Genomic DNA, 97,921 nt, shown 5'->3' with positions numbered 1-97,921 from the left:
GCGATCACGGCGGCGGGCACCGGAGCGTCGGCCGCGATCGACGCGGAGCGCTGGCTCGCCGAGCGCGGCGACATCTCCGCCAACACCGTCGAGGCGGCCGGCCGGACCGTGTCCGTCGACGCCTGACTCAGCACCACCCATCCACCACCGCACGAGGAGAGCCTTCATGGCGAACACCATCACCATCACCGACGACTCGTTCCAGCAGCACGTGATCGACGCCGACAAGCCGGTCCTCGTCGACTTCTGGGCCACCTGGTGCGGTCCGTGCAAGATGGTTGCCCCGGTGCTCGAGGAGATCGCAGGTGAGCACGCCGACAAGCTGACCATCGCCAAGCTCGACATCGACGCCAACCCGTCGGCCGCTCGCGACTTCCAGGTCATGTCGATTCCGACGATGATCCTGTTCCAGGGCGGCAAGCCGGTGAAGCAGATCGTGGGCGCGAAGGGCAAGGCCGCACTGCTCAGGGACCTCTCCGACGTCCTGTAACGGGCGCCACGACCCTCGGGATTGCCGGTTTTCCGGTGGTGTCTGAGAGAATCGTTCCCAGGCGTTACCGCAGACTCGGCGTAGCGACGCTGGGTGCCGTCGGGATGAGAAAGGGCTCCTTCGCATGCATCGACTCCGTCACGGCGACCACGGTCCCGCCGTTGCCGAGATTCGAGGCACCCTCTCGTCCCTGGGATTTCTCCGCGGCGGAGTCTCCACCACCCCCCGGGAGCCGATGAACGGCGCGCAGTGGGTGGCTCCGGACGCCGTGTTCGACCATCACCTGGACAGCGCGGTCCGCGCGTTCCAGCAGCAGCGTGGGCTGCTGGTGGACGGTGTGGTCGGTGCGGCCACCTATCGTGCGCTGCGGGAGGCGTCGTACCGGCTCGGCGCCCGCACCCTCGCGTACCAGCTGTCGGCGCCGCTGTACGGCGACGACGTGGCCACGCTGCAGACCCGGTTGCAGGATCTGGGCTTCTACTCGAGCCGGGTCGACGGCTACTTCGGTCCGAAGACCCACGAGGGACTGTCGCTGTTCCAGCGGGAGATCGGTATCGCGTCGGACGGGATCTGCGGGCCGCAGACGCTGCGGTCCCTCGACCTGCTCGGCACCCGCGTGACCGGTGGGTCGCCGCACGCGATCACCGAGGAGGAATCGGTACGCCGATCGGGCCCCCAGTTGAGCGGCAAGCGGATCGTCATCGACCCCGGTCTCGGCGGCGCCGACACCGGTCTGGTGGTCCCGACGCCGCGCGGTCCGATCTCGGAGGCCGAGATCCTGTGGGACATCGCGAGCAGGCTCGAGGGCCGGATGGCGGCGACCGGGATGGAGACGTTCCTGTCGCACCCGCCGAACAACAACCCGTCCGTGACGGAACGCGCCGACACGTCGAACACCTTCGACGCCGACCTCATGATCTCGTTGCGCTGCGCGACGAGCACCAGCCCGCACGCGAACGGTGTCGCCAGCTTCCACTTCGGCAACTCGCACGGTGCCACGTCCCGCATCGGACAGGTGCTCGCGAGCTTCATCCAGCGTGAAATCGTTGCTCGCGCACCGCTTCAGGACTGTCGGACGCACGGTCGCAGCTGGGATCTGTTGCGGCTGACCAACATGCCGACCGTTCAGATCGACATCGGTTATCTGACAAACGATTCCGATGTCAAAACCCTCATCAATCCGCGGAACCGGGACATCATCGCGGAGGCCATCCTGGTCGCGGTGAAGCGTCTGTACCTGCTCGGTCAGGACGATCAGCCGACCGGCACGTACACGTTCAAGGAGTTGCTCGCCGAAGAGCTGGCGAAGGCCGATCCGGCCTGACCCCGCGGGCGCCACCGACCCCGAATCGGTCGGGCGCCGAATCGATCAGAGCACCCCGACGGAGGACTTGCGTTCGCTGCCTGTCGTCGTCACGGCCGCGGCCATGAGCAGCTGTTCGAGGGCGGACTCGACGTCGGCCTTCCAGCCGTGGTCGCTGTCGAGTTCCAGGCGCAGCCGGGGATAGCGATGATGGGCGGCAACAACTTCGAAGCCCATGTCCTCGAGGAAGCCGGCGTCGATCATGCATTCCTCGGGGCTGCACTCGTGGTTGGCACCGGCCGACGGCGCGACGTCTCCCTCGGTACGAACGATGCCGAACGCCTCGAGCGCACGCACGCCGCGGCGCACCAGATCGCTCACGACGGCCTGAATGAGGCTGGGCCCCACCCCGTCCAGCTGTGCGGCCGGTTCGAGCCTCATCGTGGTCAGCAGGACGGCATCCGGGCTCACCGGGGAGGTGGGGAAGGTGGCCGCGCGGGGCACGGCACCCGGCGGGGAGTACAGCGCGCATCCGGCGGGGTACCCCTCGAGGGTCGCGACCTGGCCGCACGATCCCCACTCGAGCATGACCATCGACAGCCATGCTTCCTTCTCGAACTCGGGGTCGGCGTACTTGCGGGATTCGTGCAGCGCGGCCGGGTCCATCTCCCAGAACACACACCGGCGGGCATGCCGGGGGAGTTGGTCGAAGCCCTCGAGGGTGAGCGGGCTGATGCGCATCGACACCCTGACCCTCGCCTCCACGACCTCACACGGGGACCGGCGTCCTCGCACCACATTGTCACGTCAAGAATAGGGGATCGGCTCCGGACCATCCGTCGGCGCCCACCTCCCGGAGCTGCCCCGCTGGAGCACAATACTTTTCGCGGTCGACGCGGGTGCCGACACCCGAACGGTCGGGGCGTTTCGCCACGGTGACGAAACACCCCGCGTGTGCGGGCACCCGCGTGTCGCCGCTATGTGGCGCCGTTGGTTTCCATCATCTCGACGATGCGCTGCAGATCGTCGACCGACCCGAATTCGACGACGATCCGGCCCTTCCGCTTCCCCAGGCTGACCGTGACGCGGGTGTCGAATGCGCCGGACAGCCGATCGGCCACATCCTGCAGCCCCGGCATCTGAATCGGCTTGCGCTTGACCGGGGGAGCGGGGAGGTCGCCGCCGTCCCGGTTGGCCAGCGTGACCGCCTCCTCCGTCGCACGCACGGACATGCCCTCGGCGACGATCCGGGCCGCGAGCAGCTCCTGGGCGTCCGCCCCGGCCTCGAGGGAGAGCAGCGCCCGCGCGTGACCCGCGGAGAGCACCCCGGCGGCGACACGACGCTGCACCGGGATCGGCAGCTTGAGGAGCCGGATCATGTTGGTCACCACGGGACGCGACCGCCCGATCCGCGCGGCGAGCTCCTCGTGGGTGACGTTGAACTCCTCGAGCAGCTGCTGGTACGCGGCCGCCTCCTCGAGCGGGTTCAACTGCACCCGGTGGATGTTCTCGAGCAGGGCGTCCCGGAGCATCGCGCCGTCGTTGGTCTCCCGGACGATCGCGGGGATCTTCTCGAGTCCGGCGGCCTGGCTTGCGCGCCAACGGCGTTCGCCCATCACCAGCTGGTAGCTGTCCGAGCCGATGCGGCGCACGACGATGGGTTGCATCAGACCGAACTCGCGAATCGAGTGCACCAGTTCGGCGAGCGCCTCCTCGTCGAACACCGAACGTGGCTGCTTCGGGTTCGGCGCGATCGCGGCCGCCGGGATCTCCTGGTAGCTCGCGCCGACCGGGACGAGGGCGTCCTCGTCGGTCGCCCGCTTCGACTTCGCCTTGTTCGCAGTCGATTTGGTCGGCTTCGCGTCGTCCGGGGCGACGGTCTCGGTGGGGGAGGGGACCGCTTCCGCCGGATCCTCGACCTTCGGGGCGACCGGTGCGGTGACGTTGCCGATGATCACGTCGGCGGCGGCCGCACCGAGGCGGGGACCGGCGTCGGGCCCGGTCGGAATGAGCGCCGCCAGCCCGCGGCCGAGACCGCCCTTGCTTCTCTGTGCCACTAGTTCTCCTGCGCGTTCGTCGTTGCGGTACGGGCGGCGAGCTCACGGCCGGCGTCGAGGTAACTCATGGCGCCGCGCGATCCGGGATCGTAGTCGAGGACGGTCATCCCGTAGCCGGGAGCCTCGGACACCTTGACGCTGCGGGGAATCACCGCGCGCAGCACCGCGTCGCCGAAGTGACCGCGGACCTCCTCGGCCACCTGATCGGCCAGCTTGGTGCGCCCGTCGTACATGGTCAGCAGGACGGTCGACACGTGCAGCTCGGGGTTCAGGTGCGACTTGACCAGCTCGATGTTGCGCAGCAGCTGCCCCACGCCCTCGAGGGCGTAGTACTCGCACTGGATGGGGATCAGGACCTCGTTGGCGGCGACGAGCGCGTTGACCGTCAGCAGCCCGAGGGAGGGCGGGCAGTCGATCAGGATGAAGTCGGCGTCGATGTCCGAGAGGAACGCCTCGGAGAGGGCGTTCTTGAGGCGGTTCTCCCGCGCCACCATCGACACCAGTTCGATCTCGGCACCGGCCAGGTCGATCGTGGCGGGGATGCAGTACAGCCGCTCGCTGTGCGGGCTCTGCTGGACGGCTTCCTTGGCCGTGGTCTGGCCGATGAGCAACTCGTAGCTGGACGGGATGCCCGAATGGTGCGGGACTCCGAGAGCGGTGCTGGCGTTGCCCTGAGGGTCCAGGTCCACGACGAGAACCGTCAGTCCCTGCACCGCGAGTGCGGACGCGAGGTTGACGGCGGTGGTGGTCTTGCCGACGCCACCCTTCTGGTTGGCGATCGTCAACATGCGACGACGATCCGGCTTCGGAATCGTCACGCTGCCGGGGTGCAGCACCTGACTGGCCCGCTGCGCGGCGGCACCGATCGGTGTGTCCGCCAAGGAGATTCCGTCGTACGGCCCGGGTGAATGGGAACTCTGACCGTTCGTGACGGAGTTGTCGGTGGATCTCGAGGATGTGGGGCCTGTTTCACGTGAAACGGTTGCTTCGGGTCCACCCGACATGTATTGCTCCTTCACTGAAATGACTCGATCATCCGACCCGGCCGCACCGGAGTTCACCTCCGATGTGCTCGTTTCGGAACACGTTCGGCCCGAACCACAATCGTCGGCGTCGGGAGGATCCCGACACCGCACTCGAGTATCTCCAGCTTGCCAGCCCCCAGGCGCGTCAGGGAAGCGCGATCGCGGGAGATCTCCTCCGCCGCACTGGACCCCTTCATCGCCAACATTCGTCCACGTTCGTGGACCAACGGGATCGACCAGCGGGCCAGCTTCTCGAGCGGGGCGACGGCGCGCGACGTCACCACGTCGGCTCCGCCGACCTCGTGCACCACACCGGACTGCTCGGCGCGGCCCCGCACCACACGGATGTCGAGTCCCGCCGACTCGATGAACTCGGCAAGGTAGATCGACCGCCGCAGCAGCGGTTCCACCAGGGTGACCTTCAGGTCCGGCCGAGCGATCGCCAGGGGAATGCCGGGCAGACCCGCACCGCTGCCGACGTCGACCACCGACTCGCCCTCGGCGATCAGTTCACCGATGACCGCGCAGTTGAGGAGGTGCCGATCCCACAACCGAGGCACCTCACGCGGACCGATGAGACCACGCTCGACACCGTCCGTAGCAAGGGAGTCGTGGTACTGCTGCGCGAGTCCGAGGCGGTCCCCGAACACTCGACGGGCGGCTTCGGGGATGTCGACGGACTCGCTGTGTTCCACGTGAAACATCTTCCCGTGCCGATTCGCGATTACACAAACGCAACGCGCCAATTCATCTGACCGACACAGAAGTTCTCGGTGGGGGAGGGGAGTGGACCCGTGGAACGGGCGGTCCCACCCGACTCGGTGCAGCCGCAGGGGCATCACTCGGGATCCGGGACGCCGACGCGGCCGAGTTCGGAGCAACCCCTCGGGCACGGGCGTCGTCGACCCGGTCCACTCCCGGACTGCCGCGGCCGGGCAATCGCTGTACTCGCTTCCCGGTCGAGCAGGGTGAACCGACCGCGAGCCCCCTTCCCGGTGCCCCGCCGCCTCCGAGGCACCGCATGTGGTCCTGGACGGCTCGGTCGACTGGTCCCGCGACCGGTCGCAGTTGCCACATCGTCCGGTCCTTCGGGCTCCGTCCGGAAGCGCAACTGCACACGTGGTGCCGGCGGCGTGCCGGGTCCGCGACCGGCGCGGACGGGTCACACGGCCGAGTGCGCGATAGCCGACGCGTATCGGAGCCCCTGGCGATGTTTCACGTGAATCATGCGATCCCGCCGGACGCCTCACCACTGGTACGTGGGGAGTGCCGGGTGTCGCATCTCGGCGAACAGACCACCGCATGATCGTGCCACCACGGGTCACGACCGGGAACCGGCTTCCGTGCTCCCTCGAACCGATACGTGCGTGGGTTCCCGCGGCGCTCGTGGCGAAGGGATCGCTGCGGCGTGCTTCACCACGGACCGTCTGTCCACCGGTTGTCCGGTGCCCGGCATGGGCCCGCGCGATGTCGGGGTCGGTATCGACTCGATCGCGGGCCGTCCATCGAGTCGTCCAGCATGCGATCGCATCGACGAGTGTCGTTCGGTTCCTCCACCGCCGGCGCGCACGACATCGGCCTCATCGACCCGTCACTGACACCGACACCGACGGCCCGGATTCGCCCGGTCCCCGGCCCCGCTCGGCGAACCGTGCCGTCCCATCGGCAACCCCACTCGGCGAACCGTGCCGTCCCGTCACCCACCTCACTCGACGAACCCGTGACGCACCGGTCGGCAACCCGTTAGGCGGATGTGTCGTCCGGTCGGCGACCCTTCCTCGGCGGCCCTGTTGTTGGACGGCGACGTGGTCTCGCGTTCCCGGGCCCCGCCAACGTCCGGACCGAAGAGTCGGCGGGCGACTGGCGGTCGTCGTGGCGGAACGGGGGGAGGCGTCGCACTTCTCCTGTTTCCAGTGAGGCCGTCCGACAAGACTCGCGCCACGATGTCGGGGTCACTGTCGCCGACCGCGACGCGCGATCCCGCGGCACAGCCCACAGGTGCTCGGCGGCGCAACGTGCCTCGCCCTCGAAGACTGTCCGGAAACCCAGCCACTGACTTGCTTCCGCGGCCCGCCGTGCTCGCCGATCTCGCGTGAACACACCACACGACATGTTTCACGTGAATCACCCGTCGCTTGCCGCGTCGGCTCGGTCGGGAACGAGGGTCGTCCGGACGCGACTCCGCCCGTACGGTTCGACACGGTCTCCGTGATGCCGACACTGGCAAGGGCGCCGAGCGTGTGATTGATCCGGTGGCTGAGATCGGGCGTCTCGTCGCCACCGGCGAGGTGGGGGAGGGGAGGGGTGGTCTGGGCGGATCACGGCCGGGAACGACGGCGGAGTCGGTCCGGTCCCACCCGAACCGCGAACCACGGAGCGCGTTGTCGATTCACCCGCCACTGTTCGACCCGCTGGGGATCCGGGTCGTCGTCGTGGTTCGCAGTCGAATCGACGACTGTCGACGCGATGTGCCCACACCACCGGGTCGGGACGACCATCCCAGGACCGATGTCGGTGAGGTCCCCATCGGCAGTGGTCGGGCGACCTGCCTCTCCCGACCGACCGTCGCCTGACGCGCGTCGGCCCACCCGCGGCCCATCACGCATGCGGGCGTCACCGCCCGCACCACAATGCACTCGACACACGCCCGCCCGCCGCCAGCGCCCGCCGCGCCCCGGACGATGTCGGTCCATCGCCTCCACCGACTGCCAACGGGTGCCCGTCACCGGACACCGACCCGCCCTCTCGCACGCGGGTGCCACCGCCCACCACACTGCGCTCGACACACGCCGCACACCGCCCGTGCCCCGCCACGGTTCCGGGGGATGCCGGACCGCCACATCCACCCACCGCAGACAGATGTCCATCCCTGCACACACCCGGACACCGCAGTGTCACGCATGTCCCAGACGATGCCGGGCCGTCACATCCACTCACCGCAGGCGGGTGCCCGCCACCGGATACGGCCGCATCAACCCACCCGAGGCCCGCCGCGCACGAGGGTGTCACCACCGCCACAATGCGCCGGACACACGCCTACACACCGCCGTGCCCCAGGCGATGCCAGTCCGTCGCCTCCAGCCGTCGCCTCCAGCGGCTGTTGACCTGCGCCCGTCACCGGACACCCCACCCGCCGTCTCGCACGCGGGTGCCACCACCGCCACAATGCACCGGACACGCCGGCACACCGCCGTGTCACGTGGAGTATCCCGGGCGAGCCGGCCGGTCACCCCCATTGCCGGGTGTGGTTCCGGTTACCGACGCGACCGGGCCAATGAGACCCGCGCGCGCGGGTGCCACCACCACGACGTCGATCGGACCCTCGCCCAGACGCGTGCCCGCCCCGGGGTGTGTCCGGGAAGTTCGCTGCTGTCGAAACAGGAGAAGCTTCGGAGCACAGCCACCCATCCTGCCGCCGACCACACCGTGACCGAGACGGGGGATCCCGGCGCATTCGTCACGATGACCGGGTGTGATCCCGGGCTCGGCCGACGGCGGTCGCGCTGTGCGGCATCAGCTGCAGTGTCCGGCGTCGCCGCCGGCGGACGGACGCAGCGCTCGACCGCCGGACGGTCCGGTGCTGGCGCCGCAGGATGGAAAGCACGGCACCGCCTGGGCGGGCACGTGACCTGCGAAGCGCATGGGCGTTGCGAGAGCGACGTCGTGATGTTTCACGTGAATCCGTGCGGGACTGCCCGGGACAACCGAGCACGGAACCGCGTCTCGATTTCGGCCCCTCCGCTGATCCCGGCTCGCCTACGAGTGCGCGGGGGCGAAGGACTCCTGTCCGGTGAAGGGTGGGCCGAGTCTCGTCGTCTGTACCGCAGCGAGCGAGTGCCGGTCGAAGCGAGCGGCGGTGGCGCTTCCGACCGGCTACGGCACGACCGCGTGGCGAGCACCCGCTGCGGCCCGTCTCGCGCGGCCGTGCACGAGAGCGGCAAGGGCGGCTCGGTCGCGACGGAGCTCGGCGCCCACCCTGCATCACGTTTCACGTGGAACGCGGCCGCCCCGTACCGACTGACACGCGAGAACCCGCCACAACGGCACCGCCTCGATGCCACCCTCCGCGACATCCGGGGCACCAGAGACACCCGCACACCACAAACGGCGCCTCCACGCCGAGCAGTGGCACCTGCCGAGCATCCGGCCGTCGGTTCCGGTGGGGGAGGGGAGGGGTCACCGCATCGCACAGGCGGGCGTGTGAGACCACGGACGGGGGCGATGCAGGCGAGCCGCGGTGTCGACGACAGCGACTCCAGACCTGACGAGCGCAGCGTGTCCCGGCAGTCGCCGCTGCACCACACAGACCGATAGACAACGAACTCGTACGTGACGACGCCGTTCGGTTTCCCGTGGAACCGGACGTGTCGATACATGCCGCCCGCATCGGCAGTCCGTGCCGTACAACGGTCGGCACCGGAGACCGTTGCGGACGCGAGAACCGCGGCGCTCGACGCGCTGAGGAGGCGGTCCACCCGGCCCGGCAGCGCGCACCAATGTGCCGAGCAGAGGCGCCGGGCTTCCTCGACGAGCAGGCGCTCGAACCGCGCCGCGGCGACCGGGAGACACGCACCGGATGCGGCCACCACGTCGATCGGCACCGCGACCCGTCGCACCGCCCACAGCGGAGGCACGAACAAACCAATCGCGAGAATCGTCCGCGCATGCGGGCCGACCGGGACACCGGATAACGCGTCGTCACGGCGGACATGGCTGTCCGGTGACCCCACACCGAAGTCCCGTCCATCGAGCAGCCTCGAGAGCACGCCGTCACCTGCGGCGGTGTCGGCGTCGTTCGGAACCCGCGCGGCCGAGCGGGCCGCGCGCCTTGGTGGCTGTCGCTTCCGGTGAGTTCGGCGCCTCCTCGGGGTCGAATCGGTGCGGGAGCCCACCTCTCGTCGAGTGAACTCCGCGCACAGCCGACGCTCGGGGACGTGCGCACTCGACCGTGCTCCGCCGACGCTCCGTGGTCTTCCGTCTGGGTCCACGAATGACACCGCCGGGGTCCGCGGTTCCGGCGTGGTGAGGCACCGGTGTCGGTGCCGACGCGAGGGCGTCCTGTGAGTGCTGGGCTTCCCGCGTCACGGCGACCGATGCCGCCTCCGGCAGCGCCGACGCGCCGCGGCAGGACGGCGTCGCCGCCGCATCGAGGTCCCAGTGCGGTGGGGGAGGGGAGGGGCCGGCAGTGGTCGCTGGGCCAGGCTCCGGGCGATGCCGTGCGAGGTGAGGAGCACCCCGTCGCCCCGGTGCACCCGACTCCATCCGATTGCGACGTATCGCTCTCCGGAACCGGCGGCGCAACCCGACGGGCTCGTCAGCGGCGGGTCTCGAGGACCGGGCCCGTGCGTCGGCGGAACCCTTGCACCGCCGACGTCCACGGAGCGATAGTGCCGACGCACGAGACGCGTCGAACGAGCGGGATCGGGCCGTAGCGATGCTCGGGTCCGGTCGGGGTGATCGCCGTGTCGCGCGAGATCCGGAGCCCGCCGTCCGTTTCCCTCCACCGATCGGGCCGAGAGGGCTGTCGATCATGACACCGCGAACCGGATTTCGTCGTCCCCGGCCCCGGTAACCCGTCCACTCGACATCGCCACCGTCACAGTGACGAAACCGCCCGGGGTGGTGACCTTCGGCAGTTACGACATCCGGCCACTTCCCGGAGACCTTCACCGTGGAACACCGAATAATACAGCGCTGCAACGGTTTCCGTCCCGTGCAGCTCCATCCGATCGAGACGGCGCGCTCGATTCGACGAACAGGCGTCACCGCGGCACGCGAACACCGCAATTCGGCGCGCACCACCCGTTCACCCTCCAGCGCACCGGTGGTCGCGCGTACTCCGACACTCGCCATCCTTGGCGCGTCGGTATGTCGCCAGGCCCGACAGCGAACGCGGACGCGAACGGTGTTGCGGGAAATCCCATCACCCTGGCGATCGCCTCGATCGGCGACCGCTCGCTGCGATGCAGACGACGAATCTCGGCCCGGTCTTCCACTGACAACATCCCGTCGCCCCTCCTGCCTCGACTCGAGCCAGGATTGGACGGGCAGGGACGTCCACCTGAAATGGCTTATCCCTGTTCAGTTTTCAACTTTCGTGGACAATCCCATTCGCCCATTGCACGCGGCCGCTTCGAGTAACCTACGACTCGCCCCAGGCCCACGCTTCGGCGTCGGGAGAGGTTGGGCGGCAATGATGGAACCACACCTTCAGGGAGTCCAGTCATGCACAATGCGCTTCGTCGAGCAGGTCAGATCGCCGTGCTCACCGCAACGCTCGGTGTGAGCATCGTCAGCGCGCCGGCAACAGCGGCGCCACCCACCGAACACAGCTGCCCCAGCAATCTGTTTCCCGATTCCGATTTGAACGAACGCTACGGTGTCAGCGAGCGGATCATCGGCCCCCCGGAATGTCGACAAGCCCTTGCGGGAGAGAAGTGGGTCCGCGCGGTGCCGCCCTGGGTCGCTGCTACGAATGCAGACATCGAGAACTTCAGGCAGAACTTCATCTCGGCGCGATGGGTCACCGACGCCGGAACGCCGAGGGAATTCACGGTGACCGCAGGGTCGGACTCGCTACAAGGCCCCTTCACCGTGCCCTCGGGACCGTTCACCGGACGACCGTTTGTCACGCCGGTTTCGCCAGCAGTACGGCCGCTCAGCGTCGGCGCGCACACGAACGTCGTCTTCGTCACGCTGCGTGAGGAAACCTGCAACGGTCTCGGCATCTGCCTGCCGGCAGGCGAGTCGCAATACGACTCGGGCTTTTCGCCCGTCCATCCGGTACCACCGGTCGACTTCGCCGTTGTGGCTCCGACGAACTAGGTAGTCGTCAAAACCACGGTACGGCCCGGGGCTTGCGCGAGAAGGTCCCGGAAACGTACCTCCGGGTGAAGGGAAACAGGCTCCGCCCTCCCGGGGAAACCCGGGCGTCCCGCTCCATCCGATTTCAGGACCGACTGGGCCTGTTCACCACGGTGATCAGGCCCGGTTTCGGTTGAGACCCTGCCGTGGAGACCCTTTCCGGCAGGCGGGTTCGAGTACGTCGCAACACCCCTCGCACGCGTTCGCTGCCTGGCGGACGCTGATCGGTTCGGGTTCCGGTCCGCCGCTGTCACGGGCGACGGTCGGGCTCGGAGATACCGCGGCGTCGCATTTCCGACCACGTCCACGACGGTGGTCCCCACGCCGGCTGTCGCCGATCGGCGCGGTGATCGAACGGATCGCGGTGGGAGGAGGGCGGCGGTGGCTCCAGCACCGTCGCCACACGTGTCACACCACGAACTTGTTTCACGTGAAACCCGTCACCGTCCGAGCACGACAAAGGCGCAGGGCCCGGCAACCTTTATGGTCGCCGGGCCCTCCGCCTGTCTACTGGTTCGGGTCAGTCCTTGAGGACCACGACGCGACGGGACGGCTCGGCGCCCTCGCTCTCGCTCGACACGCCGTCCACGGAGGCGACCGCGTCGTGCACGATCTTCCGCTCGAACGGCGTCATGGGCGTGAGGGATTCCCGCTCGCCCGACTCGAGCACGCGCTTGGCCGCGGCCAGGCCGATCTCCGTCAGTTCCTCACGCCGGCCGGCGCGCCAGCCCGCGATGTCGAGCATGAGGCGGCTGCGCTCGCCCGTCGCCTGCTGCACCGCCAGCCGCGTCAGCTCCTGAAGGGCGTCGAGAACCTCGCCCTTGCGGCCCACGAGCTTGGTCAGGTCGTCGCCGCCGTCGATGCTGACGACCGCGCGGTCACCCTCGACGTCGAGGTCGATGTCGCCGTCGAAATCGAGTACGTCGAGCAGCTGCTCGAGGTAGTCACCGGCGATCTCGCCTTCCTCGACGAGCGCGTCCTCCTCGTCCAGTTCGTCCACGGGCGCATCCACGGTCACGTCCGCCACGGTCTCGTCGTCTCCATCCCGTCCGGTTTCCGGATCGTTCGCCATCGTCGTTCTCTTCTCTGTGAAAGGGGAGCGCGGGCGCGCTCAGCAGTCAGGACGCCGAACGCTCAGCGTTTGCGTTTGGTGTTCTTGCCGCGGTTGCCCGCCGGTCTCGCGCCGGGTTTCGGCTTCTGACCCGGTCCGGACGACTCCGCGGTGGTGGACGACCCGGCGGCGGACGATTCGTCCTGGACCGATGCCGCATCCGGGTCGGACGAGGAGTCTGCGGCGGCCTGCGCGGCCCCCTTGCGCTTGACGGGCTTGGCACCCGGTTTCGGCGCGTTCTCGGCGCGGCGCTCGAGCGCCTTCGCCTTCTTCTCCTCTTCCTCCGCGTCGATACGGCGGAACACGATGTGCTGCTGCGCGTAGGTCCAGATGTTGTTCGAGACCCAGTACAGCAGGATCGCGATCATCAGGAACGGGCCACCGACGAGCACGCCGAGCGGGAAGATCCACAGCGACAGCTTGTTCATGATCGCGGCCTGCGGGTTGGCCGCGGCGGCCTCGCTCTGCCGGGCCACCGACGCACGCGAGTTGAAGTGCGTCGCGATGGACGCGATGAGCATCAGCGGGACCGCGACGGCGGCGATGTTCAACACCGTCGGAATCGGCAGGCCGTATGCGATGAGTTGCGACTTCGGCGTGGTGATCGCGGCGGCGATCGGCGCGCCGAAGAGACGTGCGTCGAGGAACGACTGGACCTCGGAAGCGCTGAACACGTAGTTCGGGGTGTTCGCGTTCTGCTCGATCGTCATCCCGATCTGGCCGAAGCCGTTTCCGGTGCGGTTGAAGGACCGCAGCACGTGGAACAGACCGATGAACACCGGTGCCTGCAGCAGCACCGGCAGGCAACCCATCAGCGGGTTGAAGCCGTGCTCCTTCTGCAGCTTCTGCATCTCCGTCGCCATGCGCTGCCGGTCGTTGGCGTACTTCTTCTGCAGTGCCTTGATCTGCGGCTGCAGTTCCTGCATCTGCCGCGTCGTGCGCACCTGCTTGACGAACGGGTAGTACAGGATCGCGCGCAGCGTGAACACCAGGAACATCACCGACAACGCCCAGGCGAAGCCGTTGTCGGCGCCGAGGAAGGAGCCGAAGACCTTGTGCCAGACCCACAGGATCCAGGACACCGGATAGTAGATGAAGTCGAGCACGGCTCTAGGTACTCCTCTGTTCGCCCACGTTCACCCGATCGTGGGGTTGCTTGCCAGTATCCGGTGCGGCGGCCGGGCCCTCGGGCCCGCCAGGCGTGGCTGCACCGGGCAGGTCACGGTGGCGGAATCCGCGCGACGGAACGGGGTCCCAGCCACCACGATGCCAGGGGCCGCACTTGAGCAGTCTCGCCACCGTCAGTGCCAGCCCGATCACGGCACCGCGCTGACGTAACGCGTCGACCGCGTACTCGCTGCAGGTGGGGGTGAATCGGCAGGTCGGCATCCGGGTCGGGGAGACGTACGTCCGGTAGAGCTCGATGCAGAAGATCAACGCGCGGGCCGGGGCCCGACGCAGGATGCCTGGCAGCGCAATGCCGTCCGCCGTCATCGGGTGGTACCGGTTGACGCCGCATCCGTGGAGGCAAGGAGGTTCAACTTGCGAAGCCCGGATCGAAGCTGCCGGTCCAGGTCGGCCGACGTCGCGGTCGCGGCACCCGGAAGCGCGCGGATCACCACGTGTGCCCCCTCCGGAACCTCGCCGATCAGGCCGACGCAGATATGACGAAGCCGGCGTGCGACTCGATGTCGAATCACCGCCGGCCCGACAGCCTTGCTAACCACCAAACCGAAACGCGGACCCGGATCGCTCACCAGCGACTCTGCCTGAGCTTCCGCCAGCGCGTGGACAACCACGTCCGGACGGGCCGCACGCCGACCGCGACGAACGGTGGACGAGAAGTCCGACCGTCGACGTAACCTGTGCGGCTCAGGCAGCACCCCGAGCTCCCGCGCTCGTCAGATCAGGCGGTGAGGGAAGCGCGGCCCTTTTGGCGACGCGCAGAAACGATGGCGCGGCCCGCACGGGTCCGCATCCGGAGACGGAAGCCGTGAACGCGCGCGCGGCGGCGATTGTTCGGCTGGAACGTCCGCTTGCCCTTGGCCACGGTCGACACTCCTCATAGTTCATCGGCGCCGGTCGACGCCATTGCGTGAAAATTGGGTGGTCCCCGACGGCGACGACTCGCGCACGCAGACGACCGCAATGGCCAGCGCGAAGCCAACACCTCGAACTCGGGTGACTGTACGAGAGTACGCAGCGCCGACGACAAGGTCAAACCGCGACGTCGAGGACACGCCACGGTTCCAGAGGTACTTGCATCACCGCCACACCTGTGCGTCTCACCACGCCGTGACTGTGGCGAGGAACACCGACTCCGAACCGCCGCGTATCACGTCGTCCCAGGTGAGAGGGATGCGGCCGTGACACGGCACCCGCACTCCGACACCCGATCGAGTTATCCACACTTGTGGATAATTGTGTGGAATTACAGATCGGGTGGCATATTCGTAGCCTTGTGCGGGGAAGTTATCCCCAGGCACGGATTCGAGAGGACCCACGTTGAACGAGGAATCAAACACCCTGGCACGCGTATGGGTGGATGTCCTCGCTGAACTGACGGCGGACGGGTCCAGCCATCCGCTGACCAAGGCACAGAAGGCCATGCTCGCGCTGGTCCGGCCGCTCACCCTCGCCCAGGGCTTCGCGCTGCTGTCTGTGCCGTCCTCCTTCGTGCAGGAGGCCATCGAGCGTGACCTGCGCGAACCCATACTCGAGGCGCTGAACCGTCACATCGGTGAAGGGGTGGAGGGTCTGGGCGTGCGGATCGCACCGCCGACCACCGACGTCGAGCCGGAGCCGGTGCGTGCGAGCGAGCCGGATCCCGTGGAGAGCGGCGCCGTCAGCGTTCCCACCTTCCGGCGTAGGCGGCCGGGTGTCGGCGACGCGGACCTGTTCGAAGTCGAGCCCGGGGACCACGAGGAGGTCGACGAGGACGGCGAGGCGATCGCCAGCGTCAACGAGTCCTGGCCCTCGTACTTCACGAAGCCGCCGACCGAGGCCCCGGCCGCGACGGGTGGCAACAGCCTCAACTCGAAGTACACCTTCGACACCTTCGTCATCGGCGCGTCGAACCGGTTCGCACACGCGGCCGCCGTCGCGATCGCCGAGGCGCCGGCCCGCGCGTACAACCCCCTCTTCGTGTGGGGCTCGTCCGGGCTCGGCAAGACACACCTGCTGCACGCGGCCGGCCACTACTCGCAGCGACTGTTCCCGGGGATGCGCGTCAAGTACGTCTCCACCGAGGAGTTCACGAACGACTTCATCAACAGCCTCCGCGACGACCGCAAGGTCGCGTTCAAGCGGCGCTACCGCGAGACGGACGTCCTCCTCGTCGACGACATCCAGTTCATCGAGGGCAAGGAAGGTATCCAGGAGGAGTTCTTCTACACCTTCGAGGCGCTCCACAACGCGAACAAGCAGATCGTCATCACCTCCGATCGCCCGCCGAAGCAGCTCGCCACCCTCGAGGAACGCCTGCGGACGCGGTTCGAGTGGGGACTGATCACGGATGTCCAGCCTCCGGAGCTCGAGACCCGCATCGCGATCCTGAGCAAGAAGGCCCGGATGGACCGGCTCGACGTCCCCCACGACGTGCTCGAGCTGATCGCGAGCCGGATCGAGCGCAACATTCGTGAGCTCGAGGGCGCGCTGATCCGGGTCACCGCGTTCGCGTCCCTGAACCGCCAGGCACTGGACCTGACGCTCGCCGAGGTGGTGCTGCGCGATCTGATGCCCGACTCGACCAGCCTCGAGATCAACGCGGCCACGATCATGGCGGTGACGGCGGAGTACTTCAACACCTCGATCGAGGACCTGTGCGGCCCGGGTAAGGCCAGGCCACTGGCACAGGCCCGGCAGATCGCGATGTACCTGTGCCGGGAACTGACCGACCTGTCTCTGCCGAAGATCGGGCAGACGTTCGGCCGCGACCACACCACCGTCATGTACGCGGACAAGAAGATCCGCAAGGAGATGACGGAGCGCCGCAAGGTCTACGACCAGGTGCAGGAGCTGACCGCCCGGATCAAGCAGCGCTCCAAGCGCTGACCCTGTCCGCACCCGACCCACCCGAACCCCCGAGGCCGACCGGATCCGTCCGGTCGGCTTTTTTCGTGTTCTCCGCAACTCCGGAAGAAACCATTCACATCTGTGGACAACCCTGTGGAGAACCGTGGAAATCTGTGGACTGCTCGAGGATTGCGGCGAACAACTCGAGATTCATCCACAGCCACGCCGATCTGTCCTCGAGTCCCTCCTCGAGCACTCCCCACACCAGCACCGCCCGGGACCTGCACAGACCTGCCGTTATCCACAGTTTTCACAGCACCTACTACTACTGCTTGGTCATCTCCCTTGATCTTCTTCTGAAAACAGGTTCTGTGGATTGCTCCGCTTCCCGACCCCACAGTGACCCCGTCCCGGACCGCCGGCGCGGTCCGTTTCGGCTTTCAAGTTCGCGCTCGAGGGCATACGGTGGGCTCCTGTCTGCTGTCGCGTGGCAGCAGGCGAGGACGTGATGTGTCTAGGGAGAGGATCAGCCCAGCGATGGAGCTCGGGAGCATGAAGTTTCGGGTTGCCCGGGAAGACTTTGCGGATTCCGTCGCGTGGGTGGCACGAAGCCTCCCCTCGAGGCCTCCCGTCCCGGTCCTCGGCGGCGTGCTCATCACCGCGGACGAGCAGGGCCTGACGATTTCCGGTTTCGACTACGAGGTCTCGGCGCAGGTCCGGATCTCGGCCGAGGTCTCCGACCCCGGTCAGGCGCTGGTCTCCGGCAAGCTCCTCGCCGACATCACCCGATCCCTCCCCGCCAAGCCGGTCGACCTGGTCGTCGACGGTGCCCGAGTGCTCATCACCTGCGGCAGCGCGAAGTTCTCCCTGCCGACGATGCCGGTCGAGGACTACCCGCAGCTCCCGGAGCTCCCGCAGCAGACCGGCACCCTTCCCGTCGACGTCTTCTCCGAGGCCGTCAGCCAGGTGGCGGTCGCCGCGGGCAAGGACGACACGCTTCCGATGCTCACGGGCATCCGCGTCGAGATCGAGGGCACCAACGTCGTCCTCGCCGCGACGGACCGGTTCCGGCTCGCCGTTCGGCAGATCGAGTGGACCCCCACCAACGCCGACACCAGCGCTGCCGTGCTGATCCCCGCGAAGACGCTGTCCGAGGTCGGCAAGACCCTCAGCGGTGGTTCCAACGCCCCGGTCGAGCTCGCGTTCGGCACCGGATCGTCGGTCGGCACCGAGGGCCTGCTCGGCATCGTCGGCGAGGGCCGCCGCACCACGACCCGTCTGCTCGACGCGGAGTTCCCCAAGTTCCGTCAGCTGCTGCCGGCCGAACACACGGCGGTCGCGACCGTCGAGGTCGCCCCCCTCGTCGATGCCATCAAGCGTGTCGCGCTGGTCGCCGAACGCGGCGCCCAGGTCCGGATGCAGTTCTCCGAGGACGGCCTGCTGCTCGCCGCCGGTGGTGAGGATGCCGGCCGGGCCGAGGAGGCCCTCGAGGCCCATTTCCAGGGCGAACCGCTGACCATCGCGTTCAATCCCGCCTACCTCACCGAGGGGCTGAACTCGTTGCACTCCGACCGGGTCACCTTCGGATTCACCACCCCGAGCCGTCCCGCGGTCCTTCGTCCCGCGGCCGACGAGGAACCCCAGCCCGGGGAAAGCGGCACTTTCGCCGCACCCGACAGCGACTACACCTACCTGCTGATGCCCGTTCGCCTCCCCGGCTGAACCGACCCGGCGCCCGTTCCGTCGCCACTGTCCGTCCTCGACCGAAGGGAACTCACCCCATGCAACTCGGACTGGTCGGCCTCGGAAAAATGGGCTTCAACATGCGCGAACGCCTCCGCGGTCACGGGCACGAGGTAATCGGCTACGACCCCAGACCCGAGGTGTCGGACGTGTCCTCGCTGGCCGATCTCGCGAGCACCCTCGAGGCGCCGCGGGTGGTCTGGGTGATGGTTCCGTCCGGGCAGATCACTCATGACACGATCACCGAACTCGCGAAGGTCCTCGAGCGGGGCGACCTCGTGATCGACGGCGGCAACTCCCGGTTCACCGAGGACCGCCCGCACGCGGACCTGTTGGAGCGGGCCGGGATCGGTTTCGTGGATTGCGGTGTCTCCGGGGGTGTCTGGGGACTCGAGAACGGCTACGGGCTGATGGTGGGAGGTGCCGCGGCCGAGGTCGAGCGCGCCATGCCGATCTTCGACGCACTGCGGCCCGACGGGGAGCGCGCCGACGGATTCGTCCACGCCGGGCCCGTCGGAGCCGGTCACTACGCGAAGATGGTCCACAACGGCATCGAGTACGGACTGATGCACGCCTACGCCGAGGGCTACGAGCTCCTCGAGGCGGAAGACCTGGTCACGGACGTGCCGGGCGTGCTGCGGGCGTGGACGAAGGGCACCGTTGTCCGGTCCTGGCTGCTGGACCTGCTGGTCAAGGCCCTCGAGGAGGATCCCGTGTTCGCGGGGATCTCCGGCTACACCCAGGATTCCGGGGAGGGCCGGTGGACCGTGGAGGAAGCGATCAACCACGCGGTGCCGGCACCGGTGATCTCCGCGGCGCTGTTCGCCCGCTTCGCCTCGAGGCAGGCCGACTCGCCGGCGATGAAGGCGGTGTCCGCGCTGCGTAACCAGTTCGGAGGTCATGCCGTGCAACGGATTTCGGAATCCGGGCAGCCATAGGGTGTTCGTCCGCAAGTTCTCGCTCCGCAACTTCCGTTCCTGGGACACCGTCACCCTCGAGCCGGGCCCCGGAATCACCCTGTTCCTCGGACCCAACGGGCACGGCAAGACCAACCTCCTCGAGTCGCTCGGCTACCTCGCCACCCTGTCGTCGCACCGCGTCTCCACGGACGCTCCGATGATCCGGGTCGGCGCGTCCGCGGCGCAGATCGGGGCAGTGGTCGTCAACCACGGCCGCGAGCTCGCGATCGATCTCGAGATCAACGACGGCAAGGCCAACCGCGCCAAGATGAACGGATCCCCGCTGCGGCGTCCGCGGGAGATCCTCGGGGTCCTCCGCGGTGTCCTGTTCGCGCCGGAGGACCTGTCGCTGGTCCGTGGTGATCCGGGGGATCGTCGGCGGTTCCTCGACGAACTCGTCAGCACGCGGCGTCCGCGGATGGCGGCGGTGCGTGCGGACTACGACAAGGTGCTGCGTCAGCGCACGGCACTGCTCAAGACCGCCGGGGGTGCGCTCCGTCGCGGGTCCCGTTCGAGCGACGGCACGAGTGCCCTTGCCACCCTTGACGTCTGGGACGGACATCTGGCCGCGCACGGTGCCGAACTTCTCGCCGCACGGTTGCAGTTGGTCGCGGAACTCGGTCCGTACGTCGCCGACTCGTACGCCCGGCTGGCGCCGGAGTCGCGGCCGGCGTCGATCGGGTACCGCAGCAGCCTCGGTGCGTCGATGCCCCCGGAGCTGACCGATCCGCACCGGGAGTGGACACGCGACGACGTGGAACTGCTCGAGGCGAGTTTCCTGAACGAGCTCGCGTACGCGCGGCCGAAGGAGATCGACCGCGGGGTCTGCCTGGTCGGGCCGCACCGCGACGACCTCGACCTCCGGCTCGGCGACCAGCCGGCGAAGGGGTTCGCCAGCCACGGTGAGTCGTGGTCGTTCGCGCTGGCCATGCGGTTGGCGGCGTTCGCGTTGCTGCGGTACGACGGCAGCGACCCCGTGCTGATGCTCGACGACGTGTTCGCCGAGCTCGACCGCAAGCGGCGGCGTGCGTTGGCCGAAGTGGCGGCAGACGCGGAGCAGGTGCTGATCACCGCGGCCGTGGCCGAGGATGTCCCGGAGGAACTCGAGGCGACGCGGTTCGCGGTCGAGGCCGTGGACCGTCCCGACGGCCGGACCTCGACGATCCGCTGAACCCGTCCGGCCACCGACACCCGATGTCGGCGGGTGCTGGAATGATCGACGGCGGAAGGGAGCGGCGATGAGTGACGACCCGAGCACCGGCAACTCGCAGCCCGGCGGGGGTGAACCCGAGCTGCGGGGCATCGACCTCGCGCGGCGCGCCCTCGAGGAGGCCCGCGCCGCCGCGAAGGCGAACGGCAAGGCCGTCGGGCAGGGGCGGTCGTCGCCGAAGCCCCGGGCGCGCGGGACGGGACGTCGCGGCTGGTCCGGGGCGCGTCCGGACGCGCGGGATCCGCAGCCGTTCGGCGCGTTGACCAGCGCCGTCGCCAAGAGTCGCGGGTGGTCCCCGAAGGTCGCGGAGGGCACCGTGTTCGGTCGATGGCCTCAGGTGGTCGGCGAGGACATCTCCGCGCACGCCGAGCCGGTCGCGTTGCGGGACGGCGTCCTCAGCGTCTCCGCGGAGTCCACGGCCTGGGCGACCCAGTTGCGGATGATGCAGTCGCAGATCCTCGCGAAGATCGCCGCCGCGGTCGGCGACGGGGTGGTCAAGAGCCTGCGGATCACGGGCCCGACGGCGCCGAGCTGGCGCAAGGGGGAGCGACACATCAAGGGCCGTGGTCCCCGGGACACGTACGGCTGACCAACGGGGTGGCATTTGACTATAACCCGGTGTTACATTTACCAACACCCGTGAGTGAACTGTGTCACCGGCGATCTCGCCGGCGTCGCCGGAAGGGGAACGACCATGGGCATCGAAGCCGCCCACCGGACCGCGGTGGACGAACCCGACCACCTGATGTTGCAGGCCAGGGACGTGAAATTCGACTGGTCCGACCTGCCGATGCACTGGGTGGCGAGCGACCCGTTCACCACCCACGTGTTCAACGTGATGCACATCCTGCTGCCCGCGGGCGAGGACTGGTTCGTCGAGACCTTCAAGGAGGCCCTGCCGCTCATCGAGGACGAGAAGCTGCGCGACGACGTCGCGGGCTTCATCGGCCAGGAGGCGATGCACTCGAACGCGCACTCCGGGGTGCTCGTGCACCTGAAGGCCAAGGGACTCGATCCGACCCCGTACACGGACCAGATGCACTGGCTGTTCACCCGGCTGCTCGGACCTCGCCCCTTCAGCGCAGGCCGCCGCGAGAACTACCTGGTCGAGCGGCTCGCCCTGATCGCGGCGATCGAACACGTCACCGCTTTCCTCGGCGACTGGGTACTGAACGCGCGTGCCCTCGACACCGCGGGTGTGCACCCGACCATGCTCGACCTGCTTCGCTGGCACGGTGCGGAGGAGGTCGAGCACCGGTCGGTCGCGTACGACGTCATGCGCTACTTCGACAAGCGTGAATCCCGCAGGCTGCGTACCCAATTGGTCGCGACCCCCGCGCTGGTCTACCTGTGGGTGCGCGGCACCCGGTTCCTGATGGCCAACGACCCGGACCTGGTGCACTGGGCCCCCCACCGTCGCCGTCCGCACTGGTCGGACTTCCGGACGGCCGGACGGCGCGGGGTGCTCCCGACGTCCACCGACCTGGTTCGCCGGATGAGCCGGTACTTCCGGCGGGACTACCACCCGTCGCACGAGGGCTCCACCGCGCAGGCCGTCGCCTACCTCGCGTCCTCGCCCGCCGCGCAGGCCGCGCTGCAGTGATCCGAGTGGAGTACCGAAACACATGTCGCTCACACTGATTCGTTGCAGGTCCCGGGACGGGGTTCCGGCGGACCTGCGCGGCCGCGGCCGGCCCGACCGGATGATGGCCGTGCTCGAGGGGTTCGTCGACCGATATCTCGGCACCGTCACGCGGTTCGACTACGACCCCGCGCACGCCGGGCACAATCCGAATTCCGCGATGACGCTGGTGGTCACGGACCGCCGGATCGTGGCCCGGGACGAGAACGTCGCCGCCCTGACGTTCGCCGCGGTGGGCGGCGGGGAGGTGCCGGCCTGGCAGCCGGGCTGCCACCTCGACTTCCATCTGCCGTCGGGGCTGCGCAGGCAGTACTCGCTGTGCGGGGACCCCGCGGATCGCCGGCACTACACGATCGCGGTCCGGGCCATCCCCGACGGCGGCGGGGGATCGGTGGAGATGCACGCGCTCGAGCCGGGAACGACGGTGACGGTCCGCGGTCCGCGCAACGGATTTCCGTTCGTCGCCGGAGGCGGGGCGCTGTTCGTCGCCGGCGGCATCGGGATCACGCCGATCCTGCCGATGGTCCGGCAGGCACGACTGCTCGGGATGGACTGGCAGTTCGTGTACTCCGGCCGGTCCCGGGAGACGATGCCGTTCCTCGAGGAGATCGAAAGCTGGGACGAGGACCGGGTTTTCGTGCGAACCGACGCGGAGCACGGCCTTCCGGCGCCGTCGGACCTGCTCGGTCGCGCGGTGCCCGGCGGCGCGGTCTACTGCTGCGGCCCGGCGCCGATGCTCGAGGCGGTACGCACCCACTTCCCGGAGACTTCGGCGACCGCACTGCATCTCGAAAGATTCGGTGCGCCAACCGTACTCGACGGGACCGAGTTCGAGGTGGAGCTGGCCCACACGGGCGAGGTGCTCACCGTCCCGGCCGACCGGTCCGCGCTCGACGTCATCCGTGGTCGTCTGCCCGGAGTCGGCTACTCCTGTCAGCAGGGGTTCTGCGGAACCTGCCGCGTCCGGGTGCTGGCAGGCACACCGCAGCACCGCGCGACGCGACTGAGCCCGGCCGAACAGGACGAGGAGATGCTCCTCTGCGTCTCCCGTTCCGACGACGGCGACCGACTTGTCCTCGACCTCTGACAGACCTCGACCGAAGGAACGACGAATGTCCCACAGCATCAACGGTTCTGTTGCGCACAGGCCCGCCGTCGCGACCACGGTGCGCAACGGCGACGTCGAGCTCGCGGTGTTCGAGCAGGGCAACCCGGCCGGGCCGACGCTGGTACTCGTCCACGGCTGGCCCGACACCCACCGCCTGTGGGATCACGTGGTCCCACTGCTCGTCGACCGCTTCCGGGTGATCACCTACGACACCCGCGGCGCGGGAAGGTCGACGTCACCGACCGCGGTCGCGGACTACAAGCTCGAGCTGCTCGCCTCCGATCTGCTGACGGTCGTCGACGCCGTCGGTCCCGGCGACCCGGTGCACCTCCTCGCCCACGACTGGGGATCCCTCGAGTCGTGGGAGGCGGTCTGCTCGCCCCGGGCGCAGGGCCGCATCGCGTCCTTCACCTCGACGTCGGGATGGTGCTTCGACCACCTCGGGCAGTGGATGTGGCGGAATCTGCGCCAACCCACCCCGAGCGGCGTCGGCAAGGTGCTGGCCCAGTGGGCGGCGTCGTTCTACGCGCTGCTCTTCCACATCCCAGTGGTGCCGGAGGTGGTTGTCGGCCGCCTGATCGCGCCGCGCTGGCCGCGCTTCCTGGCGCTGTTCGACCGAATGGACCCGGCGCTGGCCCTGCCCGCCGCCACCATCGGCCGTGACGCCGCCAACGGGCTCAAGCGGTACCGGGCCAACACCGGGGACCGGATCCTGCGGCCGCGACAGCGCCGCACGGCGGTGCCCGTCCAGCTGCTCGTGAACACCCGAGACAAGGCGGTACTCCCGTACGCGTTCGAGGAGACCGGCCGGTGGGCGTCGGACCTGCGGTGCAGCGACGTGCCCGCCGGCCACTGGTCGCCGCTTTCCCACGCCGGAGACGTCGCCCGGCTGACCGCGGCGTTCGTCCTGGACGTCGTGGCCCGGTCCGGCGGGGACGGCGCGACCGCCACCGCCTGATCCCCGGCGAACCCGAGTCCGCACCCGGGGACGCCCCCGAAAGCGCGCCTAAGGCCAGCTCAGGGGTGTCGCAGAGGCGTCCTGTCGCACGGCTACCAGTAATATGGTGCGGTACCTCGCGGCCGCCTCGCCGGCCGCGATCGCCATGCCGGCGAGACCGTCGTGCAGATGAGAAGGAGAGCACACCTCCCGTGGCTGCCCAGAAGTCAGACAAGAGCACTGGAAACAAGGAGTACGGCGCCTCCTCCATCACCGTCCTCGAGGGACTCGAGGCGGTCCGCAAGCGACCCGGCATGTACATCGGTTCCACCGGTGAGCGCGGTCTGCACCATCTGATCTGGGAGGTCGTCGACAACTCGGTCGACGAGGCGATGGCCGGTCACGCGACCAAGGTCGAGGTCACCATGCTCGCCGACGGTGGTATCGAGGTCGTCGACGACGGTCGTGGCATCCCGACCGGCATGCACGCCTCCGGCGTACCCACCGTCGAGGTCGTGCTCACCCAGCTCCACGCCGGCGGCAAGTTCGACTCCGACGCGTACGCCGTGTCCGGTGGTCTGCACGGCGTCGGCATCTCCGTCGTCAACGCGCTGTCGACGAAGCTCGAGGTCGAGATCGACAACGACGGGTACCACTGGTTCCAGACCTACACGAACGCGGTGCCGGGCGAACTGATCCGCGGTGACGCGACGAGCCGGACCGGTACCACCGTCCGATTCTGGGCGGACCCGGAGATCTTCGAGACCACGAACTACAACTTCGAGACGGTGGCGCGTCGCCTGCAGGAGATGGCGTTCCTGAACAAGGGTCTGACCATCACCCTCACCGACGAGCGCGTCGCGGACGACGAGATCACCGACGACGTCGTCAGCACGACGGCGGACGCGCCGAAGACGGCCACCGAGACCGACGCCGAATCGGCGGCGCCCACGCACAAGGTGAAGTCCCGCGTCTACCACTACCCGGGTGGCCTCGAGGACTACGTCCGGTTCATCAACCGCACGAAGCAGCCGATTCACAATTCGGTGGTCGGGTTCACCGCGAAGGGCACCGGGCACGAGCTCGAGATCGCGATGCAGTGGAACTCCGGCTACTCGGAGTCGGTGCACACGTTCGCGAACACCATCAACACCCACGAGGGTGGCACGCACGAGGAGGGCTTCCGCGCGGCCCTGACCTCGGTGGTGAAGAAGTACGCCAAGGACAAGAAGCTGGTCAAGGACAAGGATCCGGAGCTCAGCGGCGACGACATCCGCGAGGGCCTGGCCGCGATCATCTCCGTCAAGGTCGGGGAACCGCAGTTCGAGGGCCAGACCAAGACCAAGCTCGGCAACACCGAGGTCAAGTCGTTCGTGCAGAAGGCGTGCAACGAGCACCTCGCGCACTGGTTCGAATCGAACCCGGCCGACGCGAAGACCATCGTGAACAAGGCGGTCTCGTCCGCGCAGGCCCGCACCGCGGCCCGCAAGGCGCGTGAGCTGGTTCGGCGCAAGAGCGCTACCGACATCGGCGGCCTGCCCGGCAAGCTCGCCGACTGCCGCAGCAACGACCCGAGCAAGTGCGAGATCTACATCGTGGAGGGCGACTCCGCGGGCGGTTCCGCGAAGTCGGGGCGTGACTCGATGTACCAGGCGATCCTGCCGCTGCGCGGCAAGATCATCAACGTCGAGAAGGCCCGCATCGACCGGGTGCTCAAGAACGCCGAGGTCCAGTCGATCATCACCGCGTTCGGCACCGGCATCCACGACGAGTTCGACATCGCCAAGCTGCGGTACCACAAGATCGTGCTGATGGCCGACGCCGACGTCGACGGCCAGCACATCGCGACGCTACTGCTCACGCTGCTGTTCCGCTTCATGCGGCCGCTGGTCGAGCAGGGGCACGTGTACCTGGCACAGCCGCCGCTGTACAAGCTCAAGTGGCAGCGGACCGAGCCGGAGTTCGCGTACTCCGACCGTGAGCGCGACGGGCTGCTCGAGGCCGGCGTGGCCGCGGGCAAGAAGATCAACAAGGACGACGGCATCCAGCGGTACAAGGGTCTCGGTGAGATGAACGCGACCGAGCTGTGGGAGACGACGATGGATCCGTCGGTCCGGGTGCTGCGTCAGGTCACCCTGGACGACGCCGCCGCGGCCGACGAACTCTTCAGCGTTCTCATGGGCGAGGACGTCGAGGCGCGCCGCAGCTTCATCACCCGAAATGCGAAGGACGTCCGTTTCCTCGACGTGTGACCGGCACCGACTCGACCACCACGGCGGCGTGATCTACATCACGTCGCCGTGGTGTTTCTCGTGGTCGGAGAAGCAATCTCGAGTGACTGTTTTGCCTCGTGGGGAACGGTCGCTCGCCCGTCCGCTCCGGCGATCACCCCGGAGGAAAAGATAACGACGTGATAACGAATCGGGTACATTCGCACTTCTCGACGGGGGTGGGTACCCGTAAACTCCGGTAGCGCCCAGCAGTGGAGTTCTCGGCGCCCCGCGAACACCCGGTGGTAGGGGGTCGGTTCGAGTCGGTGACTCGGATCGGTCTGGGTGGAAAGTGAGCGTTGGAGAAATGAAGTCACAAGCGACGGCTGTCCGCAGGCTGTGGAACCTGGAGAACTGGGGGCTGCGGTGGAAGGTCACCGCCGTCCTTGCCATTCCGGTCACCGTCGCGATGGTGCTCGGCGGCATTCGAGTGCAGAACGAACTCAGCCGGGCCGTGCACTTCAGCTCGGCCGCAGACCAGGTCGTCGACGTGCCCGACATCGTCCAACTCGGCACCGCCTTCGGCACCGCGTCGGCCGGCTACTCCGCGGCGACGATGATGCCCGAAGACCTGGTCGCCGTCGACAACGCCATCGAGAAGGTACGCGCCGCCGCCGAGAATCCCGAGCTCTCGCCGTCCGTCGCCGACCATCTCACAGACCTGATCGCCTCGATCGAGAAGATCCAGGTGGAGATGAAGGCCGGCGGGCCGATGCGTCCCGAGCTGCCCGCGGAGACGTCCGTGATCCGCGCCGAGCTCTCCCAGGTCGTCGACGACATCGTCGCGCCCATCGACGATCCCGCCGTCGACGCGGCCCACACCCAGCTGATCGACGCGTGGTCGTCGCAGCGTCGACTCGCGGATCAGGTCACCGGTGCGCTCGCACTGCTGCGCGACCCGGACGCCCCGCTGACCGACATCGTGTCCGCGAGCGGTGCCGAACTCGCGATGATCGACACGCTGGCCCGGTCGTACGCGGGGGCGGACGACAAGACCAGCGCCCTGCGCGACGGGGTCAGGCAGCGCCTCGACATGATCGATGCGGCGGCCGGCGGTCCGCTGCCCCTTCTGGAGCTGCGCGCCTCCCTGCTCGACAGCGTCGCCATCTACGGCTCCCTCATCTCCGAGTCCTCCGACGCCATCTCCACCACCGTCGTGGCTCGCGCCGAGGAGACCCGGGCCGCGGCACTGCGTGACGCGGCGATCGTGCTCGCGACACTGCTCGCCGCACTCGTGCTCGCGCTCCTGGTGTCCCGGTCGCTGGTCGGCCCGATCCGGCGGCTGCGGTACGGCGCCCTCCAGGTCGCCCGGCAGGACCTGCCCGACGCCATCGACCGTGTCATGGCGGGTGACACGAAGGCCGTCGACGACTTCGAACCGGTCCCGGTGCACACCACCGAGGAGATCGGTCAGCTGGCGCGGGCCGTCGACGACATCCACGGGCAGGCGCTCAGGCTCGCCGGGGAGCAGGCCAGTCTGCGCCTGCAGATCGGTGACATGTTCGAAACCCTCGCCCGCCGGTCCAAGTCGCTCGTCGACCAGCAGCTCGGTCTCATCGAAACGCTCGAGTTCGAGGAGAAGGACCCGAAGCGGCTCGAGAGCCTGTTCCGGCTCGACCACCTCGCGGCCCGTATGCGGCGCAACGGCGACAACCTGCTCATCCTCTCGGGCAACCGAACCCGCCGGACGCAGTCCGCGCCGGTGCAGCTCGGTGACGTCGTGCGCGCCGCGATGTCCGAGGTCGAGGAGTACCAGCGGGTCCAGGTCGGCTCCACCCCGTACAACTCCGTCTCCGGCGCCGTCGCGACGGACATCGTGCACCTGCTCGCCGAGCTGCTGGACAACTCACTGCGCGCCTCACCGCCCGACACCCGGGTCCGCATCGCCTTCGCCCGCGCCGTCGACGGCGGGGTTCTGCTCGAGATCACCGATCAGGGCATCGGCATTCCCGAGACCGATCTCGCCGAGATCAACGAGCGGCTCGCGTCCGGAGGTCAGGTCGGTCCCGAGACGGCGCGCCACATGGGTCTGTTCGTGGTGAGCCGTCTCGCCGCCCGGCACGGGCTGACCGTCCGGTTGCGCCGCACCCAGGGTGTGGACGTCGACCAGGGCATCACCGGGAGCGTGCACCTTCCCGCGTCGTTGCTGATGTCACCGATCGACGGTGAGCCGACGGGTCCGCAGCGGCGTGTCGACACACCGGCGCTGCCCCCGGTGACGGTGGTGCAGTCCGGGGAGATGCCGCAGCTCGTGGCCGATCAGACACCGCCGGTGACGCGACCGCCTGCCGCCCGGCCTGTCGCCACCGTGCCACCGCAACAGAATTCGACCGTCCGGCAGGATCCCGTACCGCTCGGGGGATTGCCGCAGCGGGTGCCGGGCGCCAGTGGCGCGCCCCGGCCCGCGCCGCCGGCTGCGCCACCATCCGCACCGGTACAGGCCCCGTCGCCCCAGCCGTGGTCCGTGCCGGCGCCCTCGCCGGTGGCCGCGGTGGATCAGCCCGCACCGCCGCAGACCCGGCACCGGTACCGGAGCAACCCGGTCAAGACCGCGTCGTTCTTCCAGAACCGGCCGAATTCGCTTGCGCAGCAGGATGTCACGAGCACCGGGACACCGATCTTCGCGGACATGGTGTCGGACTGGCTGACCGATCCGACCCAGCCGGGAAGCGCCCCCGGACGCGACTGGAACTCCCCGGCCGACGAGGGTTGGGCCGCCGCATCCCGCGCCGGCAGCGCCCCGGTCGGGGGCCGGACCTCGTCCGGTCTGCCGCAGCGCACCCCCGGCGACCGCCTGGTTCCCGGGGGTGCCCCGGGGGCGTCCGGCCCCGGCGGACCGGGCACGTCGACGCGACCACGGCTGCGCGACCCCGAGGCGGTCCGGGACAACCTCAGCCGCCACCAAGAGGGAATCCGGGAGGGCCGCGCCGCCGGCCGCGCCGAACGCAACAGCTACGGAGGAGTCAGATGAGCATCGACCAGAGGCCCGACGGCCATCCGCTGGACTGGCTCGTGTCGAACTTCGCCCGCGACGTGCCGGGCGTGTCCCACGCGGTGCTGGTGTCGGCGGACGGTCTGTTGATGGCGGGCAGCGCCCACCTGCCGACCGATCGTGCCGAGCAGCTGGCGGCCGTCACCTCCGGCCTCGCCAGCCTCTCGGCCGGCGTTTCCAACCTCTTCGACGGCGGCGGTGTGCTGCAGTCCGTCGTCGAGATGCAGCACGGCTACCTGCTGCTGATGAGTGTCGGCGACGGCTCGCACCTGGCCGCTCTCACCTCGACCGGCTGCGACATCGGCCAGGTCGGATACGAGATGGCGCTGCTCGTCGACCGGGTCGGCGCGTCCGTGCAGGCGGTGCCGCGCTCGTCGTTCGGCACCTGAGCCGGGAGCGGTGATGGACGAGCCGAACACCAGTGCGTGGGGCGCGCCCGACGCGCACCACGGAGCCGGGGGGCCGAAACTGGTCCGCCCGTACTCGTTCACCTCGGGACGGACCAGGCCCGCGGTCGAACTGGCCCTCGAGGCGATGATCCAGGCCATGCCGGACCCCGAGAACCGAACGCTCGCGCTCGGGGACGTGGACTCGGCGATCGTGGCGCTGTGCGCGCAGTCCCCGTCCGTCGCGGAGATCGCGGCGCGCGTCGGGCTGCCGATCGGCGTGGCCCGGGTCCTGGTGGCCGACCTCGTGGAGGCCGGGCACGTCCGCATTCTGGCAACACTTCAGGACGATTCCAGCGACAGCGAACGTCGGGAACTGATCGAAAGGGTCCTCGGTGGACTTCGCAGGCTCTGATCCCCGGTCCGGCCGGGTGACCTCGACCAAGATCGTCGTCGCCGGTGGTTTCGGCGTCGGGAAGACCACACTCGTCGGTGCGGTGTCCGAGATCGTCCCCCTGCGCACGGAGGCACTGGTGACCAACGCCTCCGACGGGGTCGACAACCTCAGTGCCACACCGCGAAAGGCCACGACCACCGTCGCGATGGACTTCGGTCGGATCAGCCTCGCGTCCGATCTGGTGCTGTACCTGTTCGGGACGCCGGGGCAGAACCGTTTCTGGTTCATGTGGGACGACCTGATCCGCGGCGCGATCGGCGCGATCGTGTTGATCGACACCCGGCGACTCGACGAGTCGTTCGCCGCGGTGGACTTCTTCGAAGCGCGAAACCTGCCGTTCCTGGTGGCGGTCAACGAGTTCGACGACGCGCCGCGGTACCCGCTCGAGGAGATCCGTCAGGCGCTGGCGGTCTCGCCGCAGGTGCCGATCATGTCGATCGACGCCCGGAACCGCGAATCCGCGAAGGGGGCCCTGGTCGCGGTCACCGAGTACGCCCTGCGCCGCATCGACCAGCCCGCCTACTGACCTCTGCCGACGGCTCGACAGACACGAAAGACGTTGACCTACAACATGTCCGATCAAGTGCACCATCTTTCGATGGGTATCTGGGTGATCTTCCTCGCCGTCGCGACGGCGGCGATCGGCGCGTACGTCGGGGTCGCCTGCGCTCGCCGCTCCGCCTATGCCGCGGACCGGCGGCCGCTCTGGACGACGTTGGCCGCACTGGTGATCGGCGGCGTCGCGTTCTGGCTGACGAACATCGTGTCGATGGCGGGATTCGCCGTCGACGGCAGCGCGGTCCGCTTCGACGCGCTGCGCGTCGCCGTCTCGCTGGCCCTGTGTCTCGTCGCGACGATCGCCGGACTGCTGATCGCCGCGCCGCGCCGCCGTGCCACGAGCAGTGACACGGTGATCGTCACCGTGATGGCGGCCGCCGCGGTGACGGGCCTCGGTCTGACCGCCGGCTACTACGTCGCGATGACCGCGATCGAGGTGCAGGGCCGCACCTACATGGACGGTGCCCTCATCGCCGTCGCGGGTGTCGTCGCGGTCATCGCGTCGATCGGGGTGCTGTGGATGTCCATCGCCGACGTGTCCCGGGTGGTACTGGCGGGCGGGTCCCTCGCGGTCGCGGTGGCGCCGGTGGTGATGCACGCCGCGATGATGGCGGCGCTGCGGGTCCGACTCGACGCGTCCGCACCCACCCCGCCCGGCTTCGAGGTGTTCGCCATCCTCTTCCCGGCGTTCGTCGTGGGCATGCTCATCCTCGTCGTCCCGATCGTCTCGCTGCTCCTGGCCCCCGACCGTGTCACCGCCGAGCTCGAAGCCCAGGCCCGGGTGTGGGTCGAACAGGAAGCCGCGCAGCGGCGGAGCTGAGCCAGCGCCCGACAACCCGCCCTGGCTTCCGCTTCATCCTGACCAGCACCTATAGACTTGGGTGGTTGTGCGGTGCGGGACGTCGGGAACGAGCACTTTCCCGGTGTCGAGCGTCGCCCCGGGTCCGCGGGCTCTGCCCAGGACAGTCGCACCCGGCACCAGCGAAGCTGAGAAGAAGAGGAGCCGATGACTGACACCACGTTGCCGCCGGAGGAACCGGGGCACGACCGCGTCGAGCCGGTGGACATCCAGCAGGAGATGCAGTCCAGCTACATCGACTACGCGATGAGCGTGATCGTGGGCCGCGCACTCCCGGACGTGCGTGACGGTCTCAAGCCCGTGCACCGCCGCGTGCTCTACGCGATGTACGACAACGGCTACCGTCCGGACCGCGGCTACGTGAAGTCGGCACGTCCCGTCGCCGACACGATGGGTAACTACCACCCGCACGGCGACGCCTCGATCTACGACACGCTGGTGCGAATGGCGCAGCCGTGGTCGCTGCGGTACCCGCTCGTCGACGGTCAGGGCAACTTCGGTTCCCGCGGCAACGACGGCGCCGCCGCCATGCGGTACACCGAGTGCCGCCTGACGCCGCTCGCGATGGAGATGCTGCGGGAGATCGACCACGACACAGTCGATTTCACGCCGAACTACGACGGCAAGACGATGGAGCCGACGGTTCTGCCGAGCCGTGTCCCCAACCTGCTGATCAACGGTTCCAACGGCATCGCCGTCGGTATGGCCACCAACATCCCGCCGCACAACCTGCGCGAGGTGGCCGAGGCGATCTACTGGGCGCTCGACAACCACGAGGCCGACGAGGAGTCCACCCTCGAGGCCGTCATGGAGCGGGTCAAGGGTCCCGACTTCCCGACGTCCGGCCTGATCGTCGGCGGCCAGGGCATCTCGGACGCCTACCGCACCGGTCGCGGCTCGGTCCGCATGCGCGGCGTCGTCGAGATCGAGGAGAACGCCAAGGGCCAGACCACGATCGTCATCACCGAGCTGCCGTACCAGGTCAACACCGACAACTTCATCAACGCGATCGCCGAGCAGGTCAAGGACGCGAAGATCGCCGGGATCTCCGACGTCCACGACGAGTCCTCGGACCGTGCCGGCCTGCGCATCGTCGTCACCGTCAAGCGGGACGCGGTCGCGAAGGTCGTGCTGAACAACCTCTACAAGCACACGCAGCTGCAGACCACCTTCGGCTGCAACATGCTCTCGATCGTCGACGGGGTGCCGCGCACGCTGCGCCTCGACCAGATGATCCGGCTGTACGTCACCCACCAGCTCGAGGTCATCGTCCGGCGTACCAAGTACCTGCTGCGCAAGGCCGAGGAGCGGGCCCACATCCTGCGTGGTCTGGTCAAGGCCCTCGACGCGCTCGACGAGGTCATCGCCCTGATCCGGGCGTCGCAGACCGTCGACATCGCCCGCGCCGGCCTGATCGAGCTGCTCACCGTCGACGAGATCCAGGCGGACGCGATCCTCGCGATGCAGCTGCGTCGCCTCGCCGCCCTCGAGCGGCAGAAGATCATCGACGAACTCGCCGAGATCGAACGCGAGATCGCCGACTACCAGGACATCCTCGCCCGGCCGGAGCGGCAGCGCGCGATCGTGCGCGACGAGCTGAAGGAGATCGTCGACAAGCACGGCGACGACCGCCGCACCCGCATCATCGCGGCCGACGGTGACGTCGCCGACGAGGACCTGATCGCCCGCGAGGACGTGGTCGTCACGATCACCGAGACCGGCTACGCCAAGCGCACCAAGACCGACCTGTACCGGTCGCAGAAGCGCGGCGGCAAGGGCGTCAAGGGTGCCGAACTCAAGCAGGACGACCTGGTCCGGCACTTCTTCGTCAGCTCGACGCACGACTGGCTGCTGTTCTTCACCACCAAGGGCCGCGTCTACCGGGCGAAGGCGTACGAACTGCCCGAGGCCGGTCGCACCGCCCGCGGTCAGCACGTCGCGAACCTGCTCGCGTTCCAGCCCGACGAGCGGATCCAGGGCGTGATCCGGCTGCAGAGCTACGAGGACGCGCCGTACCTCGTCCTGGCCACCCGCAACGGTCTGGTCAAGAAGTCCAAGCTCGCCGACTTCGACTCCAACCGCTCCGGCGGCATCGTCGCGATCAACCTGCGCGGCGAGGACGAGCTGGTCGGCGCGGTGCTGTGCTCCGCCGAGGACGACCTGCTGCTGGTCTCCGAGCAGGGCCAGTCGATCCGGTTCTCCGCCACCGACGAGGCGCTGCGGCCGATGGGTCGCGCCACCTCCGGCGTGCAGGGGATGCGGTTCAACGGCGAGGACGCGCTGCTGTCGCTCAACGTCGTCAAGGAGGGCACGTACCTGCTGGTCGCGACGTCCGGTGGCTACTCGAAGCGCACGCCGATGGAGGACTACCCGGTTCAGGGTCGCGGCGGCAAGGGCGTGCTGACCATCCAGTACGACCCCAAGCGTGGCACCCTGGTCGGGGCGCTCATCGTCGACGACGACGACGAGCTCTACGCCATCACGTCCGGCGGGGGCGTGATCCGTACCGCGGCCAAGCAGGTCCGCAAGGCCGGCCGTCAGACGAAGGGTGTGCGGTTGATGAACCTCGGGGACGGGGACACGTTGCTCGCGATCGCGCGCAACGCCGACGAACCCGAAGAGTCCGAGACCGCCGCGACCGACGCAGCGAAGGAGTCGTAAGTGAGCACTCCCCACCAGCCCGGCAGCGACCGGCCGGCCCCGACCGGTCCGGCCGCGTCGGCGTCGGGACCGGCCGGACAGCGGCCCGCACGGAACGGTGCCGCAGCCTCCGGGCCGGCGAAGGCGAACGGGTCCGCGGCGCAGGCGGCTCCTCCCTCCGGCGCGCAGGCCGAGCGCAACGCGCCGGCCGGTGACCGGGCTCGGCCCACCCAGCAACTGCCGACCGTCGCCGCGCCCGCGTCGCCGAACCCGATGTCGGGCAAACCCGCCGAATCGGGTGCCCCCGCACCGAAGCCGGCGACCGCCGACAACGCGGCCAAGCCCGCCGCTGCCGTCGGCTCGGGAGCACCGACCGCGGGAGCTCCGACGAACGGCGTCACCGCGAAAACCGATGCGGTGCGAACACCTCCGGCTGCGGCCAAGCCAGCCACCGGTGCCGCCGGCCAGCACGCGGGACACGGGCCCGCGACCCAGGCGAACGGGCGAGCCGTTCCGCCGGCCGCGGCACCACGGTCGGGTCAGTCGAGCCCGGGTGCGACGTCGCGTCCGGGTGCGCAGACACCGCCGTGGCAGCGGGGCACCCAGAGCGGCGCGCCCCACGGTGGTGCGCCCCAGGCAGGTGGTCAGGGCCGGCCCGCTCCCGCACATCCGCAGCAGGTCCCGGCTCCCGCCGCGGTGACGAAGCCCGTGGTGACCGGCACGGCCGCTCCCGCAGCTGTCCCGGGCCGTCGTCCGGCCCCGGAACCCGCTCGGGCGGCGCAGAAGCAGGCCACCCAGGCCAAGGCAGCGGTGATCGACGGGCCGACCCGGCACATCGACCGGGAGGACCTCGCGAAGGATCTGCCCGACCTGTCCGAGGTCAGGCATCCGACCCCGCCCGCTGCTCCCGAGGGCGGCGCACCGGCAAAGAAGCCGTCGGTGATCGTCGCCGCGACGACGCCGGTCGGCGACCCGCTGCGGGCATCGGTGCAGATCCGCAAGATCGACCCGTGGTCGACGCTCAAGGTCGCGCTGGTGCTGTCGGTCGCGATGTTCTTCGTGTGGATGTTCGCCGTCGGGTTCCTGTACCTCGTCCTCGACGGCATGGGCGTGTGGGACCGGCTGAACAACGCGTTCACCGACATCGTGTCCGAGTCCTCGGACAGCGGACTCGTCACCGCGGGCCAGGTGTTCGGGTACTCGGCGTTGATCGGTGGCATCAACATCATCCTGTTCACCGCCCTCGCGACCGTCGGTGCGTTCATCTACAACCTCTGCACCGACCTCGTCGGCGGTGTCGAGGTGACGCTCGCGGATCGGGACTGACCGCCCTCGCGGGCGTCCCTGACCTGGTCTTTCGATGCCCCACCGACCCGATTTTGGCGGGCGAGGGTCGGTGGGGTAGTGTCATGCCTCGGTTCGAGAGAGAAAATCTCTGGTGCCGATCACGGGCCTATAGCTCAGGCGGTTAGAGCGCTTCCCTGATAAGGAAGAGGTCGGAGGTTCAAGTCCTCCTAGGCCCACTCCCCGTGCCGACGAAGGGTTCGAGCATGAAGATTCTGCTGCTGGCGTTGTCCGTGGTGGCGGTGGTCTTCGGTTTGACCAAGTTGCGGTCGCACCGCAGCGAGGACGTCTGGCACGAGGTCACCAGCCGCTGACGCGGACGGGGCCTTAGCTCAGTTGGTAGAGCGCTGCCTTTGCAAGGCAGATGTCAGGAGTTCGAATCTCCTAGGCTCCACAACGAAGTGTGCATGGCGGAGCCACCCTCTCGGATGTCGAGAGAGTGGCTCTTTCTCTTGTGCCGGGCGTTCCGGCGACGCCGTCGACCCGCCGGCCACCGGAGGATCCGGTGGGGTCCGTCACCTGTGGAATTGTGGGTAAACCTGTGTAGCAACGCGTCCGGTCACCTCGGGTTCACGGCTCGATCACACGATGTTCCGCGGACCGCGCGCTTCACGAAACGGGCCCGACACCGCAGTGGTGTCGGGCCCGTTCCACGTGAAACCGGGACCTACCGGCCCGAGAGTGCCTGCCCGTCGGATTCGACGTCGCGCAGGCTCGGGGGCTGATCCGAGACCGGGGCGGGCTCGCCGCGCCGACTCCACCAGAACACGACGCCACCGATCACGGCGGCACCGAGGGCACCGAAGATCGCCGCGCGACGCAGGCGGCGTCCACGCCTGCGCGGTGCGATCCCGGCGATCTCGGCTATTTCGGCGATCTCGACCTCGGTCAGCTCCGCGAGCCGCCGCTGCCGGGTGAGCGCCACCTTCGCGAGCGCGAGTGCCTGGCCGACGAGATAGCCGACAGCCGTCGCCCCGCCCTTGGCGAGGGTGCCGCTGCCCTGTACCAGACCCAGCGCAGCAGCAGTCGCAACCCGCGCGGCAGTACCGGACGAGTCCGTCGGAGCGGCCGGTAGGGAGTCGAGTTCGACTGGTTCAGGGACAGTGGTCTGCTCGGCTCGCGTCATATGTCCACTGTCGCACATGTCCGCAGCGAGTGAATGGCACGATGGAGGGGTGAGCACACCGAATCAGACCGCAACCGCAACGCTGCACACCAACCGCGGCGACATCAAGATCGCCCTGTTCGGCAACCATGCGCCGAAGACGGTCGCCAACTTCGTCGGCCTCGCCGACGGGTCGGCCGACTACACCACCCAGAACGCCAAGGGTGAGGCGTCCGGACCCTTCTACGACGGCGCCGTCTTCCACCGCGTCATCTCCGGGTTCATGATCCAGGGCGGCGACCCGACCGGCACCGGACGCGGCGGCCCGGGCTACCAGTTCGCCGACGAGTTCCACCCCGAGCTCCAGTTCGACCGCTCCTACCTGCTGGCGATGGCGAACGCCGGCCCGGGCACCAACGGCTCGCAGTTCTTCATCACCGTCGGCGCAACCCCGCACCTGAACCGTCGCCACACCATCTTCGGTGAGGTCGTCGACGCGGACTCGAAGAAGGTCGTCGACGCCATCGCGACCACCCCGGTCGACCGCGCGGACCGTCCGGTCGAGCCCGTCGTGATCAACAGCATCACCATCTCCTGATCGGCTGACAACATGACCAACCCCGGTTGGGGCGGTGCACCCGGAGAGGGAACCCCGCCCCAACCGCGGTGCGTGCGGCACCCGGACCGGCCCACCGGTCTGTCCTGCACGCGCTGCGGACGTCCCGCCTGCCCCGACTGCCTGCGCCCGGCCTCGGTCGGTCAGCACTGCGTCGACTGCGTCGCCGAGGGCAACCGCCACACCGCGACCGTGCGCACGGTCGCCGGCGCTCCGGTCCGGACCGGTGTGCCCGCGCCGATCGTCACCTACGTCCTGATGGGGATCAACGTCGTCGTCTTCCTGGTGACGGCGCTGCAGGCGAAGTCGGTGATGGACAACGGCCGCGGGTTCGTCAACCAGTTCACGGGCACCGCGGTCTTCGACTCGACCCTGTTCGGTCGCTGGGTGCTCTCGCCGGTGGACGTGGCCACCGGCGACTGGATGCGTCTGCTCGGCAGCGGATTCCTGCACTTCGGCCTCCTGCACCTGGCCGTCAACATGTTCGCGCTGTACATCCTCGGCCGCGACACCGAGGTGATCCTCGGCCGGGCGCGGTACGTCGCGGTGTACCTGATCTCGCTGCTCGGCGGGTCCGCGTCCGTGATGGCGTTCGAGGTCGCGGGCTTCACCGCGGGCGCGTCCGGTGCCATCTTCGGCATCATGGGTGCCCAGGCGGTGATCCTGCTGAAGCTGCGGCGCAGTCCGGCGCCGATCATCGCCGTGATCGCGATCAACGTGATCATCAGCCTCACGCTGCCCGGCATCTCGTTCTTCGGCCACCTCGGCGGACTCGTCGCCGGTGCGGCCGCGACCGCGGCACTGCTGTACGCACCGCAGTGGTTCGGTGCCGGCCAGAACCGTGACCGGGCCGTCCGGATCGGCTGGATCGGGCTCGGCGTGGTCGCGGTGGTGACGGCCGGCCTGATCGGCCTGAGGGTCGCGCAGCTGCGCAGCGAATACGGCCTCTGAGCGATCCGATCCACCCCACCCATCCCCGGCTGAAGGCCACCTTCGTGCTGCCCAGGCGCATGAAGGTGGCCTTCAGCCGGTCAGGGGGTGGTGGGTCGGCGGTCGGGCGGGACGAGTCCGCGCGAGTTCAGCGACTCGAACACCGTCGTCGGGTCGGTACCGAGGTCCCAGCGGCCGAAGATGAGCAGGGTGTCGTCGTCGGATCCGGGCGGTCGGACGTCGATCTCGAGCATCGGCACCCGGCGCCCGAATCGTGGATAGCGCACGATCCGGACCCGGCTCAGCTCGGTCCGGTCGACGTCGAGTCGGCCGCGCAGTCGTTGCACGGTGATGCCCCGGTTGTCGTCGCGGATCGCCAGGCGCGGACGCTGCCGCAACCCGAGCGCGGTCACGACGAGCAGCCCGAGCGCGGCCAGCCCGATCAGGAACCGCCCCGCGGGATCGGCCGGGAGCAGGATCGCGACCAGTGCCATCGCGAGACCGCCCGCGCCCGTGGCGGCGAGCGCCGCGGTCGGGGTTGCCCACTGTGTGGACTGGTTATGCACATGTACTCCCGAGGTTATCCACAGCTGTTATCCACACTGGGGATGAATGACACAGGTGTAATTGACCGGGGAGCCGCGGGGAACCCGCAGGTCAACGCCACCGCATCGTCATGACCAGGCCCGCGACCATGAATCCGAAGCCGATCAGGAAGTTGTACGCCCCCAGGTTGTTGATGAAATCGATCTGGTCGGCGGCGAGGTAGTACACGATCAGCCACGCGAGCCCGATCAGCATCAGCCCCAGCATCACCGACACGTACAGTGCGCTGGACGGACCGGCCTTCACCTTGACGGGAGTGCGGTTCGCGGGGTTGATGGTGTAGTCCGTCTTCTTCCGGACCTTCGACTTCGGCATGACGACCTCGGCTGATGTGACAGGGCAGGGTGGCCCTGTGGATGTACGGTGTGCCACCGCGGTCGGCATCGTCACCGACGCCGACCAGGTAGATTCGAGCCTACGGTAGCGGCATCCGCGCCGGTCCGGCACCGATCCGTCGGCCCGCACCGAACGCAGGCGGCACCGCACCGAACGCACCGTGACGCCGGGGGGAGGACCACGATGGCCGACCGCGTCCGCCGGTCCAGGATCTGGCTGGTGTGCGTGCCGATCGTCTGCCTGGTCGCGGGGCTGCTGTTCGCGACCACGCGCGAGGTGTCGGCAGGCAACGAACTGCGCCGCGGCGACACCACCCGCCTGTCCGACCTGGTGCGTGCCGCCCAGTCCGACCTCGACCGCGCCACCGTCGACCGGGACGGTCTCGTCGCCCGGCTCGACACCCTGCAGTCCGACGCCGCGAACTCCGACTCCGGGGTCGCGACGGTACTCGAGCAGGTGCGCTCCCTCGAGGCGGAAGCCGGGTTGTCCGAGGTCAGCGGTCCGGGGGTCACGGTCACCCTGACCGACGCCAGCCGCGACTCCGACGGCAACTATCCCGCCGGTGCTCGGCCCGACGACCTCGTCGTGCACCAGCAGGACGTCCAGTCCGTGCTCAACGCGTTCTGGGTCGGCGGGGCGACCGCGGTCGGAATGCAGGACCAGCGCATCGTCGCGACGTCGGCACCGCGGTGCATCGGCAACACCCTGTTGCTGCACGGACGCACCTACAGCCCGCCGTACGTGATGACCGCCCTCGGTGATCCGGCCCGGCTCACCGCCGCGCTCGACGCCGAACCGGGGGTGCGGCTGTTCAAGCAGTACGCCGTCCGTTACGGACTCGGGTACAACCAGACCACCTCGGAGTCGCTGACGGTGCCCGGCTACGACGGGCAGATGCGCACCAAGTTCGCGCGCTGATTATCCTGGCGCAATGCGCATCCTCGTCGTCGACAACTACGACAGCTTCGTCTTCAACCTGGTCCAGTACCTGGGTCAGCTCGGCACGACGGCGACGGTGTGGCGCAACGACGACCCACGGCTCGACGATCGAGCCGCCGTCGCGCGGGACTTCGACGGCATCCTGCTCAGCCCCGGCCCCGGCACCCCGCAGCGTGCCGGCGCCAGCATGGACCTGGTGGCGGCGTGTGCGCAGACGCGGACTCCGCTGCTCGGCGTGTGCCTCGGACATCAGTCGATCGGCGCCGCGTTCGGCGCGACCGTCGACCGCGCGCCCGAACTGCTGCACGGCAAGACCAGCCTGGTCACCCACGACGGGACGGGTGTGCTCGCCGGCCTGCCCGACCCGTTCACCGCGACCCGCTACCACTCGCTGACCGTGCTGCCGGAGACGATGCCGGACGTCCTCGTCCCGACGGCCCACACCGACACCGGCATCGTGATGGCGTTGCGGCATCGGGACCTGCCGATCCACGGCGTCCAGTTCCATCCGGAGTCGGTGCTCACGCAGGGCGGGCACCGGATGCTCGCGAACTGGCTCGAGGTGTGCGGTGAGCGGCCGGCCGAGGCGCTGATCGAGGCCCTCGAGTCGGAGGTCGCCCGCGCACTCGGCGACGCCCTCACCCACCCCTGACGGGTCGGAACAAGCACTCACCCGACTCGGGCGGCCCCACCCACGCCGGCTGAAGGGCACCGTCGTCCGGTTGAACCGCACGAAGGACACCTTCAGCCCGCGGGGGTGGGGCGACGGTGCCCTCCCGCCGATCGCAGATCAGCGGGTCAGCGGGTCAGCGACCGCCGGACGGGATACCGAGTTGGCCGATGCCGACGGTGATGGTCGCGGTCTTCGACACCTCGGAGCCGGGCGGCTGCGCCTGGGACACGACCTTGCCGACCTGATCGGTCTCGAGGGTCGCCTGGGGCCGCTGCACGAGCTGGCTCGACGACCCCGTCCAGCCGGCGCGACGCAGCGAGTCCAGGGCCTGCGACACCGTCTGGTTGCTCAGGTCCGGCATCTGGATCATGTTGCCGTTCGACACCTGCAGGGTGACGGTGCTGCCACGGGCCGCGGTGCTGCCGCCGGTCGGGTCCGTGGACACCACCTGCCCCTTCGGACGGCCGGAGTCGACGTTCACCACCTCGACCTTGAAGCCGGCGCCCTCGACGTTCGGCTGCGCGACCTCGAGTGTCTGCCCGACCACGTTCGGGATCCGGACCTGTTCGGGTCCGCTGCCGAGGGTGATCTGCACGGTGCCACTCACCTCGACCTGGGCTCCGGCGGTCGGTTCCTGGGCGGTGACCTTGTCGAGTTGCTCGGGCGTGGACGGGGCCCGGTCGACCGTCGGGTCGAGGGCGAGGCCGACCGCGCTGAGGGCCTGCGCCGCCTGCGACTGGGTCATCCCGGTCAGTTTCGGCACGTCGACCAGTTCCGGTCCGGTCGACACGTCGAGGGTGACCGTGGTGCCCTCGTCGGCGCGGGTGCCGGCGACGGGGATGGTCGAGATGACGTTGCCGTCGGCGACGACGTTGCTCGACTTCGGCTGGGTCTGCACCCGGAACCCGAGGTTCTGCAGTTCGTTCTGCGCGGCCTGCGACGCCTGGTTGGTGACGTCGGGGATGGTGACCTGCTCGGCCTTCGCCCCCGGGCCGAGGGACCACAGGAAGGCGCCGACGATACCGATGACCGCCAGCGCGGCGATCGCGATCAGCACGATCCGCATCGCCTTGCGCGATCCCTGGTCGGGGTCGGGCTGCTGCGACGCGCCCGCCACCGCTCCGGCGGGCACCGGGGTCGGGGTGGCCGCGTAGCGCCCGGAGTTGTCGACGGCACCGAGGATCGTGGTGCGGTCCTCGTCGTTCATCACCATCGGCGCCGACGGACGCTGCCCGCCGAGCACCCGCACCAGGTCGCTGCGCATCTCGGCGGCGCTCTGGTAGCGGTTCGCCGGGTTCTTGCTCATCGCCTTGAGGATCACCGAGTCCAGCTCGCGCGGAATGTCGGCGTTCACCGTCGACGGCAGCGCCGGATCCTCGCGGACGTGCTGGTACGCGACCGCGACCGGCGAATCGCCCTTGAACGGCGGTTCCCCCGCGAGGATCTCGAACAGCACGCAGCCGAGTGAGTACACGTCCGAGCGGGCGTCCACCTGCTCGCCGCGAGCCTGCTCGGGCGACAGGTACTGCGCGGTGCCGATCACGGCGGCCGTCTGCGTCATCGGGCTGGAACTGTCGGAGATCGCGCGGGCGATGCCGAAGTCCATGACCTTCACCGCGCCGGCCCGGTTGATCATGATGTTCGCGGGCTTGATGTCGCGGTGCACGATGCCGTTGCGGTGGCTGAAGTCCAGCGCGGCGCAGACGTCGGCGATGACCTCCATCGCGCGACGCGGCGCCATCGGCCCCTCGCTGCGGACGATGTCGCGCAGCGTCACCCCGTCGACGTACTCCATCACGATGTACGGCAGCGGGCCGCCGTCCGTCTCCGCCTCGCCGGTGTCGTAGACGGCGACGATCGCCGGATGGTTCAGCGCGGCCGCGTTCTGCGCCTCGCGGCGGAACCGCAGGTAGAACGTGGGATCGCGGGCCAGGTCGGCGCGCAACACCTTGATCGCGACGTCGCGGCTCAGACGAAGGTCGCGGGCCAGGTGCACCTCGGACATGCCACCGAAGCCGAGAATCTCGCCCAGCTCGTAGCGGGAGGAGAGTTTGCGCGGTGTGGTCATGGCTGTCCTTGGGTGGCCGAGGTGGTGGTCTCGCTCGGCGTCGTCGTGACGGTGGTCGTGGTGGTCGTGGGCGCAGCGGTGGTGGTGGTCGTCGTGGTCCGCTCCGTCGTGGTTGTCGGCGGCTCGGTGGTCGTGGTCCGCCGCTCGGTGGTCGTCGGCTCCGGCGTCCACTCCGTTGTGGTGGGCGGCGGGGGTGTCGTCGTCCGCCGGGTCGTGGTCGGGGCCGGTGTCGTGGTCACCGCGGCGCGGCTGGTGGTGGTCGTCGCGGGCACCGTCGGTGCGTCGTCACCACCGGACAGCAACATCCAACCGCCGATCAGCAACGCCAGCAGGATGAGCGCACCGCCGGCCCAGGCGAGGGCCTTCTGACCGCTGGTCAGGCCGGTGGGTGCCGGCGTGCCGGGGTCGGGCCCAGCATAGGCACCCGTCGACGAGGCCAGCACCTGGGTGGCCGCGGTGGGCGGCGCGGTCGCCACGGTCGGCGCACCCGACCCCGGCATCGGCGGCCGCCCCCCGGCCCGCACGACCGCGACGGCGTCGGCGAACTCGCCGCCGCTGTGGTACCGGGCGGCCGGGTCCTTCGCCATCGTGATCTCGACGAGTTCACGCACGTTCGGCGGCAGGTCGACCGGCAGCGGCGCCGGAACCTCCTGCACGTGCTTCATCGCGACGGTCAACGCGCCGTCGCCGGTGAAGGGGCGGTGGCCGGCGAGCGCCTCGTAGGCGACGACACCGAGCGAGTACACGTCGCTGGCCGGGGAGGCGTCCTGGCCTAGGGCCTGCTCCGGCGCGATGTACTGCGCGGTGCCCATCACCATGCCGGTGCGAGTGACCGGGGACGCCTCGACGGCCTTGGCGATGCCGAAGTCGGTGATCTTCACCTGGCCGGTGGGCGTGATCAGGATGTTGCCGGGCTTGACGTCGCGGTGCACGACCCCGGTCGCGTGCGCGGTCTCCAGTGCCCGCCCGGTCTGCTCGAGCATGTCGAGCGCATGCGGCAGCGACAGCCGTCCGACGCGGGCGAGGACCGCGTTGAGCGGCTCGCCGTTGACGAGTTCCATCACCAGGTAGGCGGTGTCCTGCCCGGACGCGTCGTGGGTCTCGCCGTAGTCGTAGATGCCCGCGATGCCCGGATGGTTGAGCTGGGCGGTGGTCCGGGCCTCGGTGCGGAACCGTTCGAGGAACTCCGGGTCGGTGGAGAACTCCGACTTGAGGACCTTCACGGCGACGCGGCGGTGCAGCCGGTTGTCGGTGGCCTCCCACACCTGGCCCATTCCGCCGGTGGCGATCAGGCGCAGCAGCCGATAGCGGTTCGCGATGACCGCGCCGTTGTTCAGGGTCACCGCTGGCCCTCCCGTTCGAGGGCGGCGGCGATGACGGCGCGACCGATTGGTGCGGCAACGGACCCACCGGTCGCGGCGAGGGCACGATCGCCACCGTTCTCGACGATGACGGCGATGGCCACCTGCGGGTTGTCCGCGGGCGCGAAGCCGATGTACCAGGCGTGCGGCGGCGTGTTCCGGGGGTCGGTGCCGTGTTCGGCGGTGCCGGTCTTGGACGCGATCTGCACGCCGGGGATCTTGTTGCCACCGCCGGTGTTGTTCTCCGAGCCGACCATCAGGTCGGTGAGCGTCGCCGCGACCTGCGGGGAGATGGCCTGTCCCTTCGATTCCGGAGCGGTGGTCGCCAGGTTCGACAGGTCCGGGCTCTGCAGCTGCGCCACCAGGTGCGGTTGCATCCGGACGCCGCCGTTCGCGACGGTCGCCGCGATGACGGCGTTCTCGAGCGGGGTCAATGCGACGTCGCGCTGACCGATGCTGGACTGGCCGAGCGCCGCGTCGTCGGGAATGGTGCCGATCGTTCCGTCGGCGACGGGAATCGGGATGCCGGGGGAGTCCGGGGTGATCCCGAACGCCGTGGCGCGTTCCTCGAGTGCGTCGGCGCCGGTCCGGATGCCGAGCTCGACGAATGCGGTGTTGCAGGACCGCGCGAACGCCTCACGCAGCGACGCGGTCGGGCCGGCGCCGCAGGTGGTGCCGTTGTAGTTCTCCAGCGTCGTGGTGGTGCCGGGCAGCGTGATGTTGGGGGCGGCGGTGAGCTGTTCGTTCGGGTCGGCGCCGTTCTCGAGCGCGGCCGCGGTGACGACGACCTTGAATGTCGACCCCGGCGGGTAGGTCTGCGAGATGGCGCGGTTGAGCAGCGGCTTGTCCGGGTCCGCGTTGAGCGCCTCCCACGCCTCGGTACTCACCTTGCCGTCGTGGCTGGCGAGCAGGTTGGGGTCGTAGCTGGGGGTGCTCACCATCGACAGGATCTCGCCGGTGCTGGGCCGGATCGCGACGACCGAACCGGTGTACCCCTTCGACGTCAGCTGGTCGTACGCGACCTGCTGGACGACCGGGTCGATGGTGGCGACGACGTTGCCGCCACGCGGGTCGCGACCGGATACCAGGTCGAAGAAGCGGCGACCGAACAGCCGGTTGTCGGAGCCGTTGAGGACCGCGTCCTCGCTGCGCTCGAGGCCGGTGTTGCCGTAGAGCATCGAGTAGAAGCCGGTGACCGGCGCGTTCGCGAACGGGCTCGACGGTGCCGTCGGGTTCGGCGGGTACGTGCGCAGGTACTTGTACCGGTCGTCCGTCGGGATCGACGCGGCCAGCACCTGGCCACCGGCCGAGATCTGCCCCCGCTGGCGGGAGTACTCGTCGAGCAGCACCCGGGAGTTCCGCGGATCGGTGCGCAGATCATCGGCCTTGATGACCTGCACGTACGTGGCGTTGGCGAGCAGTGCGACGACCATCACCATCACGGCGATCGCGACACGGCGCAGGGGGGTGTTCATGTGCGCCTCAACATTTCCGTCGGTGCGTCCGCGATCGGTGCGGGTCCCTTCTTCTTCGGTTCAGGTGGGGTGCGGGCGGCGTCGGAGATCCTGATCAGCAGCGCCAGCAGCAGGTAGTTCGCCAGCAGCGACGAACCGCCGTACGACATGAACGGGGTGGTCAGGCCGGTCAGCGGGATCAGTTTGGTGACGCCGCCGACCACGACGAACAGCTGGATCGCGATGGTGAACGCCAGACCGGCGGCGAGCAGTTTGCCGAAGCTGTCCCGGACCGCCAGCGCGGTCCGCAGCCCGCGGATGATCAGGATCAGGAACAGCATGAGCACGGCCGCCAGACCGATCAGGCCGAGTTCCTCACCGATCGTCGCGACGATGAAGTCGGTCTTGGCGAACGGCACCTGCGACGGGCGTCCGCTGCCCAGACCGGTGCCCGCGACTCCGCCGGTCGCGAGACCGAACAGCGACTGCGAGATCTGGTAGCCGGTGTTGTTGTAGTCGCCGAGCGGGTCGAGCCAGGTCTGCACCCGCACGCGGACGTGCCCGAACAGCTGGTAGGCGAGGACGAATCCCAGCGCGAGCAGGGCTCCGCCGATGACCAGCCAGCCGACGCGTTCGGTGGCGATGTACAGCATCACCAGCACGGTGCCGAACAGCAGCAGCGAGGTGCCCAGGTCCTTCTCCAGGACCAGCACACCGATCGAGACGACCCACGCGACGAGGATCGGCCCGAGGTCGCGGGCCCGTGGCAGGTCGAGTCCGAAGACGTGCTTGCCCGCGGTGGTGAACAGTTCGCGTTTCGACACCAGGACGGACGCGAAGAAGATGATCAGCAGGATCTTCGCGAACTCGCCGGGCTGCAGGCTGAAGAACGGGAGCTTGATCCAGATCTTCGCGCCGTTGACCTCCGACATCGACGACGGCAGCAGCGCGGGAATCACCAGCAGCACGAGCCCGGCGAGGCCGAGCGTGTAGCTGTACCGGGCGAGCAGGCGGTAGTCGCGCAGCAGCACAAGTACGGCGATGAACCCGGCGATCGCGAGCGCGGTCCACAACACCTGTTGGGTCGCGTCGGGGGAGGGGGCCTCGCGGCCGAAGTACGCCGCCGTCGCCGCGTCCGCCAGGTCGAGCCGGTGGATCAGGACCAGCCCCAGCCCGTTGAGCAGGGCGACGATCGGCAACAGCAGCGGGTCGGCGTACGGCGCGAACCGGCGGACCGCGGCGTGGGCGATCAGGAACAGCGCCGAGTACGCGAGCGCGTACTTGGCGAGGTCCCAGGTGATGGCCTGCTCCTGGCTGGCCTCGACCAGCACCAGCGACAGCGTGGTGATGGCGATGGCGGCGAGGATCAGCAGCAGTTCGGTACCGCGACGGGTGGACTGCTGGGGCGCGGGAGCGAAACCTCCCGGCGGGCTCGGGAACGATGCGCCCGAGGGAGCGGAGGACACGGACATCAGCTACCGGTCCTGCAGTTCTGCCCCGGAATCTGCGTGGGCGTCGTCGGGGACGGTGCCGCCGGTTCGGCGGTGGCCACCGGAGCGGGCAGTGCTCCCGGCACCGGTTCGGGGGTCGGGGCCGGCGCGGGTGTCGTGGTCGGTGTCGCTGTGGGCGTCTTCGTGGTCGGTTCGCACACCGGGAGCAGGTCGCCGCTGGTGAGGCGGTGCATCTGGTCCTTCGCGTCGTCGAGCGATCCCGACGGCAGTCCCGCCCGGACCTGTTCACGGGCCGACGGCTGCAGGTCGTCGACCATGAGAACAGTGCAGGACGGGTTCTCGGCGTCCGGCGATTCGAGGCTCAGTTCGCCGGTGCTGGTGACGCAGCCGACCAGGTCGACCTCCTGCAGCGAGTAACCGAGCACCGAGCCCGGGACACCCCGCAGCACGGCGACGCGGCCGTCGTCGGCGCCGACGTAGTAGTTGTGCCGGATCAGGGTCCGGCCGATCAGCAGACCCACCGCGACGGCCACGACCAGGCCCAACGAGAGCACGATCCACCGCAGCCTGTGGCTCTTCTTCGGCTCGGGTTCGGCGGCGACGACCACCCGGCGCGGGTTGGCGCGGGGCGGACGCATCGCTGCGGCGCGGCCCGCTGCGGTGTCCGGCGGTGGACTGTCGTCCTCGTCGTCGGAGGCGGCGCCCGCGACGATCGGCCGGCTCTGCCCGTAGTCGAGATCGATGACGTCGGCGACGACGACGGTCACGTTGTCGGGCCCGCCGCTGCGCAACGCCAGCTCGATCAGCCGGTCCGCCGACTCTCCGGGAGTGCCCGTCCGCAGTACCTCGGCGATGGTCTCGTCGCTGACGACGTCGGACAGGCCGTCGGAGCACAGCAGGTAGCGGTCGCCGGCGCGGGCCTCGCGGACCGTCAGCGTCGGTTCGATCTCGTTGCCGGTCAACGCCCGCATGATCAGGGACCGCTGCGGATGGGTGTGCGCCTGCTCGGCGGTGATCCGGCCCTCGTCGACGAGGGACTGGACGAAGGTGTCGTCGCGGGTGATCTGCGTGAGTGTGTCGTCGCGGAGCAGGTAGGCGCGGGAGTCGCCGATGTGGACGAGGCCGAGCTTGCTGCCCGCGAACAGGATCGCGGTCAGGGTGGTGCCCATGCCGTCGAGTTCCGGCTCCTCCTCGACCTGTTCGGCGATCGCGGCGTTGCCGTGCCGGGTGGCGGCCTCGAGCTTGCCGAGCAGGTCGTCGCCGGGTTCGTCGTCGTCGAGGTGCGCCAGCGCGGCGATCATCAACTGCGAGGCCACCTCACCGGCGGCGTGACCGCCCATGCCGTCGGCCAGGGCGAGCAGTCGGGCGCCCGCGTAGACGGAGTCCTCGTTGTTCGACCGAACGAGGCCGCGGTCGCTGCGCGCCGCGTAGCGCAGGACGAGGGTCACGGGCGGAGCTCGATCACGGTCTTGCCCACCCGGACCGGCGTCCCCAATGGCACGCGGACTGCGGTCGTGACCCGGGCCCGATCCAGGTAGGTGCCGTTCGTGGACCCGAGATCCTCCACGTACCAGTCGGTCCCGCGGGGGGAGATGCGGGCGTGCCGGGTGGAGGCGTAGTCGTCGGTGAGGACGAGGGTGGAGTCGTCGGCCCGGCCGATCAGGACCGGCTGGGTTCCGAGGGTGATGCGTGTCCCCGCCAGCGCGCCCTGTGTCACGACCAGGTTCTTGGCGACCTTCGGTTTGCCGAACGACGGCAGCACCGAGGAGCTACGGGTGTAGCGCGGAGGGACCCGGACGCCCGACGCGGCGTACACGTCGTTGCGCAGGGTACGGAGCACCGCCCAGACGAAAAGCCACAGGAGCAGCAGGAAACCGGCCCGGGTCAACTGCAGGATGAGTCCCTGCACAGCGGTCCACCTCCTCCTCGTGCGAGCGGCGTTGTGCCGACAGCGTCTTACCGCGAACCGGCTGACACCGGCCGCGCTGGGGACGCCCAACCACAATACGGAACTCCGACGGGATTCCGCTGTCGCGCCTGATGGGCTTGTCTGATCTGTGATTGTGGCGATACGCCGACGGTGGCGATTTGCCCTAGACGATCCGGACCAGGATCTCGGAGTGGCCGGCGCGGATCACGTCGCCGTCCGCGAGCTGCCAGTCCTGCACCGGCGCACCGTTGACGGTGGTGCCGTTGGTGGATCCGAGGTCCGACAGCATGGCGACCTGACCGTCCCAGCGGATCTCGATGTGGCGACGCGACACCCCGGTGTCCGGCAGCCGGAACTGGGCGTCCTGGCCGCGACCGATCACGTTGCGGCCCTCGCGCAGCTGGAAGTTGCGTCCGCTGCCGTCCTCGAGCTGCAACGTCGCGGTGAAGGTGCGGTTCGGGTCGAAGCCCGCGTACTCGCCGCCGCCGTACTGCTGTCCGTACGCCTGCTGTCCGTACGCCGGCTGCTGCCCGTACGCGGGGTACTCGCCACCCTGCGGCGGGTACTGGTAGTCGCTGCTCGGCGGGTAGGGGTTCGCGGGGTAGTCCGGGTTGGGCGGGTACGGGTTCGCGTAGTCCGCCTGCGGGTAGTCCTGGTTCGGGGGGTACGGGTTCGCGTAGTCGTCCTGCGGCGGGTAGGGGTTCGCCGGGTAGTCCGGGTTGGGCGGGTACGGGCTGGCGTACTCGGCCTGGTACTCGGCGCCCTGCGGCGGGTAGGGGTTCGCCGGGTACTCGGTGCCGTTCTGCCGGGCGGCGGCCTGCGGGTAACCGTTGCGGGGCTGCTCGTAGCCGCCGCCGGCCGCGGAGTAGCTCGGGTACGCATTGCCGTTCTGGCCTGCGTGGCTCAGCGGACGATCCTGCTGGTACCGACCCTCATCGGCCGGCTCACGGGCGGGATCGAAGCCTGAGTTCTGGGTCATGTGGCCAGCTCCTGAATTCATCGGTGCGGAGGGTCGTGCGGTCGCGGGCGGTAAGGGTACTTGCTGTCCCGACGGAGGTCGCGGCGTTGCGCCCACATCGGGGTCCACCGCTCCTCGGGTCCGGAACTGGCCGGTGTGCAGCGTCGGTGACGCCTCGAACCGAACGGAGATCGGCCCGTAGGTCTGCCACCCCTGGTCGCGGATGAAGCCTTCGAGGTGCTTGGAGAACGCCTTGACCCTCAGCTCCCGATCCCCGGCGAGTTCGGCGTGATCGGACTCGTTGATCGTGATCACGTACGAGTTCGGTGCCAGCTGGTGATCGCCGTCGAGTCGCTGCAGACCGTCGGCCGCCTCGCGCTGCAGCGCCGACTCGACCTCCTGGGGAACGACGCCGCCGCCGAAGACCCGCGCGAGACCGTCACCGACCGCGCCCTGAAGCTTGCGCTCGAACCGTTGGACGATACCCACACTGCCTCCTCTCGACTTCCCGCGTGTCGCGGTCTGGTTCGACCGCCCCTGCATGATATCCGCGATGCGAACGAACGACGCGGGCGCGGAACAAAACCCCAGCTCGAGGGGGCGAATCGTGTTTTCTGCAGGAGTCGTGCTAGTGTTTCGTCGTCGCTCGGGCGAGTGGCGGAATGGCAGACGCGCTGGCTTCAGGTGCCAGTGTCCTTCGGGACGTGGGGGTTCAAGTCCCCCTTCGCCCACCACGAGCAGTTCCACGAACTGCACAGAACGAGGTCACATACTGGAAACAGTGTGTGGCCTCGTTTTCTTTTGTGACCATCGTGGCGAGTGCCCTCGACACGCGGCACGCGCCGGTTCACCGATGAGTTGCCCGGCCACGGACAGTCTGAACCCCCGTAACGATCGGTCGAGAGTGCGGAGAAGCGAGTGACGCAGCTGCTGAGGGTTCAGAACTTCACCGTCTCCAGTGACGGCATCGGTGCCGGTGCGCACCAGAGCCTGGAGAGCCCGTTCGGGCTCGATCCCGGCGAGATGTTCGCCTGGGCCGGCGCCACGGCCAGCTGGCCGATGCGCACCGACCCCGGCGGAAGCTGCGGCCTCGACGACTACCTCACCCGGGACTACGCACGCAACATCGGCACCGAGATCATGGGCCGCAACAAGTTCGGGCCCCACCGCGGACCCTGGACGGACCTCGAATGGCGCGGATGGTGGGGGGATGAGCCTCCGTTCCGGACACCGGTGTTCGTCATGACCCACCACGAGCGTCCGTCCATCACCCTCTCCGACACCACGTTCCACTTCGTCGAGGGTGAGCCGGCCGCCGTCCTCGAGGAGGCGCGTGCGGCCGCGCAGGGGAGGGACGTCCGGCTCGGCGGCGGGGTCACCACCATCCGGGAGTTCCTCGATGCCGACCTCGTCGACACCATGCACGTCGCGGTCTCACCCGTGACGTTCGGATCCGGGCTGCGGCTCTGGGAGTCACCCGACGAGCTGCTGGACCGGTTCCACCTCGACGTCGTACCCAGCCCGAGCGGCGTCACCCACCACCTGTTCTGGCGAAAGTGACCGGCTGACGGACTGCGTGTGGTCCCTGCCGCGGTCGATCGTGCCCTGAGCGGCATGCCGACCGCGGCGGCCGGACGGATTTCGGCGACTCGATCACCGTCCGGACGACTGCGTGAAGCTGTCGTGTGAGGCGCCGCAACGCCTCAGAAGGTGTCGTTGATGGTGATCCTGTCGTATTCCGCTGGGAACTCGTCGCCACCGAAGCAGTTCAGGGAGGTTGTCTGACCGACAGGAATCTGTTCGGTCGTGCAGTCTACGAGCGCCACGACCTCGCTGCCGTTCATGAACTTGATCTCTACGATCGCACCGTCTTTGTCGTCCCGCGTATTGGTGACCTTGAGACCTTCCACCTGGGCATAACCGAGCGCGTCCTCGGTGACGGACCATCCGGGTGCGTACTGGAACCCAGACACCTCAAACGGTTGACCCTCGGTGATCGTCAGGGGATTGTCCGGGCCGCCGGGCGCGGCGTCTTCCGCGTCCGCCGTTTCGATCGCCTCGTTCACTTCATTCGCGGCGACGCCAAGGAAGGCGAAGCAGCCGCCGATCGCCAGCACGCACAACGCGACCAGTACAAGCACGACGTTGCGCAGCGTGTGCGACTTCTTCGGTGGTTGGGGTGCCGGCGGGGGTGGCCCGCCACTCTGCACACGATCGGTCCACTGGGTCCCGTCCCACCATCGCATTACGCCGGACGGGTCGGAGTAGTAGCCGGGGCCAGGTGAACCGGTGCCGCCGGGATTGGACGTGTCTGACATCGGTGAATCCTTCCGGCTCGTGGAAGCTTCGGTGTTGCTCGAACGTAGCCGTGGTGTGTGTTCGCGGGTATGGTGCCACGGTCACGATGTTGTTGCGATTCGTGAAACCGGTTCGCAAACAGTCGATTTACTCGTGAACTCGACCGAGCGGGCCGGTCACGACCCGACGGTTGCCGCAAACTGTTGTGGGTTCGGCTCCGCAGCAGTCCCTCGTCCAGCGCGAGGACACGGCCGCGTCAGTCGTCGGCGATCCTCGACCAACGGTGAGTCGGCGGTGTGGAGGCGTAGGGTTCGGACGAACCGACCAACGGAGGCATCATGTCGAACCCGGTTGTGCACTTCGAGATTCATGCGTCGGAGCCGCAGCGGCTCATCGACTTCTACTCGGAGCTGTTGGGCTGGTCGTTCCGGCAGTTCGGCGAGATGCCCTACTGGTTGATCGTCACCGGCGGTGAGGAGGCGTCACCGGGCGCTCCCGAGGTCGGGATCAACGGCGGGCTCACGCAGCGCCGGGGGCCTCGGCCGGAGCCGGGTGCACCCGTCAGCGGATCCACCGTCGTGGTTGCCGTCGAGGATGTCGACGGCACGTTCGCGCGCGGGCTCGAGTTGGGCGGTACGGAAGCGATTGCTCCCAACGACATGCCGGGCGTCGGCCGGCTCGCCTACCTGGTCGACCCCGACGGCAACGTGTTCGGGTTCCTCTCGCCGGTGCTCTCCGACGGCACGAATGCCATGGGTTGACGTCCTCGGCGCCCGGCCCCAGCCGGGTCCGGGCGCCGAGGACGGCGGCTGAGCCGCTCGAGTCGTCACCGGCTCAGATGTCGCTCCGGATCGAGACCGCGTCGGCGTGGTTGGCGGCGCGATAGGCGAAGATCGTGGAGGGTCCGATGGTGGCTCCGGCGCCGAGGTACTTGCGTCCCATGACCGATGCCGTGCAGTTGCCCGCGGCGTACAGGCCCGGGATCGGATCACCGTCGCGGTTCACGACCTGTCCGTTGGCGTCACACAGGAGGCCGCCGTTGGTTCCGAGATCGCCGGGGTAGATCTGCACGGCGTAGAAGGGGGCCTTCGCAATCGGACCCAGGCAGGGGTTCGGCTTGTGCGTGCTGTCGCCTTGGTAACGCTCGTGCGCTCCCTCGCCACGATGGAAGTCCTCGTCGACGCCGGTCACCGCGAACCCGTTGAACCGATCCACCGTCTTGACCAGGGCGGTGGCTTCGATACCGCACTGCTGTGCAAGGTCTTCGAGGGTGTCACTGCGCTTGATCACGCCGCTCGAGATCAATTCCCGCGGAAACGGGCCCGGAGGTGCGAATCCGAAGGTGTAGCGGGACCTGTGGAAGGAGTCGATGATCAGCCACGACGGAACGGCGCCGCCGCCGGCACGGTCGTGGGCGAACATCTGCTGTCCCGTTTCCTGATATGCAGCCGCCTCGTTGGTGTACCGGTTGCCGTGCGCATCGACCATGATCGACCCGGGTTTGCTTCGCTCACTGATGGTCATGGCCGGCCTGCCGTTCGGCATGAGCCACGAGGGAATCCACCAGGCCTCGTCCATCATGTCGGTGGCGGCGCCATGAGCCATCGCGATTCGGATGACCTCGCCGGTGTCTCCGGGGTTCGCGCTCGACCACTCGGGGCGGCCGGGTTGATTCGCGGAGAACTCCTCACGCATCGCCGCGTTCTGGGCGAATCCGCCCGCCGCGAGCAGCACCGCGTCACGGGTACGGACACGCATCGTCCGCCCGTCCTTCTCGATCACTGCACCGACCACCCGACCCTCCTCGACGACAAGGTCGACCAGAGCTGTGTTGATCCAGATCGGTACACCGCGATCGAGCAACGCGGACAGCAGGTGCGCGATCAATGCGGCACCGTTGGTGAGGTACTTCTTTCCCCGCAGTCGTCCCCCGAGCGCGCTCGCGCGCAGCGCTCCGGCCAGGCCGCCACCGCTCCCGACGACGAGGAAGTCGGTGGTGTAATCCCAATCGGGCATAGAGCCAATCCCTTCACCTTGTACTTCAAAGACTTTGGTAACCAGGCGAATCTCGGTTCGACCCAGGGAACATGAGCACGTCCATGCGGTCAATCGGTCATTCCGGCCACCGGAATGGCAGAATGGCCCGCCCGACGGTGAACCCCGTCGGCCTGCGTTGTCCCCGCGGCTCCACGTCGACACCGACGCGAATCCGACTGTGCACGTGGATGATCCGAACGAGCCGACCCCCGGTTCCGGGTACGCGGGCCGGCGCGGCAACTGCGGGAGCCGCCCGACGAGTGCTCGACCGCGTCCAACGGAGCTCGTTCCGGGCCCGAGTGGTTGCCGCCGCTCCGGCGGGTCGGTGGACACGTCGGGCGCGCGGTCGGCATCGGCCGGCGCCGACCGCTCGGTGAGAGGCGCGCAGTGCGACCCGGGTACGGACGGGGTGGGTGAAAGTCCGCCGACCGTCGCGCCGCGGTACGCCAGTCGAGGTGGCAGTGACGCTCACCACAGACGGGTGAAGTCACGGTCCGGTCACGCTATGGTTACCGACAGCACTGGCCGCAGCTGACACGATTCGCTGCGGTCAGTAGTCATTTCTGGACAATTTTCGTCCCGCCTCCGTTACCGTCCCGAGAACCGCGTCACGCAATCGTGTTCCCCGGTGGGTCGTGGCGACCCGCGCCAGCGCCGCCGAGCCCCGCACGAGCATGCGGGTGCGGATCCGGCGGGCCCGGTCGTAGCGGCGCAGTGCGGTCGCGATGTCGGGGCACTCGGTCAGCGCGCGGGCGAGGGTGACGGCGTCGACGACCGCCTCGCATGCTCCGCGGCCCAGGTTCGGGGCCATCGCGTGGGCGGCGTCTCCGATCAGCGCAACGTTGCCACGGACGTACGACGGTAGCGGCGGGGACTGCGACAGGTCGTGGTGGAGCAGCGCGTCCGGGTCGAGCCGGTCGAGGATGTCGCGGACATCGGCATGCCACGAACCGAATCTGTTGCGCAGGAACGGGATTCCTCCGTCCGCCGATCCGGGTTCGATGCGGACGGCGGCGAAGAAGTTGATCAGGTCGCCGTCGCGCGGGGTGACGCCGAACAGTGCCCCGGCGTCCCAGGTCTCGACCGCGGAGTCCGCGTTCCCGGGCACCCACCCGCGCCACGCGGCCATCCCGATCGGCCGCGCCCGGTACCGCGGGCCGAACAGGGTGTCGCGGACCGTGCTGCCGATGCCGTCGGCGCCGATCACCACATCGGCGTCGGTGGGCGGCTCGGTCACCGGGGACGAGAACCGCAGGACGCCGGCGGGCAGCGGCTCGGCGAGCGCGCGCAGCAGCACCGGCCGCGACACCAGGATCGGCGAGTTTCCGCGGACGTCGAGGCGGGCGATGGTCGACCCGTCGGGACGCAGGATCGCCCCGGAGGTCTGGACGACACCGACGGCACGGATCAGTTCGCTCACTCCGATCGCGCCGAGGGCCGCCATGGCCGCCGGCCACATGCCGAGGGCGGTACCGGTGTCGGGGAGGGTCGCGGCCCGTTCGTGCACCCGGACGTCCCATCCGGCGGCGACCAGGCGATCTGCGGCGGCGAGTCCGCCGATACCGCCTCCGATGATCGTTGCGGTGCCTCTCATGACCTCACGGTACTACCGATGTAGTGGACAAAACTACGGATGTAGTGCCCTTCACTACTGATGTAGTCACGGTCACTACCTCTGTAGTGTCCGGTTCATGGCCGGTAACCGGGAGCGTGCGCTCGACGCCGCGATCGAGGTTCTCGGCACGCAGGGGCTGCGCGCCCTCACCCACCGCGCCGTCGACACCGCCGCGGGACTTCCTCAGGGCTCGACCTCGAACTGGTTCCGCACCCGATCCGCGCTGGTGGACGCCGTACTGGTCAGGCTGGTGGAGCACGATCGCGGCGACTGGGACCGCCTCGGCGCCGCCCGCCTGCCCGCGACCCTGACCGAACTGGCCGACGGGCTCACCGGCTACGTGCGGCTGGCCACGGGTGAGCACCGGGCGCGGACGACGGCCCGGCTGGTGCTGTTCGCCGCCGCCTCGACCGATCCCGCTCTGGTGAGCCCCATCTCCAGCGGTCGCGCCGACCTGCTCGAGTGGGGCACCATGATGTTGGCCATGCTCGGATCGCCGGATCCGGCCGGGCAGAGCCGAATGCTCACCGACTATCTGGACGGCGTGATCCTGCACCAACTGGCCGCGCCGGCCGAGCAGATCGACCCGAGGCCGGGAATTGTTACATTGCTGGCCGCGTTCTTCGGTACCGAACGGGGTCGGATCTGACCGGTCGGTCGGTGCTCCACCCGAGGTCAACAGGGGTAAGAGGGTAACCTAAGTTGGCACCGGGTGGGGGTTCTGAATTATCGTTCTCGGAACATGCTGGACACACAGTGGTCCAGAGGGCCACTCAGCCACGCCGACGGAGGCGGGAATCTCCCGCCGACCGACCGCGGCGACCGCTGGGTGGGCGCGCCGATCCGACGCTGTGTCGGCGCTCGTTTTGCCACGTGATGGCCATCAGCGTTGCTGGTCGTCTGTGCATTTCCACGCACACGAAGGCTAGGTATGAAGCAATTTCCAGGCCACCGGTCTCTCGGACCCCAGGGCCTCTATGACCCCGCGAACGAGCACGACGCCTGTGGTGTCGCGTTCGTCGTCGACATGCACGGTCGTCGCAGCCGCGACATCGTCGACAAGGCGATCACCGCTCTGGTGAACCTCGAGCACCGCGGTGCGGCCGGCGCGGAACCGAACAGCGGCGACGGTGCGGGCATCCTCCTGCAGGTCCCCGACTCGTTCCTCCGTGCGGTCATCGACTTCGAGCTGCCCGCCGAGGGCGCCTACGCGACCGGTATCGGATTCCTGCCGCAGGGTTCCGCCGCCGCCGACGAGGCTGCCGCGGGTGTCGAGAAGATCGCCGCCGAGGAGGGCCTGACGGTTCTCGGCTGGCGCGAGGTCCCCACCGACGGTTCGTCGCTCGGTGCGATGGCCCGCGACGCGATGCCGACGTTCCGGCAGGTGTTCCTGGCCGCCGCCGATGCGTCGGTCACCGGTATGGATCTGGAGCGCCGCGCGTACGTGATCCGCAAGCGCGTCGAGCACGAGCTCGGTGACGGCGGAGCCGGCGCCGACGGCCCGGGCCGCGAGTCGGTGTACTTCCCCAGCCTGTCCGGGCAGACCATCGTCTACAAGGGCATGCTGACCACGCCGCAGCTCAAGAGCTTCTACCTCGACCTGCAGGACGAGCGGATGGAGTCCGCGCTGGGCCTGGTGCACTCGCGCTTCTCCACCAACACCTTCCCGTCGTGGCCGCTGGCGCACCCGTTCCGCCGCGTCGCCCACAACGGCGAGATCAACACCGTCACCGGCAACGAGAACTGGATGCGGGCCCGTGAGGCGCTCATCGAGTCCGACGTGTTCGGCGAGGGCAAGCTCGAGAAGATCTTCCCCGTCTGTACGCCCGGCGCGTCCGACACCGCCCGGTTCGACGAGGTCCTCGAGATGCTGCACCTCGGTGGCCGCAGCCTGCCGCACGCCGTGCTGATGATGATCCCCGAGGCGTGGGAGCGGCACGAGTCGATGGACCCGGCCCGCAAGGCGTTCTACGAGTACCACTCCGCGCTCATGGAGGCGTGGGACGGACCGGCGTCGGTGTGCTTCACCGACGGCACCGTCATCGGCGCCGTGCTCGACCGCAACGGCCTGCGCCCGAGCCGCGTCTGGGTCACCGACGACGGCCTCGTCGTCATGGCCTCCGAGGTCGGTGTCCTCGACATCGATCCGGAGAAGGTGATCCGCAAGACCCGCCTGCAGCCGGGCCGCATGTTCCTCGTGGACACCGCGCAGGGCCGTATCGTCTCCGACGACGAGATCAAGTCCGAGCTCGCCGCGGCGGAGCCGTACCAGGAGTGGCTCGACGCCGGCCTGGTCCGCATGGAGGACCTGCCCGAGCGCGAGTACGTGCACATGAACCACGAGCGCGTGCTGATCCGTCAGCAGGTGTTCGGCTACACCAACGAGGAACTGAACCTCCTCGTCGCCCCGATGGCGAAGACCGGTGGCGAGGCGCTCGGCTCCATGGGCACCGACACCCCGATCGCGGTGCTCTCGACCCGCCCGCGGATGCTGTTCGACTACTTCCAGCAGCTGTTCGCACAGGTCACCAACCCGCCGCTGGACGCCATCCGCGAGGAGGTCGTCACCAGCATCATGGGCACCGTCGGCCCCGAGCGCGACCTGCTCAACCCGGGTCCGGACTCCTGCAAGCAGCTGCTGCTGCCGTCGCCGATCCTGCACAACGACGACCTCGCGAAGCTGGTCCACGTCAACGACGACGGTGAGTTCCCCGGCTTCCGCACGGTGGTCGTGCCCGGTCTGTACCGGGTCGCGGACGGCGGTGAGGGCCTGCGCGTGGCGCTCGACAACGTCCGGCACCAGGTGTCGCAGGCGATCGCGGGCGGCGCCAAGTTCATCGTGCTCACCGACCGGAACTCGAACGAGACGTTCGCGCCGATCCCGTCGCTGCTGCTGACCTCGGCCGTGCACCACCACCTGGTGCGCGAGCGGTCCCGCACGAAGGTCGGCCTGGTCGTCGAGGCCGGTGACGCCCGCGAGGTGCACCACATGGCGGCGCTCGTCGGCTTCGGTGCGGCGGCGATCAACCCGTACATGGCCTTCGAGACGATCGAGGACATGATCGAGTCGGGCGAGCTGACCGGCGTCACGTTCGACAAGGGTGTGCAGAACTACATCAAGGCCGCGGGCAAGGGTGTGCTCAAGGTGATGTCCAAGATGGGCATCTCCACCCTCGCGTCGTACACCGGTGCGCAGCTGTTCCAGGTCATCGGCCTGTCGCAGGAGCTCGTCGACGAGTACTTCACCGGCCTGAACTCGCAGCTCGACGGCATCGGCCTCGACGAGATCGCGGCCGACGTCGCGTCCCGCCACGGCCGGGCGTACCTGAACCGTCCCACCGAGCGCGCGCACCGCGAGCTCGAGGTGGGCGGCGAGTACCAGTGGCGTCGTGAGGGCGAGTACCACCTGTTCAACCCGGACACGGTGTTCAAGCTGCAGCACGCGACCCGCACCGGCCAGTACTCGATCTTCAAGGAGTACACGAAGATGGTCGACGACCAGTCCGAGCGACTGGCGTCCCTGCGCGGCCTCTTCAAGTTCAAGACCGGTGTGCGCGAATCGATCTCGATCGACGAGGTCGAGCCGGCCAGCGAGATCGTCAAGCGGTTCTCGACGGGCGCGATGAGCTACGGCTCCATCTCGGCCGAGGCCCACGAGACCCTCGCGATCGCGATGAACCGTCTCGGTGCCCGCTCCAACTCGGGTGAGGGCGGCGAGGACGTGCGTCGCTTCGACGTCGAGGAGAACGGCGACTGGCGTCGGTCCGCGATCAAGCAGGTCGCGTCGGGACGTTTCGGCGTCACCTCGCACTACCTGACGAACTGCACCGACATCCAGATCAAGATGGCGCAGGGTGCCAAGCCGGGTGAGGGTGGCCAGCTGCCCCCGCACAAGGTGTACCCGTGGGTCGCCGAGGTGCGCGGTTCGACGCCGGGCGTCGGCCTGATCTCGCCGCCGCCGCACCACGACATCTACTCGATCGAGGATCTCGCTCAGCTGATCCACGACCTGAAGAACGCCAACCCGCAGGCCCGCATCCACGTGAAGCTGGTCTCCGAGGTCGGCGTCGGCACCGTCGCCGCGGGTGTGTCGAAGGCACACGCCGACGTCGTGCTCATCTCCGGTCACGACGGCGGCACCGGTGCCTCCCCGCTGACCTCGCTCAAGCACGCGGGTGCGCCGTGGGAGCTCGGCCTCGCCGAGACCCAGCAGACGCTGCTGCTCAACGGTCTGCGTGACCGGATCGTGGTGCAGGTCGACGGCCAGATGAAGACGGGCCGCGACGTGATGATCGCGACGCTGCTCGGCGGCGAGGAGTTCGGTTTCGCCACCGCGCCGCTGGTGGTGTCCGGCTGCATCATGATGCGGGTCTGCCACCTCGACACCTGCCCCGTGGGTGTCGCGACGCAGAACCCGCTGCTGCGCAGCCGCTTCACCGGCAAGCCGGAGTTCGTCGAGAACTTCTTCATGTTCATCGCCGAGGAGGTGCGCGAGCTGCTCGCCGAGCTGGGCTTCCGCACCCTCAACGAGGCGGTCGGCCAGGTCGAGCTGCTCGACACCACGAAGGCGCAGGAGGTGTGGAAGGCGTCCAAGCTGGACTTGTCCCCGATCCTCGCGGCGCCCGAGACGGTGTTCCCGGATCAGGACCTGTACTGCAGCGGCACCCAGGACCACGCGCTAGACAAGGCGCTGGACCAGGAGCTGATCGTCCAGGCCCGGCCGGCGATCGACAACGGCACCGCCGTGAAGATCGAGTCGAAGATCACCAACGTCAACCGGACGGTCGGCACCATGCTCGGCCACGAGGTGACCAAGGCGTACGGCGGCGCAGGCCTGCCGGACGACACCATCGACATCACCTTCACCGGCTCCGCGGGCAACAGCTTCGGCGCCTTCGTGCCGAAGGGCATGACGCTGCGGCTGCAGGGCGACGCGAACGACTTCGTCGGCAAGGGCCTGTCCGGTGGACGCATCGTGGTGCGCCCGCCGCTGCAGGCGGCGGACGGGTTCGTCGCCGAGGACAACATCATCGCCGGCAACGTCATCCTGTTCGGTGCCACCGGCGGCGAGGCGTTCATCCGCGGTGTCGCGGGCGAGCGGTTCGCGGTGCGCAACTCGGGTGCGACCGCGGTCGTCGAGGGCGTCGGCGATCACGGCTGTGAGTACATGACCGGCGGTCGTGTGGTCATCCTCGGCCAGACGGGACGCAACTTCGGCGCGGGCATGTCCGGCGGTGTCGCGTTCGTCTACAACGCAGACAAGTCCTTCGAGGCCAACCTCAACACCGAGCTGGTGGACCTCGAGGACCTCGAGCACGACGACTTCGCCTGGCTCAAGGGCGTCGTCGAGCGGCATCGGGACACGACCGGATCCGAGGTCGCCGCGCGCATCCTCGCCGACTGGTCGCAGCAGGTCAATCACTTCGCGAAGGTCATGCCGCGCGACTACAAGAAGGTGCTCGTGGCGATCGACACCGCGAAGAAGAACGGAACGAACGTGGACGAGGCGATCATGGAGGCAGCTCGTGGCTGATCCGAATGGCTTCCTCAAGCACACCTCCCGCGAGACCCCGGTCCGGCGGCCGGTGCCGCTGCGCCTGCTCGACTGGAAGGAGGTGTACGAGGACTTCGACTCGAACACCCTCCGCACCCAGGCCAGCCGCTGCATGGACTGCGGTATCCCCTTCTGCCACAACGGTTGTCCTCTGGGGAACCTGATTCCCGAGTGGAACGACCTGATCTACAAGGATCGGTGGCGCGAGGGCTTCGACCGGCTGCACGCGACGAACAACTTCCCGGAGTTCACCGGGCGGCTGTGCCCGGCCCCGTGTGAGGCGTCCTGCGTCCTGGGCATCAACCAGGACCCGGTCACCATCAAGCAGGTCGAGGTCGAGATCATCGACCGCGCCTTCGACGAGGGCTGGGTCAAGCCGATCCGGCCGTCCAGCCTCACCGGCAAGAAGGTCGCGGTCGTCGGTTCCGGCCCGGCGGGTCTGGCCGCAGCGCAGCAGCTGACCCGCGCCGGACACACGGTGACGGTGTTCGAGCGCGCGGACCGCATCGGCGGTCTGCTGCGTTACGGCATCCCCGAGTTCAAGATGGAGAAGCGGCACATCGACCGCCGCCTGGTCCAGATGGAGTCCGAGGGCACCGTCTTCCGGACCGGCGTCAACGTCGGTGTCGACATCACCGCGGACGAGCTCAAGGCCGAGTTCGACGCGGTCGTGCTCGCCGGCGGCGCCACCGACGCCCGCGACCTGCCGATCCCCGGCCGGGAGCTCGACGGCGTCCACCAGGCGATGGAGTTCCTGCCGATCGCCAACCGCGTGCAGCTCGGCGATCTCGACGCCCCGACCATCACGGCCGAGGGCAAGAAGGTCGTCATCATCGGTGGCGGCGACACCGGCGCCGACTGCCTGGGCACCTCGCTGCGTCAGGGCGCGGAGATCGTGCACCAGTTCGAGATCATGCCGCGTCCGCCGGAGACCCGCGCGGACTCCACCCCGTGGCCGACGTACCCGCTCATGTACCGGGTGTCCTCGGCGCACGAGGAGGGCGGCGAGCGGGTGTTCTCCGTGAACACCGAGCAGTTCGTCGGCGAGAACGGCAAGGTCACCGGCCTGAAGGCGCACGAGGTGCAGATGGTCGACGGCCGCTTCCAGAAGGTGGAGGGCTCGGACTTCGAGCTCGAGACCGACCTGGTGCTGCTCGCGATGGGCTTCGTCGGACCGGAGAAGCCCGGCCTGCTCACCGATCTCGGTGTGGACCTCACCGACCGCGGCAACGTCGCCCGGTCGAACGAGTGGGTCACCAACGTCGACGGCGTCTTCGTCGCCGGTGACATGGGCCGCGGTCAGTCCCTGATCGTGTGGGCCATCGCGGAGGGTCGCGCGTGCGCGGCCGCCGTGGACAAGTTCCTCGAGGGTGAGACCGCACTGCCCTCGCCGATCGTGCCGTCAGCCGCTCCCCAGCGGTAGGCACCGGGCGCCGGTCAGCGTCGCCCGGCACCTCTTCAGCAACCCGCCGTCCCGGATCCGTCCGGGGCGGCGGGTTTCGCTTTCACCAGTGGGTTCTCACAAACTGAACGAATGTCCATCAATCTTGGACGGATGTACAGCAAAATCGTTCGTGATCTTTTCGTGACGGGTATCTTCCTCGGCTGACATGTGACTGTGATCACAACATGGGCCACCTCGTGTGGTTCCCGAGGAGGTAGCCGTGCACCTGAGTCTGCCCCGTCGCCTCGCGGCACCGATGATCGCGGCCTCGGCCGCCGTCGCCACCTACACCGGCGTGACCACCCGGGCCACCCTCACCAACAACAGCGACGGCGGCGTCACCGCCACTGCAGCAGCGGCTGCACGTTCCTCGTCGGCGGGTTCGTGGTGAAGAACGGCCAACCCGTCGTCCTCCGAGACCAGGTACACGGTTCCCGCCAACCACCCGTTCGGCGTCTACGACAGCGGCGTTCTCGTCGGCGCCCCGAACACCTGGTCCTCGGGCGACCGCGGCGGCAATCCGTTCAACGTGAAGGTCGAGGTCGCCGACCCGTCGGTGAACACGACCACCGACCTGCAGGTGCCCGCGACCGCCAAGACGGGTGAGCCCGTCACCCTCACCGCCAACGTCGGCCCGGCGAACGCGGTCGGCTCCGTCCAGTTCAAGGACGGCGCCGCGAACATCGGCGGCCCGGTGACCGTCTCGGGTGGCGTCGCCACCCTGTCGCACACCTTCGACGCGGTCGGTGCGCACGCCGTCACCGCCACGTTCACCGCGGGCGCCGGCTTCCACGATTCCGTGTCCGGAGCGAAGACCGTCGACGTCACGGCCGACACCACCACGACCCTGAGTGCTCCGGCCACCGCCGTGGTCGGGGACGGCGTCACCTTCACCGCCACCGTCACGCCGTCGGGTGCGACCGGGCAGGTGCAGTTCACCACCGGCGCAACGAATCTCGGTGCGCCCGTAGCCGTGGTGAACGGGCAGGTCACACTGACGCACAGGTTCGTCGAGGCCGGCTCGCACGACGTCACCGCGAACTTCGTCGGCACCGGGGGGTACCTGAACTCCACGTCCGCCGCGTCCGCGCTCAGCGTCACCGATGCCGACTTCGGCACCACCACCACCACCGTCACCTCGCCGGGCAACGCTGTGGTCGGCACCCCGGTCAACCTGTCCGCCATCGTCTTTCCGATCCCCAGAGGCGGTGACGTGCGATTCCTGATCGACGGCACCGTGATCGGGACCGCCCCCGTCGGCACCGGTGACGGTGTCGCGGTCCTGCCGCACACCTTCGACTCCGCGGGCACCGCGAACGTGGTCGCCGAGTACACCGGTACCACCGGATTCACCCCGTCCTCCTCCGCCGGCTTCTCCGTCACCGTGACCGAGCCCGACACCCGCGCGGCCACCTCGACGGCCCTTGCGGTGACGGGTGGTGCGGTCGTCGGTCAGGCCGTCACCCTCACTGCCACGATCGATCCCGCCAACGCCGACGGCACCGTGCAGTTCAGGGCGGGCACCACCGCGATCGGTGCTCCCGTCCCGGTGGTCAACGGAGTCGCCACCCTCACGCACACCTTCGACACCGAGGGCACCTACGCGGTGACCGCCGGCTTCGTCGGTGGCGGCGGATTCAAGGACTCGATCTCCGGACCGACCGTGCTCACCGTCTCCGCCCCGAGCACTCCCGGCGGTACCGGCAGCGCCACCTTCGGTTCCTGACGGCAATCCGGCATCATCGACCCAGCTGTAGGAGAATTCGTGCAGAACAAGAAGATTCGCCGGCTCGTCACACCCCTCGGTGTCGGCGTCGTCGCCGGCGCCACTGTGCTGGCCGGCGTGCCGGCCCAGGCGGTGCCCAGCACCGTCACCTTCGACAACACGTGCCTGGCGACGCCGTCCGCGGTCGCCGGGCCGCAGAGCCAGACTCAGGAAGCGTCGATCGTGGTGGACGCGCCGGCGTCCGTGAATGCGGGGGAGGAGTACGACGTCGTGGTGACGGCGCCGCCGCTCAGCGTCCCGAACTCGAACTCCGGCTCGGCACTGCAGAGCGTGTCCCGGCTCAAGGTCGACATGGAGGTGCCGCAGAACGCGTCGATCGTCAGTTCCGAGATCGTCGCGGGCACCAGCTCCGGACTCAGTGGTGTGGCGCCGAACCTGTTGCGGGTCAACGAGTCCGGCGCCGTGGATGCGAACGGCACGATCCTGCGGCTGTCCGGCAACAACCAGGTCATCGGCAACAGCCCCACCGCGAGCAAGAATTCCCGGGGCGGCATCGTCGCCCTGGCGCAGCCGGGCACGAACACCGTGTTCCAACTGCCCCAGGTGAAGGTCCGGCTCGAGGCCGGGCCGTCGGGCACGGTGGACGTCAAGCTCCGCACCGCGGGCGAGGCCGGGACCTACGGCAACGACAAGAACTATCTGACGTTCCTTCCGGAGGCGACGCTCCTCATCACCGCGTGGGCGCCCACGCAGTGCTCGCCGCGCGACAGTTCGACCGCTCCGCTCAACTCGGGTGCCGGCCCGCTGGCCTCGACACGGATCGTGGAGGCGGACAAGCAGACCACCACCACGGTGTCCGCGCCGGGCGCGGTCAAGAACGGTGACGAGGTCACGCTCACCGCCGACGTCGATCCCGCCGCGAACGGTGGCACCGTGCAGTTCTCCGTCGACGGGACGCCGATCGGCGGGCCGGTGAACGTCGTGAACGGGGCGGCGACGACGGCCCACACCTTCGACACCGACGGGGACCACGCGGTCACGGCCGTGTACTCGGGCGCCACCGGGTTCGTCGGGTCGACGTCCGCGCCGAAGAGGTCAGCGTCAGCACCGACGACATCGTCACCAGTGTCGCGATGACGGCACCGACGAAGGCGTACGTCGGCCAGGACGTCAATCTGTACGCGCAGGTGACCCCCGCGGTCCAGGGCGGCACGGTGGAGTTCACCGTCGACGGCGGTGACAAGGTGACCGGGACGGTCGGCAGCGACGGTGTCGCGGTCGCGCCCTACACGTTCACCGCCACCGGCACGCACAGCGTGGTCGCCCGGTACTCGGGCACCGCGGGAGTCGCCGCATCCGTCGCACCGGCGTACCCGGTCAGCGTCACGAACGCCCCGGCCGCGGATGTGCAGACCACCACCACCCTCGCGCCGGTCGGGACCGTCGTGACGGGTCAGCCGGTCACGTTGACGGCGTCGGTCGTCCCGTCCAACGCCACCGGCACGGTGCAGTTCAAGCTCGGCGACGAGCCGCTCGGCGCTCCGGTACCGGTGGTGAACGGGACGGCGACGCTGCCGACGACGTTCGCCGGCGCGGGCACGTTCAACGTCACCGCCGAGTTCGTCGGTTCGGCCGGCTTCATCGACTCGGCGTCGGCGCCGCAGACGTTGACCGTGCCCGGGGTGCCGGCTCGGGCCAGCGCTCAGACTCCCGCGGTGAGCGCGACCGTCAGCGGCACCAGGGTGAGGAAGCAGACCGCGACCACGAACAGGCCGATCACCAGCACGCGGTTCCACCGTCCGCGCGCGCCACTCGCCGCGGTGACGAAGAGGACGAAGCCGATGCAGACGGAGCCGATGGTGAGCAGGACCGGGGTGTCGACCATGCCGTCATTCTCGCCCGCACGCGCCCGCGCGAGGTCGTCGGGACCGGCGATTGGGGTGTGCGGCGGGCAATTTCGATATGAACTCGATGTCGACCGGTTTGCCGGGGTAACGTTTCTTCACCACTTGTGCATCTTTTGGACACATCACGGTGTCAGCATCGCCTGGTCGGTTGATCAGGTGAGCAGGAACATGTAGGGGGTTGGCTCGATGAGCCTGAGGAAGTTCGTGGCGACGGCCGCGGCGGTCGTCGGTGTCGCTGCGGGTGTGCTGGCTGTCGCAGCGCCGGCGCAGGCAGCTCCCGGAAGCTGCCCGAGCCTGTATGTGGTCGCGATCCCCGGGACATGGGAGACCGGCGACACCGCCGAGAAACAGGGCGGCCCGGGCATGCTCGCGGACGTCACGAACCGACTGCGTGGCGCCGACATCCGCGCCGACTACGTCCAGTACTCCGCGACCGCGTTCCCGTGGGAGGGTGAGGTGTACGGGGCGTCGAGGAAGCAGGCCACGGACAACGCCCGCGGCATGCTCGAGGCGATGCAGGCGAGTTGCGGGAACACCCGCTTCGGGATCATCGGCTACAGCCAGGGCGCCGACGCGGCCGGCGATCTGGCGAACGAGATCGGCACCGGACTCAGCTCCATCCGGCCGGAGCGCGTCGCCGCGGTCGGACTGCTGTCGGATCCGAAGCGTTCTCCCACCGACGTGCTGATCGGACCGTGGGTGCCCGGCGGCGGCGCCGGCGGCCCGCGGCCCGGCGGATTCGGCTGGATCAGCGACCGCACCGTGACGTTCTGCGCACCGGGCGACCTGTACTGCTCCACCGAGCAGCAGGACTACGTCACCCGGATGGCCGGGTTCGCGGCTACCAACTCCGACCCCGGGTCCTCGGATTCGCCGAACTACGTGCCGGAGGCCGGCGCCATTCTCGGTGACCTGTTCCAGGCCGGCGGGATCCCCGTCCTGCAGCAGCAGCTGTCCGAGCCCGCGAACGACCAGCGTGTCGGTCAGCTCACCCAGTTCTACGGGTCGGGCGCACACCAGAACTACCAGAGCTACGTCGTCGACGGCGCGGGCAACACCCCGACCAGCTGGCTCGCGGGTTGGTTGCGCGACAAGGCCTGAGCACCCCACCGGCCGAGGGGCGTGCTCGTCTCTCGGCCGGAGACGGGTCTGTCGTGGGGACATCCTCGTCCGTCACAACAGACCCGCCGGACCGCTACGAGCCGAAGAAGATCTCGGTGGGAATCTCGGCCTGCGGGAACTGCTGGTGGAACTGCTGGATCTGCGGTGCGAACTGCGGGTACCGCTGCTTGAGCTGATCGACCCTCCGCTCCAGGTCCTGGTTCTGTCCCTGGTTCTGGGGACCCTGGTTCTGGTTCTGGTTCTGCCCCTGGTTCTGGTTCTGGCTATGTCCCGGATTCTGGGCGGGATCGGCACTGGCGACACCCGCCCCGATCCCGACGGCCGCGAGTCCGAGGGTGCCGACAGTGGCTGCCTTGATCAGTATCTTCTTCACGGATGTACCTCCTCGTCGACGGCAAATCCTCGCCGTTCTCGAACCTTTCCTTCTGACAAGATTCATCATTGGCGAGCTTGCTGGGCCGCCGGTGTGGAGGAGATGAAAGGTTCCTGCCAGTCGCCGCACTCGGATTCGTGCGGTGTCGTCGGCGCCGAGCGTGACCATGTGTGACCGCTCCTGAAGGGACTGGGATTTCCGGAATCGGGGGCTCGTGTCCGCGCGCGTGCGCGGCGGGATGACGGATGTCGTGTCACTGCAACGCTCCTCGGGGAACGTCACGGTCGGCATCGCAGGTCGTATGTCGTCCGGGGCGGGTGACGACCGGCGCGTTCGTCCACAGGTGTGGAAAAGGCTGTGCAGCAATGTGGATGGCGCAGGTCGACCCGCCCCGTACGTGCCGGCACCCCCGTCCCTTGGTCAGGGGCGGGGGTGCCGAGGGGGAGTGGCCTGGGGTCAGCTGCCGAAGAACAGTGCCGGTGCCTGGTGCTGCGCCTGGGGGACCTGGGGCAGGGGTGCCTGCGGGCCGAAGCCGCCGGGGATCTGGAGGGCGTTGTTGATGGCGTGGTGGAAGTGGTTGATATCCATGGGTTCTGTTCTACGGACCGAGTCTGGCCGGGTGGTGGCAGGAGCCTGGCATTCGCCCGTCAGTTGGGTCGGTGGATTGCCAGAAAGGACCAATCGTCGGCATGCCTGCGGAGACGGCCTGTCCCCATTCGGGTGGGCGAGTCCGGTGCGCGACGCGTCCGCTTCGGGGAAATTGGATCCGATCCCCGCGAAGGGAAGGGGTCGACGCGGAGTTCTAGGCGGTCGGTACCGGGACGGGAAGGCGTGTGGCCAGCCGCGCCGCGATCGCTGCGCAGGTGAGCAGCTGGATCTGGTGGAACAGCATGAGCGGCATCACGATCAGGCCGATCGGCTGGCCGGGGAACAGCACCGTCGCCATCGGGAGGCCGGTGGCGAGGGATTTCGTCGAACCGCAGAACAGGATCGCGGCGCGGTCCTCGTACTCGAAGCCGAGGCGGGCCGAGCCGTACCAGGTGAGCGCGAGGACGATCGCGAGCAGCACGATGCAGACGCCGACGAGGGCCAGCAGCCGCCCGACCGAGAGCATCGACCAGATGCCCTCGTTCATGCCGCGGCTGAACGCCACGTACACGACCAGCATGATCGAGCCGCGGTCCACGAGCTTGAGCGGCTTGCCGTGCTCCTTGACCCATCCGCCGATCCACCGTCGCAGCAGCTGGCCCGCGACGAACGGGACGAGCAGCATGAGCACGATCTCGACGACCGCGGATGCGCTGAACGTCACGCCCTGCGTCGACATGGTCAGGGCGACGAAGACCGGGGTGACGAAGATCCCGAGCATGCTCGACGCACTGGACGACACCACGGCGCCGGGGATGTTGCCGCGAGCCACGGACACCAGCGCGATCGCCGACTGGACGGTCGAGGGCAGCAGGCACAGGTAGAGCAGGCCGAGGTACAGCGGATCGGTCAGGACCGACGGCACGAGCACCTTCGCCGCGAGCCCGAGCAGCGGGAACACCACGAACGTGGTCGCCAGGATGGTGGCGTGCAGGCGCCAGTGCTTGAGGCCCTCGATCGCCTCCTGCGTGGACAGCCGCGCTCCGTAGAGGAAGAAGAGCAGGCCGATGGCGATCTTCGCCGCCCAGGCGACGGTGTCGAGGGCGACGCCCTGCGCCGGCAGCAGCGCCGCGACCGCGACGGTCGTGAGGATGGCGAGCAGGAACGGGTCGAGCCGTCCGAGCAGGGGGAACTTCGAGAGCATCACTAGACGGTAAATGCCAGGCCGGTCATTCGTGAACTCGATTGCTGTGATTACTGCGATCACGAATCGTGATTGGATGGGTGTCGTGTACGACCCGATCCAGCTGCGCAGCTTCCTCGCCGTCGAGCGTGAACGCGGTTTCTCGGCCGCCGCTCGCCGCCTCGGCATGCGTCAGTCCACCGTCAGTCAGCACGTCGCCAAGCTCGAGCAGGCCGTCGGCCGGCAGTTGTTCCTCCGGGACACCCACCGGGTGGAGCTGACCGCAGACGGGTCCGCGATGGTCGGCTTCGCGCAGGACATCCTCGACCGGCAGGAGGCCGCCCAGCGGTACTTCGCGGGATCGACGGTCAGCGGCCGGCTCCGGTTCGGTGCGTCGGAGGATCTGGTGCTCAACGAGCTGCCGGAGATCCTCGGCGAATTCCGGCGCGGCCACCCCCGGGTGGACCTCGAGCTGACGGTGGGACTGAGCGAGGATCTGCACCGGGCGCTGGCCGACAACACGCTCGACCTGATGTTCGGCAAGCGGCGGCCGGGTGAGCAGCACGGCGAGCTCATCTTCCGTGACCGGCTCGCCTTCCATGCCGCGCCGGGATTCGTCCTGGACCCGGACGGACCGGTCCCGCTGGTGACCTACCCGCCGCCGTCGCTGACGCGGGAGGTGGCACTGGACGTTCTGCGCCGCACCGGACGCGGAGCCCGCGTCACCTGCACCACCGACAGCCTCAACGGTCTGCGCGCGGCCGCGCTCGCCGGACTCGGTGTGGTGCTGCACGCCGGGAGCCTCCCACCGCCCGGCCTCGAACCCGTTCGGGGACACGGACTTCCGGATGCCGGCGAGATCGAGTTCGTCCTGGTGTCGCGCCGCACCCTGCTGAGCGAACCGGAATCCGCGCTGCGCGAGGTGATCCTCACGAACGCGGACCGCCTGCGGGCCCGGAGCGGTCCGCGCTGACGGCCCCGACGCGCCGCCAGCGGCTCGTCCAGGCCGGACCGACCGGACGAGCCGCTGGAAGAAGGTGTGGAACGGGTCCCCGGACTCAGACGGTGAGCTGCTTCTCCCCGGCCTGGACGAGCCGCGTCCGCAGGACGAGCAGCAGGCCCACGGCCATCGCCATGAATGCGCCGACCACCCACAGCCCGGCCTTCGACGAGCCGGTCGCGTCGAGGAGCCATCCGGTCACGTACGGGGCCAGCAGGCCGGCGGACGCACCGATCGTGTTCACCAGGGCGATGCCCGCGGCGGCGCCGGCGCCGGTGAGGAAGGTCGTCGGCAGGTACCAGAAGATCGGGAGGGCGGAGAAGATGCCGATCGCGGTCAGGCTGATGACGACCATCGTGAGGAACGGGCTGTTCATGTACATCGCGACGGGCACGCTGACCGTGGCCAGGACGGCGGGTGCGATGACGTGCCACATGCGTTCCTGGTGCCGGTCGGACCGGCGGGACCACAGGATCATCGCGATCGAGGCGAGCAGGAACGGGATCGCGACGATCAGCCCGTTCTGGGCGATCGAGAACGTCGTGTCGAACTGCTTCGCGAATCCGGCGACGATCGTGGGCAGGAAGAAGCTGATCGCGAAGAGGCCGTAGCCGATGCCGAAGTAGGTCAGGCCGAGCAGCCACACCATCGGGTTGCGCAGCGAGCTGCGGGCCGAGACGTGACCGGTCACGGCCGTCTGGGAGTGCTCGGACTCCATCTTCCGGTCGAGCCAGGTGCGTTCCTCCACTGTGAGCCACTTCGCGTGGCGCGGACGGTCGGTCAGGTAGAACCAGGCGACGAGGCCGAGCACGACGGTCGGGATGCCCTCGACGAGGAACATCACGCGCCAGCCCTCGAGGCCGAACAGTCCGTGCCAGTACTGGATGATCGCCGCCGAGATCGGCGAGCCGAGCGCACTCGAGAGCGGCAGCGCGACCATGAACACGCCGACCAACCGGACGCGCACGGACCGCGGGAACCAGAACATCAGGTAGAGCATGATGCCCGGGAAGAACCCGGCTTCGGCGACGCCGAGCATCACGCGGGAGATGTTCAGCCAGGTCGCGTTGGGCACGAACGCCATGAGAGCGGCGATGGCGCCCCAGGAGACCAGGATGCGGGCGATCCAGCGGCGCGCCCCGAATTTGTGGAGCGCCAGGTTGCTCGGCACCTCGAGCAGGATGTAGCCGACGAAGAACAGGCCGCTGGCGAGGCCGTACATGGTCTCGGTCAGGCCGAGGTCCTCGCTCATCGTCAGCTTCGCGAACGAGATGTTCGTGCGGTCGATGTAGTTGAGGAAGTACGCCAGACCCAGGAACGGGATCAGGCGCATCGCGACCTTCCGCATCACGCGGTTCGCCATCTGGTCGTTCTCCTCCGGCACCGGCGGGGCCGTCAGGTGGGTTGGTGACGTCATCGTCGCTCCAGTCTCGTCTCCAGGACCCGTCGCCTGGTGACGGGCTCATCCACCTTGCACCCGGGGTGACCTGCGTCACGACCGTTGGCTGACGAAGCCCCGACACCCAGTTTCCTCTCTTTGTCGAAGGCCGGTCCTCGGCGGCCCGGTCTCGGCGGAGCGGCCCGCGGGTACGATCCGCCACATGTCGCGGGACAGCGTGCAGGCCGTCGTCGACCGGTTCGCCGACGAGCTCGGCCGGTCGGTCGTCGTCAACGACCCCGACGTGCGGATGCTGTTCGCGAGCCGCCACTTCGGTGACGAGGACCCCGTCCGGATCCGCGCGATGCTCAACCGCGACGCGGGCAGTGAGGCGATCGGTTTCCTGCTCTCGAGCGGCGTCGGTCACTGGACCCGGCCCGGCCGCATCCCGGGCTCCGAGGCGCTCGGTCTGCACGCCCGGGCGGGTGTCCCGATCCGGTGGCGCGGCGAGGTGCTCGGAATGATCCTGGTGATCGACGCCGACGGCAGCGTCACCGACGCCGATCTCGACCGCATCGGTGAGGTGGCCGCGGAGATCGCGCCGCTGATGGTCGCCGACAGCGCACCGCAGGACTCGGCGCGGTCGGAGGCGGCTGTGGCCGCGGTGCTCGGCGCCGACGAGGCGGCCCGCGAGGCAGCTCTCGCGGAGCTGCACGCTGCGCCGGGTGAAATCCGGGTCGTCACACTGTCTTTCGGCCCCGGAACCGACGCAGATCTGACGGCGATCGCCCTGCGTCACGCACTGGTGGCGGCGCGCTCACGCAGCCGCGGCGACGCCCTGCACACGGTCACCGGCCACACCGGTCACCTCGTGTATCTCGCCACCGCGGCGCGCGGTCTCGACACGGTCGTCGCGGAGGCGACGGCGATGGCCCGTGATGCCGCCGACGTCGCGGGTCGGGGCGCGACGGTCACGGCCGGGGTGGGGGCGCCGGCCCCGGGACTCGCCGACGCGTGGCTCTCCGCCCGGCAGGCGGGGCTGGCGGCAACCATCGCACGACGGCTCGGCGCCGATCCGGTGGTGGCCTGGGAACGCGCCGGGGTGCTCGGCGTCCTCGCGCGGATCCCGACCGCCGAACTCGACGTCACCGCCGTGCCCCACGAACTCCGTCGCCTCGCCGAGGTCGACCGGTCCGGACGCCTCCTCGACACCCTGCGGGCCTTCCTCGACCACGCCGGATCGGGGCCCGCCGCGGCCGACGCCCTGTTCATCCACCGCACCACGCTGTACTACCGGCTGGACCGGATCCGCGACGCGATCGGCGTCGACCTCGACGACGGCAACGTGCGGCTGCACCTGCACCTGGGTCTGCGCGTCGCGGATCTGATGCGGGCCGAGGGGCTCGACCCGTTCCCCGCGCTCAGCGCGCGCTGACCGCCGCCGCCGGCACGACGCTTCCCTCGCGCAGGCCCTGCGGGTAGAGCACCACCTTGCACGCGTCGGCCGTGAGCAGGTCGATCGCCGTCTCGACATCCTCGAGTTCCATCCGGTGCGAGATCAGTCGGGACAGGTCGACGGACCCGGCCGCGACGAGGCCGGTGAGCTCGGTCCACGAATCCCAGATGCGGCGACCGAAGCTGCCCTTGAGGGTGAGGCCGCGGCTGATCAGGTGCCGGGTCGCACTCAGTTCCAGCGGACGGTTCGTCAGCCCGACGCTGACGACGGTCCCCTCGCGGCGCGCGACCTGCAGCCCGGCCTCGAGGGCGGGCACTGCACCGGAACACTCGAGCACCAGGTCCACGCCCTCGGCGGGCCCGGTCAGTTCGTGCACCCGCTCGGCCAGCTCCTCGCCCGCCTCCAGCAGCGTGCCGCCGAGGTCGGCCGCCATCGCGGCGCGGTGCGGGTTCGGCTCGACCACCAGCACATGCGCGCCCTTCGCCCGCGCGATCTGCAGCGCCGCGAGCCCGATGGGGCCGGCGCCGCTGACCAGCACGTGGGCGCCGTCGAGGTCGAGCCCACTGCGCTGCACCGCGTGCATCGCGCTGCCCGCGGGCTCGAGCAGCGCGGCCGCCTCGAGGGTCAGTTCGTCCGGGAGCCGGAAGCACGTCGACGCCGGCAGCACGACGCGTTCGGCGAACGCGCCGTCGACGGTCAGGCCGAGCAGATCCATGTGCAGGCAGTTGTGGCCGTTGCCGCGGCGGCACTGGAAGCAGTCCCCGCACGCCACATGCGTCTCGACCGCGACCCGGTCTCCGACACGCAGCGTCGTGACGTCCCGCGCCGTCTCGACGACGGTGCCCGCGCACTCGTGGCCGGTGACCACGGGCAGTCGCAGCCCCAGGTCGCGGACCGACGGCCCGTACTCGTACGTCTCCCGGTCGGTGCCGCACACCGACACCGCGCCCACCTCGAGACGCACCTGGCCGGGCGCGAGGTCCCTCTCGCGATGGTCGGTCACCAGGTCGAATCCCGGCTCGGGCGCGGTCTTGAGCACTGCTCGCACGACGTCACTCCTCGTTCTCGGTCGATGTCCGTCCAGTCTCGAGGTGACGCCCGTCACCGGGCATCGAGCCGGGAGTGAGGAAACGTCCCGATCTTTCCTCCCGCTGTCGCAAGCGGCCCCCAGGGCGCCACGCCTGCGTCCTTCGACAACGAGAGGAATTCGCGGCGGGACCTCTCGTCGGACGACGGTTCAACCGCGCCCGATCCGCGGGCGACCATGTCTCGGCGTGGGGACGTGATCCGCCTCACGCGAGTCGAGGAGAGGACTGACGTGACCGCACCGCACATCATCGGCTGGGCCCACACCCGGTTCGGGCGCAGCGAGAGCCCCGACGTCGAGGCATTGATCGCGGAGGTGTCGATCGCCGCCGTCGCCGACGCCGGGCTCGCACCGTCCGACGTCGACCTCATCGCGGTGGGCGTGTTCAACAACGGCTTCTCCCGGCAGGGTTTCGAGGGTGCCCTCGTCGGTGCCGGGCAGCCCGACCTCGCCCTCGTTCCCTCGTCCCACGTCGAGAACGCCTGCGCCACCGGCAGTGCCGCGCTGTACACGGCGCTGGACCACCTGCAGGCCGGGCGCGGTCGGGTCGCGCTGGTCGTCGGCGCGGAGAAGATGACCGCGACACCGAACGACGACGTCAACGACATCCTGCTGTCGGGTCTGCACCGCGCCACCGAGGCGGACGCGGGCAGCTTCGCCGGGGTGTTCGCCGGGCTCGCGGACCGGTACGCCGACCGCTACGGCGATCCGCACGACGCGATGGCCCGCATCGCCGCCAAGAACCACCGCAACGGCGTCGACAACCCGTACGCGCACCTGCGTCGCGACCTCGGATTCGACTTCTGCGCGTCGCCGTCCGAGAAGAACCCGACGGTCGCCGGGCGTCTGCTGCGCACCGACTGCTCGCTGGTCTCCGACGGCGCCGCCGCCCTGGTGGTGGCGCTTCCCGACGTCGCGGCCACCGCGCGCCGCTCGGTGCGGATCGTGGGCCGCGCGCATGCCAACGATCACCTGGCGATCGCGCGGCGGGCCGACGCCCTGGCGTTCGACGGCGCCGCCCGAGCGTTCCGCGGCGCGCTCGCCGAGGCCGGGGTGACGCTCGACGACCTCGACCTGCTCGAGACGCACGACTGCTTCACGATCGCGGAGTTGTTGCAGTACGAGGCCTTCGGTCTCGCGGCGCCCGGCAAGGGCGCCGAGGTCCTGGCCGAGGGCCGCACCGAACGCGACGGCCTGCTTCCGGTCAACCGCTCCGGCGGGCTCAAGGCCAAGGGCCACCCGCTGGGCGCCACCGGCGTCTCCCAACACGTCATGGCCGCACTGCAACTGACCGGCGAGGCCGGCGGTATGCAGCTGCCCGCCGCCGACCGGGCGGCCGTCTTCAACATGGGCGGCGCGGCCGTCGCCAACTACGCCACCGTCCTGGAGTCCGTCCGATGAGCACGCCACGCCGAGCAGCCAATCTGGCCGAGATCCTGACGCAGACGGCGCGCCGGCTGCCGGACGGCACCGCGCTCGTGCACGGCGTCACCCGCTGGACCTGGCGCGACCTCGACCACCGCGTCGACGCCCTCGCCGCCGAGCTCACGCGCCGTGGTGTCGGCAAGGGCGACGTGGTCATGCTCGACAGCCCGAACCACCCGGAGTTCGTGCAGGCGATGTTCGCGACCTGGCGGGTCGGAGCCGTTCTCGCGCCGGTGAATTCGCGTCTGCACGAGGGCGACGTCGCCGTGATCGCGGGGGTGTGCCGACCGACCGTGATGGTCGGGCACGCGTCGACGACCTCCCACGTCGACGCGGTCCTCGCGGCTCACGGACTGCGCGGCGGTGTGCTGTGGATCGACGACCACGACGCCGACACCGATGCCGTCGCCGACGTGCCGGAGGCGACCGAGACACCGGCCCGCGTGGCGACCTGGGAGGGCGACCCCGCCTGGTACTTCTTCACCTCGGGCACGAGCGGAACCCCCAAGGCCGCGATCCTCACCCACGACCAGCTCGGGTTCGTGGTCAACAACCACCTCGCGGACCTGATGCCGACCACCGACCGCCACCACGCGTCCCTCGTCGTCGCGCCGCTCTCGCACGGCGCGGGGGTGCACATGCTGCCGCAGGTCGCGCGGGGCGCGGCCACCATCCTGCCGTCGTCGGTGAGTCTCGACCCCCAGGAGGTGTGGGGTCTCGTCGAATCCGAGCGCGTGACCAACATGTTCACCGTCCCGACGATCCTCAAGGTGCTCGTCGACCACCCGGCGGTGAGCCGGCACAACCACTCGACGCTGCGGTACGTCGTCTACGCCGGTGCGCCGATGTACACGCCCGACCAGGAGCGGGCCCGGGCGCTGCTCGGCGAGGTGCTGGTGCAGTACTACGGGCTGGCGGAGGTCACCGGGAACATCACCGTGCTGCCCAGTGCCGACCACGGACGCCCCGTGCCGGAAGGGCTTTCGGCGGGCACATGCGGTTACCCCCGCACCGGGATGCTCGTCAGCGTGCAGGACGAGACGGGCGCCGAGGTGCCGGCCGGGGAGATCGGCGAACTGTGCGTCGCCGGGCCGGCGGTCTTCGCGGGCTACCTCGACAACCCCGACGCGAACGCGAAAGCGTTCCGGGACGGCTGGTTCCGCACCGGCGACCTCGGCGTGATGGACGCGGACGGCTACGTGTACGTGACGGGACGGTCGTCGGACATGTACATCTCCGGCGGCTCGAACATCCACCCGCGCGACATCGAGGAGAAGATCCTCACCCACGACGCGATCGACGAGGTCGCGGTACTCGGTGTGCCGGAACCGAAGTGGGGCGAGGTCGGTGTCGCGGTGTGCGTCCGCGCCGGCGGCGCCGTGGTGACGGCGGAGGAGCTGACGGCGTGGCTCGGTGAGCGGATGGCGCGGTACAAGCTGCCCCGCCACGTGCTGTTCTGGGACGCGCTCCCGAAGTCCGGCTACGGCAAGGTCGTCAAGCGCACCATCCGCGACGAACTCGCCGAGCAGGGATGGGGACCGTACGCCGCTGTACTGCAGGGGGTCTCGTGAACACGCCCACCGTGCTCGCGCCCCTCGACCATCCGGGACCGGTCGCCGAGCAGCGACTCGAGTCGGTGCCGGGCGGCACCGTGACCGTGCGGGTGTCCCTGCCGCCGGGGCGTCGGCTCGTCGACGCGATCGACGACGAACTGACCCGGATCGGTGCCGACTCCGCGCAGGTCGAATTGCTCGGTGGACCACTGGCCCGGGTGTCGTACTGCATTCCGGCGGTGTGTACCGACGGTTCGCGTGCCGCCTGGTACAGCGAGACGTACGAGGCCGCGACCCCGGTGACGATCGTCGGCGGCAGCGCCACCGTCGGCAGGCGCGACGGCGAGCGGTTCATGCACTGCCACGCCGCCTGGCACGACGCGCGCGGCGTGCTGCGCGGCGGGCACCTGTGGCCGGACACCGTGGTCGGCGCGACGCCGGTCGAGATCGTGCTGCACGCCTTCGACTCGGTGGCCCTGACGAGCGGTGTGGACGACGAGACGCTGATGCCGGTCTTCACCCCGTCCGCGACGGCGGAACCCGTTGTCGGGAACCGTCGTTCGGTGATGACGCGGGTTCGGCCGGGTGTCGAGATCCACGAGACGGTGCGCCGTGTCATGGCCGAGCACGGGATCGTGCGCGCGTCGGTGCGGGGCAGTCTCGGCAGCCTCGTCGGCGCGACCCTGCTGCGCGACGGTGGCGCCGTGACCGTCGACGGCCCGGCGACCGAGGTCGCGCTGGCCGGTCACGCGGAGCGCGGCGGCCCGGCGTACCTGTCGGCGTTGGTCATGGACCGCCACGGCGAGGTGCACGTCGGCGAGTTGGCGGAGCGCGGCAACCTCGTCGCCGTCACATTCGAACTGTTCGTAGAGGAGATCGCGTGATGACGGGAAGGCTGACCGACGGGGTCGTGCTGGTGTTCGGCGCCGGGTCGAGCGGGGACGGGCTGAGCAACGGCGAGGCCGCGGCACGCACCTATGCCGCCGAGGGCGCGCGCGTCGTGGCGATCGACCGCGACGCCGCCGAGGCCGAGCGGGTGGCGAAGGAGATCACCGCGGCCGGGGGAGAGGCGCTCGCCGTGCGCGCCGACGTCACGGTCGAGGACGACGTCGCCCGCGCCGTGGCCGAGTCGGTGTCGGCGTTCGGGCGACCGACCGTGCTGCACCACAACGTCGGCGTCCCCGTCGACGGCTCGGTGCTCGACCTGTCCCGCGAGCAGTGGGACGCGTCCGTCGCGGTCAACCTGACCGGGGTCTTCCTCACCACCCGGCACGTGCTGCCGCACCTGCTCGATGCGGGGCGGGGTGCGATCGTGACGGTGTCGTCGGTGGCCGCGATCCGCGACACCGGCTACGTGTACCCGGCGTACAACGCCACCAAGGCGGCCGTGAACCAGCTGACAGTGTCGCTGGCACTCACATACGCCGACAGGGGAATTCGGGCCAACGCCGTGCTGCCCGGCATGATCGACACCCCGCTCGTCGCGGCGCGCGACCGCGCCGCCCGCGATGCGGCGAGCCCCACCGGCCGGGTCGGGTCGCCGTGGGACGTCGCCCGCGCGGCGGCGTTCCTCGCGTCCGACGACGCGGCCTACGTCAACGGCGTGTGCCTGCCCGTCGACGGTGGACTGTCCGCGAGGTGCCTGTGACCACTCGCGAGGAGGCACTGGCCGGCCTCGGCCGGATCGTCCTGTCCACCGATCCCGACGTCACGGCGAGCTACGGCTTCGACCAGTCCCGGTTCACCGACCGCGCCACCCCGCCGGTCGTGCTCGCGCCGGCCACCACCGACGAGGTTGCCGAGTGCCTGCGGGTCGCCGCCGACCAGGGCTGGACCGTGGTCCCGCGCGGCGCGGGCAGCGGGCTCAGTGGCGCCGCCAACGGTGACGCCGACACGGTGGTGCTCAGCACCCACCGCATGAAATCGATCGTGTCGATCGACCCCGTCGAGCGCATCGCGGTCGTCCAACCCGGTGTCGTCACCGCCGACCTGCGGGCGGCGGTCGCCGAGCGCGGTCTGTTCTACCCGCCCGACCCGGGCAGCGTCGCCGTCTCCACCATCGGGGGCAACGTCGCCACCAACGCCGGCGGCATGTGCTGCGTGAAGTACGGAGTCACCGGCGATTTCGTGCTCGGTCTCGAGGTCGTGCTGGCCGACGGCCGGGTGATGCGGACGGGCCGGCGGACCGCCAAGGGCGTGGCCGGGTACGACCTGACGCACCTGTTCGTCGGCTCCGAGGGCACCCTCGGCGTCGTCACCGAGATCACGGTGCGGCTGTTGCCCGCCCCGCGTGAACCGCTCACCCTGGTCGCGACGTTCGGCACCCTCGGCGCGGCGGGGGAGACCGTCGCGGCGATCACCGCGTCGGGCGTCTCGGTGTCGATGCTCGAGATCATGGACCGCACCACACTGCTCGCCGTGGACCGCATGGCGCGCATGGGTTTCGACGACGGCACCGCCGCCATGCTGCTGGTGCAGAGCGACGCCACGGACGCGGCCGCGGTCCTCGCCGACGTCGAGAAGGCCTGCGTCGGAGCGGTCGACGTGGCGATCGGTGACGACCCCGCGGAGGGAGCGCAACTGCTCGAGGCGCGTCGGCTGGCCCTGCCCGCCCTCGAGCAGCTCGGCGACTGGCTGCTCGACGACGTGTGCGTGCCCCGCTCGCGGATCGTCGACCTGATCCGGCACATCGAGGGCGTCGCCGCCGACGAACAGCTGACCATCGGCGTCTTCGGGCACGCCGGCGACGGCAACATGCACCCGACGATCATCTACGACGAGTCCGATCCCGCCAGCCGCGCCGGAGCCCTCCGCGCGTTCGACCGGATCACCCGCCGCGCCCTCGAGCTCGGCGGCACCGTCACCGGCGAACACGGCGTCGGGCGGCTCAAGAAGGACTGGCTCGCACGGGAACTCGACGAGACCGCGATGGCCGTGCACCGGACGGTCCGGGCCGCCCTCGATCCCGACGGGCGGCTGAACCCGGGCAACCTGTTCTGACAGGCGTCGTTCAGTCGAGGGCGAACCACCCCCGCACCTGGGCCTCGTGGTCGACGTACCGCTGACCGGACACGTCGACGACGACCTTGTCGATGGAGCCGCCGGTGAACGCGAACGGCGCGGTGTAGTCCGGGGTCACCGGCGAGCCGCTGTCCCGGCCGATGCAGATGCCGTCGCCGACCAGATTGAACGGTCCGGGCTGGGTGACGATCTCGCCCGCGGCGACCTGCTCGTCGTCCAGGTAGAGCGTGAGGGTCCCGGCGAAGCCCGGCATGCCGGGATCCGGGTTCCTGCCGTCGGCGGCGAACTCGGCGGTGCACACGTGCGAGCCCGGACCGATGTCGCGGTCGGCGACGACGTCACGCTGCGTGGTACCGAGCCAGTTGAAGGCGTAGTGCAGTCGGTGATCCTTGATGTACAGGCTGTGACCTCCGGCAACGCCGCCGTGCGCGAAGAGCACGCCCTCCGCGTCGTCGGCGTCCACGCGGACACCGGCGGCGATCGTGTAGGAACGCCCGGGGATCGAGACCCCGGCGGCCTCGGGGACGTCGGCGCTGTGCGGGTAGTACACGTACCGGTCGCGCCTCTTCCCCGGATGCGGACGGCCCGCGAGCATGATTTCGATGGGACTGCGATCGTCCAGCGGCAGCCCGTTGTAGATGCCGGCGTAGTAGAACCACAGGCTCTGCATCATCGCGAGGCGTTCCGGTTCCCGATCCGCGAGATTCCTCGTCTGGGCGCGGTCCTCCTCGAGGTTGTACAACTCCCACACGTCCCGCTCGAAGTGCCCCCACCCGGACAGCGGCGGGTGCAGCGAGCACGCCAGCCAGCCCTCGTGGTACAGCGAACGCTGGCCCAGCATCGTGTAGAACTGGGTCGCCTTCCCCGGTGCGTCCGGGTCGGTGAGCGAGGACGCGAAGCTCTGCCCCTCGATCGGGTGCTGGGTGTGGCCACGGAGTACGTCGGGCGGTTCGATGTCGAGCAACTCGTAGAGCGTGGGCACGACGTCGACGGCGTGGATGTACTGGTGCAGCGGTTCGCTGCGCGGCGCCAGCTTCGCCGGCCACGCGACCATGCACATGTCGGCGATGCCACCCTCGTAGCCGGCCCAGCGCTTCCAGTACGGGAAGGGTGTGTCGAACGCCCACGCCCAGCCGGTGTTGTAGTGGTTGTAGGACTTCGGGCCGCCGAGCTCGTCGAGGTGGGGCAGCGTCTCCTCGGTGGTGTCGGGCACACCGTTGAAGAATCGCCACTCGTTGAACGAGCCGTTCGGTCCGCCCTCGCCGCTGGCACCGTTGTCGGAGACCACGACGACGATCGTGTTGTCGAGCTGTCCCGACTCGTCCAGGTAGTCGATCACACGGCCGACCTGGTCGTCGGTGTAGGAGATGTACCCGGCGAACACCTCGGCCATCCGCACGAACAGTTGCCGCTCGTCGGTCGTGAGCGTGTCCCAGGGCCGCACGGTGTCGAGCACGGGCCACAACTGGCCGTCCGCTCCGGTGGCCGCCGGTTCGCCGTGCGGGTTGATCGGGGAGAGCTCCGTGTCCGGCGGGAGCAGGCCGATCTCCTTCTGCCGGGCGAGGATACCGGCACGGATGGCCTCGTAGCCCTCGTCGAACCGTCCCCGGTACCGGTCCGCCCACTCGGGGAAGACGTGGTGCGGCGCGTGCCCGGCCTCCGGTGCGAGGTAGAGGAAGAAGGGCTTGTCGGGGTCGACCGTCTTGGCGTCGCGGATGAACTCGATCGACCGGTCGGCCAGGTCCTTCGCGAGGTGGTAGCCCTCCTCGGGTGTCGCCGGCGGTTCGATCGGGTGGTTGTCGTACACCAGGTCCGGGTACCAGCTGCTCGACTCCCCGCCGAGGAAGCCGTAGAAGCGTTCGAATCCGCGACCGAGCGGCCAGCGGCTCTTGACCGCCGACATGTTCGTCTCCTCGCCCGGCGTCAGATGCCACTTCCCGACGCAGTAGGTGTTCCAGCCACGCTCGGCGAGCACCTCGGAGATGAATCCGTTCTCGAACGGGATGTGGGTCGAGATACCGGGAAACCCGGAGCCCAGTTCGGTGACCGTGGCCATGCCGTTGGTGGTGGCGTTGCGCCCCGTCAGGAGCGACGCCCGGGTCGGGGAGCACAGCGCGGTGGTGTGGAAGTTCGAGTACCGGCGTCCGAGGTCCGCGATCCGCCGCATGGTGGGCGTTTCGACCGGACCGCCGTACACATCCATCGTTCCGTACCCGACGTCGTCCCACACGAGCATCAGAACGTTCGGTGCGCCCTCGGGGGCGTGGCGAGGCAGATACGGTGCCCAGTCCGGAACCGAATCCCGAATGTCGATGGCGATCTTGCCCTTGTGGTTCGTGGCCATGGTTCTCTCCCGGTGGGTGGAGTATCAACTTCCGGCCGAGCGCGGCGCGCAGGGCACGCGCGACTGCCACAGCGCACGGTCGTCCGGCGACGGAGGGGGGCTGACGCCCTTCCATCGTCCGCTTCTGTCGCCACGGTGTCCACGGCCGCTCGTGATTCATGGCCGAGGCAGCAGGGATCTGGCCCTGTGCCGTTGAAAGTTTCGCGAATGTGTTCGAGCACAGGGATTGTTCCCGCAGTCCGTGACGCGATGGACAGCGTTGCAGCTCAGGCGTTTCTGCTCAGATGCACCAGACGAGTGCGGCTGATCCGAGGGGAACGCTGAAGCACACGCTCACCGAGCCCAGGGCCGGAGTGGCGTTCGGGGGGCCGGCAAAGGCGGCGGGGGGAGCGAGAGCGCCGAGGGTGACGACGAGGGCCGTCACGGCGAGAACGTGTGTGATCTTGGCGGACATGATATTTCACCTTGAAACTGGACGAGAAGAGCACTCGAGCCAACACGCATGACTCCCAACCATGATCCGCCTCGGTCGTGGTGACACGCAAGACCGGTGGTGGGGTGCCGGATTGGACACCCCACGTCGGTTGCTCGAAAAATATTGGTCCGCGGGGGAACTCGGCGACCGCGTGGATCAGGCGAACGTGCGACGGTAGATCGTCACCGCGGCGGCGTAGGAGACGACGAGGATGCCGACGCACCAGGCGAGAGCGACCCAGATGTCGGAGCCGACGGGTTCTCCCGCGAGCAGGGCGCGGATCGCGTTCACGATCGACGTCACTGGCTGGTTGTCGGCGAAGGCTCGCACCGGTCCGGGCATGGACGCGGTCGGCACGAACGCGGAGCTGACGAACGGCAGGAAGATGAGCGGGTAGGCGAACGCGCCCGCACCGTCCACCGAGCTCGCGGAGAGACCGGCAATCACGGCCAGCCAGGTCAGTGCCAGGGTGAACAGGACCAGGATGCCGGCGACCGCGAGCCAGTCGAACACGTTCGCCCCCGGTCGGAACCCCATGAGCAAGGCGACACCGACGACGATCACCAGCGCCGCGACGTTGGCGACCAGCGAGGTCAGCACGTGCGACCACAGCACCGACGACCGGGCGATCGGCATCGACTGGAACCGTTCGACTATGCCGCCCTGCAGGTCGTTGAACAGCCGCACGGAGGTGTACGCGACACCCGAGGCGATGGTGATGAGCAGGATGCCGGGGAGCAGGTAGCTCACGTACGACCCGGTGCCGGTGCCGGTGCCGGTGTCGATGGCGCCGCCGAACACGAACACGAACAGCAGCATGATCGCGACGGGTGTGACCGCGGTCGTGATGATGGTGTCCGGACTGCGGGTGATGTGGCGAAGGGACCGCCCGGTGAGGGCGGCGGTGTCGCCGACGACGTGGGTGGTCATGACCGGTCCTTTCCGTCGGCGCTCACGGTGGTTTCGGTGGCTGCGTCGGTACCGACGATGCTGAGGAAGACCTCCTCGAGAGTGGGCTGCTTCTCGACGTACTCCACCTTCGCGGGCGGAAGCAGCTGCTTGAGTTCGGCGAGGGTGCCGTCGACGATGATCCGGCCCTGGTGGAGGATCGCGATCCGGTCGGCGAGTTGCTCGGCCTCCTCGAGGTACTGCGTGGTGAGGAGCACCGTCGTGCCGCCCGCCGCGAGGTCCCGCACGGCCTGCCACACCTCGTTGCGGGCCTGGGGATCGAGTCCGGTCGTCGGTTCGTCGAGGAAGACGACCGGTGGGTTCCCGATCAGGCTCATCGCGATGTCGAGGCGCCGCCGCATCCCGCCCGAGTACGTCGACACCTTCCGGTCGCCTGCGTCGGTCAGCGAGAAGCGCGCGAGCAACGCGTCCGCGGTCGCCCCCGGATCCGACAGGTGCCGGAGCCTCGCGACCAGCACGAGATTCTCCCTCCCACTGAGGATCTCGTCGACAGCGGCGAATTGCCCGGTGAGACTGATGGATTCGCGGACTTTCGGCGCCTGCGCGGCGACGTCGAAGCCGTCGACCGCCGCCGTGCCCGCATCCGCTTTCAGCAGTGTGGCCAGGATTTTCACCAGGGTGGTCTTGCCGGCCCCGTTCGAGCCGAGCAGTGCGAAGATGCTACCCCGCTCGACCTCGAGGTCGACGCCGCGCAGCACGTGGAGCTGCTCGTACGACTTCTCGACGCCCCGCACCCGAATCGCGGCGGTCATCGCTGCTCCCGGTGTTCGACGTCCTCGATCGCCTTGACCAGGCGTGCGCGCTCCTTGTCGATCCACTGCTTGCCGGTGTAGGCCTGCGCGAAGGTCTCGGCGAACTCGACCGGGTCGTCGCCGACGATCGCCCGTACCGGGGTGCCGTCGGCCGCGGCGCGCTCCCAGAGGTCGGCGAAGTCGCCGAACATCGTCAGGAGGGTGTCGCCGTCGGTGATGCCGCCGTAGTAGGTGAAGTACCGCTGGAAGGCCTTCGCGGTGGTCGAATACGGTTCGGGCATGGCCTCGATGCGGGCCTTGTACTGCCGGTACTGCTTCTTCTGTTCGAGCGAGCCGGCGAGGGTCTCGATCCACTTGGCGCCCATGGTCACTGCTCTCCTTCGTGGAGCTGCTCGATTCGTTCCGCGAGGAAGCCCCAGTTCCTCCAGAACTCGCTGAGTTGGTCTCGTCCCCGCGCATTGAGCGTGTACACCTTGCGCGGCGGCCCTTTCTCGGATGGAACCTTCTCCACGTCGACGAGATCGCGCTGTTCGATCCTGACCAGCAGGGCGTAGACGGTGCCCTCCGCGATGTCCGCGAAGCCCTGGTCGCGGAGCCTTGCCGTGATCTCGTAGCCGTAGGCGGGTCGCACCGACAGGATCGCGAGCACGATGCCCTCGAGGACTCCCTTGAGCATTTCGGTTGCCTGCTTGCCCATCGCGCTTCTCCCAGTACTCGGTGTCGCTGACTACCGGTACAAAGTAACACTGAGTACTGGTAGGTGGCAACACTGAGTAGTGGTCCCGGCGCACGACGAATCGTCCCCGAGGACGGTCCGTCTCGGGGGCGAGATTCTTCAGGGGATTTCTGTCGGTTCAGGCACTCGGCGGGTGTTCGCGGTGGCGACTCATGCGCCGGAACTGCTCAACCGTGCCGCCAGGAGCTCCTTGCCCTCCCGGCCGCCCTTACGGCTCTCGGCCTGTGCCTTGCGGAAGAGGTCGGCCAGTTCGGTGTCGCCGTCTCGATCCGCGTCCTGAATGTAGTTCTCCATGCGCAGCGCGTTGTTCAGGCATGATTCGACGAACCACACCAGGTGTAATCCTTGTCCTTGGTGCCGGTCACCTGGCCGGTCTCTGTCTCGAACATCCGAGCAGGTCCTGCCTCGTTGTTCTGGGGCGGCTTCCTCCGTCTGACACGGCTTCGGTTACCCGGTCGAGGACGGGACAAACAGCGCAATCGAACGGCATGGTGATTGCGGCATACCCGGCCACGTCGTCGCTCGATCGGCTGCGATCGAGATGGTTCACGGCGGCGCAACCCGCTTGCATCGCTCGTCCTCGTCCGACAGTCGCATTCATCCGGGGGGCAGTTGCGGCGGTGAGTGTCTTGTCCGGGTCAATCCCGCCAACCCGGGAACGAGTCGAACGCGATTGCCAGTAGTTCTGTGGGAGTTCGGTTTTCGTCGGGTTCGGCCCATGTGTTCAAGGCGGCTTCGAAGCAGGCGATGCTCGCCTGGACGATCGCGTAGGCCCGCAGTCGGGTGTCGTTGCCGTCGAGACGTTCCGCGACCAGTGGTGTGAGCATCTGCGCCCAGAGGAGGTGCTTTTCGAGGTTGCGGGCCCGCAGTGAGGGGGCGCTGCTCAGCACTCGCATCCCGCGCTTCCGGCGTTCGCCGCTGGTGTCGGACAACGCGAGCAGGGCTGCGTAGGCCTGCTGCAACGAGTGCCAGACGCTCTCGTCGCCGGGTCGCGCAGCGAAGGTGTCGCGCACGAGGATGCCCCATGCTTCGGTGTCGCCGAGCACGGCATCTTCCTTGGTGGGGAAGTAGCGGTTGAAACTGCGCGTCGAGATTCCCACCGTGGATGCGATCTGTTCGACTGTCACGTCGTCGAATCCGTGCTCGACGAACAGGTCGAGTGCGGCGTCCGAGATTCGGGCGCGGACCGCAGCGCGAGTCATCTCGCGCAGCGTCGACGGCGCAGGCCTTCCGTTCACGGACTCATCATACGATGACGAAACTGTCTGACTAAGACAAGTTAGGCGTACGATGACAGTGACTAGGAAGGAGCTGTCGATGGAGCAGCGCACACTCGGACAACAGGGCCTGGCGGTCTCGGCCATCGGTTACGGCGCGATGGGCACCGCGACGGGGTACGGGCCCACTGACGACACGGAGTCGATCGCTGCGATCCGGAAAGCGCACGAACTGGGCGTCACCCTGTTCGATACCGCAGAGATGTACGGATGGGGTGGAGGGGAGAGACTGCTCGGTCGCGCTCTCTCGCCGATTCGAGACGACGTCGTCATTGCCACGAAGTTCGGTCTGACGCGGACATCGAAGAGGAACTCCCGTCCCGACCACATCCGCGAGGTCGTCGAGAACAGCCTGCGCTACCTCGGTGTCGACACAATCGACGTGCTCTACCAACACCGACCGGACCCGAACGTGCCGGTCGAGGACGTCGTCGGCGTCATGGCCGAGTGCGTCGACGCCGGCAAGGTGAGGTTCCTCGGTCTCTCCGAGGTGGATGCCGAGACCATCCGCAGGGCCCACGCCGTCCACCCGATTTCGGTACTCCAATCCGAGTACTCGCTCTTCGCGCACGACGTCGAGCCGATCCTCCCGGTTCTCGAAGAGCTCGGCATCGGATTCGTCGCCTACTCCCCGCTGGCGCGTGGTTTTCTCAGCGGCGCTGTGCAGCCGCGCTCGAGCTACGGTGACGACGATTTCCGCCAGCGCATCGGCTGGTGGGCACCCGAGAACTTCGATGCGAACGTCGACATCGTCCGGCAACTGGCCGCGTTCGCCGAAAGCAAGGGTGCGTCACTGTCGCAGCTGTCGATCGCGTGGCTCCTCGCGCGACGCGACTACATCGTGCCGATCCCGGGAACGCGCAACACCGCGCGAGTCGCGCAGAACGTCGGCGCCGCCGACCTGACGCTGACGGCCGAAGACCTCGCGCACATCGATGCGATCGTCCCAGGCGGAGTGCAGGGCGGGCGCAACTAGCCGACGGCGGTGAGTGGCCGGACGAAAGGCGCCGGGTCACTGACGGTCTCGTGGTGGCGGGGGTCGATCCGTCCGGAGGCCGATTCGGTGGCTGATTGCGGGATCAGCGGTACCGGGGGAGCAGGTCCCGCACGTGGCCGGTCTCGTTCACGGAGGCAGGACGGGGCTTTCCGTTGCGGGAGAACAGGATTCGCGACACCGACGCGTAGTCGATCGGGAAGGTCAGGGGCCGGTCCAGGCCGAGGAGGTGCTGGAGGTAGATGTTGATCACGCCGCCGTGGGCGAAGACGGCGATGGTGTCCTCGTGGTCGCCGGCCTCCACGACGCGTCCCATCGCGCCGAGCACCCTGCCGCGGAAGGAGTCGACGTCGACGCCGTCGGGGAGGTGGCCGGCGAGGACCCGCGCGTACGTCTCGGGCGCTGCGGTCTTCGCCTCGTGAATGGGTATGTAGTGCGTGTGGGTGCTGTCGTACTCGGCGAGGTCGACGTCGACGTCGATCGCCAGCCCGCGGGCCTCGGCGAGCGGGGCGGCGGTCTGGCGGGCCCGCAACTGCGGGCTGCTGACGATCCGGGCCACCGGGTACGGGGCGAGCGCCCCCGGCAGCCGTGCGGCCTGGGCGTGCCCCTCGGCGGTCAGTGCCGGATCGGCGGGGGCGTTGTCGGTGACGACACGTTCGGGCAGCGCATGGCGGATCAGGAGCAGTTGCACACCGCCACCTTGTCATGCCCGCTCACGGACCGCTCGAGTCGGTCGGGCGGTCGCCGGCGACAGGCTCGGTCAGTTCGCGGATCAGCCGGGCCAGACGGTCGGGTTGGTCGATCATCGCGTGGTGGTGCGCCGGCCGCAGCACCACCAGACGGGCGCCGAGGGTGGCGGCCAGTGCGCGTTGCCACCGCAGCCACACCCGTCCCCACGGCGTCGGCCGTCCGGTGTGCGCCGCGACGACTGCGACGGGCACCCGCGGCAGTGGATCGGACCGCCGCAGCGCGGCCACGTCTGCGGCCAGGTCCGGGAACACGGCGTCCTCGACGAGGGCCGCCTCGAGGTAGCGCGGGTCCTGGTAGATCGCGCGGACCCAGTCCCGGGTGTGCTCCTCCAGCCCGGCGCGGTTGAACACCCAGGCCACGGTCGGGCCGAGCAGCCGCTGGAGGCCCGACCTCGTCACGACCCGCGCGGTCCTCCGGGCGCCGGTGGTCCGCCACCGCCGCGGAATTTTTCCGCGGTGCCCACCGGAGACGCTCGCGTCCAGCAGGATCAGCCCTGCCACCCGGCGCGGGTGTCGGCGCGCGAACGCCTCCGCGTAGAAGCCACCGAGCGAATGCCCGACCACCACGACGGGCCCCTCGACGCCGGCGGCGTCGAGCACCGCGGCGATCCGGTCCGCTTCGCCCGGCGCGGTCGGCGCCTCACCGTCCGCCGGGCTGAATCCGAAGCCAGGCCGGTCGAACCGCACCACCGCCCGATCGGCCTCGAGGTCGGCGGTCAGCGCGTCCCAGTCGAACCAGTTCCCGGCCAGTCCGCCGACCAACACGACCGCGGGAGCGCCCGACCCGTCGTTGCCCTCGACCAGGACGTGCAACTGCCGTCCCGCGACGGTGAGGAGCCGCCCCGGCCGTTTCACGTGGAACCGCGGGCCGTGCGGCGTTGCCATGCCGCCACCAACGCGAGGTAGACGATCCAGCCCGTCACGGCGACCAGCTGCAGCCGCTGCGCGTAGCCGAGCAGCCACACCTCGTCGCCGCGGCCGTCCATGTCGATCGCGAACACTGTCCACACGTTGCCCACCACGTAGGTCAGCACGATCGCGATGCCCACCCAGCGAAGCCAGTGCGGCCAGCGGTACCGGTAGGCGGCGATGATGAACGCGAAGACCGACACCCCTGCGGCGGTCGCGGCCCCGACACTGGTGAGCGCGTGCGCGAGACGCGCTTGATCGAGGAGCCCCGCCTGTTCGCGCGCCGCGCACGCCGCGGACGCGTGGGCCGAGCACTCGAGCGGCATCCGGGAGTCGAGTGCCGTCGAGACCGCGAACACCGCCAGGCCCACCCAGCCGATCGTCGTCAGGAGCCGCCGGGGCCGCAGCGTCAACGCGGCGACGGCGGCGATCGTGAGGAGGATGCCGGTGACCAAGTCGCCGGTGCGGAAGATCAGCCCGTACGGCTGGTCGAGCGCCGCCAGTTCACTGACGTAGGCGCGCGACGGGTCGAGGCCCGTCGGCAGCACCAGCTCCAGCAACCACGACGAGTACAGAATCGCGCCCAGCAGGACGGACACGATCACCACCATGCGGGTTCGTTGCTGGGGCTCGGGTACGCCGCCGCTCCGCGAGGAGCGGTGCGGTCCGAGCGCCGGTGTGTCCCTGGATCGGGTGCCGTCGGTCATTGCCTCGGCTTCGCGAGGGGGAACGCGAGGGTTTCGCGGATGCTGCCGCCGGTGATGAGCATGACCACCCGGTCCACACCCATCCCGAGCCCGCCGGTCGGCGGCATCGCGTGCTCGAGGGCCTGCAGGAAGTCCTCGTCGAGTTCCATCGCCTCCTCGTCACCGCCCGCGGCGAGCAGCGACTGCTCGGTGAGCCGCGCCCGCTGGTCCACCGGGTCGGTGAGTTCGCTGTAGGCGGTGCCCAGTTCGATGCCCCACGCGACGAGGTCCCACTTCGCGGCGACGCCGGGGATCGTGGGATGCGGCCGGGTCAGCGGCGACATCGACGTCGGGAAATTGGTGTAGAAGGTGGGGAACTCGGTGTGGTCCTCGACGAGATGCTCGTACATCTCCTGCGCGACGGCGCCGGTGTCCCAGCCCGGCTGGTACGGGATCTCGTGTTCGTCGCACAGCCGGTGCAGCTCGGCCAGCGGCGTCTCCGGGCCGATGTCGACGCCGAGTTTCTCCGACACCGCGCCGTGCATCGTCTTGACGGGCCACTCCCCGGAGATGTCGACCTCGACCATCTCGCCGTCCGGGCCGGGACGCACGATGATCTCCCGTCCGTGTGCGGCGACGGCCGCGGCCTGGATCAGCTCGCGGCACAGCACCATCATCCGCTCGTAGTCGCTGTGCGCCTCGTACGCCTCGAGGATCGTGAACTCGGGGTTGTGTTTGAAGTCGACGCCCTCGTTGCGGAACACCCGGCCGATCTCGAAGACCCGTTCCATCCCGGCCACGCACAGCCGCTTGAGGTAGAGCTCCGGCGCGATCCGCAGGTACAGGTCCAGGTGGTAGGCGTTGATGTGCGTCAGGAACGGGGCCGCGTTCGCGCCGCCGTGGACCTGCTGCAGGATCGGCGTCTCCACCTCGAGGTACTGCCGCGCGGTCAGGGTGTCGCGCAGCGACTTCACCACCGCGCTGCGTGCCACGAGCAGGTCCCGGGCGTCGGGGTTGATCGCCAGGTCGACGTAGCGTTGCCGCACACGGGTTTCGGGGTCGGACAGACCCTTCCACTTGTCGGGCAGCGGGTGCAGGCACTTGCCGTTCATCCGCCAGTCCGCGGCGAGCAGCGACAGCTCGCCCTTGCGGCTGCGTCCGATCGGGCCGCTCACCTCGATCAGGTCGCCGAGGTCGAAGTCGGCGGTGAACTCGTCCAGCCGGTCGCCGACGGTCTGCCGGTCGAAGAGCACCTGCAGGTCACCGGACCAGTCCCGCACCACCGCGAACGCGACGCCGCCGTAGGCGCGGATCCGCAACAGCCGTCCCGCGATCCGCACCCGGGTGCCCTCCGGGGACGCCGCAGCGGCGGCGACCGTGTGCGTCGGCGGGTACGCCACCGGGTAGGCGTCGACGCCCTCCCCGGTCAATCGCTCGAGCTTGTCCATCCGCACCCGCACCTGCTCGGGACGTCGCGGACCGGACTCGGCCGCGTCCACCTCCGGGGCGGCGGCAAGCGTCGCGACGCCGTCCGGTGCGGTCCCGTCCGCGTGCAGCCTCCCGGTGTCGGCGATCGCGGCGGGCACCGCCTCGTGGGTGCCGGTGTGCTTGCTCGCGTCGCGGCGGTGCAGGTTCGGCAGGGTCAGGAACCCCTCCGCGATCGCGGAGGCGACACCGACCTTCGGCAGTACCCGACGGTCCGCGAAGCACAGGTAGCGCGGCGCCCACTCGGGTTGGTACTTGACGTTGGAGCGGTACAGCGCCTCGAGCTGCCACCACTTGGACGCGAACACCAGCAGCGACCGCCACATGCGCAGCACCGGACCGGCTCCGATCCGGGCGCCCTCCTCGAACACCGACCGGAACACCGCGAAGTTCAACGAGATCCGGTTGACGCCGAACCGCTCGCCGCTGGTCGCGAGTTCGGTGACCATCAGCTCGACCACCCCGTTCGGGGCCTGCGGGTTGCGCCGCATCAGGTCCAGCGACACCCCGTTGCCGCCCCACGGCACCAGCGACAGGATGCCCAACACCTCCGGCTCGGTTCCGGTCTCGTGTTCCGCTCCGAGTGCCTCGACGAGCAGGCAGTCGCCGTCCGCAGGATCGCCGAGACGGCCCAGGGCCATGGAGAATCCGCGTTCGGTCTCGGTGTCGCGCCACTCGTCGGTGAGCGCGATCACCCCGGCCATGTCCTCGGCGGGGATGTCGCGGTGGCGGCGGATCCGCACCGTCACGCCCTGTTTGCGGACCCGGTTGACGGCCTGACGGACCTGCCGCATCTCCCGGCCGGCGAGGTCGAAGTCCCGGGTGTACAGGATCGCCTCGTCGCCGAGTTGCAGCACCGTCAGCCCGGCCCGGTCGTACGCGGTCGCGCCGTCCTCGCTCGCGCCCATCACCGCCGGCGTCCAGCCGTAGGTCGACGCCAGGTCGAGCCAGGCGTCGATCGCGTGAGGCCACGCCTCCTCGTCTCCGATCGGGTCGCCGCTGGCCAGGCACACCCCGACCTCGACGCGGTACGTGACGGCCGCCTTCCCCGACGGCGCGAACACCACGGCCTTGTCGCGCCGGGTCGCGAAGTAGCCGAGCGAGTCGTCACCGCCGAAGCGGGCGAGCAGACCCCGCAGCGCCGACTCGTCGTGCCCGGTCAGGGCATTGCTCGCGCGCTGCGAGCGGAACAGCACCACGACCGCGGCAAGCAGCGCGATCGCACCGAACAGGCCGAGCAGCGTGTTCACGAACCCGTGCGGGTGACCGCCGAACTGCTCGTTGTCGATCGCGGCCAGCGCGGTCACCCGGTTGAACGCCCACAGCAGGCGCTGGTCCGGCGGCAGGCTGCCGGGGAACAATTCCACCAGCGCCCACCCGAGCAGGGTGCCGACCGCGAGGCCGACGACCAGCACGCCGAGCGCCTTCCACGCCGCGCCGCGCCGCACCCGGGTGTAGAACTGCGGACGCGACGCGATCAGGAGCCCGATCACCGTCACGTGCACCGCGCACGCGACGGCCGCGTTGACATTGCGTTCGGCGACGGCGAGTACGAGGTTCGCCAGCCCGATCAGGGACAGGTAGACCGTCAGCAGCCACCACGCGATCCGTTTGCGGCTGGCGAGCGCCGCGGCCAGCAGGCCGAGGACCAGGGCCCACGCGAAACTGGTGTCGGGCGCGTCGAAGTAGTAGTCGTCGACGTACATCCGGACCGGGCGGACGAGATATCGCAGGACGGGCGACAGGCTCCACAGGAACACCAGGACGGCGTAGGTCCCGATGACCAGACCCGCGATGTGCGGAACCTGAGCCAGGCGCGAGCTCGCGGGACGGCGCAATCCGCGCGGCGCTACCGGATTCGCGGGCGCTGACGGTTCACTCGTGGTGATCGGCGGCATGAACCCAGTGTGAACGGTTCGCCGCGACCGTGCGGGATGATGAGAGCATGCCCGAGCCCGAAGACGTCCCCATCCGCGACGAAGTCATCCGCCTCGGCCAGTTCCTCAAACTGGCCAACCTGATCGAATCCGGCGCGGAGGCCAAGAGCGTCATCGCCGACGGCCTGGTGTCGGTCAACGGGGAGGTCGAGGTCCGGCGCGGTCGTCAGCTACGCGACGGCGACGTCGTCGAGATCGGCGGACTGAGCGCCCGCGTCTCCCACTGACCACCGCGATCCGTCCCATCCGCCCCACCCGCCCCGACAATCCCCACCCCACTTCCGGCTGAAGGTGGCCTTCGTGCGTTCCGACCGCATGAAGGTGGCCTTCGGCCGCACAGGGGTCGGCTAACGGTCAGCGAAATCCGCGGATCCTATTTCCCTGCCCGGCAAGGATTTTCGATCGCGAGGGGTGTCGCGAAATTGTCTCCCGGTTCATCGTCCGGTCACCCGGAGTCCACGTGACACGGTGATTGGCTGCCTACCGTCCTGGCGTCCTTTGCTCACCGACGGAGGTATCGCACACGTGACCACATCCTCGTTCAACCGCCGCGCCTTCCTCGGACGGACCGCGCTCACCGGGCTCGGCGTCGCGCTCGCAGGCAGCGTCGACACCCTGTTCCGGCCCGCGCTCGCGTCCGCGGCGCCCGGTGCGGCGATCGGCTACGGTCCGCTCGTTCCCGACCCCGCCAAGATCCTGTCGCTGCCCGTGGGCTTCACGTACATGATCGTCTCCCGCTCCGGAGAGACCCTGCTCGACGACGGTTCCCCGGTACCGAGCGATCCCGACGCGAACGGCGTGTTCGCGAACGGCAACGGCACCACACTCGTCACCAATCACGAGGTCGGCAGCGACGAACCGTTCGGCGTCCCCGTCGTCGACGGCCTCACCTACGACCCCGGTGCCCGCGGCGGCACCACCACGACCACGATCGGCCCGAACGGCGCGCGCCAGGGCCAGTACGTCAGCGTCGCGGGCACCGTCAACAACTGTGCCGGCGGCATCACCCCCTGGGGCACGTGGCTCACCTGCGAGGAGACCGAGGCCCGCGCCGGATCGGGAGGCTTCACGCTCGACCACGGCTACGTCTTCGAGGTCGACCCGGCGAGCCAGGCGGCGAACAGCGGCAAGAGCCCGATCCCGCTGAAGTTCCTCGGCCGGTACGCGCACGAGGCGGTCGCCGTCGACCCCGCCACCAGCGCCATCTACCTCACCGAGGACGCGAGCGGCCCCAACGGCCTGTACTACCGGTGGACGCCGCCGCAGGGCTTCGTCGGCGGCCCGGGCGCGCTGCGAGCGCTCGCGCAGTCACCCGGCGGAGACACCGCAGGCAGCCTGCAGGCGATGACGTGCTTCGCCGACGGCGTCCACGTGCCGGACCTGTCACAGGCCACCGCACCGGGCGTCCGTTACAGCGTCCAGTGGGTCGACGTCCCCGACCGCGACGCGAAGACCACGTCGACGCGCAAGCAGTTCACCGCCGACCAGATCACCCGCAGCCGCAAGCTCGAGGGCCAGTGGTGGGGGCACGGCGGCGTCTACTTCGTCGCCAGCTACGCCCGCACCAGCGACGGCAGCGTCGCCGAACACGACGGCCAGGTCTGGTTCTACGACCCCGCGACCGCCACGATCGAACTGAAGACCTTGTTCGGTGTCAATCCCGACCCGTCCGTCGACACCGGTAACTACGACGGCCCCGACAACATCACGGTCTCCCCGTATGGCGGCGTCATCCTCGCCGAGGACGGCGAGGGCGTCAGCCACCTCATCGGCGTCGCCGAGGAGGGCGATCCCTTCCCCATCGCCCGAAACGAACTGAACGACAGCGAATTCTGCGGTCCCGCCTTCAGCGCCGACGGCAAGACGCTGTACGCGAACATCCAGACACCCGGTATCACCGTCGCCATCCGCGGCCCGTGGCGGCGGCCGACGAGCCTGCCCTTCGGCTCCTAGCGTCCCCGACGGCGAGTGTGCACCTGCGGTCGCGTCCTCCCAAGGGATGCGTCTGTCCCCCAAGCACTTCGTGCACGGAGGTGCCCCAGGTGCACACTCGGCCGCGGCGCGGAGACGTGCCGGGCACTTCTGTACGGCGTCTCGAAGAAGTGGCACACTGAATGGGTTCACGTCTTTCTCGAAGGACGGAGCCGTCATGAAAAGTACATACGGACAGCCAGTTCCGCGCAGACGTCCGGTTCCACGAGTAGGACGCATGCTGGTGCTCCTGCTGGCGACGGTGTTGCTGCACTGGGGTTTCGGGGCCGGTCTCGCTTCCGCGGGTGACGCGGTGCGGACGCAGGGCGGACAGGTCGCTGCCGTCGCGAACGTGACCACTCACCAGTTCACGGTTCGTGTCGGCGACGAGGAGCGGGTCCTGCCCGCGTCGATGGGCAAGCCCGGCTACGAAACGCCTTTGGGCACATTCGAAGTGCTCGAGAAGTTCCGGTACCTGGTGATGGACTCGTCCACCTACGGGGTGCCGATCGACGCACCGGAGGGTTACCGCGTCGACACCGAGTACGCGGTCCGGCTCACCTGGGGTGGCATCTTCGTGCACGCCGCACCGTGGTCGGTGGAATCGCAGGGCCGTGAGAACGTCAGCCACGGCTGCATCAACCTGAGCACCGACGATGCGCGCTTCTTCTACGACAACGTGCAGGTCGGCGACCTGGTGACGATCGTCGGCTGACCGCACCGTCACGGCCGAGTGTGCAGTTGTCGGCGGCCCGTCTCGGGCGATGCGTCGACACCTGCACACTCGGAGGGGCGGTCAGTCCTCGGCGCGGACGACGACGCCGTCGTGATCGCTGTAGACCATTTCGCCCGGGTTGAAGGTGACGCCGCCGAAGGTGACGGGCACGTTCTTCTCGCCCGACCCGGTCTGCGTGCTCTTGCGGGGGTTGGTGCCGAGCGCCTTGATGCCGATCCCGAGGGTGCGCAGGATCGCCGAGTCGCGGACGGCGCCGTTGACGATGACACCGGCCCAGCCGTTCGTGACGCCCTTGCCGCCGATGATGTCGCCGACCAGAGCGGTGTGGACGCTGGCGTCGCCGTCGACGACGAGGACCCCGCCGTTGCCCGGTTCGCCGAGGGTCTGCTTGACGAGCAGGTTGTCCTGGAAGCACTTGACGGTGGTGATGCGGCCGGAGAAGACGGCGTGGCCACCGAACTGAATGAACTGGGTGTCGCAGCTGCGGATGTCGGGGCCGATCTCGTCGGCCAGGTCGGCGGTGGCGACCTGCTCGGTCATGGTGGTCTCCCTTCGTCGGCGAACAACGACAGCCTAGTTCCTTGTTACCGGCCGGTAGGGGTCAGCCCTGCCCTCTCGCCTCCCGGCTGAAGGTCACCTTCATTGAACTGGTCCCCGGAAGTTGGACTGCGAAATTCGGTTCCGACTTCCGGGGAGTGGTGTCATGGATGCACGAAGTTCGTTGTCCGAGGGGCAGCG

At 69.1% G+C, this 97,921-nt stretch carries 82 protein-coding genes, 3 tRNA genes and 4 pseudogenes; 48 read left to right on the top strand and 41 right to left on the bottom strand.

The window, feature by feature from the left end:
* The 3 genes and pseudogenes from ACFYVR_RS21770 to ACFYVR_RS21760 form a co-directional block, all read left to right on the top strand.
* A pseudogene (locus tag ACFYVR_RS21770) lies at positions 1-126 on the top strand (thioredoxin-disulfide reductase); the annotation flags it as partial.
* A 40-nt stretch (positions 127-166) separates the two neighbouring features.
* Positions 167-490: a thioredoxin gene (gene trxA, locus ACFYVR_RS21765; RefSeq protein ID WP_387477026.1), complete on the top strand. Its 324-nt coding sequence runs from the start codon at positions 167-169 to the stop codon at positions 488-490.
* Positions 491-614: 124 nt separating this feature from the next.
* Complete coding sequence (locus ACFYVR_RS21760; RefSeq protein WP_387477024.1) at positions 615-1,814, top strand: N-acetylmuramoyl-L-alanine amidase; 1,200 nt, start codon at positions 615-617, stop codon at positions 1,812-1,814.
* A gap of 45 nt (positions 1,815-1,859) precedes the next feature.
* Here the strand turns inward: ACFYVR_RS21760 and ACFYVR_RS21755 are convergent, their stop codons facing one another.
* From ACFYVR_RS21755 to ACFYVR_RS21735, 5 genes and pseudogenes are all read right to left on the bottom strand, one after another.
* The gene (locus ACFYVR_RS21755; RefSeq protein ID WP_387477022.1) at positions 1,860-2,540 is read right to left on the bottom strand and encodes a GNAT family N-acetyltransferase; all 681 of its coding nucleotides are present in this window, start codon (positions 2,538-2,540) and stop codon (positions 1,860-1,862) included.
* Between the two features lie 230 nt (positions 2,541-2,770).
* Entirely contained in the window at positions 2,771-3,850 is a 1,080-nt protein-coding gene (locus ACFYVR_RS21750) for a ParB/RepB/Spo0J family partition protein (protein ID WP_387477020.1), read from the bottom strand.
* Positions 3,850-4,854, bottom strand: coding sequence for a ParA family protein (locus tag ACFYVR_RS21745; protein ID WP_387477019.1), 1,005 nt, complete (start codon positions 4,852-4,854; stop codon positions 3,850-3,852). The genes ACFYVR_RS21750 and ACFYVR_RS21745 overlap by 1 nt, the downstream gene beginning before the upstream one ends.
* A gap of 53 nt (positions 4,855-4,907) precedes the next feature.
* Entirely contained in the window at positions 4,908-5,579 is a 672-nt protein-coding gene (gene rsmG, locus ACFYVR_RS21740; RefSeq protein WP_387477017.1) for a 16S rRNA (guanine(527)-N(7))-methyltransferase RsmG, read from the bottom strand.
* A 5,187-nt stretch (positions 5,580-10,766) separates the two neighbouring features.
* Positions 10,767-10,880: pseudogene (locus ACFYVR_RS21735) on the bottom strand (hypothetical protein); the annotation flags it as partial.
* A gap of 220 nt (positions 10,881-11,100) precedes the next feature.
* On the opposite strand from ACFYVR_RS21735, the gene ACFYVR_RS21730 reads away from it, so the two are divergent.
* Positions 11,101-11,700, top strand: a complete 600-nt coding sequence (locus ACFYVR_RS21730; protein WP_387477015.1) for a hypothetical protein — start codon at positions 11,101-11,103, stop codon at positions 11,698-11,700.
* A gap of 559 nt (positions 11,701-12,259) precedes the next feature.
* On the opposite strand, the gene ACFYVR_RS21725 is transcribed toward ACFYVR_RS21730, so the two are convergent.
* From ACFYVR_RS21725 to rpmH, 5 genes are all read right to left on the bottom strand, one after another.
* On the bottom strand, positions 12,260-12,811 hold the full coding sequence (locus ACFYVR_RS21725; RefSeq protein WP_387477013.1) for a protein jag: 552 nt from the start codon (positions 12,809-12,811) through the stop codon (positions 12,260-12,262).
* A gap of 62 nt (positions 12,812-12,873) precedes the next feature.
* Positions 12,874-13,956 (bottom strand): membrane protein insertase YidC, encoded by a 1,083-nt coding sequence (yidC, locus tag ACFYVR_RS21720; RefSeq protein WP_387477012.1) that lies wholly within the window; start codon positions 13,954-13,956, stop codon positions 12,874-12,876.
* 4 nt (positions 13,957-13,960) lie between these two features.
* Positions 13,961-14,344 (bottom strand): membrane protein insertion efficiency factor YidD, encoded by a 384-nt coding sequence (gene yidD, locus ACFYVR_RS21715; protein ID WP_387477010.1) that lies wholly within the window; start codon positions 14,342-14,344, stop codon positions 13,961-13,963.
* A complete protein-coding gene (gene rnpA / locus ACFYVR_RS21710) occupies positions 14,341-14,733 on the bottom strand; it encodes a ribonuclease P protein component (RefSeq protein ID WP_387477008.1) in 393 nt (130 codons plus the stop codon). The genes yidD and rnpA overlap by 4 nt, the downstream gene beginning before the upstream one ends.
* 23 nt (positions 14,734-14,756) lie before the next feature.
* On the bottom strand, positions 14,757-14,900 hold the full coding sequence (gene rpmH / locus ACFYVR_RS21705) for a 50S ribosomal protein L34 (RefSeq protein ID WP_072754329.1): 144 nt from the start codon (positions 14,898-14,900) through the stop codon (positions 14,757-14,759).
* 455 nt (positions 14,901-15,355) lie between these two features.
* Here rpmH and dnaA point away from each other — a divergent pair, with 455 nt between their 5' ends.
* From dnaA to ACFYVR_RS21615, 18 genes are all read left to right on the top strand, one after another.
* On the top strand, positions 15,356-16,903 hold the full coding sequence (dnaA, locus tag ACFYVR_RS21700; RefSeq protein ID WP_387477005.1) for a chromosomal replication initiator protein DnaA: 1,548 nt from the start codon (positions 15,356-15,358) through the stop codon (positions 16,901-16,903).
* Between the two features lie 498 nt (positions 16,904-17,401).
* Positions 17,402-18,586, top strand: coding sequence for a DNA polymerase III subunit beta (dnaN, locus tag ACFYVR_RS21695; protein WP_387477003.1), 1,185 nt, complete (start codon positions 17,402-17,404; stop codon positions 18,584-18,586).
* Positions 18,587-18,645: 59 nt separating this feature from the next.
* A complete protein-coding gene (gene gnd / locus ACFYVR_RS21690; protein ID WP_387477001.1) occupies positions 18,646-19,545 on the top strand; it encodes a phosphogluconate dehydrogenase (NAD(+)-dependent, decarboxylating) in 900 nt (299 codons plus the stop codon).
* Between the two features lies 1 nt (position 19,546).
* Positions 19,547-20,737, top strand: coding sequence for a DNA replication/repair protein RecF (recF, locus tag ACFYVR_RS21685; RefSeq protein WP_387476999.1), 1,191 nt, complete (start codon positions 19,547-19,549; stop codon positions 20,735-20,737).
* A 67-nt stretch (positions 20,738-20,804) separates the two neighbouring features.
* On the top strand, positions 20,805-21,365 hold the full coding sequence (locus ACFYVR_RS21680) for a DUF721 family protein (RefSeq protein ID WP_387476997.1): 561 nt from the start codon (positions 20,805-20,807) through the stop codon (positions 21,363-21,365).
* Between the two features lie 105 nt (positions 21,366-21,470).
* Positions 21,471-22,379, top strand: coding sequence for a metal-dependent hydrolase (locus ACFYVR_RS21675; protein WP_387476995.1), 909 nt, complete (start codon positions 21,471-21,473; stop codon positions 22,377-22,379).
* Between the two features lie 22 nt (positions 22,380-22,401).
* Complete coding sequence (locus ACFYVR_RS21670) at positions 22,402-23,505, top strand: PDR/VanB family oxidoreductase (protein WP_387476994.1); 1,104 nt, start codon at positions 22,402-22,404, stop codon at positions 23,503-23,505.
* Between the two features lie 25 nt (positions 23,506-23,530).
* Positions 23,531-24,484, top strand: a complete 954-nt coding sequence (locus ACFYVR_RS21665) for an alpha/beta fold hydrolase (protein ID WP_387476992.1) — start codon at positions 23,531-23,533, stop codon at positions 24,482-24,484.
* A 191-nt stretch (positions 24,485-24,675) separates the two neighbouring features.
* The gene (gene gyrB / locus ACFYVR_RS21660; RefSeq protein WP_387476990.1) at positions 24,676-26,715 is read left to right on the top strand and encodes a DNA topoisomerase (ATP-hydrolyzing) subunit B; all 2,040 of its coding nucleotides are present in this window, start codon (positions 24,676-24,678) and stop codon (positions 26,713-26,715) included.
* A gap of 325 nt (positions 26,716-27,040) precedes the next feature.
* Positions 27,041-29,704, top strand: a complete 2,664-nt coding sequence (locus tag ACFYVR_RS21655) for an ATP-binding protein (protein WP_387476988.1) — start codon at positions 27,041-27,043, stop codon at positions 29,702-29,704.
* On the top strand, positions 29,701-30,114 hold the full coding sequence (locus ACFYVR_RS21650) for a roadblock/LC7 domain-containing protein (protein WP_387476986.1): 414 nt from the start codon (positions 29,701-29,703) through the stop codon (positions 30,112-30,114). The genes ACFYVR_RS21655 and ACFYVR_RS21650 overlap by 4 nt, the downstream gene beginning before the upstream one ends.
* A gap of 13 nt (positions 30,115-30,127) precedes the next feature.
* Positions 30,128-30,526, top strand: a complete 399-nt coding sequence (locus ACFYVR_RS21645) for a DUF742 domain-containing protein (RefSeq protein WP_387476984.1) — start codon at positions 30,128-30,130, stop codon at positions 30,524-30,526.
* Positions 30,527-30,542: 16 nt separating this feature from the next.
* Positions 30,543-31,094, top strand: a complete 552-nt coding sequence (locus ACFYVR_RS21640) for an ATP/GTP-binding protein (protein WP_387476982.1) — start codon at positions 30,543-30,545, stop codon at positions 31,092-31,094.
* A 72-nt stretch (positions 31,095-31,166) separates the two neighbouring features.
* On the top strand, positions 31,167-31,946 hold the full coding sequence (locus ACFYVR_RS21635) for a signaling protein (protein ID WP_387476980.1): 780 nt from the start codon (positions 31,167-31,169) through the stop codon (positions 31,944-31,946).
* A gap of 186 nt (positions 31,947-32,132) precedes the next feature.
* A complete protein-coding gene (gyrA, locus tag ACFYVR_RS21630; RefSeq protein ID WP_387476978.1) occupies positions 32,133-34,646 on the top strand; it encodes a DNA gyrase subunit A in 2,514 nt (837 codons plus the stop codon).
* Positions 34,647-35,951: a DUF3566 domain-containing protein gene (locus tag ACFYVR_RS21625; protein WP_387476976.1), complete on the top strand. Its 1,305-nt coding sequence runs from the start codon at positions 34,647-34,649 to the stop codon at positions 35,949-35,951.
* Between the two features lie 123 nt (positions 35,952-36,074).
* Positions 36,075-36,148 (top strand) — tRNA-Ile (locus ACFYVR_RS21620).
* Positions 36,149-36,290: 142 nt separating this feature from the next.
* Positions 36,291-36,363 (top strand) — tRNA-Ala (locus ACFYVR_RS21615).
* Positions 36,364-36,636: 273 nt separating this feature from the next.
* On the opposite strand, the gene ACFYVR_RS21610 is transcribed toward ACFYVR_RS21615, so the two are convergent.
* Positions 36,637-37,095 (bottom strand): hypothetical protein, encoded by a 459-nt coding sequence (locus ACFYVR_RS21610; RefSeq protein WP_387476974.1) that lies wholly within the window; start codon positions 37,093-37,095, stop codon positions 36,637-36,639.
* 16 nt (positions 37,096-37,111) lie between these two features.
* On the opposite strand from ACFYVR_RS21610, the gene ACFYVR_RS21605 reads away from it, so the two are divergent.
* Together ACFYVR_RS21605 and ACFYVR_RS21600 are read left to right on the top strand one after the other, a co-directional pair.
* A complete protein-coding gene (locus ACFYVR_RS21605; RefSeq protein WP_387476972.1) occupies positions 37,112-37,672 on the top strand; it encodes a peptidylprolyl isomerase in 561 nt (186 codons plus the stop codon).
* 12 nt (positions 37,673-37,684) lie between these two features.
* Positions 37,685-38,641, top strand: coding sequence for a rhomboid family intramembrane serine protease (locus ACFYVR_RS21600; protein ID WP_387476970.1), 957 nt, complete (start codon positions 37,685-37,687; stop codon positions 38,639-38,641).
* Positions 38,642-38,721: 80 nt separating this feature from the next.
* Here ACFYVR_RS21600 and ACFYVR_RS21595 read toward each other — a convergent pair whose 3' ends face one another.
* Both ACFYVR_RS21595 and crgA read right to left on the bottom strand, forming a co-directional pair.
* On the bottom strand, positions 38,722-39,186 hold the full coding sequence (locus ACFYVR_RS21595) for a PH domain-containing protein (RefSeq protein ID WP_387476968.1): 465 nt from the start codon (positions 39,184-39,186) through the stop codon (positions 38,722-38,724).
* 91 nt (positions 39,187-39,277) lie between these two features.
* Positions 39,278-39,541, bottom strand: coding sequence for a cell division protein CrgA (gene crgA, locus ACFYVR_RS21590; RefSeq protein WP_387476966.1), 264 nt, complete (start codon positions 39,539-39,541; stop codon positions 39,278-39,280).
* A gap of 204 nt (positions 39,542-39,745) precedes the next feature.
* On the opposite strand from crgA, the gene ACFYVR_RS21585 reads away from it, so the two are divergent.
* Both ACFYVR_RS21585 and ACFYVR_RS21580 read left to right on the top strand, forming a co-directional pair.
* On the top strand, positions 39,746-40,480 hold the full coding sequence (locus ACFYVR_RS21585) for a DUF881 domain-containing protein (protein ID WP_387476964.1): 735 nt from the start codon (positions 39,746-39,748) through the stop codon (positions 40,478-40,480).
* A 13-nt stretch (positions 40,481-40,493) separates the two neighbouring features.
* On the top strand, positions 40,494-41,153 hold the full coding sequence (locus tag ACFYVR_RS21580) for an aminodeoxychorismate/anthranilate synthase component II (RefSeq protein WP_387476962.1): 660 nt from the start codon (positions 40,494-40,496) through the stop codon (positions 41,151-41,153).
* A 154-nt stretch (positions 41,154-41,307) separates the two neighbouring features.
* Here ACFYVR_RS21580 and pknB read toward each other — a convergent pair whose 3' ends face one another.
* The 7 genes from pknB to ACFYVR_RS21545 all read right to left on the bottom strand — a co-directional run bounded on the left by pknB (position 41,308) and on the right by ACFYVR_RS21545 (position 50,885).
* The gene (pknB, locus tag ACFYVR_RS21575) at positions 41,308-43,242 is read right to left on the bottom strand and encodes a Stk1 family PASTA domain-containing Ser/Thr kinase (protein ID WP_387476961.1); all 1,935 of its coding nucleotides are present in this window, start codon (positions 43,240-43,242) and stop codon (positions 41,308-41,310) included.
* Positions 43,239-44,585: a serine/threonine-protein kinase gene (locus ACFYVR_RS21570; RefSeq protein WP_387476959.1), complete on the bottom strand. Its 1,347-nt coding sequence runs from the start codon at positions 44,583-44,585 to the stop codon at positions 43,239-43,241. The genes pknB and ACFYVR_RS21570 overlap by 4 nt, the downstream gene beginning before the upstream one ends.
* Positions 44,582-46,078 (bottom strand): peptidoglycan D,D-transpeptidase FtsI family protein, encoded by a 1,497-nt coding sequence (locus ACFYVR_RS21565; RefSeq protein ID WP_387476957.1) that lies wholly within the window; start codon positions 46,076-46,078, stop codon positions 44,582-44,584. Before ACFYVR_RS21565 ends, ACFYVR_RS21570 begins: the two co-directional genes overlap by 4 nt.
* On the bottom strand, positions 46,075-47,529 hold the full coding sequence (locus tag ACFYVR_RS21560; protein WP_387476955.1) for an FtsW/RodA/SpoVE family cell cycle protein: 1,455 nt from the start codon (positions 47,527-47,529) through the stop codon (positions 46,075-46,077). The genes ACFYVR_RS21565 and ACFYVR_RS21560 overlap by 4 nt, the downstream gene beginning before the upstream one ends.
* Complete coding sequence (locus ACFYVR_RS21555) at positions 47,529-48,956, bottom strand: PP2C family protein-serine/threonine phosphatase (protein ID WP_387476954.1); 1,428 nt, start codon at positions 48,954-48,956, stop codon at positions 47,529-47,531. Before ACFYVR_RS21555 ends, ACFYVR_RS21560 begins: the two co-directional genes overlap by 1 nt.
* Positions 48,953-49,417, bottom strand: a complete 465-nt coding sequence (locus ACFYVR_RS21550) for an FHA domain-containing protein (RefSeq protein ID WP_387476952.1) — start codon at positions 49,415-49,417, stop codon at positions 48,953-48,955. Before ACFYVR_RS21550 ends, ACFYVR_RS21555 begins: the two co-directional genes overlap by 4 nt.
* 184 nt (positions 49,418-49,601) lie before the next feature.
* Positions 49,602-50,885: an FhaA domain-containing protein gene (locus ACFYVR_RS21545; protein ID WP_387476950.1), complete on the bottom strand. Its 1,284-nt coding sequence runs from the start codon at positions 50,883-50,885 to the stop codon at positions 49,602-49,604.
* A gap of 159 nt (positions 50,886-51,044) precedes the next feature.
* On the opposite strand from ACFYVR_RS21545, the gene ACFYVR_RS21540 reads away from it, so the two are divergent.
* Together ACFYVR_RS21540 and ACFYVR_RS21535 are read left to right on the top strand one after the other, a co-directional pair.
* A tRNA-Leu gene (locus ACFYVR_RS21540) sits at positions 51,045-51,130 on the top strand.
* Between the two features lie 184 nt (positions 51,131-51,314).
* Complete coding sequence (locus ACFYVR_RS21535) at positions 51,315-51,956, top strand: dihydrofolate reductase family protein (protein WP_387476948.1); 642 nt, start codon at positions 51,315-51,317, stop codon at positions 51,954-51,956.
* A 143-nt stretch (positions 51,957-52,099) separates the two neighbouring features.
* Here the strand turns inward: ACFYVR_RS21535 and ACFYVR_RS21530 are convergent, their stop codons facing one another.
* Complete coding sequence (locus ACFYVR_RS21530; RefSeq protein WP_387476946.1) at positions 52,100-52,714, bottom strand: DUF2510 domain-containing protein; 615 nt, start codon at positions 52,712-52,714, stop codon at positions 52,100-52,102.
* Between the two features lie 318 nt (positions 52,715-53,032).
* Here ACFYVR_RS21530 and ACFYVR_RS21525 point away from each other — a divergent pair, with 318 nt between their 5' ends.
* Positions 53,033-53,455 (top strand): VOC family protein, encoded by a 423-nt coding sequence (locus ACFYVR_RS21525; RefSeq protein WP_387476945.1) that lies wholly within the window; start codon positions 53,033-53,035, stop codon positions 53,453-53,455.
* Positions 53,456-53,528: 73 nt separating this feature from the next.
* On the opposite strand, the gene ACFYVR_RS21520 is transcribed toward ACFYVR_RS21525, so the two are convergent.
* Together ACFYVR_RS21520 and ACFYVR_RS21515 are read right to left on the bottom strand one after the other, a co-directional pair.
* Positions 53,529-54,710, bottom strand: coding sequence for an FAD-binding protein (locus tag ACFYVR_RS21520; protein ID WP_387476943.1), 1,182 nt, complete (start codon positions 54,708-54,710; stop codon positions 53,529-53,531).
* Between the two features lie 571 nt (positions 54,711-55,281).
* Positions 55,282-56,325: an FAD-dependent monooxygenase gene (locus ACFYVR_RS21515; RefSeq protein ID WP_387476941.1), complete on the bottom strand. Its 1,044-nt coding sequence runs from the start codon at positions 56,323-56,325 to the stop codon at positions 55,282-55,284.
* A gap of 97 nt (positions 56,326-56,422) precedes the next feature.
* Between ACFYVR_RS21515 and ACFYVR_RS21510 the strand changes: the two genes are divergently transcribed.
* From ACFYVR_RS21510 to ACFYVR_RS21475, 8 genes are all read left to right on the top strand, one after another.
* A complete protein-coding gene (locus ACFYVR_RS21510; RefSeq protein ID WP_387476939.1) occupies positions 56,423-56,995 on the top strand; it encodes a TetR/AcrR family transcriptional regulator in 573 nt (190 codons plus the stop codon).
* Positions 56,996-57,277: 282 nt separating this feature from the next.
* Complete coding sequence (gltB, locus tag ACFYVR_RS21505) at positions 57,278-61,879, top strand: glutamate synthase large subunit (protein ID WP_387476937.1); 4,602 nt, start codon at positions 57,278-57,280, stop codon at positions 61,877-61,879.
* On the top strand, positions 61,872-63,323 hold the full coding sequence (locus tag ACFYVR_RS21500) for a glutamate synthase subunit beta (RefSeq protein ID WP_387476935.1): 1,452 nt from the start codon (positions 61,872-61,874) through the stop codon (positions 63,321-63,323). Before gltB ends, ACFYVR_RS21500 begins: the two co-directional genes overlap by 8 nt.
* 241 nt (positions 63,324-63,564) lie before the next feature.
* Positions 63,565-63,735, top strand: coding sequence for a hypothetical protein (locus ACFYVR_RS21495; protein WP_387476933.1), 171 nt, complete (start codon positions 63,565-63,567; stop codon positions 63,733-63,735).
* Between the two features lie 138 nt (positions 63,736-63,873).
* Positions 63,874-65,070, top strand: a complete 1,197-nt coding sequence (locus ACFYVR_RS21490; RefSeq protein ID WP_387476931.1) for an Ig-like domain-containing protein — start codon at positions 63,874-63,876, stop codon at positions 65,068-65,070.
* Between the two features lie 39 nt (positions 65,071-65,109).
* Positions 65,110-66,207: an Ig-like domain-containing protein gene (locus ACFYVR_RS21485; RefSeq protein ID WP_387476930.1), complete on the top strand. Its 1,098-nt coding sequence runs from the start codon at positions 65,110-65,112 to the stop codon at positions 66,205-66,207.
* Positions 66,204-67,151 (top strand): Ig-like domain-containing protein, encoded by a 948-nt coding sequence (locus tag ACFYVR_RS21480; protein WP_387476928.1) that lies wholly within the window; start codon positions 66,204-66,206, stop codon positions 67,149-67,151. Before ACFYVR_RS21485 ends, ACFYVR_RS21480 begins: the two co-directional genes overlap by 4 nt.
* 12 nt (positions 67,152-67,163) lie before the next feature.
* Entirely contained in the window at positions 67,164-68,078 is a 915-nt protein-coding gene (locus tag ACFYVR_RS21475) for a cutinase family protein (protein WP_387476926.1), read from the top strand.
* Positions 68,079-68,172: 94 nt separating this feature from the next.
* On the opposite strand, the gene ACFYVR_RS21470 is transcribed toward ACFYVR_RS21475, so the two are convergent.
* The 3 genes from ACFYVR_RS21470 to ACFYVR_RS21460 all read right to left on the bottom strand — a co-directional run bounded on the left by ACFYVR_RS21470 (position 68,173) and on the right by ACFYVR_RS21460 (position 70,264).
* Positions 68,173-68,472, bottom strand: a complete 300-nt coding sequence (locus ACFYVR_RS21470) for a hypothetical protein (RefSeq protein ID WP_387476924.1) — start codon at positions 68,470-68,472, stop codon at positions 68,173-68,175.
* 456 nt (positions 68,473-68,928) lie between these two features.
* Positions 68,929-69,060 (bottom strand): hypothetical protein, encoded by a 132-nt coding sequence (locus tag ACFYVR_RS21465; protein WP_387476922.1) that lies wholly within the window; start codon positions 69,058-69,060, stop codon positions 68,929-68,931.
* Between the two features lie 214 nt (positions 69,061-69,274).
* Positions 69,275-70,264 (bottom strand): bile acid:sodium symporter family protein, encoded by a 990-nt coding sequence (locus ACFYVR_RS21460; RefSeq protein ID WP_387476920.1) that lies wholly within the window; start codon positions 70,262-70,264, stop codon positions 69,275-69,277.
* Positions 70,265-70,349: 85 nt separating this feature from the next.
* Here ACFYVR_RS21460 and ACFYVR_RS21455 point away from each other — a divergent pair, with 85 nt between their 5' ends.
* Complete coding sequence (locus ACFYVR_RS21455) at positions 70,350-71,216, top strand: LysR family transcriptional regulator (RefSeq protein ID WP_387477030.1); 867 nt, start codon at positions 70,350-70,352, stop codon at positions 71,214-71,216.
* An 85-nt stretch (positions 71,217-71,301) separates the two neighbouring features.
* Here ACFYVR_RS21455 and ACFYVR_RS21450 read toward each other — a convergent pair whose 3' ends face one another.
* Entirely contained in the window at positions 71,302-72,660 is a 1,359-nt protein-coding gene (locus ACFYVR_RS21450) for an MFS transporter (protein WP_387476918.1), read from the bottom strand.
* 184 nt (positions 72,661-72,844) lie between these two features.
* On the opposite strand from ACFYVR_RS21450, the gene ACFYVR_RS21445 reads away from it, so the two are divergent.
* Entirely contained in the window at positions 72,845-74,056 is a 1,212-nt protein-coding gene (locus ACFYVR_RS21445; protein ID WP_387476916.1) for a PucR family transcriptional regulator, read from the top strand.
* Here the strand turns inward: ACFYVR_RS21445 and ACFYVR_RS21440 are convergent.
* A complete protein-coding gene (locus tag ACFYVR_RS21440) occupies positions 74,043-75,125 on the bottom strand; it encodes a zinc-binding dehydrogenase (protein ID WP_387476914.1) in 1,083 nt (360 codons plus the stop codon). The two genes, ACFYVR_RS21445 and ACFYVR_RS21440, sit on opposite strands and share 14 nt — an antisense overlap.
* Before the next feature lie 270 nt (positions 75,126-75,395).
* On the opposite strand from ACFYVR_RS21440, the gene ACFYVR_RS21435 reads away from it, so the two are divergent.
* Genes ACFYVR_RS21435 through ACFYVR_RS21415 form a run of 5 tightly spaced genes read left to right on the top strand, consistent with a single transcriptional unit; the run spans position 75,396 to position 81,142 of the window.
* On the top strand, positions 75,396-76,565 hold the full coding sequence (locus ACFYVR_RS21435) for a thiolase domain-containing protein (RefSeq protein WP_387476912.1): 1,170 nt from the start codon (positions 75,396-75,398) through the stop codon (positions 76,563-76,565).
* Entirely contained in the window at positions 76,562-78,160 is a 1,599-nt protein-coding gene (locus tag ACFYVR_RS21430; RefSeq protein WP_387476910.1) for an acyl-CoA synthetase, read from the top strand. Before ACFYVR_RS21435 ends, ACFYVR_RS21430 begins: the two co-directional genes overlap by 4 nt.
* Positions 78,157-79,026, top strand: coding sequence for a PCC domain-containing protein (locus tag ACFYVR_RS21425; RefSeq protein WP_387476908.1), 870 nt, complete (start codon positions 78,157-78,159; stop codon positions 79,024-79,026). The genes ACFYVR_RS21430 and ACFYVR_RS21425 overlap by 4 nt, the downstream gene beginning before the upstream one ends.
* A complete protein-coding gene (locus ACFYVR_RS21420; RefSeq protein WP_387476906.1) occupies positions 79,026-79,790 on the top strand; it encodes an SDR family NAD(P)-dependent oxidoreductase in 765 nt (254 codons plus the stop codon). The genes ACFYVR_RS21425 and ACFYVR_RS21420 overlap by 1 nt, the downstream gene beginning before the upstream one ends.
* Entirely contained in the window at positions 79,787-81,142 is a 1,356-nt protein-coding gene (locus ACFYVR_RS21415; RefSeq protein ID WP_387477028.1) for an FAD-binding oxidoreductase, read from the top strand. Before ACFYVR_RS21420 ends, ACFYVR_RS21415 begins: the two co-directional genes overlap by 4 nt.
* Before the next feature lie 10 nt (positions 81,143-81,152).
* On the opposite strand, the gene ACFYVR_RS21410 is transcribed toward ACFYVR_RS21415, so the two are convergent.
* From ACFYVR_RS21410 to ACFYVR_RS21375, 8 genes and pseudogenes are all read right to left on the bottom strand, one after another.
* Positions 81,153-83,507, bottom strand: coding sequence for a sulfatase-like hydrolase/transferase (locus ACFYVR_RS21410; protein ID WP_387476904.1), 2,355 nt, complete (start codon positions 83,505-83,507; stop codon positions 81,153-81,155).
* 280 nt (positions 83,508-83,787) lie between these two features.
* Positions 83,788-83,961 (bottom strand): hypothetical protein, encoded by a 174-nt coding sequence (locus ACFYVR_RS21405; RefSeq protein ID WP_387476902.1) that lies wholly within the window; start codon positions 83,959-83,961, stop codon positions 83,788-83,790.
* A 177-nt stretch (positions 83,962-84,138) separates the two neighbouring features.
* Entirely contained in the window at positions 84,139-84,912 is a 774-nt protein-coding gene (locus ACFYVR_RS21400) for an ABC transporter permease (protein WP_387476900.1), read from the bottom strand.
* Positions 84,909-85,703: an ABC transporter ATP-binding protein gene (locus ACFYVR_RS21395; protein WP_387476898.1), complete on the bottom strand. Its 795-nt coding sequence runs from the start codon at positions 85,701-85,703 to the stop codon at positions 84,909-84,911. The genes ACFYVR_RS21400 and ACFYVR_RS21395 overlap by 4 nt, the downstream gene beginning before the upstream one ends.
* Positions 85,700-86,068, bottom strand: a complete 369-nt coding sequence (locus ACFYVR_RS21390) for a DUF1048 domain-containing protein (RefSeq protein WP_387476896.1) — start codon at positions 86,066-86,068, stop codon at positions 85,700-85,702. Before ACFYVR_RS21390 ends, ACFYVR_RS21395 begins: the two co-directional genes overlap by 4 nt.
* Before the next feature lie 2 nt (positions 86,069-86,070).
* Positions 86,071-86,400 (bottom strand): PadR family transcriptional regulator, encoded by a 330-nt coding sequence (locus ACFYVR_RS21385; RefSeq protein WP_387476894.1) that lies wholly within the window; start codon positions 86,398-86,400, stop codon positions 86,071-86,073.
* Between the two features lie 189 nt (positions 86,401-86,589).
* Positions 86,590-86,828, bottom strand: a pseudogene (locus tag ACFYVR_RS21380) (hypothetical protein).
* A 249-nt stretch (positions 86,829-87,077) separates the two neighbouring features.
* Positions 87,078-87,677, bottom strand: coding sequence for a TetR family transcriptional regulator (locus ACFYVR_RS21375; protein ID WP_387476892.1), 600 nt, complete (start codon positions 87,675-87,677; stop codon positions 87,078-87,080).
* 79 nt (positions 87,678-87,756) lie between these two features.
* On the opposite strand from ACFYVR_RS21375, the gene ACFYVR_RS21370 reads away from it, so the two are divergent.
* Positions 87,757-88,692: an aldo/keto reductase gene (locus ACFYVR_RS21370; protein WP_387476890.1), complete on the top strand. Its 936-nt coding sequence runs from the start codon at positions 87,757-87,759 to the stop codon at positions 88,690-88,692.
* A 103-nt stretch (positions 88,693-88,795) separates the two neighbouring features.
* On the opposite strand, the gene ACFYVR_RS21365 is transcribed toward ACFYVR_RS21370, so the two are convergent.
* The 4 genes from ACFYVR_RS21365 to lysX form a co-directional block, all read right to left on the bottom strand.
* Complete coding sequence (locus ACFYVR_RS21365) at positions 88,796-89,401, bottom strand: histidine phosphatase family protein (RefSeq protein ID WP_387476888.1); 606 nt, start codon at positions 89,399-89,401, stop codon at positions 88,796-88,798.
* 22 nt (positions 89,402-89,423) lie between these two features.
* Positions 89,424-90,344, bottom strand: coding sequence for an alpha/beta fold hydrolase (locus tag ACFYVR_RS21360; protein WP_387476886.1), 921 nt, complete (start codon positions 90,342-90,344; stop codon positions 89,424-89,426).
* Positions 90,311-90,979 carry a DUF998 domain-containing protein gene (locus ACFYVR_RS21355; protein WP_387476884.1) on the bottom strand — a complete coding sequence of 223 codons (669 nt, stop codon included), beginning with the start codon at positions 90,977-90,979 and terminating at the stop codon, positions 90,311-90,313. Before ACFYVR_RS21355 ends, ACFYVR_RS21360 begins: the two co-directional genes overlap by 34 nt.
* Positions 90,980-91,071: 92 nt before the next feature.
* On the bottom strand, positions 91,072-94,437 hold the full coding sequence (lysX, locus tag ACFYVR_RS21350; RefSeq protein ID WP_387476882.1) for a bifunctional lysylphosphatidylglycerol synthetase/lysine--tRNA ligase LysX: 3,366 nt from the start codon (positions 94,435-94,437) through the stop codon (positions 91,072-91,074).
* Positions 94,438-94,484: 47 nt separating this feature from the next.
* Here lysX and ACFYVR_RS21345 point away from each other — a divergent pair, with 47 nt between their 5' ends.
* The 3 genes and pseudogenes from ACFYVR_RS21345 to ACFYVR_RS21335 form a co-directional block, all read left to right on the top strand.
* The gene (locus tag ACFYVR_RS21345; protein ID WP_387476880.1) at positions 94,485-94,703 is read left to right on the top strand and encodes an RNA-binding S4 domain-containing protein; all 219 of its coding nucleotides are present in this window, start codon (positions 94,485-94,487) and stop codon (positions 94,701-94,703) included.
* A gap of 298 nt (positions 94,704-95,001) precedes the next feature.
* A complete protein-coding gene (locus ACFYVR_RS21340) occupies positions 95,002-96,429 on the top strand; it encodes an alkaline phosphatase PhoX (RefSeq protein ID WP_387476878.1) in 1,428 nt (475 codons plus the stop codon).
* Positions 96,430-96,772: 343 nt separating this feature from the next.
* Positions 96,773-97,162 (top strand): annotated as a pseudogene (locus tag ACFYVR_RS21335) (L,D-transpeptidase); the annotation flags it as partial.
* A gap of 81 nt (positions 97,163-97,243) precedes the next feature.
* On the opposite strand, the gene rraA reads toward ACFYVR_RS21335, so the two are convergent.
* Positions 97,244-97,723 (bottom strand): ribonuclease E activity regulator RraA, encoded by a 480-nt coding sequence (gene rraA, locus ACFYVR_RS21330; RefSeq protein WP_387476876.1) that lies wholly within the window; start codon positions 97,721-97,723, stop codon positions 97,244-97,246.
* Positions 97,724-97,921: the final 198 nt, after the last annotated feature.

Origin of the sequence: Rhodococcus sp. NPDC003318 (genome assembly GCF_042879035.1) — a bacterium.
In the GTDB taxonomy this organism is placed as follows: domain Bacteria; phylum Actinomycetota; class Actinomycetes; order Mycobacteriales; family Mycobacteriaceae; genus Rhodococcus_G.
This window is presented reverse-complemented; position numbering and strand designations above follow the sequence as displayed.

Coding starts and splice junctions, on each gene's coding strand:
- trxA (WP_387477026.1), top strand. CDS start 167: ATGGCGAACACCATCACCATCACCGACGACTCGTTCCAGCAGCACGTG.
- ACFYVR_RS21760 (WP_387477024.1), top strand. CDS start 615: ATGCATCGACTCCGTCACGGCGACCACGGTCCCGCCGTTGCCGAGATT.
- ACFYVR_RS21745 (WP_387477019.1), bottom strand. CDS start 4,854: ATGTCGGGTGGACCCGAAGCAACCGTTTCACGTGAAACAGGCCCCACA.
- rsmG (WP_387477017.1), bottom strand. CDS start 5,579: ATGTTTCACGTGGAACACAGCGAGTCCGTCGACATCCCCGAAGCCGCC.
- ACFYVR_RS21730 (WP_387477015.1), top strand. CDS start 11,101: ATGCACAATGCGCTTCGTCGAGCAGGTCAGATCGCCGTGCTCACCGCA.
- ACFYVR_RS21725 (WP_387477013.1), bottom strand. CDS start 12,811: ATGGCGAACGATCCGGAAACCGGACGGGATGGAGACGACGAGACCGTG.
- yidD (WP_387477010.1), bottom strand. CDS start 14,344: ATGACGGCGGACGGCATTGCGCTGCCAGGCATCCTGCGTCGGGCCCCG.
- dnaN (WP_387477003.1), top strand. CDS start 17,402: ATGGAGCTCGGGAGCATGAAGTTTCGGGTTGCCCGGGAAGACTTTGCG.
- gnd (WP_387477001.1), top strand. CDS start 18,646: ATGCAACTCGGACTGGTCGGCCTCGGAAAAATGGGCTTCAACATGCGC.
- ACFYVR_RS21680 (WP_387476997.1), top strand. CDS start 20,805: ATGAGTGACGACCCGAGCACCGGCAACTCGCAGCCCGGCGGGGGTGAA.
- ACFYVR_RS21675 (WP_387476995.1), top strand. CDS start 21,471: ATGGGCATCGAAGCCGCCCACCGGACCGCGGTGGACGAACCCGACCAC.
- ACFYVR_RS21670 (WP_387476994.1), top strand. CDS start 22,402: ATGTCGCTCACACTGATTCGTTGCAGGTCCCGGGACGGGGTTCCGGCG.
- ACFYVR_RS21665 (WP_387476992.1), top strand. CDS start 23,531: ATGTCCCACAGCATCAACGGTTCTGTTGCGCACAGGCCCGCCGTCGCG.
- ACFYVR_RS21655 (WP_387476988.1), top strand. CDS start 27,041: ATGAAGTCACAAGCGACGGCTGTCCGCAGGCTGTGGAACCTGGAGAAC.
- ACFYVR_RS21650 (WP_387476986.1), top strand. CDS start 29,701: ATGAGCATCGACCAGAGGCCCGACGGCCATCCGCTGGACTGGCTCGTG.
- ACFYVR_RS21645 (WP_387476984.1), top strand. CDS start 30,128: ATGGACGAGCCGAACACCAGTGCGTGGGGCGCGCCCGACGCGCACCAC.
- ACFYVR_RS21635 (WP_387476980.1), top strand. CDS start 31,167: ATGGGTATCTGGGTGATCTTCCTCGCCGTCGCGACGGCGGCGATCGGC.
- gyrA (WP_387476978.1), top strand. CDS start 32,133: ATGACTGACACCACGTTGCCGCCGGAGGAACCGGGGCACGACCGCGTC.
- ACFYVR_RS21610 (WP_387476974.1), bottom strand. CDS start 37,095: ATGACGCGAGCCGAGCAGACCACTGTCCCTGAACCAGTCGAACTCGAC.
- ACFYVR_RS21605 (WP_387476972.1), top strand. CDS start 37,112: ATGTCCGCAGCGAGTGAATGGCACGATGGAGGGGTGAGCACACCGAAT.
- ACFYVR_RS21600 (WP_387476970.1), top strand. CDS start 37,685: ATGACCAACCCCGGTTGGGGCGGTGCACCCGGAGAGGGAACCCCGCCC.
- crgA (WP_387476966.1), bottom strand. CDS start 39,541: ATGCCGAAGTCGAAGGTCCGGAAGAAGACGGACTACACCATCAACCCC.
- ACFYVR_RS21585 (WP_387476964.1), top strand. CDS start 39,746: ATGGCCGACCGCGTCCGCCGGTCCAGGATCTGGCTGGTGTGCGTGCCG.
- ACFYVR_RS21580 (WP_387476962.1), top strand. CDS start 40,494: ATGCGCATCCTCGTCGTCGACAACTACGACAGCTTCGTCTTCAACCTG.
- pknB (WP_387476961.1), bottom strand. CDS start 43,242: ATGACCACACCGCGCAAACTCTCCTCCCGCTACGAGCTGGGCGAGATT.
- ACFYVR_RS21565 (WP_387476957.1), bottom strand. CDS start 46,078: ATGAACACCCCCCTGCGCCGTGTCGCGATCGCCGTGATGGTGATGGTC.
- ACFYVR_RS21560 (WP_387476955.1), bottom strand. CDS start 47,529: ATGTCCGTGTCCTCCGCTCCCTCGGGCGCATCGTTCCCGAGCCCGCCG.
- ACFYVR_RS21530 (WP_387476946.1), bottom strand. CDS start 52,714: ATGTCAGACACGTCCAATCCCGGCGGCACCGGTTCACCTGGCCCCGGC.
- ACFYVR_RS21525 (WP_387476945.1), top strand. CDS start 53,033: ATGTCGAACCCGGTTGTGCACTTCGAGATTCATGCGTCGGAGCCGCAG.
- ACFYVR_RS21520 (WP_387476943.1), bottom strand. CDS start 54,710: ATGCCCGATTGGGATTACACCACCGACTTCCTCGTCGTCGGGAGCGGT.
- ACFYVR_RS21515 (WP_387476941.1), bottom strand. CDS start 56,325: ATGAGAGGCACCGCAACGATCATCGGAGGCGGTATCGGCGGACTCGCC.
- ACFYVR_RS21510 (WP_387476939.1), top strand. CDS start 56,423: ATGGCCGGTAACCGGGAGCGTGCGCTCGACGCCGCGATCGAGGTTCTC.
- gltB (WP_387476937.1), top strand. CDS start 57,278: ATGAAGCAATTTCCAGGCCACCGGTCTCTCGGACCCCAGGGCCTCTAT.
- ACFYVR_RS21480 (WP_387476928.1), top strand. CDS start 66,204: ATGACGGCACCGACGAAGGCGTACGTCGGCCAGGACGTCAATCTGTAC.
- ACFYVR_RS21475 (WP_387476926.1), top strand. CDS start 67,164: ATGAGCCTGAGGAAGTTCGTGGCGACGGCCGCGGCGGTCGTCGGTGTC.
- ACFYVR_RS21465 (WP_387476922.1), bottom strand. CDS start 69,060: ATGGATATCAACCACTTCCACCACGCCATCAACAACGCCCTCCAGATC.
- ACFYVR_RS21460 (WP_387476920.1), bottom strand. CDS start 70,264: ATGCTCTCGAAGTTCCCCCTGCTCGGACGGCTCGACCCGTTCCTGCTC.
- ACFYVR_RS21450 (WP_387476918.1), bottom strand. CDS start 72,660: ATGACGTCACCAACCCACCTGACGGCCCCGCCGGTGCCGGAGGAGAAC.
- ACFYVR_RS21445 (WP_387476916.1), top strand. CDS start 72,845: ATGTCGCGGGACAGCGTGCAGGCCGTCGTCGACCGGTTCGCCGACGAG.
- ACFYVR_RS21430 (WP_387476910.1), top strand. CDS start 76,562: ATGAGCACGCCACGCCGAGCAGCCAATCTGGCCGAGATCCTGACGCAG.
- ACFYVR_RS21420 (WP_387476906.1), top strand. CDS start 79,026: ATGACGGGAAGGCTGACCGACGGGGTCGTGCTGGTGTTCGGCGCCGGG.
- ACFYVR_RS21410 (WP_387476904.1), bottom strand. CDS start 83,507: ATGGCCACGAACCACAAGGGCAAGATCGCCATCGACATTCGGGATTCG.
- ACFYVR_RS21405 (WP_387476902.1), bottom strand. CDS start 83,961: ATGTCCGCCAAGATCACACACGTTCTCGCCGTGACGGCCCTCGTCGTC.
- ACFYVR_RS21400 (WP_387476900.1), bottom strand. CDS start 84,912: ATGACCACCCACGTCGTCGGCGACACCGCCGCCCTCACCGGGCGGTCC.
- ACFYVR_RS21395 (WP_387476898.1), bottom strand. CDS start 85,703: ATGACCGCCGCGATTCGGGTGCGGGGCGTCGAGAAGTCGTACGAGCAG.
- ACFYVR_RS21390 (WP_387476896.1), bottom strand. CDS start 86,068: ATGGGCGCCAAGTGGATCGAGACCCTCGCCGGCTCGCTCGAACAGAAG.
- ACFYVR_RS21385 (WP_387476894.1), bottom strand. CDS start 86,400: ATGGGCAAGCAGGCAACCGAAATGCTCAAGGGAGTCCTCGAGGGCATC.
- ACFYVR_RS21370 (WP_387476890.1), top strand. CDS start 87,757: ATGGAGCAGCGCACACTCGGACAACAGGGCCTGGCGGTCTCGGCCATC.
- ACFYVR_RS21360 (WP_387476886.1), bottom strand. CDS start 90,344: ATGGCAACGCCGCACGGCCCGCGGTTCCACGTGAAACGGCCGGGGCGG.
- ACFYVR_RS21355 (WP_387476884.1), bottom strand. CDS start 90,979: ATGGTGGTGATCGTGTCCGTCCTGCTGGGCGCGATTCTGTACTCGTCG.
- lysX (WP_387476882.1), bottom strand. CDS start 94,437: ATGCCGCCGATCACCACGAGTGAACCGTCAGCGCCCGCGAATCCGGTA.
- ACFYVR_RS21345 (WP_387476880.1), top strand. CDS start 94,485: ATGCCCGAGCCCGAAGACGTCCCCATCCGCGACGAAGTCATCCGCCTC.
- rraA (WP_387476876.1), bottom strand. CDS start 97,723: ATGACCGAGCAGGTCGCCACCGCCGACCTGGCCGACGAGATCGGCCCC.